We start from the raw sequence: 107443 nt of genomic DNA, 5'->3' as shown, positions 1-107443 counted from the left end.
GCAGGGGCTATTTATAGCCCCTGCGGCGATTGAGCAGCGGGGTCCGGGGCGGAGCCCCGTGGCGTGACCCATGTGCAGCGGTGACATGCGAGGGCCCAGAGCGCGGGTGATACTGCATCAAAACCGACATGGCGCGCCCACCGATCGGAAAGCCTCCTCGTGGAACCACGGAACTCGCCCTACGGACAGCAGACCTACGGGCAGCCCTACGGCCAACCCGAACCCCCCTACCAACCCGAACCACAGCCCCGACTCGACGCCGGAAAGCTGTGGGCGGGCGGAGTGATGACCGCCGTGATCGCCGCCCTCACGGCGGTGGTCGCCCTCCTCCTCGTACGAGGCGTGCTCGACGTCCCGGTGTTCGCGCCGGAGGGCGACGGCTTGATGGGCAACGCGACCACCGGAGCGCTCGCGGGCGGCGCCGCGGTGGCGGCGCTCGTCGCGACCGCGCTCCTCAACCTGCTGATCGTGGCGACGCCGCGGCCCGAGCGCTTCTTCGCCTGGATCATCGGCCTCGCGACCGCGGTCATGGTGCTGCTTCCGTTCACGACGGGTCTGACGTGGCAGGCGAAGCTGGGCACTGCCGGGGTGTACCTCGTGATCGGCATCGCCATCGGTTCCCTGCTGTCCTCGGTGGCGCGGGGCGCGGTGCGGCGCTACTGACGCGGGCCCCGGAAAACTCCTGGCCCGGACCGGACGGCCGCGCTACCCTCGGCTTCATGAACGTCATGCGTCGAAGCCTCACCACCGCGACCGCGCGAGCGACCAGCTCGCCGGTTGCCGCCGCCTGACGTACCCACCTCATCCACCGGCGACCGGAAACGGCCGCCGGTTTTCTGTTGCCCCAACGCGCTCCGTCCGGCCGCTTCCGGTGCCTCTCGCCCGCATCACGCGAAGGAGACACCCCATGCGCACCGACGACGTCGTCCGCACGTTCACCGAGTTCTACGAGGACCGCGGCCACCGCAGCGTCACCGGCTCGACGCTGTTGTCGCCGCCCGGCGACCCGGTCCTGTTCACCACCTCCGGAATGCACCCGCTCACCCCGTACTTGGAGGGCCGCCCCCATCCGCTGGGCCGACGGCTCGTCAACGTACAGCGGTGCCTGCGGACCACGGACCTGGAGGAGGTCGGCGACCCCACGCATCTGACGGTCTTCGAGATGCTCGGCACCTGGTCGCTCGGCGACTACGAGGGGCCGCGGAGCCTGGAGTGGGGGTACGAGCTGCTCACCGAGGGCTTCGGCATCGATCCGCGGATGCTGTACGTGACCGTGTTCGGCGGCGACGGGCAGACCGGGCCCGACACCGGTTCGCGGGAGGTGTGGGAGCGGCGCGGAGTCCCCGTCGAGGAGACCGTCGAGGACAACTGGTGGGACAACGGGCCGACCGGGCCGTGCGGTCCGGACTCGGAGATCTTCCTGTGGACCGGTGACACCCCGCCGGAGTCGAGCCCGACCAAGGACGAACGCTGGGTGGAAGTGTGGAACCACGTGACGATGCGTTACCGGCGCCTGGACGACGGCTCGTTGGTGCCACTCCCCCAGCGCAACGTCGACACCGGGCTCGGCCTGGAGCGGCTGTCCTCGCTGTTGCAGGGGAAGCCGTCGGTCTTCGAGTGCGACGTCTTCGATCCGTGGCGGCGGCTGCTGCCGGGCCTGTGGCCGCTGGACGAGCCGTCGTTCCGGGTGGTCGGCGACCATCTGCGCTCGTCCGTCGTGGTCGTCGGCGACGGGGTGCGGCCGTCGAACACCGGGCGCGGGTACGTGCTGCGCCGGCTGATCCGGCGGGTGCTGACCGTGCTGCGCCGCGAGGACCCGACCCGCACGCTCGGGGACCTGCCGGTCGAGCTGATCCGGCACACCCTGGACCACTTCCGCCAGGACCTCGACCCCTCCGACGTACGTCAGGTGCTGCTCGACGAGGAGCTGCGCTTCGACCGGCTCCTGGAGCGCGGCAGGAAGGTGCTGTCGCGGCCGCGGTTCTCGGGCCCGCTGAACGAAGACGACCTGCGGTACCTGCACGACACGCATGGGTTGCCACGGGAACTGGTGTTGGGCCTGCGGGGGCGGTAGGCGCCACTGCCGGGGCTCCGCCCCGGACCCCGCTCCTCAATCGCCGGCGGGGCTTGAAACACCCGCTACACCGGCAGCCCCTTCGGCTCCTTGATGCGCTTCATGATGATCTGCGAGTTCACCTCGGTGACCCCGTCGAGCGCGGTGAGCCGCTCGATCCACAGCCGTTCGTACGCGGCGAGGTCGGCGACCGCGATGCGCAGCATGCAGCCGGGGCTGCCGAAGAGCCGGTAGGCCTCTATGACGTCGGGGATGTCCTGGAGCGCGTGCTCGAACGCCTCGACGGAGGCGCGGTCGCGGCGCACCTCGATGGAGACGAGGACCTCGAAGCCGCGGCCGACGGCGGCCGGGTCGACGATCGCGCGGTAGCCCTGGATGACGCCGTCCTTCTCCAGCTGCCGCACGCGGCGCATGCACGGGGACGGGCTGAGGCCGACGCGTGCCGCCAGATCCTGATTGCTCAGGCGGCCGTCCTCCTGGAGCTCGCGCAAGATATGCAGGTCGATCCGGTCCATGGCGCAATCATGCACCACACTTTCCGCAATCAACGGCCAGGATTCGCAATCCGATTGCGCAGATCACGATTTATCCTTGCTGTAGATCGAACATACGCTCCCCACGCGCGCGGGAGCGCCGACTCTTCCGCGAGGCAGGTTCCATGGCACGCATCACCCTCATCAGCACCGGCGGCACCATCGCGAGCCGCTGGCAGGGCACCGGCTACGCCGCCGACGCCGGCGGGGACACGGTGCTGGCGTCGGCCGCGCTGCCGGAGGGTGTCGAGGTGAACGTCGTCGACCTGTTCAACGTGAACAGCTCGCGGATGACGACGGAGCTCCAGCTGACGCTGCTGCGCACGGTGCGCGAGGTGCTCGCCGACCCGGCCGTCGACGGCATCGTGGTCACGCACGGCACGGACACCCTGGAGGAGTCCGCGTTCCTGCTCGACCTGCACCACGACGACCCGCGCCCGGTCGTCTTCACCGGCGCCCAGAAGCCGCTCGGCCAGGCCGAGGGGGACGGCCCGGGGAACATGTACGACGCGCTCCAACTCGCCGCGAACGGCCGTGACCTGGGCGTCCTCATCGCCTTCGACGGAAAGGTGCACGCGGCACGCGGCACCGTGAAGACGCAGACCCTCGCGGCCGACGCCTTCGCCGACCCGTCCGCCGGACCGCTCGGCCGGCTCGGCTTCGGCCGCGTCGACCTGCGCCACAAGCCGAACCGCCCGGCCCCGCTGCCTCAGCCGGAGTCAGGAGCGGCGATACCGCGCGTCGACATCGTCATGCACCACAGCGACGCCGACGCCACGCTCTTCGAGGCGGCCGTCGCCGCGGGCGCGCGCGGCATCGTGCTGGTGGCCACGGGCGCGGGGAACGCGACGCCGGAGCTGGTCGACGCGGTGTCCTCGGCCGTACGCCGCGGAGTCCTCGTCGCCGTGTCTACGCGCGTATCCGCGGGCCCGCTCGCCGAGATCTACACGGGTGGCGGCGCCGTCGACCTGGTCGCCGCGGGCGCCGTGCTCAGCGGCACGCTGCGCGCGGGCCAGACCCGGATCGCCGTCCTGGCCGCGCTGCTCGCGGAGGTCTCCCCCGCCGCCCGTCCCGACCTGCTCAGCCGCCTGATCGACGCGCCGGGCGCACTGCCCGCCGGCACCGAGGCATCCGGCGAGCAGGCGGCCGCATAGGGCCCTTGCGGCGGATCAGAACTCCACGGCTTCTTCGTTGGGCGCGAGGCTGTCCATGAACGAGCTGACCGAGAACACGGCCCGGCCCGCGCCCGCCGGACCGTATCCGGGGGGCGAGGAGAGCCCGTGCTCGTCCATGGCGTTGCGGTACGCGTCGAGCAGCCGGATGTGGTACTCCAGCGGCGCGCCGTCCGGGTTCTCCTTGCCGAGCGGCGTCGTCGGCTCGGGGCACCACGTGGTGAAGCGCGGCGTGATGCCGTTCGACATGAAGAAGTTCAGGCCCTCCGTGGTGGAGGCGATGGCCTCGTCGACCGTCTTGAAGCCGAACGGCTCGGCCATCTCGACACCCGCCACGAAATTCGGGATGACGTTGCGCGCGCCGAAGACCTCGCGCGAGTCGAGGATCCGCTTGTGCCACTCGTCGCGGCCGACGTAGCGCTCCTTGCCGGGGCAGTACATCTTGAACAGGTACTCGTCCCACACCTCGAAGTTGGGGTGGTAGATCTGCACGCCGTAGTCCTTGAAGCGCTGCACATCGTCCTTGGGCAGCGCCTGCGCGACGACCTTGCCGATCCAGCGGCCCGGGAAGTACTCCTCGATGGCCTTGGCGTACCGCCCGTAGAAGTCCGCCTCGTCCAGGCCCTGGACCTTCGACGTGATCGCGCCGCCGGTCAGCGTGTACGCGGTCGACGTCTTCCCGGTGTCGTACTTGTTGATGATCTCGAGGGCCTCGAGGACCTCGTCGACATCCTTCACACCCGTGTACGGACGGCCCGCCGCCTTGTGCTGGCGCCAGTTGTGGTTGATGTCGCAGTACTGGCACTCCTCCTTGGCGCCGAAGTACTGGCAGACCCGGAACGCGGTCAGGTAGATCAGGTAGCCCCACTGGATCGTCGGGGCCACCTCCATGACCGACTTCCCGTTGGAGAGCTTGTGCCGGTAGTACTCCGGCATCGGCGGCACGCCCACGTCGGAGATCCGCTTGCCGTCGAGGTACAGGCCGAGCATGCCGTCCTCGTTCGACGCCACGCGGTACGGCGACTTCGGGTTCACGCGGACCGAGACGACCGTGCGGCGCAGGTCGTAGGGGCCACCGGTGAGGACGATCTCCTCGGGCGGGCGGCGCAGCGCGGCCTCGCCCAGCTCGGGCAGCGTGCCGTGGTCGAAGGAGAAGATGAAGTACGACTTCGGCTTGACCTCGCCGTCCTCGTTGTCACTCAGCGCGGACGCGTCGAAGGCGACACCGCCGCGCAGCAGGTCCTCCTTGAAGACCGCTTCCTTCGGAACGTGCGGGAAGCGCTCCATCAGGTCCTCTACCAGCGCCGTACGGCTCTGCATCCCGTTACTCCTCGACCCTCTGCTGTGCTGCGTCTTCTACGGTTTCTCGACTCCTCACGGTACGCCCCGGCCGCCGGTCAACCTTGCCGGGTCCCCGCTCGGGCCACGATGTGGGCGGGCGCGGTGATGCCGATGGGCAGCAGTGGATCGGCCGTGGGAGCGCCCCAGCGGGCGTTCAGCGGCAGGGTCCCGGCCCAGTGACCGAGCTCGGCGTCGGCCGACGCTCCGTCGTCGGGGGCGCCGGACCGGATCTTCACGGACGCCTCTTCGAGGGAGAGCGCGAGGATCGTGGTGGCGGCGAGCTCCTCGCGGTTCGGCTGCCGCGCGTACGTCCACTGGCCGGGGGTCGCGTGCTCGGTGAGCCGCCGGAGCCCCTCCAGCTTCTCGCCCTCGTCGGTGATCAGGCGCGGCACACCGTGCACCATGACGCTGCGGTAGTTCACCCCGTGCTCGAAGACGGAGCGGGCGAGGACAAGCCCGTCGACGTGGGTCACCGTCACGCACACCGCCGCCTCCGGGTCGGCCGCGAGGCTGCGGCCGGCCACGGTCCCGTGCACGTACAGCCACCGCTCGTCACGCCCGTAGACGGTCGGTACGACGACGGGGGCACCGTCGACCATGACACCGAGATGGCAGACGAAGCCCGCGTCGAGGATGGCCTCCAGGTCGGCGCGGTGGGTCAGCGGGAGGGTGCGGTGGTCGTCGGTCTGCGTCATGCGCAGGCACGGTACGCCAATCAAGCCCCTGCGGCGATTGAGCAGCGGGGTCCGGGGCGGAGCCCCGTGACGTCAACGAGAACTCAGGGGCTTGATTGCCGTGGTCCAATTCTCGGCAATCGTCACTCTGCGAAAGGCAGTCCCGTGTCAGCGATTACCAATTGGGCTCGCAACATCACCTTCGGCGCGGAACGGCTGTACCGGCCCGACACCGTCGACGAGTTGCGGGAAGTCGTCGGCAAGAGCGAGCACATACGGGTGCTCGGCAGCGGGCACTCGTTCAACCGGATCGCCGACGTGGACGTGGAGCGCGGCGGCGTGTTCGTTTCGCTGGGTGCGCTGCCGAGCCTGATCGACGTCGACACCGCGGAGCGCACCGTGCGGGTCGGCGGCGGCGTGCGGTACGCCGAACTGGCCGCCGCGCTGCACGCGCACGGGCTCGCGCTGCCCAACATGGCCTCGCTGCCGCACATTTCCGTTGCCGGTTCGGTGGCCACCGGCACGCACGGTTCGGGCAACGGCAACCGGTCGCTGGCCGAGGCCGTGCGGGCCGTGGATATCCTGACCGGGGACGGGGAGCTGGTCACGCTCGCGCGCGGGGACGCCGGTTTCGAGGGGGCGGTCGTCTCGCTCGGTGCGCTGGGCGTGGTGCTGTCGTTGACGCTGGACGTGGAGCCCTCCTTCGATGTATCGCAGCACGTTTTTCGTGAACTCCCCTTCCAGGGGCTCGACTTCGAGGCCGTGTCGGCCGCCGCGTACAGCGTCAGCCTGTTCACCGACTGGCGTGGGCCGCGCTTCGACCAGGTGTGGGTGAAGCGGCGGATGCCGGACGCGCTGGACTTCCCGTGGGCCGAGTCCGCCGCCGAGGCGCGGCATCCGGTGCCGGGGATGTCCGCCGTGCACTGCACCGAGCAGTTCGGGGTGCCCGGGCCCTGGCACGAGCGACTGCCGCATTTCCGGGCCGAGTTCACGCCCAGCAGCGGCGACGAGTTGCAGTCCGAGTATCTGCTGCCGCGCGAGCACGCCGTGGCCGCGCTTGCCGCCATCGACGCGGTGCGCGAGCGGATCGCAGACGTGGTCCAGGTCTGCGAGGTGCGCACGGTCGCCGCGGACACGCAGTGGCTGAGCCCCGCGTACGGCCGGGACACCGTCGCGTTCCACTTCACGTGGGTCGCGGACACGGAGCGGGTGCTCCCGGTCGTCTCCCTGGTGGAGGACCGACTGCGGGAGTTCGGGGCGCGGCCGCACTGGGGGAAGGTGTTCACGGCCGACCCGGCGCGCGTCGCCGGCCGGTATCCGCGGGCGGCGGACTTCGTGGCGCTGGCCGAACGCCTCGATCCGGAGGGGAAGTTCAGCAACGCGTTCGTGCGGAGGCTGCTGCCGCGCGGCGCGTGAGGGTGACGTGTGGGGGTAGCGCGTGGGGGTAGCACGTGGGGCGACTTCGTAAAGCCCTTTCTCCAACCCCTTGTCGAAGTCCGTCAGGCGCTCCTAGCCTGACGGCATGAAGCGCACGTCCCGCGACATACGGACGGCGAACCGGTACGAGGTGCTGCGCCGCTGCCTCGACCGGCCCGCTGTCTCCCGGCAGGAGTTGGCCGCGGAGACGGGCCTCAGCTCGGCGACCGTCGCCACGCTCGTCGGCGAGCTGCTCGACCTGGGGATCCTGGTCACGGACGGTTTCGTGGACTCGGCGGGCGGGCGGCCGCGCGGCCTCGTCTCCGTCGACGCGGGCCACGGCTCGCTCGTCGGCGTGGACGTCGCGGAGACGTATGTGCACGCCGAGCTGTTCGACCTGAACCTGCGCGTCGTCGCCTGCTCCGACCGCCAACTGCGGCCCGGCGCACACGAACCCGGGCATGTGGTCGCCGTGATCGCGGACGCGGTCCGGTCCGTGCTCGACGCCGACACCGACACCGGCGGGCCCGTGCTCGGCGTCGGCGTCTGCATGCCGGGGCTCGTCGACCGGCAGGGCGGCATCAGCGTGTACGCCCCGAACTGGGGCTGGCACGGGGCGGTGCCGCTGCGGGAGCTGCTGGCGGAGCATCTCGACGTACCCCTGTACCTGGACAATCCGCTGCGCGCCTCCACCGTCGCCGAGCTGTGGTTCGGGGCGGCGCGCGGGCGGGACGACGCGGTCGTCGTCAACCTCGGCACGGGCGTCGGTGCGGGGCTCGCGCTCGGCGGGGAGCTGCATCGGGGTGTCACCAACAGTGCGGGCGAGTGGGGACACACCACGCTCGTGCTCGACGGTCGGCCGTGCCACTGCGGTGGCCGGGGGTGTGTGGAGGCGTACGTGGGGGCGCCCGGCATCATGCGCAACTTGCGGGAGCTGCACCCGGGTTCGCCGCTCCTCCACGCGGACGACCAGACCGCCACGATCTCTGCCATCGGGCGGGCCGCGGCGGAGGGCTCCGCCGCGGCGCTGGATGTGGTGCGGGAGACCGCGCGGTATCTCGGTGCGGCGGTCGCCGATCTCGTCAATCTGCTCAATCCCGAGGTTGTGGTGCTCAGTAGTTGGGTCGCGGGGGCGCTTGGCGGTCCCCTTCTGGAGGAGGTTCGGGGGGCGGCGGCGCGGGGTTCGCTCGCGGGGCCGTTCGCTGCCGCGGAGATTGTTCTTTCGCCCATTCCTACGGATCCGGTGAGTTTGGGCGCGGCCACGTTTGCGCTGGAGGGCGTGTTGGGCCGTGCCGGGGTTGACGCCGCGGGGCTCCGCCCCGGACCCCGCGGGCTCTCGTACGAAAGACGGGCTTGATTTTAAGGAGACTCATGTCCATCGCTTACGTAACCGACCCCTCTCCCGGCCACGGGGCGCTCCCGCCCCGCGCCTGGTACGCCGAGTCGTCTGCCAACTCGTTGTCTCTCAATGGTGATTGGGGATTTCGGCTGGCGGCGCGGGCCGATGCGTACGACGAGTCCTTCGTCTCGCCGGGGTACGACGCCGAAAGGTGGAGCGGCGTCAGGGTGCCCGGGCATTGGGTGATGCAGGGGCACGGGGCGCCCGTCTACACGAACGTGCTGTACCCGTTCCCCATCGACCCGCCGCGCGTTCCCGACGAGAACCCGACCGGGGATCACCTGCGCGTCTTCGATCTGCCCGGCGACTGGCCCGACGACGGCTCGGCCGTGGTCCGCTTCGACGGGGTCGAGTCCTGCGCGAAGGTGTGGCTGAACGGGACGGAGCTCGGCGAGTTCAAGGGGAGCCGGCTGCCGCACGAGTTCGAGGTCGGCCACCTCCTCGCCCCCACCGGCAACGTGCTCGCGGTCCGCGTGCACCAGTGGTCCGCGGGCTCCTACCTGGAGGACCAGGACCAGTGGTGGCTGCCCGGCATCTTCCGCGACGTGACCCTTCTGCACCGCCCCGCCGGAGGCGTCGGGGACTTCTTCACGCACGCCTCGTACGACCACACCACCGGTCGCGGGACACTCCGCGTCGACAGCGACGTGGCGGGGCGGATCACCGTGCCGGAGCTGGGTGTTGATGTGACCACCGGTGAGTCGGTGACCGTCGCCGTCGAGCCGTGGACTGCCGAGACTCCTCGCCTGTACGACGGCGAACTCGCGACGGCCGGTGAGCGGGTGCCGCTGCGGATCGGCTTCCGTACGGTGGAGCTGTCCGACGGGCTGATCAGGGTCAACGGCACGCCGATCCTCTTCAAGGGCGTCAACCGACACGAGTGGCACCCCGAACACGGCCGCGCACTCGACCTCGAAACCATGCGCCACGACGTCGAGTTGATGAAGTCCCACCACATCAACGCCGTCCGCACCTCCCACTACCCGCCGCACCCGGCCTTCCTCGCCCTGTGCGACGAGTACGGGCTGTGGGTCATCGACGAGTGCGACCTGGAGACCCACGGGTTCGCCGAACAGGGCTGGCGGGACAACCCGGTCGATGACGAGCGCTGGACTCCGGCGCTGCTCGATCGCGCCGCCCGCATGGTCGAGCGCGACAAGAATCATCCGTCCGTCGTGATGTGGTCGCTCGGCAATGAGGCCGGCACCGGGCGCGGGCTCACCGCCATGGCCGAATGGATCCACGCGCGCGACCCGGAGCGCCTCGTCCACTACGAGGGCGACATCAACTGCCGTGACACCGACGTCTATTCACGCATGTACGCCGACCATGCCGAGGTCGAGCTGATCGGCCGGGGTCTCGACGGCGGACCCGAGAGGCGCCGCGCGCTCCCCTTCATCCAGTGCGAGTACGCGCACGCCATGGGCAACGGTCCCGGCGGACTCGCCGACTACCAGCGGCTGTTCGAGAAGCACGACCGGCTGCAGGGCGCATTCGTGTGGGAGTGGATCGACCACGGGATCGCCGACGAGCGGTACGGGTACGCGTACGGCGGTGACTTCGGCGAGGAGCTGCACGACGGGAACTTCGTCTGCGACGGGCTGCTGTTCCCGGACCGGACGCCGTCGCCGGGGCTCATCGAGTTCAAGAAGGTGATCGAGCCGGTCCGGATCACCGTCGACGGGGACGCCGGAACCGTGCGCGTCACCAACCGCTACGACTTCCGCGACCTGTCCCACCTGGCTTTCGACTGGGCGTACGAGGTGGAGGGCGAGGCCGTGCAGCGCGGCACGCTCACCGTGCCCCCGCTCGCCCCCGGCGAGTCCGCGGACGTGAAGCTGCCGGCTCCGGCCGGGGACGACGGGTACTGGACGGTCCGGGCGCTGGACGGCGACGGCCGGGAGGTGGTGTGGGGTCAGAACAATGTCGCAGTTATACGTAACACTGCGACATTTTTCGGAGGGCACACCTCGTCGGCCGACGGTGTGATGACGCTCGGCCCCGCCACCTTCGACGCCCGCACCGGGGACCTCCGCACCATCGGCCACGTCACCCTCGCCTCCGCTCCCCGCCTCGACGTGTGGCGCGCCCCGACGGACAACGACGACGGTGCGAGCTGGCAGAACGACGAGCGGCTCGGCCTGCTGTGGCGGACGTTCGGCCTGCACCGCATGCAACACCGTGTCGACGGCGTCGAGTTGAACGACGACTCACTGCTGGTCCGCACGCGGGTCGGCCCGGCGAGCCGGGACATCAGCCTGCGGGCGACCTACCACTGGACGGCGGACGACGAGCGCCTACGGCTCACCGTGTCCGTCACACCCGAGGGCGACTGGCGACTCCCACTGCCCCGGCTCGGCATCCAACTCGGGCTCCCCGTCGGCGACTTGAGTGTGCGCTGGTTCGGCGGCGGCCCCGGTGAGGCCTACCCGGACACGCGCGAGGCGGCGCGGCTCGGCCGCTGGGAGTCGACCGTTGACGCCCTGCACACCCCGTACGTGCGCCCGCAGGAGAACGGGGCGCGGGTCGGCGTCCGCTGGGCGGAGCTCGGCGGCCTGCGCATCGAGGGCGAACCCGAGTACGCGCTCACGGCCCGCCGCTGGACGACGCAGCAGCTCGACGCGGCCACGCACCGCACCGACCTGACCCCCGGCGACACCCTGTGGATCCACCTCGACCACGCACAACAGGGCATCGGCACGCAATCGTGCGGCCCCGGCGTCCTCCCCCAGTACCGACTGACACCCGAACCGACCACATTCACGTTCACCTTCAGCCAGTTGAGGTAGCCGGCCATGTCGGCCGGGACGGCGGTCCCATCGCCGCCCCGGCCGACCCGACGGCCGCCGGGGCAGGTCACCGAGGACCTTTCCACTCGGGCAGCCGCTGCCAGTCGTCCGTCGCTGCCGCAATGATCGGCTCGACCTCCGCCGCGGTCAGCGCGACGGCCATGTCACGCAGACAGGCACAGTCCGCGGGAGCAACCCCCCGCAGGGCACAGGTGACGATTCCGCAGATCTGCAACGCCCGTGCGGCAAGCACGAGTTGGCTGTCGAACGGCAGCGAGACACGTCGGACGAGCTCGCCGGCGAAGGCCGCCATGAGATCCGTCCCGCCAGATTGACGGACCGCGCCCGCCACTCCGTCGCGCAGATACGCGTGCGTGCTCGACTTGAGCAATTCGCGCGCCGCAGCGGCGAGTTCATCACACCCGCCCGGCTTTCGCTGTTCGCCGACGAGGGCACGCCAGGTCGCCTCCGACGTGCACTCGGCGGCGCGGGCCGCGATCACGTCGACCGCTCCCTTGTCGAGAAGGTCGGCCCACAGGGCTGCCCCCGCGTCGACGCCCCCAGCTCGGTGGGCGGCGTCCACGGCCCCGGCGTTCGGCCGTCCGTTGAAGCGAATCCCGCCCACATGGAAATGGCACCGCACCTTGTCCTGCCGCACGCGACGACGACAGGACGTGTGCTTCTTCGTCTCCGCACCGCACAGGTGGCCCATGCGCCGAGTGTCAAAATCCGACACGCGCCCCGCAACACGGAGCCTGCGGCACCGTCGTCAACCGGTCGCGGCCCCTTGTCCGAATCAGGCCCCCCGCAAGACTTCACCGATCCCCTCCGGCCACCGACCGCCCATGCCGCCCCATCGAATGCTCCCTCACGCCCTTCCGTCGGCCTCCCCTGCCCGCCCGTATTCGACGGGATCCGTTCTCCTGTACGCCCATTGGCCGCCGCGGCGCGTCAACAGTCGCTCACACAGTGCCGGAGCCGCGATGGCGTCCGATCTCCGTGGCGGCTCAGGACCGGCCCTGGCCGGTGAATGCCGGGCCCCGGCGCGCACCGCCCCGCCCCGGTTGACATCATGGACAGGTGAACTTTCGGTCGATCTACAGTCACGGTTTCGCGCGGGTCGCCGCGTGCACCGGCCACGCCGCCATCGCCGACCCGCGCACCAACGCGGAGGCCGTCCTGCGCCAGGGCCGCCGTTGCGCGGAGGACGGGGTCGCCGTCGCGCTCTTCCCCGAGATGGGCCTGTGCGGGTACTCCATCGAGGACCTGGTGCTCCAGGACCCGGTGCTCGACGAGGTGGAGCAGGCTCTCGCCGACATCGTCAAGGGCTCCGCGGACCTGCTGCCGGTCCTCGTGGTCGGCGCGCCCCTGCGGCACCGCAACCGCATCTACAACTGCGCGGTCGTCGTGCACCGCGGCCGGGTCCTCGGCGTGGCACCCAAGTCGTACCTCCCCACCTACCGGGAGTTCTATGAGAAGCGCCAGATCGCGGCGGGCGACGACGAGCGCGGCGGCACGATCCGGGTCGGGGGCAGCGAGGTCCCCTTCGGGACGGACCTGCTCTTCGCGGCCGAGGACGTACCCGGACTGGTCCTGCACGCGGAGATCTGCGAGGACATGTGGGTTCCGCTGCCTCCCAGCGCGGAAGCGGCCCTCGCCGGCGCGACCGTCCTGCTGAACCTCTCCGGCAGCCCCATCACGGTCGGCCGCGCCGAGGACCGCAAGCTGCTGTGCCGGTCGGCGTCGGCGCGCTGTCTGAGCGCCTACGTGTACGCGGCGGCCGGAGCGGGAGAGTCCACCACGGACCTGTCCTGGGACGGGCAGACCATGATCTTCGAGAACGGGGTGCTGCTCGCCGAGACGGACCGCTTCCCGCTCGGTGACCAGCACGCGGTCGCCGACGTCGACCTCGACCTGCTGCGCCAGGAGCGCCAGCGCATGGGCACGTTCGACGACAACCGCCGCACGCACACCGCGCGCACCGGTGACTTCCGCCGCGTGGACTTCCACCTGGACCCGCCGACGAGCACCGACCTCGGCCTCAAGCGCCGCGTCGAGCGCTTCCCGTTCGTCCCCGCCGACGCCGAGCGTCTCGCCCAGGACTGCTACGAGGCGTACAACATCCAGGTCTCGGGCCTGGTCCAGCGGCTCGGCGCGATCGGCGGCCCAAAGATCGTCATCGGCGTCTCCGGCGGCCTCGACTCCACGCACGCCCTGATCGTCGCGGCCCGCGCGATGGACCGGGCGGGCCGCCCGCGCACCGACATCCTGGCCTTTACGATGCCGGGCTTCGCGACGGGCGAGCACACCAAGTCCAACGCGCACGCGCTCATGAAGTCCCTCGGCGTCACCGCCGCCGAACTGGACATCACCGACACGGCCCGCCTGATGCTCGGCGAGATGGACCACCCCTTCGCGAACGGCGAGCCTGCGTACGACGTCACCTTCGAGAACGTCCAGGCGGGCCTGCGCACCGACTACCTGTTCCGCCTCGCCAACCAGCGCGGCGGCATCGTCCTCGGCACCGGCGACCTGTCCGAGCTGGCGCTCGGCTGGTGCACGTACGGCGTCGGCGACCAGATGAGCCACTACAACGTCAACGGCGGCGTGCCCAAGACGCTCATCCAGCACCTCATCCGCTGGGTCGTCAGCAGCGACCAGTTCGGCGACGAGGCCGGGAAGATCCTCACCGCGATTCTCGACACGGAGATCAGCCCCGAGCTGGTCCCCGGCGAGGAGTTGCAGTCCACCGAGTCGAAGATCGGCCCGTACGCGCTGCACGACTTCACGCTCTACTACGTGCTGCGACACGGCTTCCGGCCCTCGAAGATCGCGTTCCTGGCGTGGCACGCCTGGCGCGACGTGGAGGCGGGTGCCTGGCCGCCCGGCTTCCCTGAGGACAAGCGCAGCGCGTACGACCTCGCGGAGATCAAGCACTGGCTGGAGTACTTCTGCCGCCGCTTCTTCCAGTTCGCGCAGTTCAAGCGGTCCGCGATGCCGAACGGCCCGAAGGTGTCGGCCGGCGGTTCGCTCTCGCCGCGCGGCGACTGGCGCGCCCCGTCCGACGGCAACGCGCGGGTGTGGCTGAGGGACCTGGAGCGGTGGGAGTGGCCGGAGGGGGCGTGAGCCCTCAGGAGTGCTTGGGACTGTGACGCCTGACGACGATATTTCCGTCGTCTGGCGTCACAGTCCCCCTCTCACACCGCTCCCACCGGCCCCGCGCGGAAGGTGCGGCGGTACGCCTGCGGGGTGACCCCGATGGTGGCGTGCAGGTGCTGGCGCAGGGACGTTCCGGTGGCGAAGCCGACCTCGGCCGCGATGCGGTCCACCGGGAGGTCCGTGGATTCCAGGAGGTGGCGGGCCCTGTGCACGCGCTGGCGGATCAGCCAGCGGCCGGGGCTCGTGCCCGTCTCCTCCTGGAAGCGGCGGGCGAAGGTGCGCGGGCTCATCCGGGCGTGGTCGGCCAGCTCCCGCAGCGCGAGCGGCTGGTCGAGGCGCTCCAGGGCCCAGGCGCGGGCGGGCGCGGTGCCGCTGTCGCCCTCCTCGGGCACGGGCTGCTCGATGTACTGGGCCTGGCCGCCCTCGCGCCACGGCGGGACGACGCAGCACTTGGCCACGAAGTTGGCGAGGGCGCTGCCGTGGTCGGAGCGCACCAGGTGCAGGCAGACGTCGAGGCCGGAGGCCGCGCCCGCGGACGTCAGTACGTCGCCGTCCTCGACGAACAGCACGTCCGGGTCGAGGTCGACGTGCGGGAACATCCGGCGGAAGCGGTCCGCGAGCGCCCAGTGGGTGGTGGCGCGCCGGCCGTCGAGCATCCCGGCCTCGGCGAGCGCGAACGCTCCCGTGCAGATGGAGACGGTGCGGGCGCCGGGCCTGATGCGGGCGAGCGCGGCCCGTTCCGCGGCGGGCAGCGGGTCGTCGATGCGCGCCATGTCGTACGGCGGGACGATCACGGTGTCCGCTGTCTCCAGCGCCTCCGGGCCGTGCGCGACGGTGATCGTGAAGTCGGCGTCCGTACGTACCGTGCGGGTCGATGTCGCGGCGCAGGTCACGACCTCGTAGGCCGCGTCCGCCGAGCCGAAGACCCGCTTCGGGATGCCGAGCTCGAAGGGGTAGACGCCGTCGAGCGCGAGCACGACCACGCGGTGGGGAACGGGGGACTCTGGAACGCTCATGGCACGATTCTATCGCTGGATGACCATCTTGCCATTGCCCGTCTCGGGCCCGTGGGCGCAGGCTGGACTCATGAGCGACGACAACACCACCGTGACCACCACCATGAAGGCCATCAGCCAGGACACCCTCGGGGCGCCCGAGGTGCTCCACGAGGTCGAGCTTCCGCGACCGAAGCCGGGCATCGGACAGATCGTGGTCGCCGTGCACGCGGCGGGCCTCAACCCCACCGACTACAAGCACCGCGACTCCGGGCTCTTCCTCGGCAAGCCGCCGTTCGTGCTCGGCTGGGACGTGTCCGGGGTCGTCGAGGCGGTCGGCCTCGGCGTCGCCGTGTTCAAGCCGGGCGACGAGGTGTTCGGCATGCTGCCGTATCCGTACGGGGCCGGTTCGCACGCCGAGTACGTGGCCGGGCCCGCCCGCGCCTTCGTGCCGAAGCCCGAGGGGCTCGGCCATGTCGAGGCGGGCGCGCTGCCGCTCGTCGGACTCACCGCCTGGCAGGCGCTCGTCGACGTCGCCCAAGTGGAGCCGGGGCAGCGGGTGTTGATCCACGCCGCGGCCGGTGGCGTGGGGCATGTGGCGGTGCAGATCGCCAAGGCGCACGGCGCGTACGTCATCGGGACGGCCTCCGCCGCCAAGCACGAGTTCGTACGGGGCCTGGGCGCCGACGAGGTCATCGACTACCGCACCACTGACGTCGCGGCCGAGGTGCGTGACATCGACGTCGTGCTCGACACCCTGGGCGGCGAGGACCGGCTGCGGTCACTGGACGTGCTGAAGCCGGGCGGCGTGCTCGTTTCGCTGCTGCCCGGGAACTTCGACGAAGTGACCGCGCGGGCCCGCGAGTTGGGTGTGCGGGCCATCGCCATGCTCGTCGAGTACGACCAGGCGGGCATGCGGGCGGTCTCCGAACTCGTCACGTCGGGCAAGCTCGCGGTGCACGTGGCCGACACCTATCCGCTGGCCGAGGCCGCCAAGGCGCACGCAGAGGGTGACACGGGGCGGGTGACGGGGAAGCTGGTGCTCACGGTGCGGTAGGCGGCCCGGTCGGGTGCGGTTCGGCTAGCGTCGACCGTATGATCAGCAACTCCTTCACCCGCGCCGCCGCCCGGGGCACGATCGTCCTCGACGGCGGGCTGTCCAATCAGTTGGAGGCCGCCGGGCACGATCTGGGCGACGAGCTGTGGTCGGCCCGGCTGCTCGCCGAGGAGCCGGGGGCGATCGTCGCGGCGCATCGGGCGTATTACGAGGCGGGCGCGGATGTCGCCATCACGGCGAGCTACCAGGCCACCTTCGAGGGGTTCGCGCGGCGTGGTATCGGGCGGGTGCGGGCCGCCGAACTCATGGCGTCGAGCGTGGAGTTGGCGCGCGAGGCGGCCGCCGGTTTCGGGCGGCCGCTGTGGGTGGCCGCGTCCGCCGGGCCGTACGGGGCGATGCTCGCCGACGGGTCGGAGTACCGGGGGCGGTACGGGCTGAGCGAGGAGGAGTTGTACGCGTTCCACCGGCCACGCCTTGAGGTGCTCGCCGGGGCGGCGCCGGATGTGTTCGCCCTGGAGACCGTGCCCGACGCGGACGAGGCGCGGGCGCTGGTGCGGGCGGTGCGCGGGCTCGGGGTGCCGGCCTGGCTGTCGTACAGCGTGGACGGGGTTCGTACGCGCGCCGGGCAGCCGCTGGAGGAGGCTTTCGAGGTGGCTGCCGATGCCGAGGAGGTCGTCGCGGTCGGCGTCAACTGCTGTGCTCCGCGGGACGTGGAGGCGGCTGTGCGGCTCGCCGCCCGTGTCACCGGGAAGCCCGTCGTCGTCTACCCGAACAGCGGCGAGGAGTGGGACGCCGATGCGCGCGCGTGGGCGGGGCGGGCCACGTTCGCTCCGGATCAGGTGACCGCGTGGCGGGACGCCGGGGCCCAACTGATCGGTGGCTGCTGCCGGGTGGGGCCGGGGGCCGTGGCGGGGATCGCGGCGGCGCTGGACGCCTAAAGGCTTCCCTCGCGGGCCGCCCAGCGCACCGCCCCGGCCAGATGGGTCCGGAAGGCCGGGTCGTCGTAGGCCTCGGTGGCGTGGCCGAGGGAGGTGTAGAACATCCGGCCCGGTCCCGGTGCCACGGGATCCCTGCACCACACCAGCGGGTGGTCACCGCCCATGGTCGCCCCCTCGTACGAGGATTCGTCGGCGTACGCGAGGACCCGCACGGTCGGATCCTCGCGCGGGTCGGAGCGGAAGTCGTACCACTCGTCGGTGAACTCCCAGTGGTTCGGCAGGTGTTGGGTCGCCGGGTGGTCGTGGTCGGCGACCCGGACGCGGCCCGGCTGGTACGCGGGGTGCCGGTCGAAGCGCGCCGCGAGCAGGTCCCCGTAGTACGGCCACCCGTATTCGGTGCAGGCGGCCGCGTGCACGCCGACGAAGCCGCCGCCTCCGTCCACGTACGCCGCGAGCCGTTCGCGCCCGGCGGGGGTGAGGACGTCACCGCTGGTGGAGAGGAAGACGACCGCGTCCGGGCGGGTGTCGAGCGCGCGCTCGAACGCGGCCGGGTCCTCGGTGTGCCGCACGTCGAAGCCGAGTGTGCGCAGGGCCCGGACGGCGCCCGGGATGGAGTCGTGGCGGTAATCCGCGGTGCGGCTGTACACGAGCGTCGCGACGGGCATGCCCGGATGCTATGGCCCAGGGCCTAGTAGGGCTCGCGCTCTCCCTGGTCGAGGCGGAACGGCGGGTACGTGTCCGTCATCAGCCCGCCGTACGCGGCCACGCGCGCCGCCCAGCGGTGCAGGCCGATGTTGAGGTCGTACATGCCGCGCGGGTACGTACCGGTGAACAGGACGGCGACGGCGGCGTAGAACGTGAGCACACCCGCGACGCCGCCCGTCGTGCCGGAGCCGCCCACGAGCAGCGACACGATCAGCCACTGCGGCAGCACCAGCAGCCACCACTTGACCAGGACCAGGCCACGCGAGAGCCGCTCGGGGTAGGCGACGTCGAGGCGGGCCGGGTAGTCGGGCGCGGGGCCGAGGGTGAACGGCGGGTAGCGGTCGGTGCCGAGGGTTCCGTACGAGTAGTAGCCGACGCGCCAGGCCCAGCGCAGCACGCCGACGTTGAAGTCGAAGAGGAGCCGCGGGTAGCGGGCCGTGAACAGGATCGCGAACAGGGCGACGAGGGTGGCGAGGCCCGAGCCCACGAACAGCAGGGCGAGGACGAGGTAGTGCGGCAGCGCGAGCAGCCACTTCACCAGCCACAGCCAGCGGGAGACGGCGGGATCGTAATCGGCTTCCAGAGTGACCGGGCTCGCGGGCTGCGCGGTCGCTACGAGGGTCTCGTTATCGGCCATATGCCTCGTGTACGGCGGTTCCGGCCCACCCGCAAGAAGACGAACACTCTCCGTTTCGACACCTCAAGCCCCTGCGGCGCTTGAGCAGACTTTCCAGCCCCGCCGCCGATACACCAAGCCCCTGCGGCGATTGAGCAGGCTTTTCCAGCCCCGCCGGCGTTTGAGGCGCGGGGTCCGGGGCGGAGCCCCGTGACGTGGGCACCCGACGAGCTTCACGACCGGTACTCCTGCGGACTCACCCCGTACTCCCGCTTGAACGCCGCGGACAGCGCAAACGCACTGCCGTACCCGACCCGCCGCGCAATCGCCGCAACCGTCGCCCCACCCTCACGCAACAGATCCGCGGCGAGCGCGAGGCGCCAGCCCGTGAGGTACGCCATCGGGGGCTCACCCACGAGTTCCGTGAAGCGGCGCGCGAGCGCGGCCCGCGAGACCCCGGCCCGTTCCGCGAGCCCGACGACCGTCCACGGGTGGGCGGGATCGTTCTGGATCAGGCGCAGCGCGCTGCCCACGACCGGGTCGCCCATCGCCCGGTACCACGCGGGCGCATCGGCCTCGGGCCGGGAGAACCAGGCGCGCAACGAGGCGATGAGCAGCAGGTCGAGGAGGCGGTCGAGGACGACGTCCTGGCCCGGCTCGTCGCGCACGATCTCCTCGGCGAGCAGCGGGGTGAACGGGCACCGCCACACGTCGGTGGGCAGGACGAGGAGGTCCGGTAGCGCGTCGAGAAGACGCCCCGTCAGCTCGCCGCGCAGCTGGTACGTGCCGATGAGCATCTTCGCCGGGGCGTCGGGGCCCTCACCCCACTCCCGTACGCCGAAATCCTTGTAGCGGCCGATGTTTGCCGGCCCCAGCGGGCGACACTCCTGACCGGGGCCGATCTCGGCGCGCGGCTCGGTGGCCGGGTCGTCGCAGCAGACGTACGGGGCCGGGCCGCGGGCGACGGCGATGTCGCCGGGGCGGATGTGGCGGGGCTTGCCGTCGTCGCCCTCCGGCACGATCCACGCCTCGCCCTCCACCACGATCATCACGGAGAGCGGCGCCTCGTCGGCGATCCGCACGGCCCACGGCGGCTCGAAGCAGGCCCGGATCATGAAGGCCCCGCGCGCCCTCGGCCCTTCGAGGAGCCCTGCGAGTACGTCCATGGGGGCAGCGTAGACGGACGCGTATGGCGGTGAGCGGCTCGGCGATGTCGGTGGGCGGCGCACGGCAGTTGAGTGGATGCATGACACAGACCGAGCGCAACACACAGACGGAGCGGAACACACGGACGGTGCTGGTGACCGGGGCCACCGGTCGTACGGGGCGCCGGGTCGCCGACGCGGCGCGCGCCGCCGGGCTGAGCGTGCGGGCGGCCTCCCGGTCGGGCGCGGTGCGGTTCGACTGGGAGGAGCCAGGCACCTGGGACGAGGCGCTGCGCGGCGCCGACGGAGCGTATCTGGCGTTCCCCACGGACATCGGGGCGCCGGACGCCGCGGACCTGGTGGGCACGCTGGCGCGGCGGGCGGTGGAGCTCGGAGTGCAGCGGCTCGTGCTGCTGTCGGCGCGCGGCGAGGACCAGGCGCTGCCCGCCGAGGAGGCGCTGCGGGGGGCGGGGGCGCGGTGGACCGTGCTGCGGTGCGCCTGGTTCCAGCAGAACTTCAGCGAGGGGCCGCTCGCGGACCAGGTGCGCGGCGGGGAACTGGCGTTCGCCGCACCGGAGGAGTTGCGCGAGCCGTTCATCGACGCGAGGGACATCGCGGAGGTCGCGGTGGCGGTGCTGCGCGAGCCGTCGGAGCGGTACGCGGGCGAGGTCCTGGATCTCACCGGGCCCGCGCTGCTGACGTGGGGCGAGGCGCTCGCGGCCGTCGCGGCGGCCACTGGGACCGAGAAGCGCTATGTCCCGGTCCCTGTGCGGGAGTACGGGACCGCGCTGGGCGGGTTCGGGGTGCCGGAGGAGGAAGTGGCGTTCCTGGTGGACCTGTTCGGGACGCTCCTGGACGGGCGGAACGCCTCGGTCACCGGTGACGTGCGGCGGGTGCTCGGGCGCGGGCCGGGCACGTTCCGGGAGTTCGCGGAGCGGGAGGCGGCGGCCGGCGCCTGGAAGTAGCCGGGGCCGACGGGGCGACCGGGCCGGCGGGCCCCGGTCAGTCCTCCTCGTCCGTCGATCCGTCACCGTTCTTGCGGGCGTGGGTGCGCAGGCGGGACGTGACGTCCTCCGGGGGCAGGAACTTCGACCAGCGCTCCGGGAACTCGGACGGCATGCCGGGGTCGTCGCCGTCCTCCAACTCCTCGTCGTCGTCCGGGTGGTCGAGGGCGGCCGCCCGTGCCAGCTGTTCGGCGGCGGCCGCGGTGCGGACGCGCTCGTTCGCGGCGCGCGCCGCGCCCGTCGCGACCGAAGGCCACACCCGGTCGATCGCGGCGTTCACCGCGGCGCCGACGAGCACCGCGAACGCCGAGACGCCGATCCACAGCAGCACGGCGACCGGCGCGGCGAGGGAGCCGTAAATGGTCGGGCCCTCAATGGTGTTGGTGAGGTAGAGGCGCAGCAGGAAGCTGCCGGGGATCCACATCGCGAGCGCCACGAGGGCGCCCGGCACGTCCTCGATCCACGGCGAACGCACCGGCACGGACACGTGGTACAGCGTCGTGAGGAACGCGATGGACAGGACGAGGACCACGGGCCAGTAGAAGATCTCCACGAGCGACTGGGACCAGGGCACGAGGCCGATCACCGCGTCCGGGCCCGCGATCATCAGCGGCAGCGCTATCGCGCCGACGACGAGCCCCACCAGGAAGAGCAGGAAGGCGAGCAGCCGCGTCTTCACGATGCCGCGTACGCCGTCGAGGCCGTACATCACGGTCACCGTGTCCACGAACGTCGACACCGCGCGCGAGCCCGACCACAGCGAGAGCAGGAAGCCGATGGAGATGACGTCGGGCCTGCCGCCCTTGATGACGTCGTCCAGGATCGGTTCTGCGATCTCCTTCACGCCCTGGTCGGTGAGGACCGTGCGGGAGGCCTCCAGGATGTTGTCGCGGACACCCGCGATGGTGTCGGCGCCGGTCCACGTGTCGACGTACGCGAGCAGTCCCACCATGGACAGCAGCAGCGGCGGGACCGACAGGAGGGTGAAGAACGCCGCCTCGGCCGCGAGGCCCAGGATGCGGTACTCCATGCACGAGTTGACGGTGTCCTTGAGGAGCAGCCAGGCCGTCTTCCGTTTCGAGACGTTGTGATAGAGGACACGCGCCCGGTGAAGACGTCCGGACGGCGTTTCGGGGGATCCGCTTGCTGGCTGCACCCCTCAACGGTATCCGCCGGGAGGGACGGCGTCCGACGTCAGGCCCGGCCTGTGGTGGGGTTTGCGGTGGCGCGGGTAGGTTCGGCAGACATGGCAGGCAGCACGCATACCGTCACCAACCAGGTTCCTCCGCTCGTCGGATACGACGTGTTCTCCGCGGACCGGGCCCTCACGCAGGGTCTGACGCGGCATCTGGACCCGGGACTTCTGGACGAGACCCTCGCGGACCTCACACTTCTCGGTCGCACCGCCGGGTCGGCGCAGGCCCAGGAGTGGGGCAGGATCGCGAACGAGAACCCACCGCGCCTTCGCACCCACGACCGGTACGGCCACCGGATCGACGAGGTGGAGTTCCATCCGGCGTGGCACCGGCTCCTGGGCAAGGGCGTGTCGGCGGGGCTGACGTCGGCGTGGACGCGGCCGGGCGGTCATCTGCGGCGCGCCGCCGCGTTCCTGGTGTGGTCCCAGGTGGAGGCGGGGCACCTGTGCCCACTGTCGATGACGCACGCGGCGGTGCCGGCGCTGCGCGCGGAGCCGGAGCTCGCCGCCGCGTGGGAGCCCCTGCTGACGTCCACGGTCTACGACTCCGGGCTGCGCCCCGCGGGGCAGAAGGCCGGGGCGCTCTTCGGCATGGCGATGACGGAGAAGCAGGGCGGCAGCGACGTACGGGCCAATACGACGCGGGCCCTACCGCTGTCCGAGGCCGGGACGTACGCGCTCACCGGCCACAAGTGGTTCTGCAGCGCGCCGATGTCGGACGGTTTCCTGGTCCTGGCTCAGGCCGGTGCGGGGCTCACCTGTTTCCTCGTGCCGCGCGTCCTCGGGGACGGGACACGCAACGCGTTCGCCCTCCAGCGTCTGAAGGACAAGCTGGGCAACCGGTCCAACGCGTCGGCCGAGGTCGAGTTCGACGGGACGTGGGCGCGCCGGGTCGGCGAGGAGGGGCGCGGGGTGCGCACCATCATCGAGATGGTGTCGGCGACCCGGCTCGACTGCGTGCTCGGCTCCGCGGCCCTGATGCGGCAGGCCGTGGCGCAGGCGACCCACCACTGCGCGCACCGCGAGGCGTTCGGCGCGAAGCTGGCCGACCAGCCGCTGATGAGCAACGTCACGGCGGATCTGGCGCTGGAGTCGGAGGCCGCGACGACGCTCGCGCTACGGCTCGCGGCGGCGTACGACGACGGGGGCGAGCAGGAGCGGGCCTTCCTGCGGATCGCGGTGCCCGCGGCCAAGTACTGGGTGACGAAGCGCTGTACGCCGCTGGTGACGGAGGCCCTCGAATGCCTCGGCGGCAACGGGTACGTGGAGGAATCCGGCATGCCGAGGCTGCTGCGCGAGTCACCGCTGAACTCGATCTGGGAAGGCGCGGGGAACGTGCAGGCCCTGGACGTCCTGCGGGCGTTGCAGCGGGAGCCGCAGGCGCTCAACGCGTTCCTGATCGAGGTCGGCAAGGCGCGCGGCGCGGATCACCGGCTCGACGCGGCGGTGAAGGGTCTGCTGACCGAACTCGGCGACCTGGACGGCATCGAGGCGCGGGCGCGGCGGATCGTGGAGCGGATCGCGCTGGTGCTGCAGGGCTCGCTGCTCGCGCGGTACGGACCCGACGACGTGTCGGACGCGTTCTGCGCGGCGCGGTTCGGGGGCGACAGGGGCGCGGGGTTCGGAACGCTGCCGCACACGCTGGACCTGGCGGCGCTGACGGAGCGGGCGCGTCCGCAGGTGTGACCGCCCGGCACTGACGCGGGGATGGTGCTGCGCCGACACGGCACCATCCCCGCTCATCAGAACCCCTGAAGGAGCTCGAACGCCGCATCGCTGCGGCGTTGCTCCCATCTTCAAACTCCGCACGGATGTTCACCAGGGTTGCAGGGGGTTGCAACGTTCCTCGGGAAGGCCCACGCCTGTGCGGTTTCTCAGTGCAGGATGGACGCAACTCCCCCAAACCGAGGTTCTCCCCATGAACAAGGACTCGACGATCGACCTCGCACGGTTGTCCGCCATGGATGTGGCGCACTCGTCCCGCCTCCTCAAGGGGGTGCGCGACGCCACGCTCTCGGGGCTGCGGCCGCGGATGCGTCCGCGACCGGTGATCGGCGACTCCTGGCAGCGGATGCTGCGGGACGGCGTCGACCCCGACCACGACGTCCGGTTGGGCCTGCTCACCACGGAGGAGCTGGAGTCGAAGCGGCAGGCTTCGCCGCTCCTCCCACTCCTGCCGATGCTGCGCGAGGCGCTGGTGACGGTGGCCGACGCGGCGCAGCACATCATGGTGATCAGCGACGCCGAGGGCCGGATCCTGTGGCGCGAGGGGCACCCCGGTGTGCTGCGCATGGCCGACAGACTGGGCTTCCAACTGGGCGCGCACTGGGCGGAGGACGTCGTCGGCACGAACGGGATCGGGACGCCGCTGGTGGCCCGCCGTCCCGTGCAGGTCTTCTCCGCCGAGCACTTCGTGCAGTCGCAGCACCCGTGGATCTGCACGGGCGCCCCAGTGACGGATCCGCGCGACGGCCGGGTCCTCGGGGTCGTGGACGTCAGCGGGCCGATGGACACGCTGCATCCGGCGACGCTGTCGTGGGTGCACTCGGTGGCGCAGCTCGCCGAGGCCCGGCTGCGCGAACAGTTGCTGGGGAGCCTGGAGCGGCTGCGTTCGGTCGCCGCGCCGGTCCTCTCGCGGATGAACGGGCGGGCGCTCGCGGTCGACCGGTTCGGCTGGACGGCGGCGGTCACCGGGATGCCGCCGGTGGACCGGGTGGCGCTCCCCAAGTCCCTTGCGGAGGGCGGCTGCTGGGTCCCGGCGCTCGGGTCCTGCGGAGTGACACCGCTGCCCGGGGGCTGGCTCCTGATGCTGGACGAGGAGCCCCGGCCGCTCGACTCGACCCATATCGCGCTCGACGTGTCCCGCCCGCGCCGCTGGTCCCTCGAGGTGTCCGGGGCCGCGGCCACCTGGACCCACGAACTGAGCCCGCGGCACGCCGAGTTGCTCCTCGTCCTGGCGCTGCACCCGGCGGGACGCAGCGCCTCCGCGCTGGCCGACGACCTGTTCGGCGACGGGACCCGTACGGTGACGGTGCGCGCCGAGATGTCCCGCGTCCGCCGCTACCTCGGCGCCCTCCTCGCCCACCGCCCCTACCGCTTCGCGGACGACGCGACCGTGGACGTCCTCCTCCCGGACGACTCACGGGACCTCCTCCCGCACTCGGTCGCCCCGGCGGTGGCGGCGGCCCGGACCTGTTCGAGCCCCGCACATTGAACGAGAGCCCCGTGGGTGCGGCGGCGGCAGGTTCGGTACGCTCCGGCGCCATGTCCTTGTTCGAACGCATCCCGCGCATCAGACCCAGGGCGAAACGGCGCTACCGCACGCCCCTCACGCTGCACCAGCTCTGGATGGTGTCCCTGAGCGCACCCGTGCGCCCGGACAAGGACGCCTCCCGCACCACGCTCTACCCGTTCACCCGCCTCGACGACGACAAGGCGCGGCGCCGGCTGGCCGGGCAGTGGGAGTCCGGCACGCGGGACGAGCTGCTCGCGCGGCTCGGCGCGCTGGCGCGGTCGGGCTTTCGGGAGCAGGCCCGCGCCCGGCTCGGCGTGGAGCCGCTGGCCTGGGACATCGCCCTGTACGCGGACATCGCGCGGTGCGGCTTCGCCGCCGGGCTGCTCTCCGAGGCGGACGCGTGGAACCTGCTGAAGAACGTGGTGCCGCGGGTCGCGGGCACGTACAACACGTGGCAGGAGTACGCCGACCACTACCTCCTCGGCCTCTCGGTCTGGCGCGAAGGCGCACGGGGGACGGCCTCCGAGTCGCTGCTCGCCCCGCAGGACGTCGCGGACGCGCACGTGAAGTCGCTGCTCGACCCGGCGAACCGCAAGAGCCCGTGGCTCCGGGCGCCGCTGGACGTCATCCGCCGCCCCGACCTGCGGCCCGAGTAAGCTGACGCACCCTCGTACAGGATCGAGCGGAGGGAATGCCGTGGTGGGCGTGGGTGGACGGGCCGAGGAAGCCGACGAAGGGGCCGCACCGTCGGACCTGCGGCGTCTCGCGGTGGAGCTGCGCCGCCTCAACGGAGAGCTCACGCGGGTGGTGCACGGCTTCGCCACCGGCCAGGACCTGCACCCCACGGACGTACAGGCGCTCGCCGTCGTCCTGGACTCCACGGAACCCGTCACCCCGAGCGTGCTGCGCCGCCGTCTCGGGCTGACGTCCGGCGCGGTGAGTGCCTGCGTGGACCGGCTCGAACGCGCGGGCCATCTGCGGCGGGTGCGGGAGAGCCGGGACCGGCGGGTGGTGCACCTGCAGTACGTGCCGGGGGCGCAGGCGCGGGCACGCAAGTACTTCGGGCCGCTCGCGGAGGCCACCGACCGGGTGCGCGGCGACTTCAGCGCGGGGGAACTGGACGTGGTGGTGCGGTTCCTGGGATCGCTCAATCACGAGCTCGCCGCCGTGGAGAGCCCCCGCACTTAGGGCCCCTTTCGCGGCCGACCGCATCCGCGAGGCCGGGCGAGGCGGAAGATACGGCGTATGCCACCATCCCAGTTAACTCAATCATCGAGATACTTTCTGATTGAGGTTGTCAGGCCGCCTTCCTTGGGAGAACCATGCCCCGCACCCACCGACGCGCCCGCTGGCTCGTGCCGATCGTCCTGCTCTTCGGCTGGCTCGCCATCGGCGGCATGTTCGGTCCGTACGCCGGAAAGCTCGGCGAGGTCGCCACGAACGACCAGGCGGCCTTCCTGCCGCAGGGTGCGGAGTCCACCCAAGTGATCGACGCGCAGCGCGCCTTCAGCGAGGACGAGACGCTCCCGGCGATCGTCTTGTGGACCGCCGACGGCGGCGGCCGCATAGCCGATGACCAACAGGCCGCCGCCACCCGCGCGTTGGCCGCGCTGAAGGGCGAGCCCGGCATCGTGGGGCAGGTGTCGCCCGCCGTGCCGTCGGACGACCGCGAGGCCCTCCAGGGGGTCGTGCAGCTCCGCCCCGACCTGGGGCACGAACTCGCCCCGACGCTCGACGAGATCGACTCCGCGGCGTCGAAGGTGCCGGGTACGACGGTCGCCGTCGCGGGCCCCGCGGCGAGCCAGGCCGACCTGACCGGCGCCTTCGCCGGGATCGACGGGCTGCTCCTGTCGGTCGCGCTGGTGGCGGTCCTGGTGATCCTGATCCTGGTCTACCGCAGCGTGCTGCTCCCCTTCGTGATCATCATCGGGGCGGTGCTCGCCCTGGGCACCGCCTGCGCCGTCGTCTACGCCCTCGCCGACCACGACGTCGTACGGGTCGACGGACAGGTGCAGGGCATCCTGTCGATCCTCGTCATCGGCGCCGCGACCGACTACGCGCTGCTGCTCACCGCCCGTTACCGCGAGGAACTCGCCACGGGCGCCCACCGGTTCACCGCGATGCGGGCCGCGCTGCGCCGCTCCTCCGGGGCCATCGTGGCCAGCGCCGCCACGGTCGCCCTCGGCCTGCTCGCCCTGCTGCTGAGCGACCTCACCAACAACCGGGCGCTCGGCCCGGTCGGCGCCATCGGCATCGTCTGCGCCGTCCTGAGCACCCTCACGTTCCTCCCGGCCGCCCTGGTGCTGCTCGGCGGCGCCGCGTACTGGCCCGCGAAGGTGCGGACCGACGACGGGTCGGGCGCGGGGCACGGTGTGTGGCGGCGCGTCGCGCGGGCGGTGGAGCGGGCGCCGCGCAAGATCTGGGCGATCGCCCTCGTCGGGCTGCTGGCGTGCGCGGCCTTCGCTCCCACCCTCGACTCCAAGGGCGTGCCGCTCGACGAGATCTTCGTCAACGACGCGCCCTCGGTCGCCGCGCAGGCGACGCTGGCCGAGCACTTCCCCGGCGGCTCCGGGAACCCGGCCGTGGTGATCGCGGACGCGGGGCAGCGGGACGCGGTCGTCTCGCGGGCCGAGAAGGTCGACGGCGTCGCGAGCGCGGCGGTCCTCACCGAGCAGGGCCGGCCGGGCGGCGGTCCCGCCCGCGTCGTGGACGGCAGGATCCGCGTCGACGTGACGCTGAAGGACCCGGCCGACAGCGACGCGGCCAAGGAGGCGATCGGCCGACTCCGTACGGCGCTGCACTCCATCGACGGCGCCGACGTCCTGGTCGGCGGCTACACCGCGCAGCAGTACGACACCCAGCACACCGCCGAACGCGACCGCACGCTGATCGTTCCCGTGGTCCTCGCCATCATCCTGGTGATCCTCATCGGGCTGCTGCGGTCCCTGATGATGCCGCTGATCCTGGTGGCGACGGTGGCCCTCAACTTCGTTGCGACGCTGGGCATTTCGGCGCTCGTCTTTGAGCACGTGTTCGGCTTCAGCGGCACCGACGCGTCCGTGCCGCTGTACGGGTTCGTGTTCCTGGTCGCGCTCGGCGTGGACTACAACATCTTCCTGATGTCGCGAGCCCGTGAGGAGTCCCTGAAGCACGGGGCGCGGGACGGGATCCTGCGGGCGCTCGTCGCGACGGGCGGCGTGATCACGTCGGCCGGTGTCGTGCTGGCCGCGACGTTCGCCGCGCTCGGCGTGATCCCGCTCGCCTTCCTGGTGCAGATCGCGTTCATCGTGGCCTTCGGCGTCCTGCTCGACACCCTGGTCGTCCGCTCGCTGCTCGTCCCCGCGCTGGTCAGGGACATCGGCCCGAGGTCCTGGTGGCCCGGGCGCCTCGGCCGTCGCACGGACCGACGCACGGACCGACGCACGGACTGATCCGCGCGGGACCTTCCCGCATCCTGAACACCCTTGGCCACAGCGCGTCGGCCGTGATCCGATGAGCCGCATGAGCAGCAGCAACACCCTCACCGTCACCACGTGGTCGCTGGAGCAGACCGCTCCCGGCGACCTGCGCCCTGCGACCCCACCGGAGGGCGACGACGTGCGCGTCGTGCGCGCCGAGATCCCCTCCCCGGAGTTCAGCCGCTTCCTGTACGCGTCCGTGGGCAGCGACATCCGCTGGCTGGACCGGCTCGGCTGGACCTACGCGCAGTGGCAGGAGCAGCTGTCGCGTCCGGGTGGCGAGACCTGGGTCGCGTACGAGAAGGGCACGCCCGCCGGGTACGTGGAGCTGGACGCGCAGGACGACGGCGTCGTGGAGGTCGTCTATTTCGGCCTGATCCCGGCGTTCCGCGGGCGGCGGATCGGCGGCCACCTCCTCTCGTACGCGGTCGCGCGCGCGTGGGACCTGGCCGAACGGTGGCCGGACCGGGCGCCCACGAAGCGGGTGTGGCTGCACACGTGCAGCAAGGACGGTGAGCACGCGATGGCGAACTATCAGCGGCGCGGTTTCAAGCTGTTCCACACGGCGACCGAGGAGGAGCAGGACCTTCCGACCGCGGGCCCGTGGCCGGGGGCTTTTCCCGCCGCCTGAGTGTGTCCCGCCTGCCGTCGAGCCCCTTCGTGCCACTGTGACCGGCGCCACCATTGTCCGCGATTCGAGACGATCTCGTCCGGATCGCGGACAATGGTGGACCGGGCCCAAAGTCCCGTGACACGCTTTCGTCATGTCTACAGCTGGAACCGCCTTGGTGAGTCGACGTCACGTCGACTTCGGACGCATGTCCAGCGCCATCTGTCCGGCGCGCTGATCTCTCCAGCCCCGCCGATCTCTCGTCACATCTGACCCCCTGCGCACCGCCGCGCCCATCGCGCGAAGTGTGCAGGTCAGAGCCGCCTTAAGCCCGCCTGAAGGACACACATCCATGGCTGCTACCCCAGAAACACCTGTCTCCGCCACGCCCCGCCGTAAGGTGAGCCGTCACCGTGGCGAGGGTCAGTGGGCCGTGGGCCACTTCACTCCGCTCAACGGCAACGAGCAGTTCAAGAAGGACGACGACGGTCTCAATGTACGGACACGTATTGAGACGGTCTACTCCAAGCGCGGTTTCGACTCCATCGACCCCCAGGACCTGCGCGGACGCATGCGCTGGTGGGGTCTCTACACCCAGCGCAGGCCCGGCATCGACGGCGGCAAGACGGCCGTCCTGGAGCCGGAGGAGCTGGACGACGAGTACTTCATGCTGCGGGTCCGCGTGGACGGCGGCCGGCTGAGCGTCGCGCAGCTGCGCGCGATCGGCGAGGTCTCCGAGCAGTACGCGCGCGGCACCGCCGACATCACCGACCGGCAGAACATCCAGCTGCACTGGATCCGCATCGAGGACGTTCCGGCGATCTGGGAGAAGCTGGAGGCCGTGGGCCTGTCCACGACCGAGGCGTGCGGCGACTGCCCCCGAGTGATCATCGGCTCCCCGGTGGCCGGTATCGCCGCCGACGAGATCATCGACGGCACGCCCGCCGTGGACGAGATCCACGACCGCTACATCGGCAACAAGGAATTCTCCAACCTGCCGCGCAAGTTCAAGACGGCGATCTCGGGCTCCCCTGTCCAGGATGTGGTCCACGAGATCAACGACGTGGCCTTCGTGGGGGTGAACCACCCCGAGCACGGCCCTGGCTTCGACCTCTGGGTCGGCGGCGGCCTGTCCACCAACCCCAAGCTCGCGCAGCGCCTCGGCGCGTGGGTGCCGCTGGACGAGGTCTCCGACGTCTGGGCCGGCGTGGTCGGCATCTTCCGCGACTACGGCTACCGGCGCCTGCGCACCCGCGCCCGTCTGAAGTTCCTGATGGCCGACTGGGGTCCGGAGAAGTTCCGCCAGATCCTCGAGGACGAGTACCTGAAGCGGAAGCTCGTGGACGGGCCCGCACCCGAGGAGCCCTCGCAGAAGTGGCGCGACCACATCGGCGTCCACCAGCAGCAGGACGGCCGCTTCTACGTCGGGTTCGCGCCGCGCGTCGGCCGAGTGGACGGCACCACGCTCGCGAAGATCGCCGAACTGGCGGGTGCGCACGGTTCGGACCGTCTGCGCACCACCGTCGAGCAGAAGATGATCGTCCTCGACGTCGCCGAGAACCAGGTCGACTCGCTCGTCGCCGGTCTTGAGGCGCTGGACTTCCAGGTGAAGCCCTCGCCGTTCCGGCGCGGCACGATGGCCTGCACCGGCATCGAGTTCTGCAAGCTCGCGATCGTCGAGACGAAGCAGCGCGGTTCGCAGCTGATCGACGAACTGGAGAAGCGCCTCCCGGAGTTCGACGAGCCGCTGACCATCAACCTCAACGGCTGCCCGAACGCCTGCGCCCGTATCCAGGTCGCGGACATCGGTCTCAAGGGGCAGCTCATGCTCGACGGCAACGGCGAGCAGGTCGAGGGCTACCAGGTGCACCTCGGTGGCGCGCTCGGCCTGGAGGCCGGGTTCGGCCGCAAGGTGCGCGGCCTGAAGGTCACGTCGGACGACCTGCCGGACTACATCGAGCGCGTCCTCAAGAACTACGAGGCCGAGCGCGAGGACGGCGAGCGCTTCGCGACCTGGGCCGCACGTGCATCCGCGGAGGCCCTTTCGTGAGCGCAGCGAGCGAAACAGAGGACACAGCATGAGCGAGCGCGCCGCGCCGTTCTTCTGCCCGTACTGCGGGGACGAGGACCTGCGGCCCGGCGAGGAAGGTCACGGCGCCTGGGAATGCGCGGCCTGCAACCGAGCCTTCACGTTGAAGTTCCGCGGGCTGCTCGCCCGCGGGGTTCAGCGCAACGACGGTGGAGGGGAACAGATATGACGACGGCTCAAGCCCCCGCGGACACGGATGAGTTGAAGGCGCTCGCCGAGCAGGCCGGGCGCGACCTGGAGGATGCATCGCCGCTGGAGATCCTCCAGTGGGCGACGGACACCTTCGGCAGGAAGTTCTGCGTGACCTCGTCCATGGAGGACGCGGTGGTCGCCCATCTCGCCTCCCGTGCGATGCCCGGTGTGGACGTCGTGTTCCTCGACACCGGCTACCACTTCGAGGAGACGATCGGCACGCGGGACGCCGTCGAGGCCGTGATGGACGTCAACGTCATCACGCTCACCCCGCGGCAGACGGTAGCCGAGCAGGACGCCGAGTTCGGCCCGAAGCTGCACGACCGCAACCCGGACCTGTGCTGCGCGATGCGCAAGGTGAAGCCCCTCGAAGAGGGACTCGCCGGATACGCCGCGTGGGCCACGGGCCTGCGCCGCGACGAGTCCCCGACCCGCGCGAACACCCCGGTCGTCGGCTGGGACGAGAAGCGGCGGAAGGTCAAGGTCTCGCCGATCGCCCGCTGGACGCAGGACGACGTCGACGCGTACGTCACCGAGCACGGCGTGCTCACCAACCCGCTCCTGATGGACGGCTACGGCTCCGTGGGCTGCGCCCCGTGCACCCGCCGCCTCCTCGAGGGCGAGGACGCGCGCGCCGGACGGTGGGCCGGCCAGGCCAAGACCGAGTGCGGACTGCACGGCTGACCGCCATGAACGACACCCAGACTTTGGAGAACCAAGTGACCGGAGCCACGATCTGGCTCACGGGTCTGCCGTCCGCCGGCAAGACCACCATCGCGTACGAGCTGGCGGACACGCTGCGCGCCGAGGGCCGCAAGGTCGAGGTGCTGGACGGCGACGAGATCCGCGAATACCTCACGGCGGGCCTCGGCTTCAGCCGGGAGGACCGGCACACGAACGTCCAGCGCATCGGCTACCTCGCCGAACTCCTCGCCCGCAACGGCGTGTTGACGCTCGTCCCGGTCATCGCCCCGTACGCGGACAGCCGCGAGGCCGTCCGCAAGCGTCACCAGGTGGGCGGCACCGGCTACCTGGAGGTGCACGTCGCCACGCCCGTGGACGTCTGCTCCGACCGCGACGTGAAGGGCCTGTACGCCAAGCAGGCCGCCGGTGAGCTGTCCGGCCTCACCGGGGTCGACGACCCGTACGAGGCACCCGAATCGCCCGACCTGCGCATCGAGTCGCAGAACCAGACCGTGCAGGAGTCCGCGGCAGCGCTCCGTGCGCTGCTCACCGAGAGGGGTCTCGCCGCATGACGACCGTAGCTTCTTCCGTCTCCGAGGGCTCCGAGGAGACCGACAGCCCTTACGCGCTGACCCACTTGGACTCCCTGGAGTCCGAGGCGGTGCACATCTTCCGCGAGGTGGCGGGCGAGTTCGAGCGGCCGGTGATTCTCTTCTCCGGCGGCAAGGACTCCATCGTCATGCTGCACCTGGCGCTCAAGGCATTCGCCCCGGCGTCCATCCCCTTCTCCCTCCTGCACGTTGACACCGGGCACAACTTCCCCGAGGTCCTCGACTACCGCGACCGCGCCGTCGAGAAGCACGGCCTTCGCCTGCACGTCGCGTCGGTGCAGGAGTACATCGACGCCGGCAAGCTGCGCGAGCGTCCGGACGGGACCCGTAACCCGCTCCAGACCGTGCCGCTGACCGAGAAGATCCAGCAGGAGAAGTTCGACGCCGTCTTCGGCGGCGGCCGCCGCGACGAGGAGAAGGCCCGCGCCAAGGAGCGCGTGTTCTCCCTGCGCGACGAGTTCTCGCAGTGGGACCCGCGCCGCCAGCGCCCCGAACTCTGGCAGCTCTACAACGGCCGGCACGCCCCCGGCGAGCACGTCCGCGTGTTCCCGCTGTCCAACTGGACCGAGCTGGACGTGTGGCAGTACATCGCCCGCGAGAACATCGAACTGCCGCAGATCTACTACGCGCATGAGCGCCCGGTCTTCAAGCGCAGCGGCATGTGGCTGACGGCGGGCGAGTGGGGCGGCCCGAAGGACGACGAGACGGTCGAGACGCGGCAGGTCCGCTACCGCACCGTCGGCGACATGTCCTGCACCGGCGCCGTCGACTCCGACGCCACGACCATCGACAAGGTCATCGCCGAGATCGCCGTTTCCCGGCTCACCGAGCGGGGCGCCACCCGCGCCGACGACAAGATGTCCGAGGCCGCGATGGAAGACCGCAAGCGCGAAGGGTACTTCTAGACATGAGCACCACCACCTCCTCCGCCGCCGAAGAGCTGGCCGGGCTCTCGGCGACCACCCTGCTGCGGTTCGCCACGGCCGGCTCCGTCGACGACGGCAAGTCCACGCTGGTCGGCCGGCTGCTGCACGACTCCAAGTCGGTCCTGACCGACCAGCTGGAGGCCGTCGAGCTCGCCTCGCGTTCGCGCGGCGCCGCCGAGCCGGACCTCGCGCTGCTCACGGACGGCCTGCGCGCCGAACGCGAGCAGGGCATCACCATCGACGTCGCGTACCGGTACTTCGCCACACCCCGGCGGCGGTTCATTCTCGCGGACACGCCGGGCCACGTGCAGTACACGCGGAACATGGTGACGGGCGCGTCCACCGCCGACCTCGCCGTGGTCCTCGTCGACGCGCGCAACGGTGTCATCGAGCAGACCCGCAGGCACGCCGCGGTGGCCGCGCTGCTGCGAGTGCCCCATGTGGTGCTGGCCGTCAACAAGATGGACCTCGTCGACTACGAGGAGACCGTCTTCGCGAAGATCGCCGAGGAATTCACCGCGTACGCCGGGCAGTTGGGCGTTCCGGAGATCACCGCCATCCCGATCTCGGCGCTCGCGGGCGACAACGTCGTGGAGCCGTCCGCCAACATGGACTGGTACGGCGGCCCGACCGTCCTGGAGCACCTGGAGACGGTGCCGGTCAGCCACGACCTCACCGGCTGCCACGCGCGCCTGCCCGTGCAGTACGTGATCCGTCCGCAGACCGCGGAGCACCCGGACTACCGGGGTTACGCGGGGCAGATCGCGGCCGGCACCTTCCGCGTCGGCGAGTCCGTCACCGTGCTGCCCTCGGGCCGCACGTCGAAGGTCACCGGAATCGACCTGCTGGGCACGGCCGTTGACGTCGCCTGGACGCCGCAGTCCGTCACCCTCCTCCTGGAGGACGACATCGACATCTCGCGCGGCGACCTGATCGTGCCGAGCCACGACGCGCCCGCCACCTCGCAGGACATCGAGGCGACGGTGTGCCACGTGGCGGACACCCCGCTCGTCGTCGGCCAGCGGGTGCTGCTCAAGCACACCACCCGTACGGTCAAGGCGATCGTCAAGGAGATCCCGTCGCGGCTCACGCTCGACGACCTCTCCCAGCACCCCGAGCCCGGTCAGCTCGTCGCCAACGACATCGGCCGGGTGAAGGTGCGGATCGCCGAGGCGCTCGCCATCGACTCCTACGCGGACTCGCGCCGCACGGGCTCGTTCCTGCTGGTCGACCCGTCGGACGGCACGACGCTCGCGGCGGGCATGGCCGGCGAGTCCTTCGCCTCGGCCGAGGACCCCAAGGCGCTTGTCGACGACGAGGGTTGGGACTTCTGAGCCCGCCTCCCGGAACCCTGGTGAAGAACTGAGCGAACCATGTCCCACACACCCGCCCTCCTCGTCATAGCCCACGGCAGCCGCGACCCGCGCCATGCCGCGACCGTGCACGCCCTCGTGGGCGAGGTGCGGACGCAGCACCCCGGCGTGCGGGTGGAGACGGCGTTCCTCGACTTCAACGTCCCTTCCGTGCACGGGGTGTTGACGTCGCTGGCGGCGGAGGGTGTACGGGACGTGGTGGCGCTCCCCCTGCTCCTCACCCGCGCCTTCCACGCGAAGGCGGACATCCCGGCGGTGCTGCGCACGGCGCCGCCCGGGATGCGCATCCACCAGGCGGAGGTCCTGGGCCCCGACCCGCTGCTGGTCTCGGCCCTCGAACGACGCCTGTACGAGGCGGGGTTGACCCCCGCCGACAAGCCCACGACCGGGGTCGTCCTGGCCTCGGCGGGCTCATCCGACCCGGAGGCGATCGCAGTGATCGCTGAAATCGCGCGGGAGTGGCGGCACACCGGTTGGTGCGCCGTGCGGCCTGCGTTCGCCTCCGCATCCCTTCCGCGCACGCAGGACGTCGTGCGCGAACTACGGGCGCTCGGCTGCGAACGCGTCGCGGTCGCCCCGTACGTGCTCGCGCCGGGCCGCCTGCCGGACCGGATCGCGGCGGGGGCGGCGGACGCGGACGTCCTGGCCGAAGTCCTCGGCGCCGCGCCCGAGGTGGCGCGTGTCCTGATGGTTCGTTACGAGGCGTCGCTGGTACCGGAGTTGTTGGCGGTCGGGGCCTGAGAGTCACCCCTCGGGGGACCTGACCGCCCGCGTCTCACCCGCACAACCGCTCCCCCAACTCACTGCGCACATACCGCACACTCCGCCCACTGCGCGTCCGCGCCAGCAGCCCCGCGTCGTACAGGATCGACAGATGCTGGCTGACCGCGCCCGGGGTGACGGCGAGGCGGTGGGCGAGTTCCGTTGTCGACGCGGGCTCCGCGAGGAGCCGCAGGATGCGGGCCCGGGCCGCGCCGAGCAGCCGGGTCAGGGCCTCGCCCGTCGCCGGGGGCGGGGTCTCGGAGATGGTGGCGCGGCCACGGGCCGGATAGGCGAGCAGCGGCGGCAGTGTGGGGTCGAGCATGGTGTGGGCGCCGTGGCAGAAGAGGGTGGGGACGAGGACGAGCCCGCGGCCCTCGATCGGGATGTCGGCCCCGCGCCAGGTGCGGAGGCTGTCGCGCTGCACGATGGTGAGCACGTCGCCGTCCCAGGACAGCCGCCGGTCGAGGCTGGTGAACAGGCCGCCCACGCCGGCGTCCGCGAGCACCTTGCCGCGGTACGTGAGATCGGCTTCCAGAACGGACTGCACGCGGGGCCACCAGTCGGGGGCGAGGCATGCGTGCCAGTAGGCCTCCAGCTCGTCGGCGATGCGGTGGCGGAACGCGGCCGGGTCGGCGAGCCCCGCGCGCAGCACGGGCGGCAGCCGGTCCGCCGCCGTGTCGTAGGCGGTGGTGAAGTCGGGTCCGACGGTCTCGGGCGGCACGCCGCGGATCTCGGCGAGCTGCGCCGCGAACGCCGGGCGCGGGCGGCTCGGGCGCGGGGTGAGGAAGTCCGGGAGCCACAGGTGGGGTGCGACGAGCGCGACGAGCAGTTCGGTGTCGAGGCGCCGGAAGGCGGGGGCCATGCGGCGCAGCCACGGCCGCTGGTGCGGATAGCGGGCGGGGTCGCGCCAGCAGCGCAGCGAGTACACCGCCTCCTGGAGGGGCGAGTACGCGAAGGACGTACGGGCCAGGTCGCCGACGACGAACCGGAACTCGATCACGACGCTCCCCCGGATCCTGATGCTTTAGCCGCACGCTAAAGGTTTTCCGTACGGCGCGGAACCCGGCTTCGCTGTGTCCATGACCACTTCGCCGCCCCGGCCCACGCCTCCCACCACCCGTTACGGCGGCATGCTGCCCACCGTCCCGGTGCTGCGCCGGCTGTCCCTGCTCACGCTCCTCAACGCGTTCGGGCGCGGGCTCTTCTTCCCGGTCAGCGTCCTGTACTTCACCCGGTTCGTGGGCCTGAGCGCCACCTCCGTGGGCGTCGGCCTCACGGTGGCCGGGGTGTTCGGGCTCGCGGCGGGGGTGCCGGCCGGGCGGGCCTCGGACCGGTGGGGGCGGCGGCCCGTGCTGACCGGGCTGTGGGTCGGGTGCGGCGTGGGGCTCGTGGCGTACACGCTCATCGACTCGTACGTCTCGTTCCTGATCACGGCGATCTGTTACGCCACGCTGAGCCAGGGCAGCATGGGTGTGCGCAACGCGCTGTACGCGGATGTGCTGCCGATAGGGCAGCGGGTGGAGGGCCGGGCGCATCTGCGGATGGTCACCAATGTGGGGATGGGCGTGGGCGGCGCGTTCGGGGCGCTCGCGTTGCAGCTCGACAGCCGGTCCGGCTACACGGCCCTGATCCTCGTCGACGCGGCGGCGTTCGTGGCCTCGGCTCTGATGGTGCACCGGCTGCCGGGCGGCGCGGGGCGGCGGCCCGTGGCGGACACCCCGGCCGAGAGCCGGTGGCGGGCCGTGCGCGATCTGCCGTTCCTGGCAGTGACCTTCCTCAACGCCGTACTGGCCCTGCAATACGCCCTGTTGGAGGTGGGCCTGCCGCTGTGGATCGCGCAGCACACCGAGGCGCCGCGGTGGACGGCGGCGCTCGTCATGGTGCTCAACTGTGTGCTGGTGGCGCTGCTTCAGGTGCGCGCGACGCGGGGTGTCGAGGATCTTCCCGGCGCGGTGAAGGCGATGCGCCGCTCGGGGCTGCTTCTCGCGCTGTCCTGCGCGATCTTCGCCTGCTCCGCCGGGATCTCGCCGCTGGGGGCGTTGACGGTCCTGGTCGTCGGGGCCGTGGTGCAGGTGCTCGCCGAGGTGTTGCAGGCCGCGGGCGGCTGGACCGTCGGCTACGGCCTTGCGGACTCCCGCGCACACGGCGTCTACCAGGGCGTCTTCAACTCCGGCCAGGCCGCGGCCTCGATGGCGGCGCCGGCCCTGGTGACGGTCACCGCGATCCGGTACGGGACGGCGGGCTGGGCCGCGCTCGGGGCGCTGTTCGTGGTGGCGGGACTGGGGGTCGGGCCCGCCGTGCGGTGGGCACGGCGGGGTGGCGAGTGGCGCGGCGAGTGAGCCGCCGTGCGGTCAGCGCGGGTCACGGCCGCTGAGGGCCAGGGCCCGCGCGTAGACCGGCGCGTCGTCCGGTACGTCGACGGGGGCGGCGAAGCCCTCGTACTGGCGGTACAACTCGGCGTTCGACGCCACGACTTGGAGCAGCAGCGCCGCCGCACCGTCCGAGACCCGGAACTCCTGGCCGGTGGCGCGGGCCACGTCCCAGCCGTGCAGGACGAGTTCGGCCCACAGGAGGGCGGCGACCTCAGGGGCGGGCTGCTGGGCGAAGCCGAGGTCGATCTCGCCCTCCCAGACGGCCGGTTCGGCCCAGGCGTCGACCGCCCGGTCGAGGTCGGCGGTGTACGTCGCGGCCCAGTCCTCCTCGGACGTGATGTCGCGCGCGGTCGCCTCCTCGGGCAACTGGGTGCGCAGCGCCCGGTGTTGCATGCCGTGCGAGGTGTAGACGGTCCAGTGGTTCACGAGCGTCCGCACGTCCCAGTCGCCGCAGCCCGAGGCCGCGCCGAGCCGGTCGGGCTTGACGCCTGCCGCGACGCGGGCGGCTTCGGCGGCGCTTTCGGTGAGGTACGGGTACACGGTGTCCATGCGGAGTTCGTTCATGCCGATGACGCTACGGCGACCGGTACCCGCGCCTCTTGAACAAACGCGACAGGGTTACGAGGCGCAGCGCGCGTCCACCGCCGCGACCAGGTCCGCCACGCTCGTCTCCCCGGCCGAACGACCTTCGCGCGCCGCCTCGTCGGCGAGTTCCTGGAGGACGTCGTTGACCGGCGTCGCCACCCCGTGCAGGCGGCCGAGCAGGGCGATCTCGCCGTTGAGGTAGTCGGCCTCGATGCTGCCCGCGCCGCGCTGGAGGGACTGCCAGGAGGAGCCGCCGCCGCGCGGGGAGCTGTCGAAGGGTTCGAAGGTGATCTTGTCGGCGCGGGTGGCCTTCTCCTCGTCCTGCGACGCGTACGCGATCCCCGCGGCGTCGAGCACCGCCTCGCCCTCGGCGCGCGCCCGGCGGAACAGGGCGATGCTCTCCTCGCCGGCGAGCACGCCGGAGACCGCCTCGATCGAATTGGCCAGGTTGGAAAGGAGTTTGGCGTACTTCCAGCGCATGACGTCGTCGACGACCGGCGCCTCCAACAGCCCCTTCTCCAGGTCCTCGGAGATCATGTGGGCCGTCTCGTCGCGGCCCGACGGGTAGCGGCCGAGGTGCAGCATGCCGGAGAGCGGGGCGCCCTGGGCGCGGACGACGCCCGGCTCGACGAACGTGGCGGGCAGCCAGACGCACATCCCGTAGACGCGCTGGAAGGTGCGCAGGGCGAGCCGCTCGCTCTCCACGCCGTTCTGCGCGCAGACCAGCGGCAACCGCAGCGCCGCCGTGCCGCCGCCCTCGACGGGGCGCGGGCCCCACGCGGCGAGCGCCGCCGCGCTGTCCTGGGTCTTCACGGCGAGGATCAGCACGTCGTCGGCGCGCAGCGTGCCGAGCGCCTCCGGGCCTGCCACGACCGGGAGTTGATGGGTGTGCGGCCCGTCGGGAGTCTCGACGCGCAGCCCCTTGTCGCGCAGTGCCTCGTACTGGCTGCCGCGCGCGACGAGCACGACGTCACCGTGCCCGGACTGCGCGAGCCGTCCCCCGATGACGCCGCCGACCGCTCCTGCTCCGATGATGATGTAGCGCATGCGCCGACCCTTTCACGGACGCGGTCACCGTGGGGCGGTGAGTTCCACCAGTTTCGTCACGGTGTTCCAGTTGCGGCTCGTCGCGATGAGGCCCTTGTTGAGCGCCGGGCGGGACAGCTGGGCCCCCAGCTTCGAGACGCCCAGGCCCTGGGGCGCGTAGAGGTAGAGCGCGCGGTCGCCGAGGCGGAACTCCTCGGGGGCGAACGCGGCCGGGTCCACGGCGGCGAACCGGTCGGTGGTCACCGGCTCCGAGAAGTACGTGACGTGCAGCTGCTTGGCCTCAAGGTCGGCGGCCGGGAACGGGCAGTCCGCCATGACCGCCTTCAGGTAGCCGTGGCCGCGCACGAGGACGTCGACGGGGAAGCCGAATTCGGCCTCGATCGCCTTGGTGATCGCGGCCGCGAGCGACTCCTCCGACGCGTCGTGGCCGCCGGACGGCACGGTGAAGGCGACGTTGCCGCTCTGGAGGTACGTGCGTACGTCGGTCAGGCCCAGGCCCTCGACGACCGGCCGAAGACCGGCCATCGGCACCTTCTTGTTGCCGCCCACGTTGATGCCGCGCAACAGCGCCGCGTAGCCCTCGGTCACCTGAGTCATGGGCACACGATAAGGCGGCCGCCGTTCCCCGTGGGGGTGGGCACGGCGGCCGCCGGTCATCGAGCCGAAACGTTTACTCGACGACCTTCAGGAGCTTGTTCGCGGTGCCGTCCGACGCGTTCTTGATGGCGTCGGGGGTGGCCCCGTCGGTGAGCGCCTTGGAGACGTCGGCCGGGGCCGCGTCCTTGTGGCCCGCCAGGTAGACGGCCGCCGCGCCGACGACGTGCGGTGTCGCCATCGACGTACCGGAGATGGTGTTGGTGGCGTCGTCGTCCGTGTTCCAGTCGGACGTGATGTCCGATCCAGGCGCGTAGATGTCGACGACGGAGCCGTAGTTGGAGAAGTCCGACTGCTCGTCGTCCTTCGTGGAGGAGGCGACCGTGATGGCCTCCGGGACCCGGGCGGGGCTGGACTGCGAGGCGTCCGCCGACTCGTTGCCCGCCGCCACCGCGTAGGTGACACCGGAGTCGATGGACTTCTTGACCGCCGCGTCGAGCGCCTCGTCCACGCCGCCGCCGAGCGACATGTTGGCGACGGAGGGGCCCTCGTGGTTCTCGGTCACCCAGTCGATGCCCGCGACGACCTGCTCCGTGGTGCCGGAGCCCTCGTCGTCGAGGACGCGGACGGCGACGATCTTCGCCTTCTTGGCGACACCGTGCGCCTCACCGGCGATGGTGCCGGCGACGTGCGTACCGTGCCCGTTGCCGTCGTCGGCGCTGTCGTCGTTGTCGACGGCGTCGAAGCCGGAGGAGGCGCGGCCACCGAAGTCCTTGTGGCTGATCCGGACCCCGGTGTCGATGACGTACGCGGTCGCGCCCTCGCCGGCGCTGTCCGGGTACGTGTACTTGCTGTCGCCCGCGGTGTCCGCCTGGTCGATGCGGTCCAGGCCCCACGACGGCGGGTTGTCCTGGGTGGCGTCGATGTGGAACTTCTTGTTCTGGACGACCTTCGACACGGAGCCGTCGGCCGCGAGCCGCTTCGCCTCGGTGTCCGAGAGGCCTCTCGCCGAGAAGCCGTTGACGGCGGAGCCGTAGTTCCGCTTGAGCGTGCCGCCGTACTCCTTGGCCAGGTCCTTCTTCGCGGCGGCGTTCGCCTTCTGGTCGAGCAGCACGATGTAGCTGCCGGCCACGGCGCCCTTGGCGTCCTGACCGTAGACCTTGCCCTCGGCGGGGGCCGCGGTGGCGGAGAAGCCGCCGAACATGGTGACGCCCACTGCTGTCGCCGCCGTGGCTATCGCCGCGGTGAGCTTCATCGTGCGCGCATGCTGGTTTGTTGCCATGAAGAGGGATCTCCTCAGTGGTGTGTGGGGGGAATGCCAGCGCCCCAGGACGAACCTTCGCGAAGGTTGTCAAACTCCGGAAGATGTCCGGGGGTTGAGACGAAACCCTGACCGATTGACGCGATCAGATCAAGACCTACATGAACCTGTGACGTGCTCAACAAGGTTTCGTAATAACAAATCGGGCGGTTCCCGGAGGTTCGGATCAAGGTCCACCGGTTCATACCTCGGTGCCTCAACCCCCGATAGATGTAGGGGACTCGGGTCATCCTCCGCGCGGACCTCCGCCCGCGGCACCTCACCGAACAGCACGACGTACCTGCCTCATCCCGCCCATACCTTCGTTTTTGGAGGTGACCTGATGGCAGGGAACGGGGTACGGCCGGAGCGCCGGGTGCGGGGATTCGCGGCCAGGGCGGGCGGATGGAGCGCCCGGCACAGGTGGGCGGCGGTGGGGATCTGGGTGCTCTTCGTCGTGGTGGCGATGGGCCTCGGGTCCGTCACGGGGCGGGTGGACGTCTCGGAGGACGACCAGCTCAAGGGCGAGACGAGCCAGGCCGCGCGCATCATCGACGACGCGGGTGTCGACGAACCGGCGGGCGAGACCGTGCTCGTACAGAGCAAAAACGGGGCATTGCGGGCCACTGCGCCGGAGTTCAGGGCAGCGGTCGCCGACGTGGTGAAGGCCGTCGAGGGCACGGGCGAGGCGACCGCCGTGCGCTCGCCGTACGCCGCCGACACCCGGACGATCTCGAAGGACGGCCGCGCCGCGCTCGTCCAGTTCGACATGCGGGGCGACCCCGACACCGCGGCCGACCGGGTCGAACCGGTCCAGAAGGCCGTCGCGGGGGTCGCGGACGATCATGACGCGCTGCGGATCGAGGAGATCGGCGCCGCGAGCATGAACAAGACGTTCGACGACGCGTTCGGCGACGACTTCCAGAAGGCCGAGTACTCGGCGGTGCCGGTGGCGCTCGGCATCCTGCTGATCGCGTTCGGCGCGCTCGTCGCGGCGCTGCTGCCGGTGGCGCTCGCCGTCACGGCGATCATGGCGACGATGGGCCTGATGGGCCTCGTCAGCCATCTGCAGCCGATGAGCGAGACCGCCAACTCGGTGATGCTGCTCGTGGGCCTCGCGGTCGGCGTCGACTACTGCCTGTTCTATCTGCGGCGCGAGCGCGAGGAGCGGATGAAGGGGCACGATCCGCAGACGGCACTGCGGGTGGCGGCGGCCACCAGCGGCCGGGCGATCATCGTCTCCGGGGTCACGGTGTGCGTGGCGATGGCGGGCATGATGTTCACCGGGCTCGCCGAGTTCCAGGCGATGGGACTCGCCTCGCTGATGGTGGTCGCGGTCGCGATGGTGGGCTCCGTGACCGTGCTCCCGGCGCTGCTCTCGCTGCTCGGGCACCGGGTGGAGAAGGGGCGGATCCCGTTCCTGCACCCGACGAAGCGGCGGGGCGCCGGTAACGGTGAAGGCGGTTCGGGCAGCCGCTTCTGGAGCCGGGTGCTGACCGTCGTCCTGGCGCGGCCCGCCGTCTCCGTCGCCGTCGCGGTCGGCGCGCTGCTCGCGATCGCCGCGCCCGCGCTCGGCATGAAGACCCAGAACCTCACCCTGGACCAGGAGTTCGGCGACTCGCTGCCGATCGTGGCGACGTACGACCGGGTCAACGCGGCGTTCCCCGGCGGCTCGGACCCGGCCGAGGTGGTCGTGAAGGCCGACGACATCAACGCCGCCGATGTGCGCGCCGCCCTCGCCGACTTCCGTGCGCGGGCCGTGAGTTCGGGCGCCTCGCGCGGCCCTGTCGAGGTCACCGTGCACCGGGACGGGAACGTGGCGATCGTCGACGTACCGCTCGTGGGCGGATCCGATCAGGACAAGGCCGAGAAGAGCCTGGCGCTGCTGCGCGACGAGGTGCGGCCCGACACGTTCGACAAGGTCGGCGGCGTCGAGGCGCCGATCACCGGGCAGGTCGCGGGGTCGAAGGACTTCAACGACCAGATCGTCGGTTCCGTCGTCCCGGTCTTCGCGTTCGTCGTCGCGTTCGCGTTCCTGCTGATGCTGCTCTCGTTCCGCTCACTGACGGTCGCGATCACGTCGATCGTGCTCAACCTGCTGTCGGTGGGCGCCGCCTACGGGGTCCTCGTCGCCATCTTCCAGCACGGCTGGGGAGCCTCGCTCGTCGGCGCGGAGGGCGTGGGCGCCATCATCACGTGGCTGCCGCTGTTCCTGTTCGTCATCCTGTTCGGCCTGTCGATGGACTACCACGTGTTCGTGGTGTCCCGGATCAAGGAGGCGCGCCTTCAGGGGCGTACGAACCTCGATGCGATCCGGCAGGGCGTCGTCACCACCGCGGGCGTGGTCACCAGCGCGGCCGTCATCATGGTCGCCGTGTTCAGCATCTTCGGAACGCTGTCCATGCAGTCCATGAAGCAGATGGGCGTGGGCCTCGCGGCCGCCATCCTCATCGACGCGACCGTCATCCGCGGTGTGCTGCTCCCGGCCGTGATGGCGCTCCTCGGGGAGCGCAACTGGTATCTGCCGAAATGGCTGCACCGGCTGCCGGACCTGACGCACGACGAGGCGGGCATCGAGCCCGCCCCGGTCCCGCGCGAGGGCGGCGAGGAGGTACGCGTCTGACATCGCGCCCGGCCCCTCGGGCCCACGGCCTGTTCACCGCTCGCGTTACGCGACGGTGGACAGGCTCTTCTCGTCGACATCGTTGTCGTCGACACCGGCCCGCTGGGTGCCGTTTTCCTCGATGCCGTCCCGCTCGAGGTCGTCCTTCTCGAAGGCCTCCAGCGTGCGGCCGAAGTCGCGCGTGGACAGCAACAGCTTGTAGACGATGGCGAGTTCGAAGACGAGCAGCAGCGCGCCGGCCACGATGGTCGCCCCGAGCACCTGGTCGATCAGCGGCCCGACAATGAAGACGGCCATCTGGAACTCGATGCCGCTCACCAGGTGCGTACGGATCCGGTGGCGCAGCATGAAGGCCCGGAAACGCAGATAGACCGGGAAGCGGCTGCGGAACTCCTGGTGCAGGTCGACGACCTTGGGCCGCGGGGCCGGGCCGAAGGTTTCCGCCTGCTCGGTCACCTCGTCGTCGGAGGCGTCGTCGGATGCCTCATCGGCGGCGGCGTCGGAAGCGGCTTGCGAGGCGGCCGCGCCGTTCAGGTCCTGCTCCATGTCCGCGGACGGGTTGGCCCGCAGCAGGTCCTCCATGAACGCGATGCGCTCCGCGTTCTGCGCGCGGCGGGCCGCCCGCATACGGGCCTTGATCTGCTTGCGCATCGAGTGCCGGGTCTTGAAGATCTCCAGCGAGTTGATGTAGCGCAGCCCGTCGAGGAAGACGACGGCCACGGCGAGCCAGATGTAGATCAGGTCACCGGTGCGCTGGAACTGGCCGCCCATCAGCGCCACGGCGCAGGCCATGACGCGGACGCGGTCGAAGATGTAGTCGAGCCAGGCGCCGAACACGGAGCCCTGCCCGGTCAGCCGCGCGACCTTGCCGTCCATGCAGTCGAGCACGAAGCTCAGGTGGTAGATGACGGCTCCGGCGATCAGCCAGCGCCAGTCCCCCATCGCGAAACAGCCGGCCGCGCCGAGCCCCAGGATCAGGGCTCCCCAGGTGATCTGGTTCGGGGTGATGCGCGTCCAGCGCGCCGTGACCCGGACGAGAGGTGTGGCCATCGGGTCGACGAGCAGCACGGTCCACCACGCGTCGCGCTTTTTCTGGGTGAGACGCCGCACTTCGGGCAACGACGGTATGTCTCGGGGCATGAGGCACGCCAGCTTTCTGTGTTCAAAAGTAGGTTCACCTCACAGTAAGAATCAGTTCTCCCCAAGTTCAAGAACGTACGAACGCAACCTTTATTGAGAGGTATTGGTCGTACATCACAGACGAGTCAATTTCGTTATCTGTTAGGCACACACTTCTTACGGAACAGTGGAACCGTTTCGCGAAAAATCGCGTCTACAGGGCGGCCTCGATGAGGTCGGCCGCCTGCCTCGTTCCACCCTCCTTGGTCATGTCCTGCTGAACGGCGGCGAAGCGGCGCGCCACCTCCGGGTCGTCGACCAGCGCGAGGACGGCCTCCCGGAGCGTCTCCGCGTTCGCCTCCTCCATGGGTACGTGCCGGGCGACGCCGAGCCCCTGGAGCATGTCGGCGTTGCCGAACTGGTCGACGGCCTGCGGCACGGCGACCATCGGCGTCGCGGTGGCCAGGCCCTCCTGGCTGCCGCCCGCGCCGGCGTGCGTGATGAAGGCGTCCGCCTTCTTGAGGATCGCCAACTGCGGCGCCCACTGACACACCTCTACGTTGCCGGGGACCGCCCCGAGGTCCTCGGCGGTGACGTGCTTGCCGACCTGGAGCACGACGTGCCAGCCCGGCAGATCACCGAACGCCTTCACGCATTCCCGGTAGAAATCGGGCTGCTTGGTGAACGACGAGCCGAGCGACACGAGCAGCACGTGCTCGGCGTCGGCGGGGCGCTCCCAGTCGCCCTGCGCGGACCGGTCGCCCTGGCAGGCGCCGACGAAAATGTTCTTCTTCTCGTCGACCCGGTCGGCATTCGGCTGGAGGGCCTTCGGCATGAGGACGAGGGTGCGGTCGTAGACACCCCAGAATTCGTCGGCGGTCCTCGGTACGCCGGACTCCTTGAGCCACGCGTCGAACTTCTCGTAGTAGGCCTTCCCGCGCGGCGTCTTCCGGGGCTCCTCCCACATCGGCAGCGCGACCTCCTCCTTGTACCCCTCCCAGGCGACGAGGTTCGGCGAGAGCGTCACCGCGGGCACACCCCAGCGGTGGGCGAGGACGCCCGCCGGGTACGAGGTGATGTCGTGGATGACGAGGTCGGGGACGCCGACCCCGCCCTCCCCCTCGTAGGCCTCGATGAGCTGCGGGAGGGTCTGGATCGCGTCGTCCAGGAACGGCTCCACGTTGTCGAGCAGCGTCGTCCCCCACGCCGCCGGGTCGTCGTCCGGGCCGGGGAGCGTGGTGCGGTAGAGGACCGGCTCGGCGCCGGTCTCGGCGATCTTCTCCTCGAACAGGTGCGGGATCGCGTACGTGACGCGGTGCCCACGGGCGACGAGCTCCCGGATCACTTCGAGGCTCGGGTTCACGTGCCCGTGGGCGGCGATGGAGAACATGGCGATGTGGGCACGTTTGCCGTGGTTCGGGTTCGTCATGACCCCAGCGTAAACGAGACGAGACGTCTCGTGCAATTGGTTAGCGGGCACTGTCGGGTAATGCCCGGTAATGCCGGGTGCGAGACTGACCCCGTACCAGGTGAGACGCAGGGCCGCGGGGCCGCAGGAGGCACAGCATGGACGAGGCACGGGCACGGGAAGTGCTGGCACGGGCGGATGTTTTGGACGGTAGTGCCGGGGCGGCGGGAGCTGAGGGTGGGCTCGGTGCGGGTGCCGCGGGTGCGGTGGGTGCCGCGGAGTTGCTGGCGTTCGGGGAGAACGCGGTGTTCGGCGTCGGCGACCTCGTCGTCAAGATCGGGCGCAGCGCCGAGCACGGCGGCGCCGAACTGCTCGACCGCGCCCGCCGCGAACTGGCCATCGCCTCCTACCTCGCGGCGCACGACGTCCCCGCGGTGCGCGCCGCGAAGGACGAGGCGCTCGTCGTGGACGGGCATCCGGTGACCGTGTGGCACCGCATCCCGGCGGCGGTCCGCCCGGCCGAGCCGCGCGATCTGGCGGAGCTGATCAAGCTCGTGCACGCGCTGCCTGCGCCGACCGGTTTCGAGCTGCCGCGGCGGGAGTTGCTCAGCGGGGTCGAGCGCTGGCTGCGGCTCGCGGGCGACGCGATCGACCCGGCCGACGCGGACTATCTGCGCGAGCGGCGGGACGGGTTCGCAGCCGCCGCCGCGGCGTTGACCCCGCGGCTGCCGGCCGGGCCGATCCACGGTGATGCCCTGCCGCGCAATGTGCACATCGGGCCCGAGGGGCCCGTACTCGTCGATCTCGAGACGTTCTCCTCCGATCTGCGGGAGCACGATCTGGTCGTCATGGCCCTGTCCCGGGACCGGTACGGGTTGCCTGCGGCGGCGTATGACGGGTTCGTTTCCGCGTACGGGTGGGATGTGCGGGAGTGGGAGGGGTGTGCGGTGCTGAGGGGGGCGCGGGAGACGGCGTCCTGTGCGTGGGTTGCGCAGCATGCGGCGGCCAACCCGAAGGCGTTGGTGGAGTTTCGGCGGAGGGTCGGGTCGCTCCGGGACGGGGACGCGGCGGTGCGGTGGTATCCGTTCTGAGGGCGGCTCTGAGGTCGTCGTGCCTGCGGCAGGCTCGGGGGCTTTGCCCCCGGACCCCCAGTCCTCAATCGCCGGACGGGCTTGAGGTGCGCATCGGCCACACCGTGTCGACCACCGCGTCCGGATTGCCCTTGCGGCGGAGGAAGTTCTGGAAGTCGGCCGCCGACTCGGCGAACCACTCCACCTGTCTGCGATGCAGCTCCGCCACCCCGAGCTGCGCGACCTTCGCGTGGCGCTCGCCTATCGCGCGGGCGAGCAACGCCGCGGCCAACGCGTCCGCCGAGGCGTCGTGCGCGGCGTCGAGCGGGACGCCGTACTCGGTGCAGACCGCTTCGAGGTTGCGCTTGCCCCTTCGGTAGCGGTCGACGGTGCGGTCGATCGTGTACGGGTCGACGACCGGGCCCGGCTCCGCTCCCGCGAGGCGCTCCCGCAGGGACGGCAGCCCGTGCCTGGCGAGTTCGGCGGAGAGCAGGGTGAGGTCGAACGTCGCGTTGTACGCCACCACGGGGACGCCCGCGCGCCAGTGGTCGACCAGTATCCCGGCGAGGGCGTCGGCGACCCGGTCGGCGGGCTCGCCCTCGGCGGCCGCCCGTTCGTTGGTGACGCCGTGCACCGCGATCGCTTCTTCGGGGATCGGCACTCCGGGGTCGGCCAGCCATTGCCGGTGGCCGAGGACCGCGCCGTCCTTCACCTCTATGACGGCGGCGGTGACGATGCGCGCATCGCGCGGATCAGTCCCGGTCGTCTCCAGGTCGAAGCCGATCAGCAGCTCGCGGTGCCAGGCCATGACAGCCCCCTTCTCGTGGTGCGTTCCCCCAGTGACCACCACCTTCGCACGCCCCACTGACAATCCCGCCGGGCACCCGGCAGGGCCCGGCCGGGGCCGCTACGACACCGGTCGCGCGTCCGCCCAGGCCTGCTCGAATTCGTCGCGGTACGTCACGAAAAGGCCGTTCTCCCCCGTGTCCGTCGACGCGCTCGCCTTCACGACGCGGCCCCCGCCACGCAGCACGAGGACCGGTGCCTCCATCCCCCGCGTCCTGCGCAGATACGACTGGACGACCGCGATGCCGTCCGATCCGTCACCGTCGACGAGATACGCGTTGAAGCGCGGCGTCTCGTCGAAGACGCAGACCTCGAAGGCGCCGGGGTCCTTGAGGCGGTCCCGCACCCGGCGCATGTGCATGATGTTCATCTCGACGGAGCGGCTCAACTCGCCCCGTTTGAGCCCGAGTTCCCTTTCGCGCCGTTTGACCGCACTGGACGCCGGGTTGAGGAAGAGGAGCCGTATCCGGCAGCCAGACTCGGCGAGGCGGACCAGGCGGCGGCCCGAGAAGTTCTGCGCGAGCAGGTTGAGCCCTATCCCGATGGCGTCCAGGCGCCGCGCCCCGCCGAAGAGGTCCTCGGCGGGGAACTGGCGCAGCAGCCTGACCCGGTCCGGGTGCACCCCCACCACGTCCGCGTACCGGTCGCCGACCAGGTCCTCGACGGCGTCGACGGGCAGCCGGCGGGCCGAGGGGACGTCGGAGCCGGCGCCGAGTATGTCCAGGAGGCGGGAGGAGGCTCGCTCGGCCTGGGCGAGCACCGTCTCCGAGAGGGCGCGGTTGCGGGAGACCACATTGCGCGTGACCTCCAGCTCGTCCAGCGCGAGCTCGACGTCGCGGCGGTCGTCGAAGTACGGCTCGAAGCACGGCCAGTGCTGCACCATCAGCTCGCGCAGCTGCGGCAGGGTCAGGAACGACAGCACGTTGTCGTCCGCCGGGTCGAGGAGATACCCCTTGCGGCGGCTGACCTCGCGGACGGCGACGGCCCGCTGCACCCACTCCTGCCCGGCGGGCCCCGCCGCGGCGACCACCCAGTCCTCACCGTGCACGGGCACGTAGATGGGGCGGAGCACGGCGGCGACGACGGCGCGCAGCCGCTGCTCCACCAGGTTCAGCCAGATATAGGCCCGCCCCGCGCGTTGCGCGCGCGTACGGACCTCGCGCCAGGCGTCGGCGCCCCAGTCCAGCTCCGGTCCGATCTGGGACGCGACGTCCATGGCCAGCGACACCGCTCCGGGCGGGATCTCCGTGGAGGTTGCCTCCTGGCTGTCCTGGCCCTCGTGACCGTCGTCACCAGGGGGCAGCTCCAGCCCTCCCGAGCTCACCCGCTCCGCACCGCCTTCCGCTCCCCCGCGTTTGTCGTGCCCGAACGTGTAGAGCACAGCTCCCAGCAACGATCAAGGAAGGGTACTCCGGGAGCGGGTGGCGGTGCAGCCGGATGAAGCCGCCGGTTTCTCAACTACCGTTTCGGGGAACCCCGTTCTGCCCCGCGAGGTCGTCCGGAGTGAGCGGATTCATAGCGGTCACGTCCCTGGGAGCCAGCGAGAAGCCCTGCCAGTGCACCGGCATGGGTTGCTGGTCCTCGTCACGGGCGATGTGGTGGAACCCGATGTTGACCCAGGTGATCGGGTGCTTGAGCGTCTGGCCGTTCACCCACTTGTTGACGCTGGTGCCTCCGCAGTTCGCCGCCGGGTTGTCGCTCGCGTACTGCTCGCACTTCTTGTACTCGGTGAAGTAGACGTCGTGCTTGGTGAAGGCACGTCCGGGGTACCGGTTGGAGCGGCCGGGCACGAACTCGTACGACCTGGGGTGGTTGTCCTTGTTCTTGCCGGCGGTGGAGACCACGCGCCACCACCGCATGTCCTTTACGTCGCCCGCGAGTTCCTTGGTGACGGGGGTGCGGGTCGTCTTCGTCGTGGGTGATCCGTCCCCCTGCGGCGGCGTCACCTTGGAGTCGTACTGCTCGACCTTGGCCTTGGGCGAGCCGTCCAGGCCGAAGTTGAGCCTCCAGAAGACGTTGTGGCTGTGGCTCTCGGCGTAGGCGCTCGCGCCCTTGCCGATGGGCCAGCCCTTGCCGTCGGTGCCGTCGTAGTCGTACGGGGAGAGGCTGCCGGTGGCGCCTATGTTGGACGTGATGGTGCCGTCGGAGGCGAAGCGCCACTCGGTGATGTACTCGTACCAGGACGCCTTGTTGACCGTGTAGACGAGCAGGTCCTTGCCCTGGGCCTGGTAGACCTTGCCGCTGCCTCCGGTCGAGTAGTCGTCGCTCAGCCGGTACGCGTGCCCGCGCGCACGCGTGGTGGTGCAGAGCCCCTTCACGTTGCCCATGTCGGGGACCTTGACGGTCTTGATGGTGCCGCCGGGGCACTCGGCGGGCTTCAGGTTCTGCAGTGCCTGCCCGAAGTCGGTGCCGGTGACGTCGTCGTACTCGGCCTCCCCGTCGTCGTAGGGGACGTGGACCTGCGCGAGCCGTGCGCTGGTCAGGACCTTGATCGGCGCGGCCTCACCCTTGGGCTGGTAGCTGACGTCGTCCAGGACGAGCCCTGCCAGCGTGTTGTAGTGCCAGCACATGCTCCAGGTGGTGCCGCCGTCGAGGGTCTGCTCGATGCGGTACGCGTCCGAGCAGGCGGGCGCGGCGGCCTGGGACGCCTGTGGCGGGGCGGCCGTGGCGGCCGGTGCGGTGGCGAAGAGGCCGGCGAGCAGCGCGGTGACCGCGAGACCCGTGACCGCGAGTGCGGGCCTTGTGCGGGCGCGCGGAACTCTGTTGACGTGCATACGGAAGCGCTCCTTCGTGGAGGAGAGGTCGGCGGAGTCCTCAGCCGAGGCGGGAGACGGTGCGGGCGCTCAGGTCGACGATGAGATCGCGGGTGTCGATCCACGGTCCGTTGACGACCTTGGTGATGACGCGCAGGCAACGGTGCTCACCGCACTCCTTGAGTCCTGCGGGGACGTTCGCGACGGTCTTCTTGCGGAACACCATGCCGCTCAGCTGCAGCTGGTCCGGCTTCGCGAGCTGCTTGCCGGTGGCGTCCTTGTAGTCGCCCTTCAGGTCGGCGCCCAGCGGGTCGGCGATCAACAGCTGTGCCGCCTCCGCGAGTTCGCCCTGGCTGGGCGGCGGCTGCACGCCCTGGTCGGTCCTGCTGTCCTCGACCTTCCCCGTGTCGAGGTTCACCGTCTTCGTGACGACGGAGTCGCTCTTGTAGTCGTAGTAGACGACGTCGGCGCGGCGTTCGCCCGCGGCGGCGTCACTGAGGCCCGGGTCGACCTCTGTCAGGTTCGTCGACAGGTGCTGGGGGCCTCGGTCGCCCTCCACGTCCCGCGCGTCGAGCCGCAGAGCGGCAGGCGCTGTCGCCAGCTTCTCGGCGCGGTCCGTCTCCGCGTCCGTGAGCGGATCGCGCCCCACCCCCTTCGCGTCCTGTGCAGGCGCGGGCTCCACGGTGCCCTCCGGGGCCACCGCGTCCTGCTGTGCGGCCCCCGCCCTGGTCATGTCGTTCCCGCCGTCCTCCGGCAGTGTCACACCGACCGCGACGGCAACGCCCGCGATCGCGAGCGCCCCCACCGCCATCAGCTTCCCGAGATGGCGTCTTACAGTTGTGCGCACATCTTCCCCCAACTTCCCCGGCAGCCCCGGTCGAGGGCATGCCGGACCGACGTGGTCGTCAGGTAAGAGCGTTCCAACTCCCGTGTGGTTGCCTCACATTCGGGCAGAGAGTGTCCGATGCCGCCCGGACCGCCGGGTGGTTGGGGTATCCCGTGCTCTTACGTAGTGGAGAGTTCTTACTTAGTGGAGAGTTCGGGAAGGAAGAGTCGTCAGCATGCAGGTCTGGCCTGGACAGGCGTATCCACTGGGTGCCGCGTACGACGGTGCCGGGACGAACTTCGCGGTCTTCTCGGAGGCCGCCGACCGTGTCGAGCTGTGCCTGTTGCACGACGACGGCTCGGAGACCGCCGTGGAACTGCGGGAGGCCGACGCCTTCGTGCGGCACGCATACCTGCCGGGGATCATGCCGGGGCAGCGCTACGGGTACCGGGCGCACGGCCCGTACGAGCCCGCGCGCGGCCTGCGCTGCAACTCGGCGAAGCTGCTCCTCGACCCGTACGCGCGCGCCATCAGCGGGCGGATCGAGTGGAACGAGTCGGTGTACGGCTACCCGTTCGACGCACCGGACGAGCGCAACGACCTGGACTCGGCGCCGCACACGATGGCGTCGGTGGTGGTCAATCCGTACTTCGACTGGGGCGACGACCGGCTGCCGCGCACGGAGTACCACGAGACGGTGCTCTACGAGGCGCACGTGAAGGGCCTGACGATGCGGCACCCTTCGCTGCCGGAGGAGCTGCGCGGCACGTACGCGGCGCTCGCACATCCTGCGGTCATCGACCACCTCACGGAACTGGGCGTCACCGCACTGGAGTTGATGCCGGTGCACCAGTTCGTCAATGACGACCGCCTGGCCAAGATGGGGCTGACCAACTACTGGGGCTACAACACGATCGGCTTCTTCGCCCCGCACAACATGTACGCGTCGTGGGGCGACCGGGGCGAGCAGGTACTGGAGTTCAAGTCCGCGGTGCGGGCGCTGCACCAGGCCGGAATCGAAGTCATTCTGGACGTGGTCTACAACCACACGGCCGAAGGCAACCACCTGGGTCCGACACTGTCCTTCAAGGGCCTCGACAATCCGTCCTACTACAGGTTGACCGACGACCCGCATTACTACATGGACACCACGGGGACGGGCAACTCGCTCCTGATGCGGTCCCCGCACGTACTCCAGATGATCATGGATTCGCTGCGCTACTGGGTCGAGGAGATGCACGTCGACGGGTTCCGCTTCGACCTGGCCGCCACCCTGGCCCGACAGTTCCACGAAGTGGACCGCCTGTCGTCGTTCTTCGACCTGGTGCAGCAGGACCCGGTGGTCTCCCGCGTGAAGCTGATCGCGGAGCCCTGGGACGTCGGCGAGGGCGGCTACCAGGTGGGAAATTTTCCGCCCCTGTGGACCGAGTGGAACGGCAAGTACCGTGACACCGTACGGGACTTGTGGCGTGGCGAACCGCGCACACTCGCCGAGTTCGCGGGCCGGCTGACCGGCTCTTCGGATCTCTACCAGGACGACGGACGCCGCCCGCTCGCCTCCATAAACTTCGTGACCTGCCACGACGGTTTCACCCTGCGCGACCTGGTGTCGTACAACGACAAGCACAACGACGCCAACGGGGAGGGCAATCGCGACGGCGAGAGCCACAACCGGTCGTGGAACTGCGGCGCCGAGGGCGGGACCGACGACGCGGCGGTGCTCGACCTGCGAGCCCGCCAAATGCGCAACTTCATCGCTACGTTGATGCTGTCGCAGGGTGTCCCGATGCTCAGCCACGGCGACGAGTTCGGGCGCACCCAGGGCGGCAACAACAACGCCTATTGCCAGGACAACGAGGTGGCGTGGGTGCGCTGGGCCGGGCCCGACGACGCGCCGGATCCGTTCCTGGAGTTCACGCGCGCGATGGTGCGGCTGCGCAGCGACCATCCGGTGTTCCGCAGGCGGCGCTTCTTCCACGGCCGTCCGGTCGAGGGCACGCACGACGACCTGTCGGACATCGCGTGGTTCACCCCGGAGGGCGAGGAGATGACGCAGCGGGACTGGGGTGCGGCGCAGGCCCGCGCCCTGTCCGTGTTCCTCAACGGCAACGCGATCTCGGAACCCGGCGCTCGCGGCGAGCGCATCCAGGACGACTCGTTCCTGCTGCTGTTCAACGCCTCGCCGCAGCCACAGGAGTTCGTGGTCCCGGTCGACCACGGGCGCCAGTGGCACGCCGTCGTCGACACGGCGCTGCCCGAAGGTCTTGCGGCAGGCGAGGACCCGAAGGTGCAGGCCGGTGACCGAGTCACCTTGCAGGGCCGCAGCCTCACGGTGTTGCAACGGCCGGCGTAGCCGTCTCGCCCGGCCCCTGGAGGGGCCGTACGCGCAGCGCGACGAGGAAGGCGGCCCCGGCGGCCACACTGCCCACCGCGAAGGCGGCAGCGGCCCCGTGGGTCTGCGCGAGACGGCCCGCCACGGCGAGGGTGACGGCCTGTCCGCCGACGAACGCGCTCACGGCGGCCGTCATGCCCTCGCCGAGCCGTTCGCGCGGCACGGCGTGTTCGGTGAGTCCGAACCCGGTGATCAGGTTCGGGGCGAACAGGGCACCGAAGGCGGTCACCACGACGTACAGGAGCGTCATGGAATGCGTGACGATGAGCGGGAGCGACAGGAGGGCGGCGGCCGCGGTGGCGACGCGCCAGCGGGCCCGCAGCGTGAACCGGGCGGGCACCGCCGCCATGGACAGGCCGGCGACGGCGCTCATGACGCCCATGGCGGCGTAGACGAGCCCGGCCTGGTCACCGTGTCCCAACTCCTCGGTGAGTGCGGTGATTCCGGCGCCGCAGCCGCCGAGCAGGATGCCGAGGAGGACGAGCCCGGCGCGCACCACGTGGACCTGGCGCGGCAGCCGTGGCCGGTCCGTACCCGCGCGTGGCCGCGTGTCCGCCGGGGCGGGCGGCACCGCCGTGGCGCTCGGGTGCAGCGCGAACGCGGTTCCGCAGACCGCGACGAGGAGCGCGGCCGCGCCGAACGCGTAGGCGGGGTGCGCCACTACGGAGGCGATCCCGATGAGCGCGGGGCCGAGGACGAAGCTGAGCTCGTCCATGGTGGACTCCAGGGACAGCAGGGCGTTCACCACCCGCTCGTCGCCGCCCTCACGGCGCACGAGCGCGACCCCACGCGCACGCGCGAGAGGACCGACTCCGGGGACGGTGGCGCCCGCGAGGACCCCGAGCGCGATCAGCGCCGCCGTCGGCAGGCCGGCGAGGGCGCCCAGCGTGTAGGCGGCGATCGCGAGCCCGTTGAGCAGCGCGAGGACGAGGACGACGGGGCGCTGGCCACGCCGGTCCGCAAGCCGCCCGACGAACGGCCCCATGGCCACCTGGCCGAGCGCGAGGGCGCAGGCGACGACGCCACCGGTCGCGAGGGAGCCGCTGGTGCGGGTCACCAGTAGGACGCTGCCGAACTGGATCACCGCGACCGGGAGCCGCCCGAGGAACGACACGACGGGCAGCGGGCGTCCCGTCGCCGCGAGCACCTTGCGGTACGCGTCGAGCGTGCCACCGGTCTTGTTCGATGTACCAGGCATCGTCCGACGTTAACGAGGCACGCGTGCGTGCACGCATGCGGTGATGCCACGAAAGGCGGCGTCCCGGATACGTAGGTTCGCATGACGCCTCAGGCCTCGGCGCGGCCTCCTTGCAGCCGTACGAGGAGAGCCGTGGGAGAGCGGGTGAGCAGGCCCTCGTAGGCGGGTCGGAAGCCCGGCGCCCAGGCCATCGACGGCAGCTCCGTCAGCAGGGCGCGCAGGCCCGCGTCGGCGGTGAGGCGGGCGAGTTGGACGCCCGGGCAGCGGTGCCGCCCGGTGCCGTGGGCCAGCTGCCCGGGAGCCGCGCGGAACAGGTCGTAGCGGTCGGGGTCGGGGAACCGGATCGCGTCCCTGCCCGCCGCGCCGACCAGGCACGCGACCGTGGCGCCCGCCGGTATCGTGCCGCCGCTCACCGGGACGGGCGCGAGGGCCCGACGCAGGACGACGTGGGCGGCGGGGTCGCGGCGCAGCGACTCGGCCCAGGCGGCGTCGACGAGTTCGGGGCGGGCCCGTACAAGCGCCAACTGCTCGGGGTGGTCGAGGAGGTTGGCGAGGAGCGCGGCGAGGGCCCGGTCGGTGGCGTCCCCGCCCGCCCCGAGGAGCGTCGCGGCGAGCCCGCAGACCGTGTCGTCGGACAGTGGCCGCCCGTCGATCCGCGCGGCGCACAGGGCACTCAGGAGGTCGTCCTTGGGGTGCGCGCGGCGGCGGGCGATCTGCGGGCGCAGGAAGGCGTCCAGGGCCTCTGGGGCGCCGCCCAGGTGGGTGAGCCCCGCACGGCACAGGGCGGCGACGTGCGCGGTGCCCTCGTAGGGCAGGCCCAGCGCACGGACGACGGCCGCGGCGGGCAGCCAGTGGCAGAACTCCTCGACCAGGTCGGCCTCGTGGCGCCGGGCGAGGCGGCGCGCGAGTACGTAGGCGGTGCGTTCGATGCTCGCCTTCAGGGTGGCCAACGCGCGCCCCTGGAGAGCCGGGGCGAGGAGTGCGCGCTGGGCGGTGAGCGTGTCGTCTTCCAGGTGGGCGAAGGTGCGGCCGGGAGGCGGCGCGACCAGCCGGGGGTCGGCGAGCGCCGTACGCACGTCCACGTAGCGGCTGAGGAGCCACGCGCCGAACGGTTCGTCGAGGTGCAGCGGGTGAGTGGCCCGCAGCGTGCGGTACAGCGGGAACGGATCGTGGGCGGTCCGCGGCGAGGCGAGGCTCGGGAGTTGCGTCGCGACCCCCGGGCGGGGGTAGGAGCCCGGTGCGTCGGGATACGAGACCGGTCCGGAAGGGCACAGCACCGCGGGACTCCACTCTGTACCGGGGCGCGCACCGGTCGCTGCGCGCGGCTCTTCCCAGCGCACCACCGAGGCCTTCGTCACGCAGCCTCCGTTCCACCGTACGAGTGACAGCGGTGACTCAGAGTGACGCACGGGTCTGACCTGCGCCGGGCCGCGGTGGCGTGAACTCTCCCCTGCCGAGCGGCCCGGGGCCGCTGTATAGGCCTTCTTGACACATGGAGCGGAGCATGGGGTACTGCGGATTGCTGACGCCGGGAGCACCAACGGGGGTGAGTCACCTGTCGGAGCAGCGGTACCCCACCTCGGCCGAGTTGGTCCAGTCAGCGCGGGAGCTGGCGTCTCACCGACCTGACCTGTGTCGCCTACGTCAGGTCGGCACGTCGCGCGGAGGACGCCCCCTGCACCTGCTGTCCGTCGGGCACGACCGGCGCGCCGTCCTCATCGTGGCGGGGGCGCACGCCAATGAGCCCACGGGTGGGCCCACGGCGCTGCACCTGGCCGAAAAGGCGCTCTTCGACCGGGAGTTGCGGACCGACCGGTCGTGGCACTTCCTGTTGTGCGCGGACCCGGACGGCGCGGCCCTGCACAACGCCCCGGAGCCGCACTCGCTGCTCGACTACCACCGGGGCTTCTTCAGGCCCACGGGCGCGGAGCAGCCGGAGTGGTCGCCTTCCGTGCTGCCTCCGGACCGGCTCCCTCCGGAGACGAGGACCCTGGTCGGCGTGATCGACGAGGTGCGGCCCTACCTCCAGGTGTCCCTGCACGGCACCGAACTGGGCGGCAGCTGGGTGCAGTTGACGCGGGACATACCGGGGCTCGCAGAGCCCTTCGCCAAGTCGGCCGCCGAGCTGCACATACCGGTGGAGACCGGGGCGTCGGACGCGGCGGGCTGGCCGACGTCGGGGCGCGGCGTCCATGTGATGCCGGACCTGGACGCGCAGGCCGCGTTCCCGAGCCTGCCCGACGACGCCCGCCTGTCGACGTGGCACCACGCGCACCGCTACGGCGGCTCCACGGCGATCGTGGAGGTCCCGATGTGGGCCAGCGACCTGGTCGACGACCCGGCCCCGCACCCCGCGCCGGAGCGGGCGCTGGGGCGCCTGTCGGCCCGGCTCAGCCGCGACACCCGGCTCGTGGAGGAGATCCTCGCGGAGGCCATGCCCCGGCTCCCGGACACCGGCGGGCCGCTCCTCGGCGCGGCCTGCTGGGCGCTGGGCCTGGTGCCGGGGCTCGCGGACGACTGGGTCCAACCGCCGCCGCCCGGCGCCACGATGGCGTACATCGGCAGTATCGACGCGTTCGCCCGGCGGCTTCCGCTGCGGGCCGCGGCGATGCTCCTGCGGGTCCTGGAGGAGGCCGACGACCTGGCGGCGCCCCGCCTCGACGCCCTTGTCACGCGGTGGTGCGAGGTGTACGCCGAGCGGTTCGGTGCGCGGTGGGTGCCCGTCGCCCACCAGATAGAGCATCAGGCGCGGACGACGGTGGCGGCGGTGCGGCACGCGCGCGGGTGAGCACGCGCACGGGTCACACGCGCGCCCGGGTCAGTCGACGGACAGCCGGAACGCCATGCGCCCGAAGGCGACCTGATCGCCGCCCTTGACGACCGCGGCGCCGATCACCCTGCGCCCGTTCACCGACGTGCCGTTGGTGGAGCCGAGGTCGCGCAGCACCCACAGGCCGGCCTGCCGGCTCAGCTCGGCGTGCACCCGCGAGACGGTGTCGTGGCTCAGCCGCAGCCCGTTCGCCGGGTCGCGGCCGATGCGCAGCGGGTACGGGGAGGCGGCCGGCGGCAGGAGGAGCTTCGGCAGCCGCTCCACGGTCCACGCCCTGCGCAGCTTCTCGGTGAACCCGGAGACCGCCCCCACGGCGCCGAACAGCGCCCGGGACAAGCGGCTCTCCTGGTGCAGATCGGCGGTGAGCCGGTCGAGCTCCTCGGTCCGCCGGGCGGTGAACACCAGCTCCATGCGGCGTACGAACGTGTCGTGCGAGAGCCTGCCGAGGGCGACGCCGTCCCTGAGCACCTTCAGCGCACGGTCCCGCTCGGCGTCCGAGAGCCGAGCGGGATGTGTGTGGTGTTCAAAAGAGGACGTCACAGAGGGAATTGTCGGGCAGCGGAGGCCGAGGTGTCCAGAAAACCGGGCGCCCACGCGGGGCCCGGTGGCGTGGAAGCGCGTCAGCTTCGTGTGAGAGCGCGTCAACTTCGCCCGACGGGGCCTCGAGTTCGTGTGACACGTGCCCCAGCGGTGCAAAACGGCCCCGCGGCGATCACAACTGACGCACCATGGAACTCAGTCGTCACTGTCGGCAGGCATCCGGTCACGAGGGGGAACGGTCCGTGCAGTTCGAGGTGTGGGCACCACAGGCGGAGCAGGTAACGCTCCACATTCGGGGCGCCGAGGTTCGGGGCACCGAGATCCGGGGCGCCGAGGACGAACAGGGCACCACGCACGCGTTGGCGCGTGACCCGTACCGCGGGGACGGGTGGTGGTCCGGCGAGGCGGAGGCCGCGGACGGCACGCGGTACGGCTTCGCGGTCGACGGCGGGCCCGTGCTGCCCGACCCGCGCTCGCGGCGGCAGCCCGAGGGCCCGGACGGGCTCAGCGCCGTCGTCGACCACAGGCGGTACGCGTGGCGTTCCGACCGGCCCGGGCGCGGGCTGCCCGGAGCGGTCCTGTACGAGCTCCATGTGGGCACGTACACGGAGGAGGGCACGCTCGACGCCGCCGCGGCACGGCTCGGCCACCTCGCCGACCTGGGCGTCACGCACGTGGAGTTGATGCCGCTGTGCCCCATGCCGGGGCGGCACGGCTGGGGCTACGACGGGGTCGGCCCGTGGGCCGTGCACGAACCGTACGGCGGGCCCGAGGCGCTGAAGCGTTTTGTCGACAGCGCGCACGAGCACGGCCTCGGGGTCGTGCTCGACGTCGTGCACAACCACCTGGGCCCTTCCGGCAACCATCTGCCGGCGTTCGGCCCGTACTTCACCGACACTCACCACACGCCGTGGGGAAGCGCGGTGAACCTGGACGCGCCCGGCTCCGACGAGGTGCGCGCGTACCTGATCGGCAGCGCGCTCGCCTGGCTGCGCGACTACCGGATCGACGGGCTGCGGCTCGACGCGATCCACGAGCTCCACGACGGGCGCGCCCTGCCGTTCCTGGAGGAGCTCTCGGCGGCCGTGGACGCGCTCGCCGAGGGCCTCGGCCGGCCGCTGTTCCTGGTCGGCGAGTCCGACCTCGGCGACCCGCGCGTCATCACCGCGCGCTCCGAGGGCGGGCTCGGGCTGCACGCGCAGTGGAACGACGACGTGCACCACGCCGTGCACGCGGCCGTCACCGGGGAACGGCGGGGCTACTACGGGGACTTCGCGCGGCAGCCGATGGCCGCACTCGCCAAGACGCTCACGCAGGGCTTCTTCCACGACGGCACGTACTCGACGTTCCGCGGCCGCCACCACGGTCGACCGCTGGACCGCGCCGCCGTCCCCGCGCACCGGCTGCTCGCCTACACGCAGAGCCACGACCAGGTCGGCAACCGGGCGCGGGGCGAGCGCCTCGGCGCGCTCGTCGGCCCCGGGCTGCTGGCATGCGCGGCGACGCTCGTGCTCACCGGGCCCTTCACGCCGATGTTGTTCATGGGCGAGGAGTGGGCCGCGAGCACGCCCTGGCAGTACTTCACCGACCACACCGACGCCGCTCTCGCGGACGCCGTGCGCAAGGGCAGGCGGCGGGAGTTCGCGGCGCACGGCTGGGCCGAGGAGGACGTCCCGGACCCGCAGGACGCGGCCACCCGTGAGCGCTCCTGCCTGGACTGGGAGGAGCGCGAAACGGGCCACCACGCGCGCGTGCTCGCCTGGTACCGCGAACTCATCGCCCTGCGCCGCGCCCGCCCGGACCTCCGGGACCCGGATCTGGCGGCGGTCAAGGTCGCGTACGACGAGCGGGCGCGGTGGATCGCCTACCGGCGCGGCGACCTTCGGGTGGCGGTGAACCTGTCGGACGTCCCGGTGTCGATCCCGCTGGGACGTCCTGTGGCGCGGCTGCTCGCCGCGTGGGAGCCGGTGGAACTGCCGGGCAGGGACGGCGTGCTGACGGTCCCGCCGGAGTCCTGCGTGGTCGCCGTGGCGCCGTAGGAACGGGTGGCGGGGGTCGGCGCTCAGCCCTCCGACACCAGCTCCAGCAGGATCGCCTCCCACGCCCGCTCCGCCTGCACGCGCAGCAGGCCCACTGGGCTGTCGTCGGCGCCGTACAACCGGTCCCCGAGCCGTACCAGGACGTCGCAGCGGGCCAGCCACAGCCCCCGCAGGCACGACCGCGGTCCGTACCCCGCCAGCGTCGCGGAGCGGACCGCGGCACGCGCGCCGACCGCGATGGTGAGCCCGGCGATGTCCTCCGCGGCATCACCGACGACCGCGTCGGCCCAGTCGAGGACACCGCGCACCCGGCCGTCCGCCGACACCGTCAGATGTTCGCCCTTGAGGTCGTGGTGGACGAGCACCGTGCCGGACTGCGGGGCGAGTTGCGCGACGGCCCGCGCGGAGAGCTGATCGAGCCGCTCGGCCTCGAACTCGCCGTCCGCGTGCAGCTTCAGGGCCGCGGCGCCGGCCTCGCGGCGCAGGCTCTCCAGCGAGCGCGGCGGCACCTTCGGTACGCCGACGGGACCGGTCCGCGCGACCGGCACCGCGCGCAGCCCCGCGAGCAGCCCGGCGAGATCCTCCTCGCCCGCCGCGGTGACGTCCCTGACCTCCGCGGACTCCCCGGGCAGCCGCTTGTCGAGCGTGCAGGCGAGGCCCGGCGCCCACTCCCCCGTGGCGACGGAGGCGGGCACGGCGACCTGGACGTGGTGGCGTACGAGGTCACGCAGGCGCACCTCGCGCCGCAGCCGCGCGGACATCACCGGGTCGGTGGCGAGGCGCAGCACGTGCTTCTCACCCACCCACCACGTGGAGTGCTCGCCGCCCTCGGTGACGGGGCGCGTCTGCGGGGCGCCGCCGTCCGGAAGCATCGCCTCCAGGACGCGGCGCACGGCGTCGGCAGTGGGCTGCCGCGGGGTCGACGGCATGGCCGCTCAGCCCACGATCGCCAGCTCGCGCGCCGTCGCGTTGAGGCGCCGGCCGCCGTCCTCGGTGACGGTCACGATGTCCTCGACGCGGACGCCGAACCGGCCCGGCAGATAGATGCCGGGTTCGACGGAGAAGCACATGCCGGGCACCAGCTCCTGCTCCTCGCCCTCGATCATGTAGGGCGGTTCGTGGGTGGTGACGCCGATGCCGTGCCCGGTGCGGTGGATGAAGTACTCGCCGTACCCGGCGTCGGTGATGATCTTGCGGGCGACCCGGTCGACGTCCTGGCAGGCGATCCCCGGCCGCACCGCGTCACAGGCCGCGGTCTGCGCCTCCCGGACGATGTCGTGCACCCGGCGCTCCTCGTCGGTCGGCTCGCCGACGTGCACGGTACGCGTGGTGTCGGAGCCGTAGCCGTGCTTGAGGCCGCCGAAGTCGAGCACCACCATGTCGCCGTCCTGGATGACGCGGTCGCTCGCCTCGTGGTGCGGGTTGGCGCCGTTCGGGCCCGAGCCGACGACGGTGAAGTCGACCTGCGAGTGCCCGAACCGCTTCAGCAGCTCGGACAGTTCACCGGCGATGTCGTTCTCGCGGCGGCCCGCGAAGGCGACCTTCTTGATCTCCTCGTACGTGGCGTCCGCCGCGGCGCCCGCGGCGGCGAGGCGCTCCAGTTCGGCGGCGTCCTTCACGCCGCGCAGCATCGGAAGGGCCTCGGTGAGCGAGACGTACGTGGTCTCGGGCAGGGTCTTCTGCAGGCCGAGCAGGTGCATCGCCCAGGCGTTGTCGCTCACCCCGAAGCGGCCCGTCACGTCGAGCAGCGGGGCCGTGACGCCGTACGGGTCCTTGCCGTCGGTCCAGTCACGCAGCGTCATCGCGGGCGCGCCGGCGGCCTTGGCGGCGTCCGGTGCCTCCAGGGTCGGCACGACGAGTGTGGGCTCCTGGTCGGCCGCGAGCACGAGGAGCGTGAGCCGCTCGGTGTCGGCCGGCACGTGGTAACCGGTGAGCCATACGAGGTCGGGGCCCGGCGCGACCAGCACCCCTGCGAGCCCCGCGGCTGCGGCGGACTGCGCGGCACGGTCCATGCGGGCCTTGTAGTCGGCGGCGGTGAAGGGCGCGGGTGTACCGGTCGTCATGTCCTGGCCTTTCGTACGGGTGGGCGCCTATGGCGGTGCGGGCGTCGTACGGACAGCCATCCTGCCCGGCGGCGCGGGGCGGCGCGAGACCGACCTCTGCCCATGATTTCAGGCGCCGTGGGCGGGGCGCGCGCCGAACCCGGACGTCGTGTGACGTCATGTGACCACCCCCGGTGTGACCGCAAGCTTCTGCAGTTCCCCGTTCGCGTGCCGGACCGTGACCGCCACCTGCCGGCCCGGCCGGGTGTCCACCACGTCGTCCACGTGAGCCGCCAGGTCGAGCGCTGAGCCGACGCGCCGGCCGCCCAGGCCCACCAGGACGTCGCCGCGGACCAGGCCGCCGGTGTAGCCGGGGCCCGGGATGTGCACGGCCACGACGAGCGCGCCCGACGTCTTGGGGGCGTCGACGACCTCCACGCCGAGCCCGCCCCTCGACAGCGGCGGCGCGGGCGGCGGGGGCGCCGTGCCGGGCCCCGGCGTGGCGGCGGGGCTGCTCGGCGGCGGGGCCGCGGGCCGTGCCGCGGGCGGGGCCTGCCGCTTCAGTTCGGCGAGCTTGCTCATGCCGATGACGGTGGCACCCACGGTACCGAGGCCGATGCCCGCAAGGACGAGCACCACCGCGCACAGCAGCCCGCACAGCACGCTGCACAGGCGCCTGCCACGCCGCCCGGCGGCACCCGGCCCGCTGGGCCTCGACGGCTTCGGCGGCTCCGGCCTCGACGCCGACGCCGAGGTCGCGGCCGACGCCGAGGTCGATGCCCGGCCCCCGGTTCCCGGCATCGACTTGGGCCGCAACGCAGTCTGTTCCATGGGTCGCCCGCCTCCGGTCCCTGGCCCGTTCGGCCACGGCCAGAGCCCTACCCTCCGCGCACGCCCACGACGATCCACGAACGAGTGAGAGTGCCGGGGTCGGCTCGAACACCGACCCCGGTACCCCAGGTGACTCCCCGGTCGGCCGGTCGGCCGATCAGCCGGTGTGGCCCCCGTGGCCACCGCCGTGCCCGGCCCCGTGGTCGAACTTCAGGGCTTCCGGCGGGAGCACTACGAAGGGCCGCATCATGCCCATGTCCTCGTGCTCCAGGAGGTGGCAGTGGTACATGAACCGGCCGTACGCCCCGTCGAACCTGCCCATGACGCGGAGCATCTGGCCGGGCAGGGCGCGGAACACGTCCTTGTGCCCCTGCTCGTTGGGCGGCAGCGGTATCACCGAGTTCGGGTCGAACGCGACCGGCTTGACCGTGCCGCCCACCTCGACGTCGAACCCGGAGGCGTCGTACACATCCCGGCCGAGTATCTGGAAGTCGGCGAGGTGGATGTGCATCGGGTGCACGACCGGCGGGTTCACCGCGAGGTTGAGGAAGCTCCACTGCTCGTGGGTGCCCTCACCGATGGTGAAGCCGAGCCCGTCGTTGAAGGTCCGGGCGATGCGCCGGTACGTCTTCAACGCACCCTTGTCGTCGATGAGTTGGATGACGCCGTCTGTGGGCACCTGGACGTCATCGGCGCCCGCCGCGCCCTCGGCGTCGTCGGTGACCTCCTCCATCTCCCAGATCTCCGGGTGTCCACCGCCGCCCTTGGTCGCGGGCGGCGTCAGGACGATCAGCCGGTGCCCGTGCTCGATGTCGTGCGTGAGCCTCCGGAAGGACCCGGACAGCACCTCGGGCAGCACGAACGGCTCCTGGTCACCGCACTCGCCCACCCGGAACTCCATGACGTGCGGGTAGCGCACATCGCCGGGCACGTCGGGCACGCCCGGCGCCTCGTTGCGCCCCTTGTCGACCAGGCGCACCCGCTTGCCCGCGAGGGACGCGAAGTCGATGAGCAGGTCCATGCGCTCGGCGGGCGCGACGGGCAGCGTCGGCAGCGCCTCATCGAAATCGATCGGGACGGGCCGCGGAAGCAGTCCGCCGTCGCTGCCGATCTGGTGCACGACGCCGGGCAGCGGGTCGCCGTCCTCATCGATGAGCACCAGGTTGTAGATCCGCGCGTTCGACGCGTTCACCAGGCGGAAGCGGTACCAGCCCGCGTCCACCTGCGCGTAGGGCCAGATCCGCCCGTTGACCGTCGTGTACGGGCCGCTGAACGGGATGGTGACGGGCTTGCCCGTCTCCTCGTTCGCCGGGTCGACGATCACGGTCTTGTGCAGCAGCCTGCCGTTCAGCCTGCCGTCCTCGTCCGTGTCCAGGTTCCGGTCGGCGAGCAGCAGCGGTATCTCCCGCTCCCCGGAGGGGAGCCCCAGGGCGTCCTCCTCGTCGTCCCGGACCAGGTACGTCCCGTAGAGGCCCGCGTACACGTTCCACCTGGTGATGTTCATGGCGTGGTCGTGGTACCACCACTGCACCGCCTGGTGGTCGTTCGGATACTCGGAGAGCTGGGCGTCGCCGAAGCCCACCGCGTTGTCCGCCCAGCCGTCGTTGCCGCCGCCGGTCTGCGCGCCGTGCAGGTGCGTCACGGTCCAGGCGGGCAGCGCTGCCACGTCCGCGTTCGCCGGGACGCCGCCGCGGCCGGGCAGCGTCGTCGGCGGGGGCGGCGGGTCCTGTCCCGGCTCGGTCGGCGGAGTGGGCGCCTCCACCGACGTCACCGGGTACTCGCCGCCCTTGGGAATGCGGTTCGTCCAGGCGATGCGGACGCGCTGCCCGCGCCGCACCTCGATCGTCGGGCCCGGCACCGTGCCCTCGTAGCCCCACATCAGTGTCGGCGGGAGCTGCGGGTGCAGCCGCTGCCACGTGGGCCGCAGCGCGATCTCTGTTTCCTGTCGGACATCACCCGAGTCGGGCCGCAGCACCGGCGGCACCGTCAACGGCGCCACGTACGGCGCCAGTTCCCCCACGGCGGCCGCGGCGATCTCGCTCGCGGCCTCCTCGACCCCGGTGAGCCTGTCCGTGATGCGATCGAAAATTTCGGTCATGAAAAGAACACCCCCGTGTGTTCTCACATCTTCCCCGTCACGGCCGCGAACGGCCGTCTTGTCCGGCCATGAACGGCCGTCTCACCTCACAAGACGGCTGACGTCCCAGCAAAGTTCCCTGAACCACCCAATCCGGACGTGCGGTTCTTGAAACCAATCGGAACCGGAGGCGCCGGGACGCGGCCGGGGACGAAGCCGTGGGCGCGGCGTGCGAGCCAGCCGTCGCGGTACCGGTCGACGTTTCGGTGCCAGTTGAGGATGCCCGCCATCCAGTTCCGCAGGTCCTCGACATAGCCGTCGAGGGCCGTGCGCGCGTCTCGGTGGAGGCCGAAATCCTCGTAGAGGACGGGGAGTTCGTGCTCGACGATGTGCTCGAACTGCCGCATGCGCTGTGTCATGAGGTCGTTCACGATGCGGACGCCCGTCGGGTAGTCCGCGCCGAAGAAGTTCTGCACGACCAGGATCGCGTTGTGGATCTCGCCCTCGTACTCGATTTCCTTCTGGTACGAGAACACGTCGTTGAGCAGGCACGCGTAGTCGATCGCCGAGTTCTCCAGGGCTCGCACCGGTCCTGTGCGGTAGACCTCGGGCGGCACGGCGGGCCCGTGGCCCATCCGGCACAGGCTCAGGGTGAGGTCGGAGCCGAAGGTGGCGCGGCGCATCTCCAGGTAGTCGACCGGGTCGGGGATGCGGTGCTGGAGCTGGTTGGCGACCTCCCACACCCAGCTCTCCGTCATGACCTCCACGGCGGCCTTCAGGGTGCGCCGTTGCTCCGGGGCCATGTCCGCCGTGGTGCGCCGCCACAGGTCGGCGAGGCCGCGCTCCATCGCGTTGGCGGGGAGCGGGATCTCCTCGCCGGTCACGGGCATGCGCTCGGAGAGCCGCGTGGTGCACAGTTTGGCGGCGGCCAGGTCCCTCCGGTGGCCGAAGACGAGCGGGTAGTAGTCGTCCCCGTAGGTGCCCCAGGCGAGCCACTGGGAGCTGAGGTCGAGCGCCTCGGCCGAACCGTCCGGGTCGAGCCCCGCAGCGCACAACGGCAGGTCGTAGGCGCGGAGTTTGTCCTCGTCCCAGACACCCTCCCCCAGGATGCCCATGCGGTGCGTCCAGGGGAGCAGCCGCGCGCGGGCGCCGTCGAGCTCCGGGTTGAGGGTCAGGGCGAACGGCATGTGGATGTCGGGGATCAGGGAGGGGCCGACCTTCTGGAACGGCACGTGCGTGTACGCGCGCAGACGCTCGGCTCCGACCCCGTCGAGCAGCGCCCGTACGTCCGTGGCGCCGGTCCCGAGCCCGCTCGGCCCGCCCAGGGGCGGCTCGGACCGCGCGGTGGCCTCCTTGTTCATGTAGCGGCTGGAGCGCATGTGCCACTCGTGGCCGCCGGACTGCCAGTCCTGCAGTCCGCACGTGTACGCGGCGACCGCGGCGACCTGGTCCGGTGTGAGCCCCTTCTCCACGGAGAGGGCGGGCACTTCGGTGAGCGCGGTGTGCTCGAACTGGTGCAGCCGCGAAGTCAGTACGTCGTTGACGGCCTCGGCCGCCTCCTGTGTCGTACAGCCGAAGAAGGTCTCCAACACCAGGACGCCGTTGGAGAGTTCACCCTCATCCATGACCTCGCGTTCGTAGGAGAAGAGGTCGTTCCGTAGGTGCACCGCGTCGGCGAACGTCTCCATGAGGACACGCAGCGGCCTCGACTGCGCGACGGGTGCCGGGACTTCGGCGGTCGCGTACTCCACCAGGCCCGCCGACCAGGGGGCGCCGCCCACCTTGCGGCGCATCTCGATGTACTCGACGGGGTTGGAGATCCGCCCCTCGTTGATGTTGGACAGTTCCCACATCGACTCGTTCAGGAGGTGCTCGGTCGACTCCGCGAAGCGGCGCCGCCAGTCCATCGACATGGCGGGCACGGTGCGCCGCCACAGGTCGATGAGGCCCGCCTCGACCGGGTTCTCCGGCTCGGGCACGGGGGTGTCGAGCTCCATCGGCATGAACAGCGGCAGCCGGTCCAGGTGCGCCTTGCCGGCCGCGCGGTCGTTCGTGCGCTTGTACATGTCGAGGAAGTGGTCGTCGAAGAAGAAGACCCACACGTACCAGTCGGTGATCAAGGAGAGCGCCGGGCCGTCGCAGTCGGGGTGCGTGTACGCGCACAACAGGCCGTAGTCGTGCGCGTCCAGGTCGTCCTGGTCCCAGACGCCGCTGCCCTCCAGCATGCCCATCTCGCGGGCCCACACCGTGGAATGGGCCCGCGCCCCGTCCAGGTGCGGATTGAGCCGGGCCTGGTACGGCATGTAGAAGCGCGGCAGGTGGAAAGGCTGCGTGGACTCGTGTGTCATGAGCGCGGCCCTACCCGTGGCCGTCAACCGGCATCCACGGAGCGGATCATGATCGCACTATCGCGTGAACCTGATACACAACAGGGGCACGCCGTGCACCCGTTGCCTGTACGAAGCGAAGGACCCGTCTTGCGCATCCGGACCACGTCAACCGCCGCCCGCCGCCTGATCACCCTGGGCGCCGCCACCGCGCTCGCCCTCGGCGGGGCGGCCCTCCCGGCCTCCGCGGCGCCGGCCGCACCCGCCGCCACCGCCGCCACGTCCTCCACCGTCTCCCACGTGAACCCGCACGCCCTCGCCGCGATCACCTCGCTCGCCACGGAGCGGCTGGCCCTCGCGGACAAGGTCGCGGCGGCGAAGTACGGCACTGACGCGCCGATCGACGACCCGGCGCGCGAGAAGGTGATCCTCGACGACGTGGCGAAGCGCTCGGCCGATCTCGGCATCGACCCGCAGTTCGCGCAGTCCGTGTTCCGGGACCAGATCGAGGCCAACAAGGTGGTGCAGCGCGGCCTCTACGCCCGCTGGGACGCCCACCCCGAGCAGCGCCCGACCGAGCGCCCCGACCTGGCGACGGAGGTGCGGCCGCAGCTCGACCGGATCACGACGCAGCTCCTTGACGCGCTGCGGGAGGTGGGCCCCACGCGTACCTCTGCGGCCTGCGGGCCGCTGCTGACGGCGGTGGCGCTGCGTGACGCCCACGCGCGCGGGTTCGACGCGCTGCACTTCAAGGGCCTCGCGCGGGCGCTGCCTTCGGTGTGCGCCTCCTGAGGTCCCTGGACTTTTGAGGTAGGTCTACGTCCAGTGCGCGGGGCGCCGCAGGCCCGCCGGGATGCGGGTGGCGGCGTCGCCGCGCGCCGCGTTCACCTGCGCCTGGGTGAGGAACAGCGCCCCGGTGAGGTCGGCGCCCGCGAGCCGGGCGTCGCGCAGGTCCGCGCCGATCAGGTCGGCGCAGCGGAGGTCGGCGCCCGTCAGATCCGCGGCTACAAGAAGGGCGCCGCGCAGATTGGCGCCCCGTAGGTCGGCCTTTTTGAAGCGGGCCCCGACAAGGTCGGCGCCGCGGTGGTTCTTCTTGTGTCCCAGGGCACCCGGCACGTCGGCGCGCGCCAGTTCGCTCGCCTTCAGTAGAAGGGCGTTCACCTCGCCCCGGACGGCCGGCACGTCGGCGGCGGCGAGTTCGTCGCTACGCGCGCGGGTCAGCCGCTCGATGTCCTCGCGGGCCTGCCGGGCTTCGCCGTGCACGGGGCCGGCGGCGTCCAGCTCCAGTACGTCGCTCAAGTACCAGAGCAGCTCGTGCAGTTGACGCATCACGGGGAAGACCTCGTACATGGCCCTGGCGCTCTCGGGCCGCTCGCGCCAGCTGACGCCCTCGAAGGTGACCTGGGAGATCTTCTGGCCCGCGCCGAAGCAGTCGAAGACGGTGCAGCCGGGGTACCCCTCGTCGCGCAGCCTGGTGTGGATGCCGCAGCGGAAGTCGTCCTGAAGGTTGCGGCAGGGCGTGCCCGCGTTCTTGTCGTGCGCGAAGTCCTGCGACTTCGCGAAGGGGAGGGCGACGCAGCACAGGCCGAAACAGTCCGCGCAATCGGCGCGCAGGTCGGGGCGGTCAGGAGGGGCTTCCGGGGAGGTCACCCGTACATTGTCGCCGATGGGACACGGCGCACGCGGCCACGCGCGCGTGCGCCCTCTTGTGGCAGGGCCCGGCCTCGCGCCACCTTGGAGGCGTCCGGCACCGCCTGAAGTTCCACACCCTGGGGAGTCGACGTGGCCTCGTCCTTCGTCCTGCCGTACGAACTGCACGGTGACGGCCCGCACAAGGTGATCGCGGTGCACGGCTGGTTCGCGGACCGCGCCGCCTACGCGCCGATCGTGCCCGACCTCGACCGCACCACCTTCCAGTACGCGCTCGTGGACCTGCGCGGCTACGGGGAGGCGAAACAGACGCCGGGCGCGTACACGACGACCGAGGCCGCCGCGGACGTGCTCGACCTCGCGGACCGGCTCGGCTGGGAGCGGTTCTCGCTGATCGGGCACTCCATGGGCGGCAGCGTGGCGCAGCGCGTGGTGGCGAACGCGCCGCGGCGGGTGCGGCGCATCGTGGGGGTCTCCCCGGTTCCGGCGTCCGGGCTGCCCATGCCGCCCGAGCAGTGGGAGCTGTTCGTGACGGCCGACGCCTCGCCTGCCAACCGCCGCGCGATCATCGACGTCACGACAGGTGGCGTACGCCCCGCCGCGTGGCTGGACCGCATGGTGCGGCGCTCGCTCGCGTGCAGCGACGCGAAGGCGTTCCGGGCCTGGCTCGACTCGTGGACCGGCGACGACTTCCACACCGACCTGGAGCCCTGTACGGTCCCCGCGCTCGCGGTCACCGGGCAGCTCGACCCGGCCCTGGCCGCGCCCCTGATGCGCTCGACGTGGCTGACCTGGTTCACCCGCGGCGAGCTCGTCGACCTCCCCGTGTGCGGCCACTACGCGATGGACGAGGCGCCGCTCGCGCTGATCCGCGTCATGGAGGACTTCCTGCGGGCGGACGGCTCGTGACACCTGCCGTCCCCGACGTCTTCGACCCGCGCCTGTACGCGCGTGGCGTCCCGCACGACCACTACCGGACGCTGCGCGACCACCACCCGGTGGCCTGGCAACCGGAGCCCGCGGTCCTCGGCTGGCCGGAGGGCCCCGGCTTCTGGGCGGTCACCCGGCACGCGGACGTGGTCCGGGTCCTCAAGGACGCGTCCGCGTTCTCCTCGCACCTGGGCGCGACCCAGATCCGCGATCCGGACCCGGCCGACCTCCCGTTCATCCGCGGCATGATGCTCAACCAGGACCCGCCGGCCCACGGCAGGCTGCGCCGCCTGGTGAGCCGGGCGTTCACGCCGCGCCGTGTGGCGGCGTTCGAGGAGTCGGTACGGAACCGGGCAAGAACCCTGCTGCACAAGGCGCTCACCGAGCACGCGGGCACGGACACAGAGATAGACACAGACACGGGCACGGTGGACCTGGTCGCCACGGTCACCGACGACTACGCCCTCCTGAACCTCGCCGACCTCCTGGGCGTCCCGGAGTCCGACCGCGCGCTGCTCCTGCACTGGACGCGCCGCGTCATCGGCTACCAGGACCCGGACGAGACGTCCCCCGCGGCCACCACCGGCCCACCGGTGAACCCGCGCTCCCCCTCCGCGCTGGCCGACATGTTCGCGTACGCCGACGAGCTGACGGCCCACAAGCGCGCCCACCCGGCCGACGACATCATGACGACGCTCGCGGCGGACCCCGAACTCACCCCGTCCGAGCGGCAGATGTTCTTCTTCCTCCTCACCGTCGCGGGCAACGACACGGTCCGCAGTGCGGCCCCCGGCGGCCTGGCGCTCCTCGCCGAGACCCCGTCCGCGTACGAGCAACTCCGCACGGGAAAGGCCGACTCGGCGCTCGCGCTCGACGAACTCCTGCGCCGCCACCCGCCGGTCCTGACCTTCCGCCGCACGGCGGCCGAGGACACGACCCTGGCGGGCACCACCATCAGGCGGGGCGACAAGGTGGTCGTCTTCCACGCCTCCGCCAACCACGACGAACGCGTCTTCCCCGAGCCGTTCACCCTGGACCTGGCCCGCACCCCCAACCCCCACGTCTCCTTCGGAGACGGTCCGCACGTCTGCCTGGGCGCCCACTTCGCCCGCCTCCAACTACAGGCGCTGTACGAAGAGGTGGCCCGCACGCTCCTGGACCTGACACTCACGGCGCCGCCCCGCAGGCTCGTCTCGAACTTCATCAACGGAATCAAGGAACTACGGGTGCGCACGTAGAAGCTACGGGTGCCCACGCAGCCGCACACGCCCACGATCCGGTGATTGGCGGGGATCCTGGCCGTGGCCCCCGAAGGTTCTGCTCATGATGATCAACAAGTTCTCCCGCACCGCGCGCCGCCTCGCCACCCTGCCCGCCGCCGCGGTGTCCGTGCTGGCGCTCGCCTCCGCGCCGTCGGCCACCGCCAGTGCCCCGGATGCCGACACCGCGAAGTCGGCCCCCGGCGCGGCGAAGGCCGCGGCCTCCTGCCCCGTGGTCCCGGACCGCCTGTACGCCGCCATCGACCGCGTCCCCCTCGAGAAGATCTCGCCGGAGCCCGAGTACCGGAACGACTGCCAGACGCTGTACCGGGCGGACGGGCGCGCCCCTGCGGTCATCTTCAAGGAGGGCTTCGCCCCGAAGGACGTCAAGTACGGCCAGTACGACCTGGAGCAGTACGTCCTCAAGAACCAGCCGTCGCCGTTCGTCTCCACCACGCGTGACCACGACCTCTTTAAGAAGTGGACCAAGTGGATGAAGGGCGGCGCGTACAACTACTACATCGACGCCCCGAACGGCATCGACGTCAACGAGACGATCGGCGACACGCACAAGTACGCCGACCAGGTCGAGGTCGCCTTCCCCGGCGGGGTCTCCTCGCGCTTCGTCATCGGCGCGTGCCCGATCAACAAGGAGACCAACACCGAGAGCATGTCGGACTGCGTGAGCAACCCGGGCTTCCGGCCGGTGACGGCGCCGACGGCGACCCGCTAGGACCTGTCGGCTACGCCCCCTCGCCGATGGCGGCGAGCAGCCCGGCCCGGTCGGGACCGGGCGCGGGGTACTGCGGGGCGTCGGCGCCGAGTTCGATGACCTTGTCCATGACGCCGGGGCGGGCGAGAGCCGTGTCCGGTGTCTCCAGGAGGGACCCGATCAAGGACCTCGCCCGCAGCGCGTCCGGGTCCCGCAGGGCGGCGGCCTGCAGTGCCTTGGTGAAGGCCCAGCCGGGGTCGTCGGTCTCGTAACGGACGCCGTTCATATCGGCGCTCAGCTCGGCGAGCCGGTGCCGGTCGAAGGCGAGCGTGGCGCGGAACAAGCCGCCGGCCGCGCCCGTCTCGGTGGCCTCGTCGAAGCGCAGCACGAACTCGTCCGGCTTCGCCGGGTCGGTCTCGCGCAGCAGGTCGCGCAGCGCGCACGCGTGCAGGACCCCGATCGACGAGCCGCGCCCGAGCGAGGGGTTCGTGCAGGCCCAGGAGTCCCCCACGGCGACCAGACCGGTCACCGTGGGGGCGCCGTCGACGACGTAACGGCGGTGCCGGTCCTCGATGCCCGCGATCGCCTGCACCGGGGTGATCGGCTCGGCCTCGCCCCAGTGCGCGGCGGTGGGGTACGAGGCCAGGGCCCTGCCCCAGGCCCCCGCCTCGCGCAGCGCACGCAGCCGCCGGTCACGGGAGGACACGATCAGTCCCACGCCCCAAGTGTCGTTGTCGCAGGCGAGGGTGAGGACGGACAGGCTGTCGAAGTTCTGGAGCAGCACGTCCTGGGACGCGGGCACACCACCGCCTGTGCCGCGCGAGCTGAAGTGCCGCGTGTAGTAGACGAATCCGGAGTCCTCGCGCTCCTCGACGGGCCGCCGTCCGCCCGCGGCGGCGACCATGTCCGCCACCGTCGAGCGCCGCCCGCCCGCGTCGACGACGAGCTCGGCGAGGAACGTCCGCCCGCCCTCGACGGTGACGCCGCCGACGTGCGGCACACCGGGAGCCGATGCCTCCGCGACCACCAGGCCGGTGACCGTGACGTCCCGGTGAACGGTGACGCCGGGGGTGCGGGCGGCCACCGCGGCCAGGGCGGCCTCCACGACGGGGCGCCGCCCGGTCACCGTTTCGAACCGCTCGTCCCCCTCGCGCACGCCGCCGGTCAGCGCGTCCGGCAGCTCCCGGACGAGGTTCACCCGCAGCCCACCGAGCGCTTCCAGCTCGGCGATGACCTCGGGCAGTTCCCGGTCCATCTCGGCCCGCCAGCGCGGCAGCATCAGGTGGACGAGCCTGAACTGGTTGACCCCCGGCCGCCGCCAGTCCCGCCACAGCTCCTCGGCCCCGCCCGCGCCGGGCTCCGCCGGGTCCCGCTCGAGGACCGTGACGCGGTGCCCGTCGCGGGCGAGCAGCAGCGCGGTCGTCAGGCCGTTCAGACCGGCTCCGAGTACGAGAATGTCGGGCATGGGCAACTCCCCCTGACCCGCGGCGCGTTGTGCGCTCGACGGATCTCCGACTATCCGTCGTCGGGGCGTCCACGCACCATACGGCTGTGGGACGAGATCGCCCGCTCCGGGATCACTCCCCGTCCGGCTCCAGCGTCAGCGAGATGGAGTTGATGCAGTACCGCTGATCCGTGGGCGTCGCGTACCCCTCGCCCTCGAAGACGTGGCCGAGGTGCGAGCCGCAGCGCGCGCAGCGCACCTCGGTGCGGACCATGCCGTGGGAGCGGTCCTCGACGATCTCCACGGCGTCGGTGTTCTTCGGGTCGTAGAAGGACGGCCAGCCGCAGTGCGACTCGAACTTCTCGGTGGATGTGAAGAGCTCGGCGCCGCAGGCCCGGCAGCCGTAGACGCCCTTCGTCTTCGTGTCGGTGTACTCACCGCGGAACGCGGGCTCCGTGCCGGCCTGGCGCAGCACCGCGTACTCCGCCGGAGTCAGCTCCGTGCGCCACTGCTCGTCCGGCTTCTCGACGTCGTACGACATGTGCTCGTCCCTTCAGAGGCCCTGCAGCTGGTCAAGGATGCGCGGTCCGAGTTCCGTGACGTCGCCCGCGCCCATGGTGATAACGAGATCGCCGGGCTTGGCCATTCCCGCGATCGCCGCGACCGCCGCGTCCTTGTCGGCGGCCTCCTGTACGTCGGCGCCCGCCTCGCGTGCGGCGGCGACGATGAGGGCGCTGGTGATGCCGGGGATCGGGTCCTCGCGGGCCGGGTAGATGTCGAGGACGACCGAGGCGTCCGTGAGGGCGAGGGCGGCGCCCATCTCCTTGCCCAGTTCCTGGGTGCGGGAGAAGAGGTGGGGCTGGAAGAGGGTGAGGATGCGGGCGTCGCCTGCCGCCGCGCGCATGGCCTCCAGGTCGGCCGTCATCTCCGTGGGGTGGTGGGCGTAGGAGTCGATGACCTGCACGCCGTTCACCTCGCCCTTGAGCTGGAGGCGGCGCTTGACGCCCGTGTACGACTTGAGCGCCGAGGCCAGGTTCCGGGCCGGGATGCCCATCGCGACGCCCGCGGCGAGCGCCGCCACCGCGTTCTGCGCGTAGTGGCGGCCGGGGACGGAGACCGTGAAGGTCAGCAGCTTGCCGTCCATGAGGACGGTCACCTCGCTGGCCAGGCCGCGCGGGGTGATCTTGTGGATGCGGATGTCCGCGCCCTCGGACTCGCCGTACGTGACGACCTTGAGGGACATCGTGTCCCGGACCCTGCGGGTCAGCTCGGCCGCGCCCGACTGGTCCGCGGCGATGACGAGGGTGCCGCCGGGGGTGATCCGCCGCGTGAACGTCTCGAAGGACTCGTAGATCTCGTCCATGGACGCGTAGTTCGCGTGGTGGTCGAGTTCGACGTTGAGGATGATCGCGACTTCCGGCGCGTACTTGTGGAAGCTGCGGTCCGATTCGTCGGCCTCGGCGACGAAGATCTCGCCCTCGCCGTGATCGGCGTTGGAGCCGGGGACGTCCAGGTCGCCGCCGATGGCGTAGGACGGGTTCAGGCCGAGGGACTTCAGGGACACCGCGAGCATCGACGTCGTGGTCGTCTTGCCGTGCGTGCCGGCCACGGCGATCGGGCGCAGGCCATCCATCAGGGAGGCGAGGGCGTCCGAGCGGTGGACCGTCGGGATGCCCAGTTCGGCCGCGCGGGCCAGCTCCGGGTTGTCCTCGCGGATGGCCGAGGAGACGACCACGCAGGTGGCGTCCGGGGCGAGGTGTCCGGCGTCGTGGCCGATGTGCACCGTCACGCCGAGCTCGCGCAGCGCCTGCGCCGTCGCGGACTCACGGGCGTCGCTGCCCGCCACCCGCGCGCCGCGCTGGGCGAGGATCTTGGCGATGCCCGACATGCCGGCGCCGCCGATGCCGATGAAGTGCGGTCGGTCCATGTCGGCGACGGAATGCGGCAGGCCGGGTGCCATGCGTGGTCTCCCCTGGGGTTCTCGGATGTCCTGGCCCGTGGTCACGACGACCACGGCACGGGCCCCAGCCTATTGCCTGTGCCCGTGCCCGCCCGCACCTCTCCCCGTTCAGGGCTCCGGTCAGGACTCCGGTCAGGCCTTGCTGTGCGAGAACAGTTTCAGGACCGGTACGCCGACCTGGTGGCGGGCGCGGGAGGCCCAGTCCCGGTGGAAGAACTCCTCTACGTAGTGCGGGTCGGTCAGCACGATGACCTCGTCCGCCTTCACCTCGTCGACGAGGGCCTTGAGGGCGTCCAACGGGTGGTCCTCGATGAGCCGGCCCACCGCCTCGCTGTCCGCCTGATGCAGCGCGGCGAGGGAGACGGCGAGGGCCTTCTCCGCCGGGGCCTTGGCCTCGTCGCCCTCGGGTACCTGGCTCTCCCTGCCCGCGTCGTCGAACTCCCCCATCGCGACGTCGTCGATGGCCCGCAGCAGGCGGTCGGCCTGGTCCCCGCGGGGCTGGAGCAGCACGTGGAAGGAGACTTCCTCCTCTCCGTGCAACGTGGTGACGAACTCCACGTCGGCGGAGGTCAGAGCCTTCTCGATCATCAATACGCTCGTGAACACGACGGGCGCCCTTCTTCTCCTACCGTGGGCCGACTGTCGTCGACCCTCCGGGTGGACCAGCGGACCTGCGGAAACCATCCTGCCCCGCATTCGCACGGGGACTGCGAGATTTAGTGTGCCCAGCCAACGCTAAACGGAACGACTCATTCCGCCGAATGTCGCCGTGCTTTCGGCGCCGGCGGCTACTGTGCGCCCCGCGGCCGGGCGTAGCGGCTGAAGAGGAATCCCTCCTCCTCCAGTAGGGACGTCAGTTCGAACCGCTCCGGAACGGCCAGGGTCGAGCCTCCCGCGATCCGCTGGGCGTCGCCCGCGGTGAGCATCGGGGACACCGTCAGGCACAGCTCGTCGAGTACCCCGCCCGCCACGAACTGACCGAGCATCCTCGGCCCGCCCTCGGTGAGCAGCCGGTTGAGCCCCCGCTCGCCGAGCGCCGCCACCGCGCGGTCCGGTTCGACCGCGGCGCCCTCGCCGGCGGTCAGCACCTCGACGCCGGCCGCGCGTGCCGCCTCGATCCGGTCGGCCGCGGCGCCCGCGCCGGTGAGCAGCAGCGTCGGCATCAGCGGTTCGGTGAACAGGGGCAGGTCGAAGTCGAGGTCGAGGCTCGCGCTGATCACGGCGATCTGCGGGGCGGGGCCCTGACCGGCCGCCTTCCTCCGCGCGGCGAACGCGTCACGGGCGCGTGCGGGGCGGTAGCCCTCCAGGCGGACCGTCTCCGCGCCGACCACGACGACGTCGGCGAGCCCGCGCAGCATGCCGAAGACCCGCATGTCGGTGGCGTTGGAGATGGGCTTGGAGCGGCCGTCGTGCTGGGCCGCGCCGTCCAGCGTGGAGACCATGTTGGCCCGCAGCCACGGCGCGTGCCCGGCTTCGGGCGGATACGCGTAGGCGTCGGCGAGCTCGTCGAGGCTCCACTCATGCCCCTCCGGGCTCGCCTCCCTCCCCTCGTACCCCTTGCCATCTGCTGTTTCGTACGTCACAGGGAACAGGCGTCGCATGTCGTGCAGTGTGGCACGGCGACTAAGCTGGGTAACCGTGTCGTCATCCCTCGAAGCCGCCGACTCCCGGGAGTCCAGCCAGATGGGCATCAGCCCCATACCCGACCCGTCGCCGCTGTCCCTGTGCGCCCGCGAGCCGCGCGTCCCCGCGGAGCGCCTGGTCGCCGAGATGGTGCCGCCGCCCCGTTTCGACTCCGTACGCTTCGACACGTACATACCGGACCCGAAGCAGCCCAGCCAGACCGAGGCCGTCCAGGTCCTGAGCGCGTTCGCGGCCGGTCTCGGCGGGGCGCACGCGTCCGGCGCCGGCAAGAAGCGCGGTTTCCTCGGCTTCGGTAAGAAGCCCGCCGCCCCGACAGGGCCGCGCGGCGTCTACCTCGACGGCGGGTACGGCGTCGGCAAGACCCACCTCCTCGCCTCCCTGTGGCACGCGACCCCCGCCGAGCCCGAGTTCAAGGCGTTCGGCACGTTCGTCGAGCTGACGAACCTGGTGGGCGCGCTCGGCTTCCAGCAGACCGTCAAGACGCTCGGCGGGCACCGACTGCTGTGCATCGACGAGTTCGAGCTGGACGATCCCGGGGACACGGTGCTCGTGTCGTCCCTCCTCAGGAAGCTGGTCGAGGCAGGTGTCGCGCTCGCCGCGACGTCGAACACGCTGCCGGGCAAGCTCGGTGAGGGCCGGTTCGCCGCCGTCGACTTCCTGCGCGAGATCCAGGGCCTGTCGGCGCACTTCAGGCCGTTGCGCATCGACGGTGAGGACTACCGGCACCGCGGCCTTCCCGAGGCCCCCGCGCCGTTCACCGACGAGCAGGTCACCAAGGCGGCGTACGCCACCGAGGGCGCCTCGCTCGACGACTTCCCGCACCTGCTCGAGCACCTCGCGCGCGTGCACCCGAGCCGGTACGGGGCGCTGACGGACGACCTGAAGGCCGTCTGCCTCACCGATGTGGCGGCCGTACCCGACCAGTCGACGGCGCTGCGGCTCGTCGTCCTGGCGGACCGGCTCTACGACCGGGAGATGCCCGTACTCACGTCGGGGCTCCCGTTCGATCGGCTGTTCAGCGAGGAGATGCTGAACGGCGGCTACAAGAAGAAGTACTTCCGGGCGATCTCCCGGCTGACCGCGCTCGCGCGCGACGCGAAGGGGCTCGTGCACGAGTAGGCGGCTTCGCACCAGAGGCCTCGAAACACGGGTGCAGCGTTACGTGGTCGGTGCACGAATCGCCTGCGCTACGCGCGTGGTTCCCGCGGCCAAAGGCACGTGATAAACACAGCCGGGTCACAGTTCCTGTCCGCCAGCAGGAGGTTGCACCCATGTCACGCACCGCTGACGCACGACAGTCCGCGACCCGCCGCCAAGTCCTCGCCCGCTCCGGCGCCCTGGGAGTGGGCATCGCCTTCGCGGGGAACCTCTCCGAGCTGTTCGCCGGCTCGGCCGCCGCCCAAGGACGCGCCGGATACGGCCCGTTGGTGCCCGACCCGGCCGGGCTGCTCGACCTCCCGAAGGGATTCCGCTACAAGGTCCTCTCGCGGGAGGGGGAACAACTCCGCTCCGGCGAGGGCAAGGTGCCCTCCAACCACGACGGGATGGCCGCCTTCGCCGGCAGACAGGGCCGCGTACACCTCGTACGCAACCACGAGAACCGGGTCACCGGGAAGATCGCCGTGCCGACCGTCGAGGGTCTGACGTACGACCCGATGGGCAAGGGCGGCTGTACCGTGCTCGCCGTGGACCGGAAGAACAACGTCGTGTCCGAGCGCGTCGGCATCGCCGGTACGGCGGTCAACTGCGCGGGCGGGCACACGCCTTGGGGCACCTGGCTCACCTGCGAGGAGACCGAGGACAAGGCCGGTACGAACGGCTACACCAAGGACCACGGCTTCATCTTCGAGGTCGACCCGGTCGACCCGCACCGCTCGGGCGCCGTGCCGCTCACCGCGATGGGCCGCTTCCAGCACGAGGCGATCGCCGTCGATCCGAAGCGCGGCGTCGTCTACGAGACCGAGGACGCCTTCGACAAGCCCTTCGGCCTCTTCTACCGCTTCCTGCCCAAGAACACGAAGGGCGGCCTCGGTTCGCTGCGCGCGGGCGGCAAGCTGCAGGCGATGCGGGTGCCCGGCGTGCCGGACCTGTCGGCCGTCCAGGAGACGGGGGCGACGTTCAGCGGCGTCGAGTGGGTCGACGTACCGGACCCGCTGGCCGCCCAAACACCCATCCGCAACCAGGACTTCGGCCCGAAGGGCATCACCCACGCGCAGAAGCTGGAGGGCTGCTACTGGGGCGGGTCGAGCGTCTACTTCGTCTCGTCGTACGCACGCAGCCGCGAGGGCTCGGCCGCCGACCACTACGGGCAGATCTGGCGCTACGACCCGTCGTCGCGCCGCCTGACGCTCGTCATCGTGTTCGGCCCCGACACGGACGTCCAACTGCCGGGCGAGGAGCCCGACAACATCTGCCTCGCGCCCAGCGGGGGCCTGATGGTGTGCGAGGACGGCGAGGGCGCGCAGCATGTGTTCGGCGTGACGCGCAAGGGCGAGGTGTACGCCATGGCGCGCGGCCGGCAGAACATCGGCACGGCCGACAAGCCCGAGTGGGGCGAGTTCGCCGGGGTCACGTTCTCGCCGAACGGCGACACCATGTTCGTGAACTGCTATACGCCGGGGACGACGTTCGCGGTGACGGGACCTTGGCATTAGGGCGTGTTTCACTGATCGGCCGTTCCCTCGTTCGAGGGAACGGCCGATCGCATGGCCGGTTTTCGCGGGTGGTGCACTGCGTGCCGTGCGAGTGCCCTGGGCAAGGTCCCTCCATGGAAGAACGGTCAACCACAGCCTGGGAGTTCACCGACGACCGCGGACACCTCACGTCCGCGAGCGAGACGCCGCAGCGCGTCGTCGCCTATATACAGGCCGGGGCGAGCCTGTGGGATCTGGGTATACGCCCGGTGGGGATCTTCGGCTCGTTCCACGACGGCGACGAGCCCGACCACGCCAAGTCCGGCAGGCTGCCGCTGGACCGCCTCGCGTATCTGGGCGCCGGGGCGGGTCTCGGCCTGGACGACGTGCTCGCGGCGCGCCCCGACCTGGTCGTGGCGCTCACGTACGGCGGCGGGCAGGTGTACGGCATCGAACCCCATACGGCGAAGCATCTGGAGGAGCACGTCCCCGTCGTCGTGATCGACGTGGGGCAGGGCCGCACGCTGGGCGGGGTGCGGGAGCGCTTCGCGGAGCTCGGACGCTCGCTCGGGACGTCCGAGCCGGCGCGGTCGCAGGATGAACTCGCCCGCGCCGAGCGGCAGTTGGGCATCGCGGCCCGTGGGGAGCGGCGGGTCAGGGTGCTGGCACTCTCGGCCGCCGGGGCGGACGCGGTACACCTGGCCCGGCCCACCAAATGGCCCGACCTGAGCGCGCTCGGCGGGCTCGGCGTGGACATGGTGGCGCCGCCCGAGGGCCCCGGCGCCAACTGGTACACGGGGACGTGGCGGGACGTCGCCGAACTCGCGCCGGACGTCGTCCTGTCGGACGCCCGCGCCAACGCCGCGCCGCACGAACTCTACGCGGCAGACCCGCACTGGGCGTCCGTCGCCGAACGGGCGGCGGTGCTGCCGTGGAACCCGGAGGTCCCCGCCAGCGCCCACGCCCACGCGGCGCTCTTCGACCGGGTGGCGGAGGCGCTGCGGGGGCGGTAGGCCGCCATGGGCCGCTGTGCGGGCTGCTAGTCGGCGGGCTCGTCCGGGACGGGCTGGTCCGGGTGGACGCCCGGGGCGTGGGGTGCGCCGGTGCGACCGGTGCCCGCCACGTCCGAGTCGGGGACGGTGACGTCGGGGCCGGTCTCCGGCGCGTCCTCGGACCCGGCTCGTTCGTCGTCGCCGCCGTCGGGGGCACCGCCGGGCTCAGTGGTTTCGGTCTCGTCTTCGGTCTCGTCGGGGTCCGCCTGCTGGTCGGGGAGATCCCGAGGGACGGCGCCCTGTTCCCTGCTCATGAGGCGATCAGCGCCCCAATGCCTTGCTGAGCTGGGACTTGTTCATCTGCGAGCGACCCTTGACGCCCCGGTCCCTGGCCTCCGCGTAGAGCTGGTCCTTTGTCGGACCGCCCGAGCCCTGGTGGGAGCGCAGCCCGCCACGCCTGCCCGAGGAGATGTCCTGCGTCGACGTGCGGCTCGCCTGCTTCGACTCGCCGCTCCTCGCCCGCTCCTTGTTCACCGTGCGGGCGGCGATCTCCTTGGCCCGCGACGTGCTCTCGCCCCGGTCCTGGGCACTCTGTTTGATCTTCTCGTACTGGCGCTCGCGCTTGGCATTCGATCCGCTCGGCATGGCGAGTCACTCCCTTCCCTTCCGTTGTAGCCCCTCGCGCCCCTCCCGCTCCGTTGTAGCCCGTCCTGCCCCATGTCGCAGGACGGCGCGTTTGCGGGCGGGTGCTGGGGACACCGCAAGCGGCGTCACGTGCGTCCGGGGCCGCCGCTGCCGAACGCGCCACTGTTGCCCCGGCTCCAGCGGCGCGGCCGCTGGTCCTCGCTGCGCTTGCTGTCCGCGTTGTGCAGCTCGTGCGGCATCAGGCGCGAGCCGCCGTCGTCCGTGTGCGGCATCTCGTCGGGCTCCCGCATCTCGCGGACCTCGTGGACCGGGCCCGTACGCGGGAGTTTCGGCTGGTCGGCCGGGTCGGGAGGACCCGGCTCCCGGCGGCGGAACCTGATGCCCATCCAGACCGCCCAGATGAGGGCCAGCGCGATCACCAGGCCGACGACGAACGGGACGACCGAGGTCGAGGGGTCGGGGAAAGCCATTGGTGTCGTCATGGGCGCCGAGTACCCCGCTGCACGAGATCACGCCCCATCGGTCCGATTTGCACGATTTGCAGAGAATCCGACGATATCGTCGGCGCGTGATCAGACATGTACGCCGCGTCACCGCGGCCTGCGCCCTGGGCGCGCTCGCTCTCGGCCTCGCCGGATGCGGCGAGCCCACCCCCTCCAATGGCCCACCGAAGACCTCCGCGTCGGTCCCGCCGAAACCGAGGGCCACCCCCAAGCCCACCCTCGCGCCCGGTCCGGGTGGCACCACCCCCGTCTTCGAGCGCGGCACGGCGACGAAGGGGCGCACCGTCGCTCTCACCTTCGACGCCGACATGACGGCCGACCAGGGGGCGCGGGCACGGGCGGGCGAGCGCTTCGACAACCCTCAACTGGTACGCGCCCTAAGGAAGTTGAAGGTCCCGGCCACCGTCTTCATGACGGGCCGCTGGGCCGACGAGTACCCCGCGCAGGCCAAGGACATCGGCCGGGACCGGCTGTTCGAGGTCGCCAACCACTCGTACAGCCATTACGCCTTCACCGGGGACTGCTACGGCCTGCCGAGGGTGTCGGCGCGGGGCATGCGCGCCGATGTCGACCGCGCGTTCGGGGCGTTCCGGAAGGCGGGGGTCGAGCACGTCGTGCCGTACTTCCGGTTCCCCGGCGGCTGCTACGACCGGGCGGCGCTGCGGGCGCTGACGCCGACCGGGGTGACGGCGGTGCAGTGGGACGTGGTGAGCGGTGACGCGTTCGCCACGGACGCGGGCGCCGTGACCCGGCAGGTGCTCGACGGGGTGCGGCCCGGTTCGGTCGTCGTCATGCACTGCACGCGCAGCGCGGCGCCGACGACGGAGCGGGTGGTGCGGTCGGTGGTGCCGAGGCTGCGGGCGAAGGGGTACCGCTTCGTGCGGGTGTCGGAGCTGGTGGGGGCGGCGCGCGGGACGTGAGCGTGCTCGGCCCTGCTCGGCCGTACGCCCGTGTACGTACGCTGGTGGCATGGCTGATTACTGCGACGGCACCCCCGAGGAGCGCCCGGCACCCGCCGCGACGGCGGACGAGCCGTTCGCCGAGTGCGTGCTGTGCCGGGAGCCGACCGAGTACCCGGAGTCGACGAAGGGCATCACGCTGTGCCCGGTCTGCGAGTGGCAGGAAGCGCAGCGCACTGCCTGCTCCGGGTGACGGGCAGACACAGCAGACACGGCAGACGGTTCAGCGGCGGGACGCGAGGGCGCAGGCCGCCGTCACGCAGATCCCGGCCAGGGCCACCGCCCCCACGAGCGGCAGCAGCAGGACCGGCACCGCCCCGTCCTGCGACCCGGTCACCAGCGCACTCACCACCGACTTCGCCGGAGACCCGGGGGCGATCAGCGCGACGAGCGCGCACAGCACGAGGCCGGCCACGCCGAGACCGGTGCCGCGCACCACGGGCCACGTGGTGACGGCCCCGACGGCGACGCCGACGGAGGCGCACACCAGCACCGCGAGCAGCCCGGCCCCGGCGGCCGGCCACCTGGCCACGCGCACCAGGCGATCGGTGCTGACCCCGTCGCTGATCAGCGCCACGACCACGGTCGCCACGACACCGACGGCCACCGTGGCGAGGAACGCGGCGGCCAGGCTCGCCAGGTGGGCGCGCCACGGCGCCGTCGCCGCCGCGGTGCAACTGCGGGCCGCAGGCGGCTCGTTGGTGACACAGATCCGGGCCAGCCAGGCCCCCACGGGGAGCAGCGCCGCCGCCGTGTACGCGAGGGAGTCGAGCACCGGCTGCCCCGCCTGGACGCCCACGGCGGCGAACGCGGCGTAGAGCACGACCGGCGCCAGCCAGCGCTGCGAGCGCAGCAGCAGGGCCGACTGGTAGGTGAGCAGGGCCGCGGTCATCCGTTGTTCTCCGTGGGCTCGGGCGTGCGGACGGAGACGATGTGCCAGGGCGGGTCGGCGGTGAGCAGCGTGCGCAGCACGGCGTCGGAGTGCACGGCGTCCGTGGTGATCCGTACGGTGCGGGGGTCGAGGCGGACGTGGGTGGACGGGTGCGGCAGGGCGGGCTCGTGCCCGGCGGTCCCTGCGGCGTCGACAACAACTGTCGCACCGCCGACTCCCGTACTTCTTCGGACAGTTGACGCCTCCACCTCGTACGTCGCGTCGGCGGTGGCGGCGAGGCGGCGCGGGTCGTGGTCGACGAAGAGCACGGCGGCACCGGCCGCGGCGCGTTCGGCGACGGCGCCGTCGAGCGTGTCGCGGGCCGCGGTGTCGAGCCCGGTCCAGGCCTCGTCGAGGACGAGCAGCTCCGGGTCGGCGAGCAGGGCCGCGGCGACCGCCACCTTCTGGCTGCTGCCCTTGGACAGCTCGGCGAGGGGTGCGCCCGTGTACTCCTCGGCGCCGAACCGCTCCAGCCACTCCCCCGCACGCCGTGCTGCCGTCCGGCGGGAGAGGCCGTGGATGCGGCCCATGTGCGTGAGGTAGGCGCGGGCGGTGAACGGCAGGGCGGGCGGGAAGCGTTCGGGTACGTAGGCCGTGCGCGGGCGGCCGATGACCCGGCCCTCGGTGGGCGCGTCGATCCCGGCGGCCAGCCGCAACAGCGTGGACTTCCCGGCGCCGTTGGGCCCCCGCACCCGGAACACGGCCCCTTCGGGCACGTCCAGGTCGACCCCGCGCAACACCCAGGGCCCACCAAGTCCATAGCGGCGACCCGCACCGCGGAGCGTGACGTGCATACGGCCATGCTCCCGCACACACGCGCGGGCCCCGCCGCTCAGGGGCCCACCAGCCCGTGCGGCGACTGACCCATTCAAGCCCCGGCGGCGGCTGAGCCATTCAAGCCCCTGCGGCGTTTGAGCAGCGGGGTCCGGGGCGGAGCCCCGATCTTTCAGCCCCTGCGGCGATTGAGCAGGCCTTTCAAGCCCCGCCGTCGGACGAGAGCCAGCGGGGTCCGGGGCGGAGCCCCGTGACGTCGGGAGCGGCCGACCGCCTGGCAGACTGGACCCGTGACCAGCGACGCCGCCCGTACCGACACCCCCACCCACCCCGAGCCCAGCGCACGCGAGTTCGTGCTGCCACTCGTCGTCCGCATCGAACGCGCCGCGCCGCCGACGCGGACGGACGCCCTGGAAGCCGCCGCGCGCGCCGTGTTGGTGATCCTCTCGGACGAGCGCTCGGTCGGCGACGGCCCGTGGGCGCAGGCGATGCACGACTGGCAGGACGCCCGGATCCGCAAGGTGGTGCGGCGGGCGCGGGGCGCGGAGTGGCGGCGCGCGGAGGCCCTCGACGGGATCACGGTCACCACCGGCTCCGCCGAGGTGCGCGTCTTCCCTCCGGTCCCCCTCGACGGCTGGCCCAAGGACCTGGCCCGCCTCCAGGTCTCCGGCACGGACCTCGACGACCCGGAGGCGCCGCCCGCCCCCGCCTCCTCGGCCCCGGTCCTCTGGCTCAACCCCGACCTCGGCATGACCGCGGGCAAGACCATGGCGCAGGCCGGTCACGGGGCCCAGCTCGCCTGGTGGGAGCTGTCCGACGCGGAGCGCAAGGAGTGGCACGAGGCGGGCTTCCCGCTGTCGGTGCGGACCGCCGACCCGGAGCGCTGGCCGGCGCTGACCACGAGCGGGCTGCCCGTCGTACGGGATGCCGGGTTCACGGAGATCCCGCCCAGCGACACCGTCGTGTCCGAGGGACCTCTGACCGGCGACTTCCTGTCCGGTCTCGCCCACCTCTGAGCCCCGGGAACGGAGAAGACCCCGCCCGTCCGCACGGGGGATGACGGACGGCCGGGGCCACTCGGAAGGCTACCCCACTCCGTGAGAGGACGGGTCGGTTCCCCTGGGCCCCTTGGCGTTCGGCGCGCCGCCCGGGGGGGCGGTGGGTGAAACCTCAAATGTTGCTCTGAACGTCCCCGTTCAGGGGTTCGAGCCGCGCCGTCGCGGTCAGGAATCCAGGAAGCCGTGCGGAGGAGGGGGAGTTCCATGGAGCTGGGTACGGGGATCGGCTGGCGGCCGGAGATCGCGGAGACGGTGGAGGCCATGCCGGGCATCGACTGGGTCGAGGCCGTCGCCGAGAATCTCTGTCCGGGGCATCTGCCGGACTCCCTGCGGCGGCTGCGCGAGCGCGGCGTCACCGTCGTCCCGCACGGCGTCGCCCTCGGTCTCGGCGGAGCCGACAGGCCCGACGAGGGGCGGCTCGCCGACCTCGCCGCGTGCGCGGAGGCGCTTGGTTCGCCGCTGGTGAGCGAGCACATCGCGTTCGTACGAGCCGGTGGCGAGCGCACCGCCTCCCAGCCGCTGGAGGCGGGGCACCTGCTGCCGGTGCCGCGCACCCGCGACGCGCTCGACGTGCTGTGCGAGAACGTGCGGATCGCCCAGGACACGCTGCCGGTGCCACTCGCGGTGGAGAACATCGCGGCCCTGTTCGGCTGGCCCGGCGAGGAACTGACGGAGGGCCAGTTCCTGTACGAGCTGGTGGACCGTACCGGCGTCCGCCTCCTCATCGACGTGGCGAACCTCCACACCAATCACGTCAACCGCGGCGAGGACCCGGCGAAGGCGTTGGCCGAGCTGCCGGTGGAGGCCATCGCGTACGTGCACGTCGCGGGCGGCTTCGAGCGGGACGGCGTCTGGCACGACAGCCACGCCCATCCGGTGCCGGAGGCGGTCCTCGACGTCCTGGCCGAACTGGCCTCGCGGGTGACCCCGCCGGGAGTCCTGCTCGAACGCGACGAGAACTTCCCCGAAGATCTTGGGGAGTTGGAGCGCGAGGTTGAGGTCATCCGTCGGACGGTCACGGCCGGATCCGGCCCCCGCACGCAAGCCCCGGACCACCGGCCACCCGCACCCGCCGCCCCACCCGTCGACGACGCCACACGCCAGCGACTCGCCCTCGGGCAGGCCGCGTTGCTCTCCGCACTCGTGGCCGACACCCCCGCCCCGGAGGGCTTCGACCGCACACGGCTCGCCGTACAGAGCCGCGCACTCGCGGCCAAGCGGGCCGACATCGTCGCGAAGGTGGCCCCCGAACTCCCCCAAATCCTGGGCGAATCCACGTACCGCTCACTCTTCCTGGCCTACGCGCGAAGCCACCCCATGACAACCGGCTACCGCCGCGACGCCCTCGACTTCGCCGAGAAGCTCCTCCTCACGCAACGCATCCAGTCCCCGGCCCCACGCCGCGAGTTGACCCACTGGTGGCTCAACCGCTCCGGCCCGAGGCCCCTAACGGGCCGCCCAATAACCCGCGCCCTAAAAACAGCAACATTCGCACTAAGGCGAGCCATCTAAGCCCTCGCGCCACGCCTGAGCCACTCAAGCCCCTGCGGCACGGCTGAGCCACTCAAGCCCCTGCGGCGATTGAGCAGCGGGGTCCGGGGCAGAGCCCCGCGGCCGCAACCCCGGTGCAGACCAAGGGGGCCCACCTACGTACCGCAGGAGACGTACTCCGGCCCGATGCCCACCCCACCCCCGAGCCGGAGGCTAGCGTGCCGCACCTGGAGGCACCATGCGACTCTTCAACGGCACCGCCCTCATCGTCACAGGCCTCGCGGCAACACTCGCCGCACTCCTCTTCCCCCTCTGGTCGTACGCGGACCGCTCCGGCACCGGCCTCGCCGAGCTCAACGCCCAGGCCGTGTCCACCAGATTCGGGCCGCTGTCCGCCGCCGACCGCCTCTTCATCACCAAGGTGCGACTCGCCGGCCTGTGGGAGCTGCCCGCCGGCCAGCAGGCCGAGGAACGGGCCCCCAGTAAGGCGGTCGAGACGGCGGGCGAACACCTCGTAGAAGGGCACACCTTCCTGGACGCCCGGGTGCGCGAGGTCGCGGCCCGGCTGAACCTGGAGCTGCCCAGCCAGCCGAACGCGCAACAGCAGGGCTGGCTAAGGGAGTTGACCGCCGCACGAGATGAGGACTACGAGCGGAAATTCGCCAACATCCTCCGCCGCGCCCACGGCCAGGTCTTCTCACTGGTCGCCCAGGTACGCGCCTCGACCCGCAACGCGCTCGTGCGGCAACTCGCGGACGACGCCAACACCACCGTCCTCGACCACATCAAGGTGCTGGAGGCCACCGGCCTCGTCGACTTCGACGCGCTCGCCCGCGACGGCGCCACCGCGAGCCCGCCGCCCGCCACCCGCTCCCCCGCCCCACCGGGTCCCACCTCCGTACCGGGCTCGGCGACCCCGGTCTCACCGTCGCCCACTCCCTCCTTCTCCCTGCCGCCCGCCGTGTCCCGCCCGAAGCCGGCGCCCGAGACGCGCAAGAAGGACGACACCAAGAAGGACGACAAGAAGGACACCAAAAAACCGCCGAACCCGAAACCGAAACCAAAGCCCAGCGTCACAACGCGATAACAGGCCGTCCACATCGTGAACGGGGCATGGCGGCAGCCGCGCAACTGTCGTAGAAACTGCGCATGTTGTGGGTCCTGTTCCTCCTCGTCGCCTGTGCCGTCGCGGGAGTCTCCTGTGGGCGGCTGTGTCTCGCGGCCGTGCGCGCCGCCGAGAGCGAACGCGCGGACCGCGTCCCGGGCGGTGCGTACCCGGGGCACGAGCTCTCCCTGTACGAGACCGCCTTCCTGTCCGGCGGCCCCGACCGGGTCGCCGAGGTGACGCTCGTGGCGATGGCCCGCAGCCGGCGCCTGCTGCTCGCGCACACCGGCTGGGCGACCGTCGTCGACCCGGTCGGCGAGGACCCGATGGAGCGTTCGGTGCTCCGCGCGATCGGGCCCGAGGGACAGGCGCGGATCGCGCCGCTGCGAACGGCCGCCGCGGCCGGCGACGCGGTGCGGGTGCTCGCCGAGCGGCTGGTCGCGGCCGGGCTCGCGGTGCCGGACCGGGAGCGCACGAGCCTCGCGGGAGCCGTACGGCAGGTGCGGCAGGCGGCGGCCGCCGTGCTGCTGCTCGGCGCGCTCGCGGTCCTGTTGCCGGGCGAGAGCGCGCAGCAAGGAGGACCGGTGGCCCTGTGGTTCGGGCTTCCGCTGCTGCTCACGCTGAGCTGTCTGACACTCGCCCGCATCGAGATCCACCCGTACACGCGCTGGGCCTCGCCGACCGGGCAGCGGCTCCTCGCGGGCCGCCCGCTGGGTGCCGGGAGTCTGCTCGCCGTCGCGGTGCGCGGGGTACGGGCGGTCGACGACCCGCAACTGCGGGCGGCGCTGACCGGAACGCGTCGGCATACCACCGAGTGAGCCGCCCCGCACGGCGATGACGGCAGTTACCACGCATCAGGGTCATGGTTCCGACACCCACGACCTGGTCCTTTACTTCGTCAACTGCCGCCCCAAGGATCCCTTTTGTGCGCGCGAGCCGCACGGCCTCGCGAATCGCCCCACCGCACGGGTTCGCGGGTCCCGACGAAGGGATACGTCCAAGCGATGCGAGCAGCCCCCGTCCTCTGCGCCACCGCGGGATCCTTGATCCTCTCGGCCCTGGTCACCGCCCCCGCGGGCGCCGCCGTGCCCACGCCTCCGCCCGCCGCCGAGACGGCCGGCAGCACGATCGCCGCGCTGCGCGCCGCGGACGCGGGGATCCACTGGGGCGCCTGCGCCAAGGCGGAGGAGCTGCCGAAGCCGATCCGGTGCGGCACCGTTACCGTTCCGCTCGACTACGCGCACCCGATGGGCGAGCAGATCAAGCTGACCGTCAGCCGCGCGAAGGCGACCGGAAAAGACACCGGCAAGGAGAAGGGCCAGAAGGACAAGGCGAAGAAGGTCGCCCGGCAGGGCTCGCTCGTCTTCAACCCCGGCGGCCCCGGCGGCAACGGCATGTACTTCCCGATGGCCGGAACGCAGCCGGAGTGGCGACGCATCGGCGCCGCGTACGACCTGGTCGGCTACGCCCCGCGGGGCGTCGGCCGGTCGGCGCCGCTGTCCTGCGAGGACCCGAAGAAGCACGTCCAGGGGCCGACGCAGTCGCCGATCCACCCCTCGGCCGCGTACAAGAAGAAGCGCGTCGCGCAGGCGAAGGCGTACGCGCGCGGGTGCGCCGAGCGGAACCCGGACATCGAGCACTTCACGACGCTCAACAACGCCCGCGACCTGGACGTGCTACGGGCCGCGCTCGGCGAGAAGAAGCTGACGTTCATGGGCGCCTCGTACGGGACGTACATGGGGGCCGTGTACGCGGAGCTGTTCCCCTCGCATGTGCGGCGGATGGTCTTCGACTCGGCGGTCGACCCGTCCCCGAAGGGCATCTGGTACGCCAACAACCTCGAACAGTCGGCCGCCTTCGAGCGCCGCTGGGCCGACTTCAGGGCGTGGGTCGCCCGCCACGACAAGACGTACCACCTGGGCAACACAGCCGAGAAGGTGCGCGCCGCGTACGGGAAGGTGCGCGCGGAAGTGTCCCGAAAGCCGGCCGGGGGCAAGGTCGGGCCCGCACAGTTGCAGTCCGCGTTCCTTCAGACCGGGTACTACGACGACTACTGGCCGCTGCGGGCCTACGCGCTCTCCGCCTACGTGAAGGGCGACCCGAAGCCGCTCGTCGACCAGGCCGCGCCCATCAAGGCGTCCGCCAAGGAGGACGAGAACGGCAACGCCGTCTACACGGCCGTCCAGTGCAACGACGCGTCCTGGCCGACGGACTTCCGCACCTGGGACCGCGACAACACGGCCCTCGCGAAGCGCGCCCCGTTCGAGACGTGGGACAACGCGTGGATGAACCTGCCGTGCGCCTACTGGTCCACGCCCCGGCAACAGCCACTCGACGTACGCACCTCACCGGGCGAACTCCCGCCGACCCTCGTCCTCGCGGCCGAACGCGATGCGGCGACGCCGTACAAGGGCGCGCAGGAACTCAACCGCCGTCTGGCCGGTTCGTCCCTGGTGACCGAACGCGATGCGGGCACGCACGGGATCGGGGCGGGCCCCAACAAGTGCGTCAACGGGCGCCTGGACGCGTATCTCCTGGACGGAGAGCTGCCGGAGACCGGCGCAGCGTCGTGCGCCCCGCACAAGGAGCCGAAGCCGCTGGGCAAATCAAGCCCGGCCGGCGATTGAGGCCGACGGCTCCCGGGGGCGGGGCCGCGGGGCTCTGCCCCGGACCCCGCTGGCTCTCGTCCGACGGCGGGGCTTGATTAGGCGAGCCCAGCCACCAGGTCGGCAACGCTCTTACGGCGCCCCGTGAAGAACGGGACCTCCTCGCGGACGTGACGACGTGCCTCGGACGCGCGGAGCAGACGCATCAGGTCCACGATCCGATGCAGCTCATCCGCCTCGAACGCCAGAATCCACTCGTAGTCGCCGAGCGAGAAGGACGCGACCGTGTTGGCCCGCACGTCCGGGTAGCCACGCGCCATCTTCCCGTGGTCGGCGAGCATCTTGCGGCGCTCGTCGTCCGGCAGCAGGTACCAGTCGTAGGAGCGCACGAACGGGTACACCGAGATGTAGTCGCGCGCGTTCTCGTCGGCGAGGAACGCCGGGATGTGCGAGCGGTTGAACTCGGCGGGGCGGTGCAGCGCCATGTTCGACCACACCGGCTCGAGCGCGCGCCCGAGCTTGGTGCGGCGGAACAGGTTGTACGCCTCCTGCAGCTGGTCGGCCGTCTCCGCGTGCCACCAGATCATGAGGTCGGCGTCGGCGCGCAGGCCCGACACGTCGTACGTGCCGCGGATCGTCACGTCCTTCGCGGCGAGCTGGTCGAACAGCTCCTGGACCTCGTCCGCGTACCCGGAACGGTCCTCCGGCAGCACGTCCTTCAGCTTGAAGACGGACCAGAGGGTGTAGCGGATGACCTCGTTGAGGTCCTTCGCCAGCTTGCCCTTGTTCGGTACGCGCGCGGCGTCGGTGGTGGTCTCGTTGGTGGGGGCGTCGTCGCTCATGTCCTCATTCTCCTGCTCCGCCGTGCATGCTCTGCACCGGGTCGGCCTTCAGCTCGTCGAGCGCGGCGGAGTCGCCGCCGAGCATGTCCACGGCGGCGTACGCGCCGGCGATGCACGCCGGGATGCCGACGCCGTCGTACGCGGCTCCGCACACGGCGAGGCCGGGCACGGCGGCGATGTGCTCGCGGATCCGCTCGACGCGGGCGGCGTGCCCGACGGGGTACTGGGGCAGCCCGTCCTTCCAGCGTGTGACGTGCGCGGCGACCGGGGCGGCGCCCATGCCGGTCGCCTCGCGCAGGTCCTGGCGCGACAGGTCGATGAGGTCGTTGTCGTCGCGGGCGAGGTCCTTCTCGTCGCCGTAGCGGCCGACCGAGGTGCGGACCACCATCAGGTCCGGGTTCTGCTCGGCGATCCAGCCCCACTTGCGGGAGGCGAAGGTGGCGGCCTTGATCGTGTGGCCGTCGACCGGCGGGACGAGGAAGCCGCTGCCCTCGGGGAGGTCCGCCTCCGACTTGCGGAACGCCATCGTGATCAGCGCCATGGAGGCGTACTCGATGCGGCGCAGCTCCTGCGAGGCCATCGGGGACGCCGTGCGCAGGAGGCTCGCGGCGGCGCGGGCCGGCAGCGCGACGATCACCTGGTCGGCCTCGAAGACACGCCCCGACTCGGTGCCGAGCCGCCAGATCGCGTCGCGCGTGGTGAGCGAGGTGGCGCGCTCGCCGAGCAGGATCTCGCCGCCCTTGGCGCGCACGGCGTCGGCCACCGCGCCGGGCAACGTACCGATGCCGCCGTCGATGCCCATGAACACGGGGCCGGTCTGCTGGTTGGCCGCCGCCCGCTCCTGGATGGCGCGGACCGCTTCCGTCAGCGACACATGACGCCCCGCCTCCTCGAACAGCTGCGGCACCGCGCTGCGCATCGAGATCAGGTCGGCGTCGCCCGCGTAGACGCCGCCGAGCAGCGGTTCGACGAGCCGGTCGACGACCTCGCGGCCCAGGCGCGCGGCGACGTACCTGCCGACGGCCGTGTCCTCGCCGAGGTGGGTGGGCGGCAGGTGGTCGTCGCGGCGGATGCGGCGCAGGCCCTCGTCGGAGAGGACGCCCTCAAGCGCCTCGGCGGTGCCGGGCACGCCCATGACGTGGCCCTTGGGCATGGGGCGCAGGGCGCCGCGGGTCCAGATGGAGGCGGTGGCCGTGGACGGTGGCTGAAGCCGGTCTCCGAGGCCCACCTCGCGGGCGAGGCCGACCGCTTCGGGGCGGCGGGCCAGCATCGACTCGGCACCGAGGTCGACGCGCGCGCCGGCGATCTCGCCCGTGCGCAGCTTGCCGCCGAGCCGTTCGTCGGCCTCCAGGACGGTCACGTGCACCGGCCCGCCCCGTTCGCTCCCGGCGAGCAGTCGGTGGGCGGCCGCGAGGCCGGCAATTCCGCCGCCGATGACGAGGACGTTCCTGCCCCGCCTGCCCCGACCCGTCTTCGTCACAGTGTCCGCTTCACGCATGCCCCCACTTTGTCAGAACGTCAGCCCCGGATTGACGCGTGCCGGGCGCGCGCCGGGCACGCGTTCGACGTGTCCCGACCGTGACCGGTTCGGGACCGCTCGGCAACCACCGTTCGGGCCGCCCGCGCGTCGAAGGGACGTCCGACGACCGTCACGTCCACATCCCTCGGGGGTTACGTCCATGCACCTTTCCCGTTCCCGTACGAAGACACGCACCGGGCCACGACGCCCGCTGACGCTGCTCGTCGCGGCGCTGTTCGCGGTGGCGCTCGCGCTGACCGGCTGTTCGGGCGGGGGTGGCGACTCTGGGAGCAAGAGCGCCGCCGACGGCGACGACAAGGGGGCTTCCCAGAGCGACCTCGGCGCGGGCGGCGGCAGGTCCGGCTCCGCCGGTCACCAGGCCAAGAAGCCGCCGAAGCTCACCGGCGTCCACGTCATCCGCACCGCGCACCTCTCCGTGCGCGTCAAGGACGTCCCGGACGCGCTCGACAAGGCCCGCACCGCCGCCGAGGACGCGGGCGGCATGGTCGGCGACGAGACGACCGACCGGGACGGCCACGGCCACGAACGCTCCCGCGTGACGCTGCGCGTACCACAGGAGTCGTACGAGGACGTGCTCGGCCAACTCGCGGGCAGCGGGCGCCTGTTGGAGCAGAACCGGACCGCGAAGGACGTCACGGATCAGGTCGTGGACGTCGACAGCCGGATCAAGTCGCAGCGGGCGAGCGTGGCACGCGTACGGGAACTCATGGACCGGGCCGAGAAGTTGAGCGACGTGGTGACCTTGGAGGGCGAACTGGGCACGCGCCAGTCGGAGTTGGAGGCACTCCTCGCCCAACAGGACTCCCTCAAGGACCGCACCTCCCTCGCAACCATCACCCTCCGCCTGACCGAGACGCCCCCACCTCCGGCAGACACCGACCCGGGCTTCCTCGACGCCCTGTCGGCCGGCTGGAACTCCTTCACCACGACGCTGAAGTGGATCGGAATAGCTGTAGCGGCGGTACTGCCGTTCGCGACGCTACTGGCGTTGGTGGCGTTCCTGATCGCGCGATTCATCCGCTCCCGCAATCAACCATCCGCCAAATCAAGCCCCGCCGGCGATTGAGGCGCGGGATCCGGGGCAGCGCCCCGCGACGTCAACCCCGGGTTAGCGTAAACAGATGACCACCGACACCGCGCGCGAGCGCCTCGTCATCATCGGCGGCGACGCCACCGGCATGTCCGCCGCCTCCCAGGCCCGCCGCCTCAAAGGCCCGGACGACCTGGAGATCGTGGCCTTCGAACGCGGCCACTTCACGTCGTACTCGGCATGCGGCATCCCCTACTGGGTGGGCGGCCAGGTCGCCGACCGGGACGAGCTGATCGCCCGGTCCCCCGAGGAGCACCGGGAGCGCCACATCGACCTCCGCACCCGCACTGAGGTCATGGAGATCGACGTGCCGGGCCGCCGCGTACGTTCCCGTGAACTCGACGGCGGGGCCGAGTCCTGGACCTCGTACGACAAGCTCGTGATCGCCACCGGTGCCCGGCCGGTCCGCCCCGACCTGCCCGGCATCGACGCGCCGGGCGTGCACGGCGTGCAGACGCTCGACGACGGCCAGGCACTGCTCGACACGCTGCGGGCGGCGAAGGGCAGGCACGCCGTGGTCGTGGGCGCCGGGTACATCGGCGTGGAGATGGCGGAGGCGCTGATCCACCGCGGGTACGAGGTGACGATGGTGAACCGCGGCGCCGAACCGATGTCGACGCTCGACGCGGACATGGGCCGGCTCGTGCACGAGGCGATGAGCGGCATGGGCATCACCATGGTCGACGACGCCGAGGTGACGAAGATCCTCACCGGGGACGGCGGACGGGCCCGCGCGGTGGTCACGGACGACGCCGAATACCCGGCGGACGTGGTCGTGTTGGGGATCGGCGTGCGCCCGGAGACGACCCTCGCGCGGGACGCCGGGCTGCCGCTCGGGGCGTCCGGCGGGCTGCTCACGGACCGGTCGATGCGGGTGCGCGGCCACGAGGACATCTGGGCGGGCGGCGACTGCGTGGAGGTCCTGGACCTGGTGTCGGGCAGCGAACGCCACATCGCGCTCGGCACCCACGCCAACAAGCACGGCCAGATCATCGGCGCCAACGTCGGCGGGGACTACGCGACGTTCCCCGGTGTCGTCGGCACGGCCGTCAGCAAGGTGTGCGACCTGGAGATCGCCCGCACGGGCCTGCGTGAGAAGGACGCACGCCGCGCGGGCCTGCAGTACGTGACCGTCACCATCGAGTCGACGAGCAGGGCGGGTTACTACCCCGGCGCGGCGCTGATGACGGTGAAGATGCTGGCCGAGCGGCGCACGGGCCGGCTGCTCGGCGTGCAGATCGTGGGCCGCGAGGGCGCGGCGAAGCGGGTCGACGTGGCGGCGGTCGCGCTGACCGCGGGCATGACGGTGGAGCAGATGACGGCCCTCGACCTGGGCTACGCCCCACCGTTCTCACCGGTGTGGGACCCGGTACTCGTGGCAGCACGCAAGGCCGTGGCGGCGGTCCGGGCCGGCTGACACCGGCTCTGACCGTCGGATCAGAGCGCCGCCTCCCGCGCCGCGGCGACCGCGTCCACGAGGCCGAGCCCGGACTCGCTCCCCGCCGCGATGGCGTCGAACCAGTTCCGCAGCGCGTCGCGGACATCGGCCACGAACTGCTGCGCGGCGGGGGCGAGTTCACCGGCCCGGTGCACGACGCCGAACGGCGACTCGATGAGCGGGTCGGTCTCGACGACCTCGGCCCCGGCGTCGAGCGCCGCCGCGCACATCCGCAGCGGCAGGAACGCCTGGAACCCGGACCGGAGCACGAACGTCAGCTGCGCGTTCCTGCTGGGCACGGTCGCACCGGTCGTCGGGTCGACGCCGTGCGCGGCCAGCGCCGCCTGCACGGCGTCCTCCTCGTTGCGGGTCACCTGGCGGCGGGCGAGCGGCAGGTCACCGATGGCGGCGAGGGGGACGCGCCGCGCGCCCGCTCCCGGCCCGCCGTGCCCCGGTGGGCGTACCAACAGCAGCCGCTGCACCCCCAGTTCGATGAAGTCGAGATCGCCGCGGAGTTCGTCGGGGGCGAGCGTGAAGCCCAGTTCGGCCCGCCCGTCGGCGACCGCCGCCACGAGTTCGTGCCGGGAGCCGACCTCGCTGATGTCGAGCCGGACCGCCGGGTACGCGCGCGTGAACCCACCGGCCCAGGACGCCACCGCCTCCCCGGACATGTCGGGCGTGCACATCACCGTGAGCACCCCGCCGCCGACCTCGCGTGCACCGCGCATCGCGTCCTGGACGGCGACCACGTCGTCGAGCACCCGCCGGGCCAGCGGCACCAGCTGCAGGCCCGCGGAGGTCGGCACGAGGCGGCGCGCGGTGCGGTGGAACAGCTCGACCTTCAGCTCGCGCTCCAGGGCCCTGATGGATCCGGAGACGGTGGGCTGCGACAGGTACAGGCGTTCGGCGGCGCGCCCGAGACCGCCGTGGTCCACCACGGCCAGAAACTGCTCCAGCTGCCTCAGCTCCACCGGGTCTCCTTTGAAGTGCTACACCTCCACGGCTGCTCCGCGGGTCACACGGTAAGTGTCCGGAAGCGTCCCGTCCACGCCGACCTGCCTGGTCACGGCCCTGCCGAGGTTGCGCTCGTGGACCGGGGACGACCCCTCGTAGATCCGCAGCGCCCGGACGTCGCGCCACATCCGCGGTACGGGGTGGTCGCCGACGATGCCCTCGCCGCCGAGGAGCTGGACACAGCGGTCCGCGACGCGGCTCGCCATCTCGGAGGCGAACAGCTTGGCGGCGGCGATGCGGTGGCGCGGCACCGTGCCGGAGTCGAAGGCGCGGGCGGCGTCCAGGGTGAGGGCACGGGCGGCCTCCAGGTCGGCGAAGCAGCGGCCGAGGTCGGCCTGTACGGCGCCGAGTTCGGCGAGCGGCGCCCCGAACTGCTCCCGTCCCGACAGGTGCCGGGAGGTCTCCTCCAGCATCCGGGTGGCCTGCCCCACGCAGGTGGCGGCGACGTGCAGCCGGGCGTGGTTGATGCCGCGCAGTGCGGCCTTGAACCCGGCGCCGAGTTCGCCGCCGAGCAGCGCGGAGTCGGCGACCCGCACCCCGACGAGGTCGATCTCGGCGACCGGCGCCTCGGCGTGCCCGTTCATGCGGGTGGGCAGCCGGGTCGTGACGCCTTCGGTGTCGCGCGGCACGAGGAACGCGGAGACGCCCGCGGCTCCCTCGCCGGGCTCTCCGGTACGGGCGAACACCACGAGCTCGTCCGCCCAGTGGGCGTTGGTGATGTACCGCTTGTGCCCGTCGATGACCCAGCCGCCGTCGGACCGGCGCGCGGTGGTGCTCAGCGACCCGGCGTCCGAGCCGGCGCCCGGCTCGGTCAGCGCGAACGCCGTGACGTGCTCCCCCGCCGCCATCTTCGGCAGCATGCCCTCGCGCTGCGCGTCGGTGCCGTGGTCGAGGATCGCCTGCGAGCACAGTCCGATGACGGTGGAGAACCGGGAGCGGTACACGCACGACGCGCGGGTGAACTCCATGGTCAGCCGCACCTGTTGGCTCATGGACCAGTCGAGCCCGCCGAGCCGCCGCGGTATCGACACACCGAACAGTCCGTTCCGGGCGAGCGCTTCCAGTACGTGCTCGGGGACGGCCCCGGCCTCCACCATCTCCTGTTCGGCGGGGATGAGGACGTCGTCGGTGAGGGCGGCCACGCGGGCGAGGTAGTCCTCGAATCCGAGGGCGAACACGTCGGGGTCGATCATGTGGGTTCCTCCTGTGGGGTGGTGCGTAAGGGCTGTTGTGCGGGACGGAATGCGGCGGCGGGTCCGCGCCCACGCCACGGGGCTCCGCCCCGGACCCCGCGCCTCAAACGCCGGCGGGGCTGGAAAGACCTGCTCGATCGCCGCAGGGGCTTGAGTTGCCGCCTTGGGCGGCAGGGTGGGCAAGGCGGCGCCCGGGTGCCGCGCCACGATGACGAGGGGCCAGGCCCCGGCGGACCTCACGGCCGCACCGCGAGGTCCGCCGCCACGACGACCCCGCCGTCGACCAGCGCCCCGATCTCCCGCTCGCTGCGCCCGAGTTCCGCGAGGATGCGCCCCGTGTGCTCACCGACGCCCGGCGCCGGCGGCGTGCTCCCGGGACGTCGCCCGCCCACCGAGAACGCGGTGGTCGGCGCCGTGTGCCCGGCGCCGCAGTCCGCGATCAGCCCGGAGGCCCGTACGTCAGGGTCGTCGGCGAGCTCGTCGAAGCGCCGCACGGCCCCGCACACGATGCCCGCGCCTCGCAACCGCTCCAGGGCCTCGTCCCGGTCGAGCCGGCCGAGGGTGTCGTGCAGCAGACCGAGGAGTTCCGGCCGGTGCTCGACCCGCGCGGGGTTGGACGCGAACCGCGGGTCACCGGCCAGCTCCGGCCGCCCGATCACCTCGCACAGCGCCGCGAACTTCTCCCGTGTGTACGCGGAGAGGACCAGCGCCCCGCCGTCCCGGGTCCGTACGAGGTCCGCGGCGGGCGCCGCCAGCGCCTGCCCGTTGCCGCGCCGCGTCGGCACGCTGCCGCTCAGCTCGTGCTCGGCCCAGGTGGACGCCTGCGCGTGCACGACGGCCTCCATGAGCGAGGTCTCCACGACGTCGCCCCGGCCGGTGCCCGCCCGCTGGAGCAGCGCGGCGAGGACCCCCGACGTAAGGGCCTGCGCCGCCAGCACGTCCGCCACCGCGAAGCCCACCCGCTGCGGATCCCCGTCCGCCTCCCCGGTGAGGTCCATGACGGCGAACTCGGCCTGCGCCGCGATGTCGAGGCCGACTCGGTACGCCGAGGGCCCCCGCGTACCGAACCCGGTGACGAAGCCGTAGACGAGGCGGGGGTGGCGGGCAAGCAGGGCGTCCGGGCCGAGGCCGAGCCGCTCGCTGACACCGTGCCGGAAGTTGTGCAGCAGCACGTCCGCGGTGCCGAGCAGCTCGCGGACCACGGCCTCGCCCGCGGGCGCGCGCAGGTCGACGGCGATGCTGCGCTTGCCGCGGTTGTTGGCGCGGACCATCGCGGTGCCGAAGGGGCCGATACCGCGCGCCTGGTCGCCCGCGAGGGGTTCCACCTTGATGACGTCGGCGCCGAGGTCGGCGAGGTTCTGCCCGGCGCCGGGAGCGGCGATGTACTGCCCGAAGTCGAGTACGCGCAGTCCGTCCAGTGGGCGGCTCATCGGGCCTCACCCGCCAGGGCCCTGCGGCGCGCCGTCTCGGCGAGCAGCGCCTCGCGCGAGCGCGCCGGGTCCAGCAGCAGCCCGCCCGCGACGGCGAAGACGCAGATGGTGATGCCGACGACCAGGAACCCGTCCGCGTACCCCTGCGAGACCGTGTCCGCGGCATCCACGATGACGCCGAGCAGCCACGGCGCGACGATCCCCGCGACGCTGTACGCGGCGATGATGCAGCCGAAGAAGCCGGGCCGGTGCCTGCGGGGCAGGAAGTCGGCGGCGCCCGCGAAGGCGACGGAGAACGCCACGCTGTTGATGGAGAACGCGGCGACCACGAGCGCCAGTTGGAGCCCGCCCGGCGGCACCTGCGTGAAGGCGATCATGGCGACGCCCGCGAAGCACAGGTAGCCCATGGTCAGGAACCCGCGCGCGGCCCGCGCCGAGCGCCCGGCCTTCAGCATCCGCCCCGAGATCAGCCCGGCGGTGAGCAGCACGACGATCGCGAGCCCGTACGGGAGGGTGGCGAGAAGCCCGACGGTGCCGCGCGAGTAGCCCATCCCGTCGTGCAGGAACGACGGCAGCCAGGACACCTTGAGCGAGGAAATGAGGTACCCGGCGAAGGAGAGCAGGGCGAGACCCCAGAAGCTGCCGGTACGCAGGAGCGAGATCAACGGTACGTCGATGTCACCATCGCCAAGCCCCGCCGGCGTTTGAGGCGCGGGGTCCGGGGCAGAGCCCCGCGGCCCCATCCCCGACTCCCTCCGCGTCACGACCAGCCACAGCACGGCCCACACGGCACCGCTCACAACTAGCACCACGAACGCCGCATGCCACGTCCACGTGACGATGACCCACGTGAGTAGCGGCGTGGCGACCAACGGCCCCACGGAGGAACCCGCGTTGACGACCGCTCCCGCGAACGCCCTCCGCTCCGACGGGAAACGGTCCGCGACGACGGACTGGCACAGGGCGTGCGCCGGCCCCTCGAAGAACCCGAGTACCATCCGCGACGCGATCACCACGCCCACCGTGGTGGGCACCGTCAGCGGCGCCATGCTCGCCACCCACGCGATCATCAGCCCGGCCGCGGACCAGCGCCAGCCGATCCGCCGGAAGAACAGCGCGAGGACGACCGCGCCCGCCGCGAACAGCCAGAAGAAGGCGCTCGACATCAGGCCGTACTGGGCGGCGGTGAGCCCGAGGTCCTTCTCCAGGTCGGGCGCGGCGAGCCCGATGGCCGCCTTGTCGGCGAAGTTGAGGGTGAAGAAGGCCAGCAACAGGCCGATGATCCACCAGTCCGCCGACGACACACCTCGACGGATTCCGGGCGACTTCGCCGTCCCGGCCCCGGCCGCCGCCTGCGACGCTGCATGCGCGGTCACGTCCACCTCCACGGTCCCGCACCACCGGATGGGGTGGCGCACCGCACAGGCAATCGGAGGTGGCGGGCGCGAACAATGGCCGATTTCCGCAGGGCCCCTTCGGGGATTCCGAAGGGAGCCCGGCGGCGGCGCGAGCTACTTGGCCGTCTGCGTGTGGACGTACTCCACGAGCCGGGTCAGCGCGTCCGGGTCGGTGTTCGGGGGGACGCCGTGGCCGAGGTTGAAGATGTGGCCCTCAAGGCCCGCGGCGGCGTCGAGGACCTCGTCGGCCTTGGTCTCGATGGCCTCGGGAGTGGAGAACAGGATGGCCGGGTCGAAGTTGCCCTGGAGCGTCTTGCCGGGGCCGACGCGGCGCGCTGCCTCGTCGAGCGGGACACGCCAGTCGACGCCGACGACGTCCGCGCCGGCCTGGCCCATGAGGCCGAGCAGCTCACCGGTGCCGACGCCGAAGTGGATGCGCGGCACGCCGTAGGAGGCGACGGACTCGAAGACCTTGGCCGACGCCGGCATCACGGAGCGCCGGTAGTCGGCGGGGGCCAGGGCGCCCACCCACGAGTCGAAGAGCTGGACGGCGCTGGCGCCGGCCTCGATCTGCACCTTCAGGAACGCGGAGGTGATCTCGGCGAGGCGGTCGAGCAGGTCGGCCCAGAGCTGCGGGTCGCCGTACATGAGCGCCTTGGTGTGCTCGTGGTTGCGGGACGGGCCGCCCTCCACGAGGTAGCTGGCGAGCGTGAACGGGGCGCCCGCGAAGCCGATCAGCGGCTTCTCGCCGAGCTCGGCGGTGAGCAGTCCCATCGCCTCGGTGACGTACCAGACGTCCTCGGGGGTGAGGTCCCGCAGCTGGGCCAGGTCGGCGCGCGAGCGGATCGGGTTGGCGATGACCGGGCCGACACCGGGCTTGATGTCGAGGTCGATGCCGATGGCCTTGAGCGGCACGACGATGTCGCTGAAGTAGATCGCCGCGTCGACGTCGTGCCGGCGCACCGGCTGCATCGTGATCTCGGCGACCAGGTCGGGCCGCATGCAGGAGTCCAGCATCGCGATGCCCTCGCGCACCTTGTGGTACTCGGGCAGCGAGCGGCCGGCCTGGCGCATGAACCACACCGGCGTGTGCGGCACGGGCTCGCGCCTGCACGCCTTGAGGAAGGCTGAATCCCGCGTCGCCTTCGTGGGTTCGTACGTCGCTGACGGCTGTTGGCCCGTGGCCTCGGTATTGGCACTCACACCCGAAAGTTTCGCACGCCCGCCGCGCCGCCTGTGAAGGACATGGGGAAGGGGCTCCGAGACGGGTGTCCCTCCCCACGGGAGGGCCTCGCTCCCCTTAACCTTCCCGGCATGGCTTCGGCTCAGGGACAACGGTCGGACGACGGGCGCGACGACCACGACGACACAGGCGGGAAGAGTGAATCGGTGCGGGAGGGGCAGAACGCTCGGGACATGAACGCTGCACAGGAGCACGACCCCACCCCGCCCGCCTTCCGCACGGCGGTCGACGCCCTGCGGTCCGCGCGGCTCCGCCCGGAGATCGAGATCGACCCGACGCGGCCGCCGCAGCGCCTGGCCCCGTTCTCGTACGCGCTCGAGGCCGCGGTCGTCGACGGTGACGAGGATCTGGCCGACGGGCGGCTCGTCCTGCTGCACGACCCGGCGGGGCACGACGCCTGGAACGGCACGTTCCGGCTCGTGACCCTGGTCCGGGCCGAACTCGAATCGGAGATGGCGGCCGACCCGCTGCTCCCGGACGTCTCGTGGTCCTGGCTGACGGGCGCGCTGGAGGCCCGCGGCCTCTCCTACGGGGAGCCTTCGGGCACGGTCACCCGCGCGAGTTCGCACTACTTCGGGGGGCTCGGCGACCGGGCGCCCGCCTCGCAGATCGAGATCCGGGCGTCGTGGACGCCGCGCGAGGGCCTCGGTGGCGTACCGGACACATCGGCGCATCTCGCGGCGTGGTGCGAGGTGCTGTGCCAGATCGCGGGCCTGCCGCCGGTGGCGTCCGCGCCACAGGGTCCGGACGGCGCGGTGGTGACGCTGCCGCAGCGGCGGGGGCCGCGTCCTTCCTGACCACCGAATCGCAGGGGTCTTTTTCGGCCGCGTCGGAGCAGCTCCGACGCGGCTTTCTCATGTTTCGGGTCCTTTCGGAATGGCCCCGGTCGGTCCGATTTGGTTCGATTGGATGCGACTCGCGACTATTCGGCACCCTTTCGAATGATCGCTAACGTGTCCGAATTGCTCGCATTGTTACTCACCAAATCGTGATCATTCTCTAAAGGCCCCGGGGTTTGGTGCCGAAGGACCCAGTGACCTTGAAAGCACGGTTCCTCCCGGCTTCATCCCCGAGCCGGCTCCGTCCCGCACCCCAGGAGGCCTGGTGTCCGTTCTCCTCGAGCAGCCCTCAAGCCTGGTCGCCTACCGCCCGAACAAGCCGACCGCGATGGTGGTCGTGGCCGACCCCCGCGTCCGTTCCACCGTGACCCGCCACCTGTGGGCGCTCGGTGTTCGTGACGTGATCGAGGCCTCGTCCGTCGCGGAGGCTCGTCCCCGCATCGGCAACCCCCGCGACATCTGCGTCGCCGACGTCCACCTCCCCGATGGATCCGGCCTGACGCTCCTCTCCGAAACCCGAGCCGCGGGCTGGCCCAACGGGCTCGCCCTCTCCGCCGCCGACGACATCGGTGCCGTGCGCAACGCCCTCGCGGGCGGCGTCAAGGGCTACGTCGTCACCGGTACCCGTACCAACATCGGCATGCCCACCCGGCCGGGCGCCGCCCCGATCGGCGCCGCGGCCGCGCGTATGCACCGTCGCCCCCCGGGTGCCCCGAGCCACCCGGGCGGCTACCGCGAACTGTCCGGCCGCGAAGTGGAGGTGCTCCGGCTCGTCGCCGAGGGCCAGTCGAACAAGGCCATCGGCGTCTCCATGGGCCTGTCCGCCCTGACCGTGAAGAGCCACCTCGCCCGCATCGCGCGCAAGCTCGGTACGGGTGACCGGGCGGGCATGGTGGCGGTCGCGCTGCGCACCGGCATCATCCACTGATCACCGTTTCCCCGACCCACTGATCGCCCAGTGGCCGGATTCATCCGGTTTACTTCGGCACGGCGCCCGTCGACGTAACGTTCCGTCGACGGGCGCCGTGCGTTCACAGATACTCTTGACAGGTGACCGACGCCCAAGAAACCGCAGCAGACAGTTCACTGCGCACCACCGGAGGCGCCCCTCTGGACGACGGCGGATCTTCTGCTGAAGGATCTGTTGGTTCAGTCAACGGTGCGCCGACCCCCCTCCTCGAACCCCGCGAGGGTATTCCGCCGGTGATCGCCGACGAAGCCTCGCTCGCCGATGTCGTCGCGGCCTTCGCCGCCGGCACGGGCCCCGTCGCCGTCGACGCCGAGCGCGCCTCCGGCTACCGCTACGGGCAGCGCGCCTATCTGGTGCAGCTGCGCCGGGAGGGCGCGGGCACCGCGCTCATCGACCCGGTCGGCTGCCCCGACCTCTCCTCGCTCGGCGACGCCATCGCCGACGCCGAGTGGGACCTGCACGCCGCCACCCAGGACCTGCCGTGCCTGCGCGACATAGGCATGCGGCCCACACGGCTCTTCGATACGGAGCTGGCCGGCCGGCTCGCCGGTTTCCCGCGGGTGGGCCTCGGCGCGATGGTCGAGAACGTGCTCGGCTACGTACTGGAGAAGGGCCACTCCGCCGTCGACTGGTCGACGCGCCCGCTGCCCGACCCCTGGCTGCGCTACGCCGCCCTCGACGTCGAACTCCTCGTCGACCTGCGCGACGCGCTGGAGAAGGAGCTCGACCGGCAGGGCAAGCTGGAGTGGGCCCACGAAGAGTTCGACGCCATCGCCTCCGCCCCACCCGCACCGCCGCGCAAGGACCCGTGGCGGCGCACGTCCGGGATGCACAAAGTGCGGCGCAGGCGTCAGATGGCGGTCGTCCGCGAGCTGTGGACGGCGCGCGACGACGTCGCGCAGCGGCGGGACGTCTCGCCGGGCAAGGTGCTCGGTGACTCGGCGATCGTCGAGGCCGCGCTCGCGCTGCCGCCCAATGTGCACGCGCTGTCCGCCCTGCCCGGCTTCGGCCACCGCATGGGCCGGCGCCAGCTGGAGCAGTGGCAGGCGGCGGTCGACCGGGCGCGGGCCCTGCCGGACGCCGAGCTGCCGCAGCCGGGCCAGGCCACGACGGGGCCGCCCCCGCCGCGCGCCTGGGCCGACAAGGACCCCGCCGCGGCGGCCCGCCTCTCGGCGGCGCGGGCGGCGGTCTCGGCGCTGGCCGAGACGCTCTCGATGCCGCAGGAGAACCTGATCACGCCGGACACGGTGCGCCGGGTGTGCTGGGAGCCTCCGGCGGTCGTCGACGCGGAGTCCGTCGCGGAGGCGTTGGCCTCGCACGGGGCGCGGCGGTGGCAGGTGGAACAGGTCACGCCTGTCCTCCTCGCCGCACTCGCGGCATCCGCCTGACCCACCTCTTCACGCCCCTCGGCCTCATTGGTCGGGGGGCGTCGTGCTGCCCGGCCACGGGGCTCCGCCCCGGACCCCGCGCCTCAATCGCCGGCGGGGCTTGGTCTATCAAGCCCCTGCGGCGATTGAGCAGGCCCGTCCGGCAGGACTTTCGGGAAGGGGCGGGGTGGGGGCTCCGCACATGTGACGTTCGCCGCTCCGGCCAGGGGGGCTTCAAGACTTGGTTACTCGCAAGTAGCATGGCGGTATTCGCAGCGCATTCCCGCACCTGGAGGAGAGCCATCGTGCCTCGTACCGTCAGGGACGTCGTCTTCGTCGACGGCGTCCGCACCCCGTTCGGCAAGGCGGGCCCGAAGGGCATCTACCACGAGACCCGCGCCGACGACCTGGTCGTCAAGTCCATCCGGGAGCTGCTGCGCCGCAACCCGAACCTGGACCCCGCGCGGATCGACGAGGTCGCCGTCGCCGCGACCACGCAGATCGGTGACCAGGGCCTGACCATCGGCCGCACCGCGGGCATCCTCGCGGGCCTGCCGCAGTCGGTGCCCGGCTACTCGATCGACCGCATGTGCGCGGGCGCCCTGACCGCCGTCACGTCGACGGCCGGATCCATCGCGTTCGGCGCGTACGACGCCGTCATCGCGGGCGGCGTCGAGCACATGGGCCGCCACCCCATGGGCGAGGGCGTGGACCCGAACCCCCGCTTCGTATCGGAGAAGCTGGTCGACGAGTCGGCCCTCTTCATGGGCATGACGGCGGAGAACCTGCACGACCGCTACCCGCACATCACCA

The 107443-nt window shown here is 71.6% G+C and carries 95 protein-coding genes (1 of these 95 running past the window's edge); 49 read left to right on the top strand and 46 right to left on the bottom strand.

Annotated features, from left to right (window positions below; translation table 11 throughout):
• Positions 1–159 precede the first annotated feature (159 nt).
• Together ABT004_RS06140 and ABT004_RS06135 are read left to right on the top strand one after the other, a co-directional pair.
• On the top strand, positions 160–663 hold the full coding sequence (locus ABT004_RS06140; protein ID WP_351331740.1) for a DUF6069 family protein: 504 nt from the start codon (positions 160–162) through the stop codon (positions 661–663).
• A gap of 244 nt (positions 664–907) precedes the next feature.
• Positions 908–2074 carry an alanine--tRNA ligase-related protein gene (locus tag ABT004_RS06135; protein ID WP_351331739.1) on the top strand — a complete coding sequence of 389 codons (1167 nt, stop codon included), beginning with the start codon at positions 908–910 and terminating at the stop codon, positions 2072–2074.
• Between the two features lie 65 nt (positions 2075–2139).
• Here ABT004_RS06135 and ABT004_RS06130 read toward each other — a convergent pair whose 3' ends face one another.
• The gene (locus ABT004_RS06130) at positions 2140–2589 is read right to left on the bottom strand and encodes an Lrp/AsnC family transcriptional regulator (protein ID WP_351331737.1); all 450 of its coding nucleotides are present in this window, start codon (positions 2587–2589) and stop codon (positions 2140–2142) included.
• 143 nt (positions 2590–2732) lie between these two features.
• Here ABT004_RS06130 and ABT004_RS06125 point away from each other — a divergent pair, with 143 nt between their 5' ends.
• Positions 2733–3761 (top strand): asparaginase, encoded by a 1029-nt coding sequence (locus ABT004_RS06125; RefSeq protein ID WP_351331735.1) that lies wholly within the window; start codon positions 2733–2735, stop codon positions 3759–3761.
• 15 nt (positions 3762–3776) lie between these two features.
• On the opposite strand, the gene ABT004_RS06120 is transcribed toward ABT004_RS06125, so the two are convergent.
• Both ABT004_RS06120 and ABT004_RS06115 read right to left on the bottom strand, forming a co-directional pair.
• Positions 3777–5099 carry a radical SAM protein gene (locus tag ABT004_RS06120; RefSeq protein ID WP_351331733.1) on the bottom strand — a complete coding sequence of 441 codons (1323 nt, stop codon included), beginning with the start codon at positions 5097–5099 and terminating at the stop codon, positions 3777–3779.
• A 77-nt stretch (positions 5100–5176) separates the two neighbouring features.
• Positions 5177–5815, bottom strand: a complete 639-nt coding sequence (locus ABT004_RS06115; RefSeq protein ID WP_351331731.1) for a pyridoxamine 5'-phosphate oxidase family protein — start codon at positions 5813–5815, stop codon at positions 5177–5179.
• Positions 5816–5959: 144 nt separating this feature from the next.
• Here ABT004_RS06115 and ABT004_RS06110 point away from each other — a divergent pair, with 144 nt between their 5' ends.
• The 3 genes from ABT004_RS06110 to ABT004_RS06100 all read left to right on the top strand — a co-directional run bounded on the left by ABT004_RS06110 (position 5960) and on the right by ABT004_RS06100 (position 11398).
• Positions 5960–7210 (top strand): FAD-binding protein, encoded by a 1251-nt coding sequence (locus ABT004_RS06110; RefSeq protein ID WP_351331729.1) that lies wholly within the window; start codon positions 5960–5962, stop codon positions 7208–7210.
• Between the two features lie 106 nt (positions 7211–7316).
• A complete protein-coding gene (locus ABT004_RS06105) occupies positions 7317–8567 on the top strand; it encodes an ROK family transcriptional regulator (protein WP_351331727.1) in 1251 nt (416 codons plus the stop codon).
• A gap of 14 nt (positions 8568–8581) precedes the next feature.
• Complete coding sequence (locus ABT004_RS06100) at positions 8582–11398, top strand: glycoside hydrolase family 2 TIM barrel-domain containing protein (RefSeq protein ID WP_351331725.1); 2817 nt, start codon at positions 8582–8584, stop codon at positions 11396–11398.
• A gap of 67 nt (positions 11399–11465) precedes the next feature.
• Here ABT004_RS06100 and ABT004_RS06095 read toward each other — a convergent pair whose 3' ends face one another.
• On the bottom strand, positions 11466–12110 hold the full coding sequence (locus ABT004_RS06095; protein WP_351331723.1) for a hypothetical protein: 645 nt from the start codon (positions 12108–12110) through the stop codon (positions 11466–11468).
• 368 nt (positions 12111–12478) lie between these two features.
• Between ABT004_RS06095 and ABT004_RS06090 the strand changes: the two genes are divergently transcribed.
• On the top strand, positions 12479–14524 hold the full coding sequence (locus tag ABT004_RS06090) for an NAD(+) synthase (protein ID WP_351331721.1): 2046 nt from the start codon (positions 12479–12481) through the stop codon (positions 14522–14524).
• A 71-nt stretch (positions 14525–14595) separates the two neighbouring features.
• Here the strand turns inward: ABT004_RS06090 and ABT004_RS06085 are convergent, their stop codons facing one another.
• Entirely contained in the window at positions 14596–15573 is a 978-nt protein-coding gene (locus ABT004_RS06085; protein ID WP_351331719.1) for a GlxA family transcriptional regulator, read from the bottom strand.
• Between the two features lie 70 nt (positions 15574–15643).
• Here ABT004_RS06085 and ABT004_RS06080 point away from each other — a divergent pair, with 70 nt between their 5' ends.
• Together ABT004_RS06080 and mmuM are read left to right on the top strand one after the other, a co-directional pair.
• Complete coding sequence (locus tag ABT004_RS06080; protein ID WP_351331717.1) at positions 15644–16609, top strand: NADP-dependent oxidoreductase; 966 nt, start codon at positions 15644–15646, stop codon at positions 16607–16609.
• Between the two features lie 38 nt (positions 16610–16647).
• The gene (gene mmuM / locus ABT004_RS06075) at positions 16648–17547 is read left to right on the top strand and encodes a homocysteine S-methyltransferase (RefSeq protein WP_351331716.1); all 900 of its coding nucleotides are present in this window, start codon (positions 16648–16650) and stop codon (positions 17545–17547) included.
• Here the strand turns inward: mmuM and ABT004_RS06070 are convergent.
• From ABT004_RS06070 to ABT004_RS06060, 3 genes are all read right to left on the bottom strand, one after another.
• Positions 17544–18212, bottom strand: coding sequence for a ThuA domain-containing protein (locus ABT004_RS06070; RefSeq protein ID WP_351331714.1), 669 nt, complete (start codon positions 18210–18212; stop codon positions 17544–17546). The two genes, mmuM and ABT004_RS06070, sit on opposite strands and share 4 nt — an antisense overlap.
• Positions 18213–18235: 23 nt before the next feature.
• Positions 18236–18889, bottom strand: a complete 654-nt coding sequence (locus tag ABT004_RS06065) for a DUF4389 domain-containing protein (protein WP_351331712.1) — start codon at positions 18887–18889, stop codon at positions 18236–18238.
• A gap of 212 nt (positions 18890–19101) precedes the next feature.
• Entirely contained in the window at positions 19102–20034 is a 933-nt protein-coding gene (locus ABT004_RS06060; protein WP_351331710.1) for an AraC family transcriptional regulator, read from the bottom strand.
• 80 nt (positions 20035–20114) lie between these two features.
• Here ABT004_RS06060 and ABT004_RS06055 point away from each other — a divergent pair, with 80 nt between their 5' ends.
• Positions 20115–20978 (top strand): NmrA family NAD(P)-binding protein, encoded by an 864-nt coding sequence (locus ABT004_RS06055; protein ID WP_351331708.1) that lies wholly within the window; start codon positions 20115–20117, stop codon positions 20976–20978.
• A gap of 37 nt (positions 20979–21015) precedes the next feature.
• Here the strand turns inward: ABT004_RS06055 and ABT004_RS06050 are convergent, their stop codons facing one another.
• A complete protein-coding gene (locus tag ABT004_RS06050) occupies positions 21016–22173 on the bottom strand; it encodes a YihY/virulence factor BrkB family protein (protein WP_351331706.1) in 1158 nt (385 codons plus the stop codon).
• Between the two features lie 90 nt (positions 22174–22263).
• On the opposite strand from ABT004_RS06050, the gene ABT004_RS06045 reads away from it, so the two are divergent.
• The 13 genes from ABT004_RS06045 to ABT004_RS05985 all read left to right on the top strand — a co-directional run bounded on the left by ABT004_RS06045 (position 22264) and on the right by ABT004_RS05985 (position 36131).
• Positions 22264–23898, top strand: a complete 1635-nt coding sequence (locus ABT004_RS06045; RefSeq protein WP_351331705.1) for an acyl-CoA dehydrogenase family protein — start codon at positions 22264–22266, stop codon at positions 23896–23898.
• A gap of 232 nt (positions 23899–24130) precedes the next feature.
• Positions 24131–25426: a helix-turn-helix domain-containing protein gene (locus ABT004_RS06040; protein ID WP_351331703.1), complete on the top strand. Its 1296-nt coding sequence runs from the start codon at positions 24131–24133 to the stop codon at positions 25424–25426.
• Between the two features lie 50 nt (positions 25427–25476).
• Positions 25477–26103, top strand: coding sequence for a DUF1266 domain-containing protein (locus tag ABT004_RS06035; RefSeq protein WP_351331701.1), 627 nt, complete (start codon positions 25477–25479; stop codon positions 26101–26103).
• A gap of 49 nt (positions 26104–26152) precedes the next feature.
• Positions 26153–26635: a MarR family winged helix-turn-helix transcriptional regulator gene (locus ABT004_RS06030; RefSeq protein WP_351331699.1), complete on the top strand. Its 483-nt coding sequence runs from the start codon at positions 26153–26155 to the stop codon at positions 26633–26635.
• Between the two features lie 134 nt (positions 26636–26769).
• Positions 26770–28878: an MMPL family transporter gene (locus ABT004_RS06025; RefSeq protein WP_351331697.1), complete on the top strand. Its 2109-nt coding sequence runs from the start codon at positions 26770–26772 to the stop codon at positions 28876–28878.
• A gap of 70 nt (positions 28879–28948) precedes the next feature.
• Positions 28949–29536: a GNAT family N-acetyltransferase gene (locus ABT004_RS06020; RefSeq protein WP_351331695.1), complete on the top strand. Its 588-nt coding sequence runs from the start codon at positions 28949–28951 to the stop codon at positions 29534–29536.
• Positions 29537–29867: 331 nt separating this feature from the next.
• Positions 29868–31565 (top strand): nitrite/sulfite reductase, encoded by a 1698-nt coding sequence (locus ABT004_RS06015; RefSeq protein WP_351331693.1) that lies wholly within the window; start codon positions 29868–29870, stop codon positions 31563–31565.
• 28 nt (positions 31566–31593) lie between these two features.
• Complete coding sequence (locus ABT004_RS06010; protein ID WP_351331691.1) at positions 31594–31773, top strand: hypothetical protein; 180 nt, start codon at positions 31594–31596, stop codon at positions 31771–31773.
• Positions 31770–32480 carry a phosphoadenylyl-sulfate reductase gene (locus tag ABT004_RS06005; protein ID WP_351331689.1) on the top strand — a complete coding sequence of 237 codons (711 nt, stop codon included), beginning with the start codon at positions 31770–31772 and terminating at the stop codon, positions 32478–32480. Before ABT004_RS06010 ends, ABT004_RS06005 begins: the two co-directional genes overlap by 4 nt.
• 5 nt (positions 32481–32485) lie before the next feature.
• A complete protein-coding gene (gene cysC, locus ABT004_RS06000) occupies positions 32486–33052 on the top strand; it encodes an adenylyl-sulfate kinase (RefSeq protein WP_351331687.1) in 567 nt (188 codons plus the stop codon).
• Positions 33049–33996, top strand: coding sequence for a sulfate adenylyltransferase subunit CysD (gene cysD, locus ABT004_RS05995; RefSeq protein ID WP_351331685.1), 948 nt, complete (start codon positions 33049–33051; stop codon positions 33994–33996). The genes cysC and cysD overlap by 4 nt, the downstream gene beginning before the upstream one ends.
• A 2-nt stretch (positions 33997–33998) precedes the next feature.
• Positions 33999–35351 carry a sulfate adenylyltransferase subunit 1 gene (locus ABT004_RS05990; RefSeq protein ID WP_351331683.1) on the top strand — a complete coding sequence of 451 codons (1353 nt, stop codon included), beginning with the start codon at positions 33999–34001 and terminating at the stop codon, positions 35349–35351.
• Positions 35352–35390: 39 nt separating this feature from the next.
• The gene (locus ABT004_RS05985) at positions 35391–36131 is read left to right on the top strand and encodes a sirohydrochlorin chelatase (RefSeq protein WP_351331681.1); all 741 of its coding nucleotides are present in this window, start codon (positions 35391–35393) and stop codon (positions 36129–36131) included.
• A gap of 34 nt (positions 36132–36165) precedes the next feature.
• Here the strand turns inward: ABT004_RS05985 and ABT004_RS05980 are convergent, their stop codons facing one another.
• Entirely contained in the window at positions 36166–37152 is a 987-nt protein-coding gene (locus ABT004_RS05980; protein WP_351331679.1) for an ArsR/SmtB family transcription factor, read from the bottom strand.
• A gap of 79 nt (positions 37153–37231) precedes the next feature.
• On the opposite strand from ABT004_RS05980, the gene ABT004_RS05975 reads away from it, so the two are divergent.
• A complete protein-coding gene (locus ABT004_RS05975; protein ID WP_351331677.1) occupies positions 37232–38491 on the top strand; it encodes an MFS transporter in 1260 nt (419 codons plus the stop codon).
• 12 nt (positions 38492–38503) lie between these two features.
• On the opposite strand, the gene ABT004_RS05970 is transcribed toward ABT004_RS05975, so the two are convergent.
• The 4 genes from ABT004_RS05970 to ABT004_RS05955 all read right to left on the bottom strand — a co-directional run bounded on the left by ABT004_RS05970 (position 38504) and on the right by ABT004_RS05955 (position 42032).
• A complete protein-coding gene (locus ABT004_RS05970; protein ID WP_351331675.1) occupies positions 38504–39088 on the bottom strand; it encodes a TIGR03086 family metal-binding protein in 585 nt (194 codons plus the stop codon).
• 54 nt (positions 39089–39142) lie between these two features.
• On the bottom strand, positions 39143–40156 hold the full coding sequence (locus tag ABT004_RS05965; protein ID WP_351331673.1) for a ketopantoate reductase family protein: 1014 nt from the start codon (positions 40154–40156) through the stop codon (positions 39143–39145).
• Positions 40157–40180: 24 nt separating this feature from the next.
• Entirely contained in the window at positions 40181–40744 is a 564-nt protein-coding gene (locus ABT004_RS05960; RefSeq protein WP_351331748.1) for a DUF1697 domain-containing protein, read from the bottom strand.
• Positions 40745–40826: 82 nt separating this feature from the next.
• On the bottom strand, positions 40827–42032 hold the full coding sequence (locus ABT004_RS05955; protein ID WP_351331671.1) for a S8 family peptidase: 1206 nt from the start codon (positions 42030–42032) through the stop codon (positions 40827–40829).
• A 361-nt stretch (positions 42033–42393) separates the two neighbouring features.
• Here ABT004_RS05955 and ABT004_RS05950 point away from each other — a divergent pair, with 361 nt between their 5' ends.
• On the top strand, positions 42394–44673 hold the full coding sequence (locus ABT004_RS05950; protein ID WP_351331669.1) for an MMPL family transporter: 2280 nt from the start codon (positions 42394–42396) through the stop codon (positions 44671–44673).
• Between the two features lie 45 nt (positions 44674–44718).
• On the opposite strand, the gene ABT004_RS05945 is transcribed toward ABT004_RS05950, so the two are convergent.
• Positions 44719–45813 carry a CDP-alcohol phosphatidyltransferase family protein gene (locus tag ABT004_RS05945; RefSeq protein ID WP_351331667.1) on the bottom strand — a complete coding sequence of 365 codons (1095 nt, stop codon included), beginning with the start codon at positions 45811–45813 and terminating at the stop codon, positions 44719–44721.
• A 193-nt stretch (positions 45814–46006) separates the two neighbouring features.
• On the bottom strand, positions 46007–47221 hold the full coding sequence (gene mgt, locus ABT004_RS05940) for a macrolide-inactivating glycosyltransferase (protein WP_451190164.1): 1215 nt from the start codon (positions 47219–47221) through the stop codon (positions 46007–46009).
• A 137-nt stretch (positions 47222–47358) separates the two neighbouring features.
• On the opposite strand from mgt, the gene ABT004_RS05935 reads away from it, so the two are divergent.
• Positions 47359–48291, top strand: a complete 933-nt coding sequence (locus tag ABT004_RS05935; protein WP_351331663.1) for a phosphotransferase enzyme family protein — start codon at positions 47359–47361, stop codon at positions 48289–48291.
• A gap of 64 nt (positions 48292–48355) precedes the next feature.
• On the opposite strand, the gene ABT004_RS05930 is transcribed toward ABT004_RS05935, so the two are convergent.
• From ABT004_RS05930 to ABT004_RS05915, 4 genes are all read right to left on the bottom strand, one after another.
• Entirely contained in the window at positions 48356–49078 is a 723-nt protein-coding gene (locus ABT004_RS05930) for a 3'-5' exonuclease (RefSeq protein ID WP_351331661.1), read from the bottom strand.
• A 99-nt stretch (positions 49079–49177) separates the two neighbouring features.
• A complete protein-coding gene (locus ABT004_RS05925) occupies positions 49178–50440 on the bottom strand; it encodes a DUF5919 domain-containing protein (RefSeq protein ID WP_351331659.1) in 1263 nt (420 codons plus the stop codon).
• 130 nt (positions 50441–50570) lie between these two features.
• A complete protein-coding gene (locus ABT004_RS05920; protein ID WP_351331657.1) occupies positions 50571–51890 on the bottom strand; it encodes a copper amine oxidase in 1320 nt (439 codons plus the stop codon).
• Positions 51891–51930: 40 nt separating this feature from the next.
• Positions 51931–52716: a Tat pathway signal sequence domain protein gene (locus ABT004_RS05915; protein ID WP_351331655.1), complete on the bottom strand. Its 786-nt coding sequence runs from the start codon at positions 52714–52716 to the stop codon at positions 51931–51933.
• A gap of 214 nt (positions 52717–52930) precedes the next feature.
• Between ABT004_RS05915 and glgX the strand changes: the two genes are divergently transcribed.
• Positions 52931–55048: a glycogen debranching protein GlgX gene (gene glgX / locus ABT004_RS05910; RefSeq protein ID WP_351331653.1), complete on the top strand. Its 2118-nt coding sequence runs from the start codon at positions 52931–52933 to the stop codon at positions 55046–55048.
• Here the strand turns inward: glgX and ABT004_RS05905 are convergent.
• Together ABT004_RS05905 and ABT004_RS05900 are read right to left on the bottom strand one after the other, a co-directional pair.
• Positions 55023–56285, bottom strand: coding sequence for an MFS transporter (locus ABT004_RS05905; RefSeq protein WP_351331651.1), 1263 nt, complete (start codon positions 56283–56285; stop codon positions 55023–55025). The two genes, glgX and ABT004_RS05905, sit on opposite strands and share 26 nt — an antisense overlap.
• An 89-nt stretch (positions 56286–56374) precedes the next feature.
• Positions 56375–57643 carry a cytochrome P450 gene (locus ABT004_RS05900; RefSeq protein ID WP_351331649.1) on the bottom strand — a complete coding sequence of 423 codons (1269 nt, stop codon included), beginning with the start codon at positions 57641–57643 and terminating at the stop codon, positions 56375–56377.
• A gap of 188 nt (positions 57644–57831) precedes the next feature.
• On the opposite strand from ABT004_RS05900, the gene ABT004_RS05895 reads away from it, so the two are divergent.
• Positions 57832–59073, top strand: a complete 1242-nt coding sequence (locus ABT004_RS05895) for a M14 family zinc carboxypeptidase (protein ID WP_351331647.1) — start codon at positions 57832–57834, stop codon at positions 59071–59073.
• 30 nt (positions 59074–59103) lie between these two features.
• Here ABT004_RS05895 and ABT004_RS05890 read toward each other — a convergent pair whose 3' ends face one another.
• Positions 59104–59655: an FHA domain-containing protein gene (locus tag ABT004_RS05890; protein ID WP_351331646.1), complete on the bottom strand. Its 552-nt coding sequence runs from the start codon at positions 59653–59655 to the stop codon at positions 59104–59106.
• A 242-nt stretch (positions 59656–59897) separates the two neighbouring features.
• Between ABT004_RS05890 and treZ the strand changes: the two genes are divergently transcribed.
• Positions 59898–61694 (top strand): malto-oligosyltrehalose trehalohydrolase, encoded by a 1797-nt coding sequence (gene treZ, locus ABT004_RS05885; protein WP_351331644.1) that lies wholly within the window; start codon positions 59898–59900, stop codon positions 61692–61694.
• A gap of 23 nt (positions 61695–61717) precedes the next feature.
• Here the strand turns inward: treZ and ABT004_RS05880 are convergent, their stop codons facing one another.
• From ABT004_RS05880 to cyc2, 5 genes are all read right to left on the bottom strand, one after another.
• Positions 61718–62623 carry an aminoglycoside phosphotransferase family protein gene (locus tag ABT004_RS05880; RefSeq protein ID WP_351331642.1) on the bottom strand — a complete coding sequence of 302 codons (906 nt, stop codon included), beginning with the start codon at positions 62621–62623 and terminating at the stop codon, positions 61718–61720.
• A 6-nt stretch (positions 62624–62629) separates the two neighbouring features.
• Entirely contained in the window at positions 62630–63757 is a 1128-nt protein-coding gene (locus ABT004_RS05875) for a M24 family metallopeptidase (protein WP_351331640.1), read from the bottom strand.
• A gap of 156 nt (positions 63758–63913) precedes the next feature.
• A complete protein-coding gene (locus tag ABT004_RS05870; RefSeq protein WP_351331638.1) occupies positions 63914–64567 on the bottom strand; it encodes a serine protease family protein in 654 nt (217 codons plus the stop codon).
• A 157-nt stretch (positions 64568–64724) separates the two neighbouring features.
• Positions 64725–66665 (bottom strand): O-aminophenol oxidase PhsA, encoded by a 1941-nt coding sequence (phsA, locus tag ABT004_RS05865; RefSeq protein ID WP_351331636.1) that lies wholly within the window; start codon positions 66663–66665, stop codon positions 64725–64727.
• 86 nt (positions 66666–66751) lie between these two features.
• On the bottom strand, positions 66752–68992 hold the full coding sequence (gene cyc2, locus ABT004_RS05860; protein WP_351331634.1) for a germacradienol/geosmin synthase Cyc2: 2241 nt from the start codon (positions 68990–68992) through the stop codon (positions 66752–66754).
• Positions 68993–69121: 129 nt separating this feature from the next.
• On the opposite strand from cyc2, the gene ABT004_RS05855 reads away from it, so the two are divergent.
• Positions 69122–69763 carry a chorismate mutase gene (locus ABT004_RS05855; RefSeq protein WP_351331632.1) on the top strand — a complete coding sequence of 214 codons (642 nt, stop codon included), beginning with the start codon at positions 69122–69124 and terminating at the stop codon, positions 69761–69763.
• A 24-nt stretch (positions 69764–69787) separates the two neighbouring features.
• Here ABT004_RS05855 and ABT004_RS05850 read toward each other — a convergent pair whose 3' ends face one another.
• A complete protein-coding gene (locus ABT004_RS05850; RefSeq protein ID WP_351331630.1) occupies positions 69788–70621 on the bottom strand; it encodes a pentapeptide repeat-containing protein in 834 nt (277 codons plus the stop codon).
• Between the two features lie 132 nt (positions 70622–70753).
• On the opposite strand from ABT004_RS05850, the gene ABT004_RS05845 reads away from it, so the two are divergent.
• The 3 genes from ABT004_RS05845 (at position 70754) to ABT004_RS05835 (ending at position 73543) form a co-directional block, all read left to right on the top strand.
• Positions 70754–71530, top strand: coding sequence for an alpha/beta fold hydrolase (locus ABT004_RS05845; RefSeq protein ID WP_351331628.1), 777 nt, complete (start codon positions 70754–70756; stop codon positions 71528–71530).
• Positions 71527–72789 (top strand): cytochrome P450, encoded by a 1263-nt coding sequence (locus ABT004_RS05840; protein WP_351331626.1) that lies wholly within the window; start codon positions 71527–71529, stop codon positions 72787–72789. The genes ABT004_RS05845 and ABT004_RS05840 overlap by 4 nt, the downstream gene beginning before the upstream one ends.
• Positions 72790–72877: 88 nt before the next feature.
• The gene (locus ABT004_RS05835) at positions 72878–73543 is read left to right on the top strand and encodes an ADP-ribosyltransferase (protein ID WP_351331746.1); all 666 of its coding nucleotides are present in this window, start codon (positions 72878–72880) and stop codon (positions 73541–73543) included.
• Between the two features lie 10 nt (positions 73544–73553).
• On the opposite strand, the gene ABT004_RS05830 is transcribed toward ABT004_RS05835, so the two are convergent.
• The 5 genes from ABT004_RS05830 to ABT004_RS05810 form a co-directional block, all read right to left on the bottom strand.
• Complete coding sequence (locus ABT004_RS05830; protein WP_351331624.1) at positions 73554–74987, bottom strand: FAD-dependent oxidoreductase; 1434 nt, start codon at positions 74985–74987, stop codon at positions 73554–73556.
• Between the two features lie 112 nt (positions 74988–75099).
• Entirely contained in the window at positions 75100–75507 is a 408-nt protein-coding gene (gene msrB, locus ABT004_RS05825; RefSeq protein WP_351331622.1) for a peptide-methionine (R)-S-oxide reductase MsrB, read from the bottom strand.
• A gap of 12 nt (positions 75508–75519) precedes the next feature.
• Entirely contained in the window at positions 75520–76926 is a 1407-nt protein-coding gene (murC, locus tag ABT004_RS05820; RefSeq protein ID WP_351331620.1) for a UDP-N-acetylmuramate--L-alanine ligase, read from the bottom strand.
• 132 nt (positions 76927–77058) lie between these two features.
• Positions 77059–77532: an indole-3-glycerol phosphate synthase gene (locus ABT004_RS05815; RefSeq protein ID WP_351331619.1), complete on the bottom strand. Its 474-nt coding sequence runs from the start codon at positions 77530–77532 to the stop codon at positions 77059–77061.
• A 182-nt stretch (positions 77533–77714) separates the two neighbouring features.
• Positions 77715–78527, bottom strand: coding sequence for a pyrimidine reductase family protein (locus ABT004_RS05810; RefSeq protein WP_351331617.1), 813 nt, complete (start codon positions 78525–78527; stop codon positions 77715–77717).
• 82 nt (positions 78528–78609) lie between these two features.
• On the opposite strand from ABT004_RS05810, the gene zapE reads away from it, so the two are divergent.
• The 3 genes from zapE (at position 78610) to ABT004_RS05795 (ending at position 82216) form a co-directional block, all read left to right on the top strand.
• On the top strand, positions 78610–79689 hold the full coding sequence (zapE, locus tag ABT004_RS05805; protein ID WP_351331744.1) for a cell division protein ZapE: 1080 nt from the start codon (positions 78610–78612) through the stop codon (positions 79687–79689).
• A gap of 152 nt (positions 79690–79841) precedes the next feature.
• Entirely contained in the window at positions 79842–81224 is a 1383-nt protein-coding gene (locus ABT004_RS05800; protein ID WP_351331615.1) for a PhoX family protein, read from the top strand.
• Positions 81225–81337: 113 nt separating this feature from the next.
• The gene (locus tag ABT004_RS05795) at positions 81338–82216 is read left to right on the top strand and encodes a substrate-binding domain-containing protein (protein ID WP_351331613.1); all 879 of its coding nucleotides are present in this window, start codon (positions 81338–81340) and stop codon (positions 82214–82216) included.
• A 26-nt stretch (positions 82217–82242) separates the two neighbouring features.
• Here ABT004_RS05795 and ABT004_RS05790 read toward each other — a convergent pair whose 3' ends face one another.
• From ABT004_RS05790 to ABT004_RS05780, 3 genes are all read right to left on the bottom strand, one after another.
• A complete protein-coding gene (locus tag ABT004_RS05790; RefSeq protein WP_351331612.1) occupies positions 82243–82509 on the bottom strand; it encodes a hypothetical protein in 267 nt (88 codons plus the stop codon).
• A 7-nt stretch (positions 82510–82516) separates the two neighbouring features.
• Positions 82517–82840: a plasmid stabilization protein gene (locus ABT004_RS05785; RefSeq protein WP_351331610.1), complete on the bottom strand. Its 324-nt coding sequence runs from the start codon at positions 82838–82840 to the stop codon at positions 82517–82519.
• A gap of 125 nt (positions 82841–82965) precedes the next feature.
• On the bottom strand, positions 82966–83322 hold the full coding sequence (locus ABT004_RS05780; RefSeq protein WP_351331608.1) for a DUF6479 family protein: 357 nt from the start codon (positions 83320–83322) through the stop codon (positions 82966–82968).
• An 86-nt stretch (positions 83323–83408) separates the two neighbouring features.
• Here ABT004_RS05780 and ABT004_RS05775 point away from each other — a divergent pair, with 86 nt between their 5' ends.
• Both ABT004_RS05775 and ABT004_RS05770 read left to right on the top strand, forming a co-directional pair.
• Positions 83409–84263, top strand: a complete 855-nt coding sequence (locus ABT004_RS05775; protein ID WP_351331606.1) for a polysaccharide deacetylase family protein — start codon at positions 83409–83411, stop codon at positions 84261–84263.
• Positions 84264–84312: 49 nt separating this feature from the next.
• Positions 84313–84495: a hypothetical protein gene (locus ABT004_RS05770; RefSeq protein ID WP_351331604.1), complete on the top strand. Its 183-nt coding sequence runs from the start codon at positions 84313–84315 to the stop codon at positions 84493–84495.
• A gap of 30 nt (positions 84496–84525) precedes the next feature.
• Here the strand turns inward: ABT004_RS05770 and ABT004_RS05765 are convergent, their stop codons facing one another.
• Together ABT004_RS05765 and ABT004_RS05760 are read right to left on the bottom strand one after the other, a co-directional pair.
• Positions 84526–85194, bottom strand: a complete 669-nt coding sequence (locus ABT004_RS05765) for an ABC transporter (RefSeq protein WP_351331602.1) — start codon at positions 85192–85194, stop codon at positions 84526–84528.
• Positions 85191–86027, bottom strand: coding sequence for an ATP-binding cassette domain-containing protein (locus tag ABT004_RS05760; protein ID WP_351331600.1), 837 nt, complete (start codon positions 86025–86027; stop codon positions 85191–85193). The genes ABT004_RS05765 and ABT004_RS05760 overlap by 4 nt, the downstream gene beginning before the upstream one ends.
• 270 nt (positions 86028–86297) lie before the next feature.
• On the opposite strand from ABT004_RS05760, the gene ABT004_RS05755 reads away from it, so the two are divergent.
• From ABT004_RS05755 to ABT004_RS05735, 5 genes are all read left to right on the top strand, one after another.
• Positions 86298–87023: a peptidyl-tRNA hydrolase gene (locus tag ABT004_RS05755; protein ID WP_351331598.1), complete on the top strand. Its 726-nt coding sequence runs from the start codon at positions 86298–86300 to the stop codon at positions 87021–87023.
• A 246-nt stretch (positions 87024–87269) separates the two neighbouring features.
• Positions 87270–88577, top strand: coding sequence for a multinuclear nonheme iron-dependent oxidase (locus tag ABT004_RS05750; protein WP_351331596.1), 1308 nt, complete (start codon positions 87270–87272; stop codon positions 88575–88577).
• A gap of 217 nt (positions 88578–88794) precedes the next feature.
• On the top strand, positions 88795–89643 hold the full coding sequence (locus ABT004_RS05745; protein ID WP_351331595.1) for a DUF4142 domain-containing protein: 849 nt from the start codon (positions 88795–88797) through the stop codon (positions 89641–89643).
• Positions 89644–89705: 62 nt separating this feature from the next.
• On the top strand, positions 89706–90479 hold the full coding sequence (locus tag ABT004_RS05740) for a TIGR04222 domain-containing membrane protein (RefSeq protein ID WP_351331593.1): 774 nt from the start codon (positions 89706–89708) through the stop codon (positions 90477–90479).
• Between the two features lie 186 nt (positions 90480–90665).
• Positions 90666–92288 (top strand): alpha/beta hydrolase, encoded by a 1623-nt coding sequence (locus ABT004_RS05735; protein ID WP_351331591.1) that lies wholly within the window; start codon positions 90666–90668, stop codon positions 92286–92288.
• A gap of 77 nt (positions 92289–92365) precedes the next feature.
• Here the strand turns inward: ABT004_RS05735 and hemQ are convergent, their stop codons facing one another.
• Positions 92366–93109: a hydrogen peroxide-dependent heme synthase gene (gene hemQ, locus ABT004_RS05730; RefSeq protein WP_351331590.1), complete on the bottom strand. Its 744-nt coding sequence runs from the start codon at positions 93107–93109 to the stop codon at positions 92366–92368.
• A gap of 4 nt (positions 93110–93113) precedes the next feature.
• Positions 93114–94607, bottom strand: coding sequence for a protoporphyrinogen oxidase (hemG, locus tag ABT004_RS05725; RefSeq protein ID WP_351331589.1), 1494 nt, complete (start codon positions 94605–94607; stop codon positions 93114–93116).
• Between the two features lie 181 nt (positions 94608–94788).
• Here hemG and ABT004_RS05720 point away from each other — a divergent pair, with 181 nt between their 5' ends.
• Both ABT004_RS05720 and ABT004_RS05715 read left to right on the top strand, forming a co-directional pair.
• A complete protein-coding gene (locus ABT004_RS05720) occupies positions 94789–95715 on the top strand; it encodes a DUF4349 domain-containing protein (protein ID WP_351331588.1) in 927 nt (308 codons plus the stop codon).
• 55 nt (positions 95716–95770) lie between these two features.
• Entirely contained in the window at positions 95771–97156 is a 1386-nt protein-coding gene (locus ABT004_RS05715; protein WP_351331587.1) for an FAD-dependent oxidoreductase, read from the top strand.
• Between the two features lie 20 nt (positions 97157–97176).
• Here the strand turns inward: ABT004_RS05715 and ABT004_RS05710 are convergent, their stop codons facing one another.
• From ABT004_RS05710 to hemE, 5 genes are all read right to left on the bottom strand, one after another.
• Entirely contained in the window at positions 97177–98148 is a 972-nt protein-coding gene (locus tag ABT004_RS05710; protein WP_351331586.1) for a LysR family transcriptional regulator, read from the bottom strand.
• A gap of 18 nt (positions 98149–98166) precedes the next feature.
• Positions 98167–99384, bottom strand: a complete 1218-nt coding sequence (locus ABT004_RS05705) for an acyl-CoA dehydrogenase family protein (protein ID WP_351331585.1) — start codon at positions 99382–99384, stop codon at positions 98167–98169.
• A 236-nt stretch (positions 99385–99620) separates the two neighbouring features.
• Complete coding sequence (locus ABT004_RS05700; protein WP_351331584.1) at positions 99621–100814, bottom strand: CaiB/BaiF CoA transferase family protein; 1194 nt, start codon at positions 100812–100814, stop codon at positions 99621–99623.
• Positions 100811–102190 carry an MFS transporter gene (locus ABT004_RS05695; RefSeq protein ID WP_351331583.1) on the bottom strand — a complete coding sequence of 460 codons (1380 nt, stop codon included), beginning with the start codon at positions 102188–102190 and terminating at the stop codon, positions 100811–100813. Before ABT004_RS05695 ends, ABT004_RS05700 begins: the two co-directional genes overlap by 4 nt.
• A 135-nt stretch (positions 102191–102325) precedes the next feature.
• Positions 102326–103414, bottom strand: a complete 1089-nt coding sequence (hemE, locus tag ABT004_RS05690) for a uroporphyrinogen decarboxylase (protein ID WP_351331582.1) — start codon at positions 103412–103414, stop codon at positions 102326–102328.
• A gap of 213 nt (positions 103415–103627) precedes the next feature.
• Here hemE and ABT004_RS05685 point away from each other — a divergent pair, with 213 nt between their 5' ends.
• The 4 genes from ABT004_RS05685 to ABT004_RS05670 all read left to right on the top strand — a co-directional run.
• Positions 103628–104251 (top strand): DUF3000 domain-containing protein, encoded by a 624-nt coding sequence (locus tag ABT004_RS05685; RefSeq protein ID WP_351331581.1) that lies wholly within the window; start codon positions 103628–103630, stop codon positions 104249–104251.
• Between the two features lie 307 nt (positions 104252–104558).
• Complete coding sequence (locus ABT004_RS05680) at positions 104559–105221, top strand: LuxR C-terminal-related transcriptional regulator (protein ID WP_351331580.1); 663 nt, start codon at positions 104559–104561, stop codon at positions 105219–105221.
• Between the two features lie 122 nt (positions 105222–105343).
• Positions 105344–106651, top strand: a complete 1308-nt coding sequence (locus ABT004_RS05675; RefSeq protein ID WP_351331579.1) for an HRDC domain-containing protein — start codon at positions 105344–105346, stop codon at positions 106649–106651.
• A gap of 284 nt (positions 106652–106935) precedes the next feature.
• A protein-coding gene (locus ABT004_RS05670; RefSeq protein ID WP_351331578.1) for a thiolase family protein crosses the window boundary here: on the top strand, positions 106936–107443 show its beginning. Its footprint extends 719 nt past the window's final position; the window shows 508 of its 1227 coding nt (coding positions 1–508); the start codon lies at positions 106936–106938; its stop codon lies beyond the right edge, outside the window.

The sequence above is a fragment of the Streptomyces sp. NPDC002790 genome, from assembly GCF_040295505.1.
Taxonomy (GTDB): Bacteria; Actinomycetota; Actinomycetes; order Streptomycetales; family Streptomycetaceae; genus Streptomyces.
Note: the sequence above shows the minus strand (reverse complement) of the source record. Positions and strands in the feature narration are given on the sequence as shown.

Coding starts and splice junctions, on each gene's coding strand:
- ABT004_RS06135 (WP_351331739.1), top strand. CDS start 908: ATGCGCACCGACGACGTCGTCCGCACGTTCACCGAGTTCTACGAGGAC.
- ABT004_RS06130 (WP_351331737.1), bottom strand. CDS start 2,589: ATGGACCGGATCGACCTGCATATCTTGCGCGAGCTCCAGGAGGACGGC.
- ABT004_RS06125 (WP_351331735.1), top strand. CDS start 2,733: ATGGCACGCATCACCCTCATCAGCACCGGCGGCACCATCGCGAGCCGC.
- ABT004_RS06120 (WP_351331733.1), bottom strand. CDS start 5,099: ATGCAGAGCCGTACGGCGCTGGTAGAGGACCTGATGGAGCGCTTCCCG.
- ABT004_RS06115 (WP_351331731.1), bottom strand. CDS start 5,815: ATGACGCAGACCGACGACCACCGCACCCTCCCGCTGACCCACCGCGCC.
- ABT004_RS06105 (WP_351331727.1), top strand. CDS start 7,317: ATGAAGCGCACGTCCCGCGACATACGGACGGCGAACCGGTACGAGGTG.
- ABT004_RS06100 (WP_351331725.1), top strand. CDS start 8,582: ATGTCCATCGCTTACGTAACCGACCCCTCTCCCGGCCACGGGGCGCTC.
- ABT004_RS06095 (WP_351331723.1), bottom strand. CDS start 12,110: ATGGGCCACCTGTGCGGTGCGGAGACGAAGAAGCACACGTCCTGTCGT.
- ABT004_RS06085 (WP_351331719.1), bottom strand. CDS start 15,573: ATGAGCGTTCCAGAGTCCCCCGTTCCCCACCGCGTGGTCGTGCTCGCG.
- ABT004_RS06080 (WP_351331717.1), top strand. CDS start 15,644: ATGAGCGACGACAACACCACCGTGACCACCACCATGAAGGCCATCAGC.
- mmuM (WP_351331716.1), top strand. CDS start 16,648: ATGATCAGCAACTCCTTCACCCGCGCCGCCGCCCGGGGCACGATCGTC.
- ABT004_RS06070 (WP_351331714.1), bottom strand. CDS start 18,212: ATGCCCGTCGCGACGCTCGTGTACAGCCGCACCGCGGATTACCGCCAC.
- ABT004_RS06065 (WP_351331712.1), bottom strand. CDS start 18,889: ATGGCCGATAACGAGACCCTCGTAGCGACCGCGCAGCCCGCGAGCCCG.
- ABT004_RS06060 (WP_351331710.1), bottom strand. CDS start 20,034: ATGGACGTACTCGCAGGGCTCCTCGAAGGGCCGAGGGCGCGCGGGGCC.
- ABT004_RS06055 (WP_351331708.1), top strand. CDS start 20,115: ATGACACAGACCGAGCGCAACACACAGACGGAGCGGAACACACGGACG.
- ABT004_RS06045 (WP_351331705.1), top strand. CDS start 22,264: ATGGCAGGCAGCACGCATACCGTCACCAACCAGGTTCCTCCGCTCGTC.
- ABT004_RS06040 (WP_351331703.1), top strand. CDS start 24,131: ATGAACAAGGACTCGACGATCGACCTCGCACGGTTGTCCGCCATGGAT.
- ABT004_RS06035 (WP_351331701.1), top strand. CDS start 25,477: ATGTCCTTGTTCGAACGCATCCCGCGCATCAGACCCAGGGCGAAACGG.
- ABT004_RS06025 (WP_351331697.1), top strand. CDS start 26,770: ATGCCCCGCACCCACCGACGCGCCCGCTGGCTCGTGCCGATCGTCCTG.
- ABT004_RS06020 (WP_351331695.1), top strand. CDS start 28,949: ATGAGCAGCAGCAACACCCTCACCGTCACCACGTGGTCGCTGGAGCAG.
- ABT004_RS06015 (WP_351331693.1), top strand. CDS start 29,868: ATGGCTGCTACCCCAGAAACACCTGTCTCCGCCACGCCCCGCCGTAAG.
- ABT004_RS06010 (WP_351331691.1), top strand. CDS start 31,594: ATGAGCGAGCGCGCCGCGCCGTTCTTCTGCCCGTACTGCGGGGACGAG.
- ABT004_RS06005 (WP_351331689.1), top strand. CDS start 31,770: ATGACGACGGCTCAAGCCCCCGCGGACACGGATGAGTTGAAGGCGCTC.
- cysC (WP_351331687.1), top strand. CDS start 32,486: ATGAACGACACCCAGACTTTGGAGAACCAAGTGACCGGAGCCACGATC.
- cysD (WP_351331685.1), top strand. CDS start 33,049: ATGACGACCGTAGCTTCTTCCGTCTCCGAGGGCTCCGAGGAGACCGAC.
- ABT004_RS05990 (WP_351331683.1), top strand. CDS start 33,999: ATGAGCACCACCACCTCCTCCGCCGCCGAAGAGCTGGCCGGGCTCTCG.
- ABT004_RS05985 (WP_351331681.1), top strand. CDS start 35,391: ATGTCCCACACACCCGCCCTCCTCGTCATAGCCCACGGCAGCCGCGAC.
- ABT004_RS05975 (WP_351331677.1), top strand. CDS start 37,232: ATGACCACTTCGCCGCCCCGGCCCACGCCTCCCACCACCCGTTACGGC.
- ABT004_RS05970 (WP_351331675.1), bottom strand. CDS start 39,088: ATGAACGAACTCCGCATGGACACCGTGTACCCGTACCTCACCGAAAGC.
- ABT004_RS05965 (WP_351331673.1), bottom strand. CDS start 40,156: ATGCGCTACATCATCATCGGAGCAGGAGCGGTCGGCGGCGTCATCGGG.
- ABT004_RS05955 (WP_351331671.1), bottom strand. CDS start 42,032: ATGGCAACAAACCAGCATGCGCGCACGATGAAGCTCACCGCGGCGATA.
- ABT004_RS05950 (WP_351331669.1), top strand. CDS start 42,394: ATGGCAGGGAACGGGGTACGGCCGGAGCGCCGGGTGCGGGGATTCGCG.
- ABT004_RS05945 (WP_351331667.1), bottom strand. CDS start 45,813: ATGCCCCGAGACATACCGTCGTTGCCCGAAGTGCGGCGTCTCACCCAG.
- mgt (WP_451190164.1), bottom strand. CDS start 47,221: ATGACGAACCCGAACCACGGCAAACGTGCCCACATCGCCATGTTCTCC.
- ABT004_RS05935 (WP_351331663.1), top strand. CDS start 47,359: ATGGACGAGGCACGGGCACGGGAAGTGCTGGCACGGGCGGATGTTTTG.
- ABT004_RS05930 (WP_351331661.1), bottom strand. CDS start 49,078: ATGGCCTGGCACCGCGAGCTGCTGATCGGCTTCGACCTGGAGACGACC.
- ABT004_RS05920 (WP_351331657.1), bottom strand. CDS start 51,890: ATGCACGTCAACAGAGTTCCGCGCGCCCGCACAAGGCCCGCACTCGCG.
- glgX (WP_351331653.1), top strand. CDS start 52,931: ATGCAGGTCTGGCCTGGACAGGCGTATCCACTGGGTGCCGCGTACGAC.
- ABT004_RS05905 (WP_351331651.1), bottom strand. CDS start 56,285: ATGCCTGGTACATCGAACAAGACCGGTGGCACGCTCGACGCGTACCGC.
- ABT004_RS05880 (WP_351331642.1), bottom strand. CDS start 62,623: ATGCCGTCGACCCCGCGGCAGCCCACTGCCGACGCCGTGCGCCGCGTC.
- ABT004_RS05875 (WP_351331640.1), bottom strand. CDS start 63,757: ATGACGACCGGTACACCCGCGCCCTTCACCGCCGCCGACTACAAGGCC.
- ABT004_RS05870 (WP_351331638.1), bottom strand. CDS start 64,567: ATGGAACAGACTGCGTTGCGGCCCAAGTCGATGCCGGGAACCGGGGGC.
- phsA (WP_351331636.1), bottom strand. CDS start 66,665: ATGACCGAAATTTTCGATCGCATCACGGACAGGCTCACCGGGGTCGAG.
- cyc2 (WP_351331634.1), bottom strand. CDS start 68,992: ATGACACACGAGTCCACGCAGCCTTTCCACCTGCCGCGCTTCTACATG.
- ABT004_RS05835 (WP_351331746.1), top strand. CDS start 72,878: ATGATCAACAAGTTCTCCCGCACCGCGCGCCGCCTCGCCACCCTGCCC.
- ABT004_RS05830 (WP_351331624.1), bottom strand. CDS start 74,987: ATGCCCGACATTCTCGTACTCGGAGCCGGTCTGAACGGCCTGACGACC.
- msrB (WP_351331622.1), bottom strand. CDS start 75,507: ATGTCGTACGACGTCGAGAAGCCGGACGAGCAGTGGCGCACGGAGCTG.
- murC (WP_351331620.1), bottom strand. CDS start 76,926: ATGGCACCCGGCCTGCCGCATTCCGTCGCCGACATGGACCGACCGCAC.
- ABT004_RS05810 (WP_351331617.1), bottom strand. CDS start 78,527: ATGCGACGCCTGTTCCCTGTGACGTACGAAACAGCAGATGGCAAGGGG.
- zapE (WP_351331744.1), top strand. CDS start 78,610: ATGGGCATCAGCCCCATACCCGACCCGTCGCCGCTGTCCCTGTGCGCC.
- ABT004_RS05800 (WP_351331615.1), top strand. CDS start 79,842: ATGTCACGCACCGCTGACGCACGACAGTCCGCGACCCGCCGCCAAGTC.
- ABT004_RS05795 (WP_351331613.1), top strand. CDS start 81,338: ATGGAAGAACGGTCAACCACAGCCTGGGAGTTCACCGACGACCGCGGA.
- ABT004_RS05790 (WP_351331612.1), bottom strand. CDS start 82,509: ATGAGCAGGGAACAGGGCGCCGTCCCTCGGGATCTCCCCGACCAGCAG.
- ABT004_RS05785 (WP_351331610.1), bottom strand. CDS start 82,840: ATGCCGAGCGGATCGAATGCCAAGCGCGAGCGCCAGTACGAGAAGATC.
- ABT004_RS05780 (WP_351331608.1), bottom strand. CDS start 83,322: ATGACGACACCAATGGCTTTCCCCGACCCCTCGACCTCGGTCGTCCCG.
- ABT004_RS05770 (WP_351331604.1), top strand. CDS start 84,313: ATGGCTGATTACTGCGACGGCACCCCCGAGGAGCGCCCGGCACCCGCC.
- ABT004_RS05765 (WP_351331602.1), bottom strand. CDS start 85,194: ATGACCGCGGCCCTGCTCACCTACCAGTCGGCCCTGCTGCTGCGCTCG.
- ABT004_RS05760 (WP_351331600.1), bottom strand. CDS start 86,027: ATGCACGTCACGCTCCGCGGTGCGGGTCGCCGCTATGGACTTGGTGGG.
- ABT004_RS05750 (WP_351331596.1), top strand. CDS start 87,270: ATGGAGCTGGGTACGGGGATCGGCTGGCGGCCGGAGATCGCGGAGACG.
- ABT004_RS05745 (WP_351331595.1), top strand. CDS start 88,795: ATGCGACTCTTCAACGGCACCGCCCTCATCGTCACAGGCCTCGCGGCA.
- ABT004_RS05740 (WP_351331593.1), top strand. CDS start 89,706: ATGTTGTGGGTCCTGTTCCTCCTCGTCGCCTGTGCCGTCGCGGGAGTC.
- ABT004_RS05735 (WP_351331591.1), top strand. CDS start 90,666: ATGCGAGCAGCCCCCGTCCTCTGCGCCACCGCGGGATCCTTGATCCTC.
- hemQ (WP_351331590.1), bottom strand. CDS start 93,109: ATGAGCGACGACGCCCCCACCAACGAGACCACCACCGACGCCGCGCGC.
- hemG (WP_351331589.1), bottom strand. CDS start 94,607: ATGCGTGAAGCGGACACTGTGACGAAGACGGGTCGGGGCAGGCGGGGC.
- ABT004_RS05720 (WP_351331588.1), top strand. CDS start 94,789: ATGCACCTTTCCCGTTCCCGTACGAAGACACGCACCGGGCCACGACGC.
- ABT004_RS05715 (WP_351331587.1), top strand. CDS start 95,771: ATGACCACCGACACCGCGCGCGAGCGCCTCGTCATCATCGGCGGCGAC.
- ABT004_RS05705 (WP_351331585.1), bottom strand. CDS start 99,384: ATGATCGACCCCGACGTGTTCGCCCTCGGATTCGAGGACTACCTCGCC.
- ABT004_RS05700 (WP_351331584.1), bottom strand. CDS start 100,814: ATGAGCCGCCCACTGGACGGACTGCGCGTACTCGACTTCGGGCAGTAC.
- ABT004_RS05685 (WP_351331581.1), top strand. CDS start 103,628: ATGAACGCTGCACAGGAGCACGACCCCACCCCGCCCGCCTTCCGCACG.